This window comes from Pseudomonas sp. CFII64 (assembly GCF_000416235.1).
Lineage (GTDB): Bacteria > Pseudomonadota > Gammaproteobacteria > Pseudomonadales > Pseudomonadaceae > Aquipseudomonas.
Genome location: NZ_ATLO01000042.1, coordinates 285512 through 399369, shown reverse-complemented (window position 1 = coordinate 399369; position 113858 = coordinate 285512). Strand labels below are relative to the sequence as shown.

Sequence of the window (113858 nt, the reverse complement as noted above, 5' to 3'; positions counted from 1 at the left end):
TCTACGGCTTCGCCAGGCAATCCGGCGGGGATGTGCTGATTCGCAGCGTTGCCGGACATGGCACTGAAGTGACACTGATGATTCCTGCGGCCATCGACGTGCTGCCGGCACAGGCGGAACCCGGGATACCGGTCCAGCCGGGTGCCGGGGAGCATATTCTCATCGTCGAGGACACAGCATCGGTACGGATGTTCGTCAACGAGCTGCTGGTGGACAACGGTTACCGTTGCACCCAGGCCGCAGACGTTGCCACCGCTCTGAACATTCTGGAGAACGATCCGTCGGTGGACCTGCTGCTGTCCGATGTCGGCTTGCCGCACATGAACGGCAGGGAACTGGCCGAACGCGCGCGGGTATGGCGGGAAAACCTGCCTGTGCTGTTCATGACAGGTTACGCGGAAAACGCAATAAACCGGCAACGTTTCCTCGGCGAACGCATGGATATGGTCATCAAGCCGTTCAAGTTGAACGCGCTGCTGGAGAAAGTCCGCAAGATGCTCGAGGGCTCAACAACGGCTCTCTGACGGCACGACTGGCAGCGCAGCGCGGCGCGGCAGACGGGGAGAGCGGTGACCGGGCGGTCAGAATAAAAATATGTAGTGCTCTAAAAAAATCACTACATAAGTGTTGACGCTTCTCCCTTCGCCTTGCATTATGCAGCTGTCTCCCCGATCGGGAGAGCGGTAAAAGGGTGTTCTGACATGCACGACGAGCCGTCGTGGTGTTCCCGGATGTGTGCTGCCCACAAGGCAGATTGATGAAGCTGACCTGGCATGATCCCTGACCGGATTCGAGATGCTGGCGAAACGTCCTCATGAGGCTTGTGGTTGACAGTCAATTGTTAGTTGTCAGCGCTGTAATAGCCTTTTGAATCAGACTTTTCGCAACTTCTCCTCTCGTTGTGGTGCTCTTGCGCAGCAGTGTTTATCAAGGCTACACGCATCTATTCATGGGCCGGATCTGCAAGTTGTCTGACATTGAATGTCATGCAGGTGCAGCGACACAAATCCACTGGCCGATTGATCATGTGTATTAGCTAACTAATTAAACCCGGTTGACGAGCGGTCAAGGAGCATTCAAATGAATTTGAACAAACAACCTACTATCGATGAGCTGGCTCAATTGTTTGCCGCGCGCAAAGATACGCTGGACAGCCATGTATTGTGGATCAGCAACGAAGGCGATGTTCATGTCGATCCGCTGACTTGCCAGGAAAACGAATTTGGCCAGAGCCACCCGGAAATGCGGGCCCGCCTGCGCACCTACCGTCGCGGCCACGGCTACGTTGGCAAGAAAGCAGCCGCTGACAAAGTGTTCATGAACCGGGTTCTGCAAACCCTGAAGAATGAATGGATCGCCACACAACAGCAGTCCGATGTACGTGTTGTTGATCGTCTCTATTGATAACAAGTTATACCGATAACGATGAATAACGAGTTGCTTCGCTTCTTGCTCCCGGAGAATATCCGGGAGCTTTTTTTATGGGTGTCTGTTAAGTCATCGCGCGCTGTCGGTTACCTTTAGCACTCTTGGCGCCTCCCACGAATGGCCATGTACTAGAATCAATGTTTGCGTACCCCGTCAGCTGTTCTGTGGAGGACATGTGCCATGAATGATTCCGAGCCAAAAACTCCGACGCCTGAAGATGAGAAAAAACCGGCAACCGGTCCCGGTAATTGGCATCCGCTGGACCGCATCCGTCAGCAATTCGACCATCTGCTCAACGAATTCAACAGCCTGCCTGCAATCCTTTCCCGCAGCGGCCGGTTTGACGTGCAGCCGTTCTGGTCAGGTGAGTTTTCCGGCGTCCAGGCACCCGCCGTGGATATCCGGGAAACCGCAACCGCCTATGAAATCGCCGCTGAAGTGCCTGGGGCTGACGAGCAGAGCCTGACCGTCAAGGTCATCGACGGCAACCTGCGGATCAAAGGCGAAAAGCCCGAGGACAAGTCGGACCCATCCGCCAATTATCATTTGACGGAACGCCGTTATGGGCATTTCGAAAGAACCTTCAGCCTGCCCACAGGGGTGGATGCCGAGCATATTCAGGCGCATTTCAGCAGAGGCGTGCTGAATATCACACTGCCCAAGAAGCCTGCGGCAGCGAAGCCTGAAACCACGGTGAATATTTCCGTGGATTGAGCGTGTCGCGCGCCCTTGAGCCCTGGCGCAGGACGGCGGCTGTCAAACGGCATCGACGCTGATCGAAACTATGGTTAGGCTTTGCGGGCGTTTCTCGTTCCGTTCAGGTTGCCCGGAGGAGAGCGGACTCTTCATTTCGATCTTCAAGGCGTGTGTATGGATTTGCGGCAACTCGAAGCGTTTGCGGCCGTCATGTCGGCGGGCAGTGTGACTGCGGCAGGGAAGATGCTCGGTCGTTCCCAGCCATCGGTGACGCGAGTCATTCAGGAGCTTGAACAGGAGTTGGGTTTTGCCCTGTTCGAGCGCAGCGGCCCGAAGGTCACGCCGACCCAGAAGGCATTCATGATGTACGCCGATGTCGAGAGCGCCTTGCTGGGGATTCGCAATATCCGCCAGCGCGCGCAGCACATCGCCCTGGACGAAAACCGCCAGATCAAGCTGGTGGCAATTCCGGCGCTGGCAGCCGGGCTGTTGCCGCTGGCATTGTCACGCTTGCCGCAGGATTTACGCCCGCAACAGATTCAGTTGCACAGCATGTCCCCGGAAAACGTCGTGCAGGCGGTGCTTTCCAAGACCATGGACCTGGGCGCCGTGAGCCTGCCGCTGGAACATCGCGGCCTGGACATCCACTGGATTGGCGAGTCGCCCTGCGTTGCGGTGCTGGCGGCTGATTCGGAGTTGGCGAAGCTGGAAGTCTTGCCCATGGAAGTACTGGCCCGGCAACCACTGATCACCATGTCCAATCCTTATCGGTTCCGCCGACGCATCGACAAGGCGTTTCAGGATCACGGCGGAGGCGAGCCGCTGATGCTTGATACCAATACTTCATTGGTGGCCATGCAAATGGCGCGTGTCGGGCTGGGCGTCGCGCTGGTCGATCCCTTCACCGCCGTCGGCGTGCCGCTGGACGGGGTTGTAGTGCGGCCTATCGAGTGCAACATCCCCTTCTTCTTCGGTTTGATTTCCGCATTTGCCAGCCCGCTGTCGGATGTCGCACAAGCATTGGTAACCGAGTTGGCGGACTCGGCCAAGGCATTGTTGCCCGACTTGATCATGCATGATCCCGCGACCCACGATGCTTTATTGCAGAGCATTTACGCCGGTTAGGCGCGTTAGTGGATCGGCAGAGCCTGCATTTCCCTCTCGTTAATAATTTTTAAGAATATCAATATTCGTTTTTTAAAGTTGATGGAATAAGGTGTGGCTCTTAGTATTCGGAATCTGCATTCAATAGGCCTATGAATGCGTAAATCTATGACTGTGGAATGCTTTTTGTATAGAAATTGAGCAATTTCCTCAGCAAGCCACTCCGAGTATTAAGAATGTCCCACGTGAACGAACCCCTTGGTCTTGCCCTTCTGGAAGCCCGGTTGCGCCAGGATCTGCAATGGCTGGATCTGCCTGCTGCCGCCTGGGTCAAGCCGCGGTTCAACGCTGGGCAGGCTGTACTGGATATTGCCATTATCGGTGGCGGCATGGCGGGGCTGGCGTTGGCGGCGGAGCTGCGCAATCTGGGCGTTAGTGCCCGGGTGTTCGACCAGGCGCCAACGGGATTTGAAGGCCCCTGGGCCACGACTGCACGTATGCAAACCCTGCGCTCGCCCAAGCAATTGACCGGTCCGGCATTGGGCTTGCCCGCATTGACCTTCCGTGCCTGGTTCGAGGCGCAATTCGGCCTGTCGGCATGGAATGCGCTGGACAAAATCCCGCGTCTGCAATGGGCTGACTACCTGCGCTGGTATCGCAAGGTGCTGGACCTGGATGTGCGCAACGAACACCGTGTCGAACGGGTTCAGCCGCGTGCCGACAGCCTGGTGGAACTGGATATTGCCCATGCCGGCCAGGTGCAGCAGGTGGTGGCGCGGCATGTGGTGCTGGCCACCGGTCGTGACGGATTAGGTGGCCCTTGGGTGCCGGATCTGGTCAACGATTTGCCGCGCCATCTCTGGACTCACTCGGCGTCGGGTTTGCAGGACGACTGGTTTGTCGGCAAACGCGTGGCGGTCATCGGTGGCGGTGCTTCAGCCATGGACAGCGCAGCCACTGCGCTGGAAGCCGGCGCACAGCGCGTTGATCTGCTGGTGCGTCGCGCCGAACTGCCGCGCATCAACAAAGGCAAGGGCGCTGGCAGTCCGGGCATGACGCATGGCTACTGGCGTCTGCCGGATGTGTGGAAGTGGCGGATTCGCAAATACCTCAATGCCCAGCAAGTGCCGCCACCTCGGGGCAGCACCTTGCGAGTTTCCCGCTCGGCCAACGCGCGCTTTTTGTTGAACAGTCCGATTGTTGCCGTGCAGGTCAATCCGGCTGGCGGCGTGTGGCTGGATACGCCGAACGCCAGACTCGAATACGATTTTCTGGTGTTCGCCACCGGCTTTCGTACCAACTTTCAGTTGCGTCCCGAATTCGCAGCGTTCGCGCCGCACATCAAGGTCTGGAGCGACAGTTTCACGCCGCCGGACAACGCCGCGCCCGATGCAGAACTGGATGATTTGCCCGACCTTGGCCTGAGCTTTGAATTTCAGGAAAAGACCCCCGGCGCCTGCCCGGGAATCAGCCAGATTCATTGCTTCAACTACACCGCATCTTTGAGCTACGGGGCGGTTTCCGGTGATATCCCGGCCATCAGCGAAGGCGCCAAACGCCTGGCTCACGGTTTGGTCGGCCAGCTGTTCAATGAAGACATCGAACAGCATTTCGACGCGATGCAGAACTACGCCGAACCGGAATTGCTCGGCGATGAATGGGTTGCGGGCCAGCCCACGACCCGCGAGTTACGCGAATGATCGGCTGGCTTGTGCGGCGCTTGAGCCAATCGCTGTTGGTTGTGCTGCTCATGACGTTGGTGGTGTTCATCGGCCTGAACGCCATCGGCAACCCGATGGATATCCTGGTCGGGGAAGATCTGAACCAGAGCGAACGCCTGGCCGCCATCGCTCATCTGGGCCTGGACAAACCGCTGTGGCAGCAATACCTGCTGTTTCTCCAAGGCGCGGTGTACGGCAATCTCGGGCAGAGCTTTGTCTATCACGAAGATGCCATGCGCCTGATCGTGCAGCGTTTGCCGGCGACCTTCGAACTGGCCTTCAGCGCGATGTTGCTGGCCGTGGTGTTGGGCGTGCCATTGGGGATGTTCGCTGGCACCTATCCCGATCACCCGCTTTCCCGATTGTTGATGGCCACCAGTATCATCGGTTTTTCGCTGCCCGCATTCTGGGTGGCGTTGATGATGATCATGCTGTTTTCCATCAAGCTGGGCTGGCTGCCTGCCAGTGGACGCGGTGCAACCCGTGAGCTGTTCGGCGTGCAATGGTCGTTCCTGACGCTGGACGGGCTGCAACATCTGATCCTGCCGGCATTGAACCTGGCGCTGTTCAAGATATCCCTGGTGCTGCGTCTGACCCGCGCCGGTGTGCGTGAAGTGCTGCCGCAAGAGTACGTCAAATTCGCCCGCGCCAAAGGCCTCTCGCCGATCCGCGTGATGTGCATGCACGTGATGCGCAACACCATGATTCCTTTGGTCACGGTGCTGGCCATGGAACTGGGATCGACCATCGCCTACGCGGTGGTGACGGAAAGTATTTTCGCCTGGCCCGGTGCCGGCAAGCTGATTCTGGACAGCATCAACATGCTGGATAGACCCGTGGTGGTGGCTTATCTGATGGTGGTCGTGGTGATTTTCGTGGTAATCAACCTGATCGTGGATGGCTTGTATTACTTTCTCGATCCCCGGGTCCGCGTAGAGGTGAAACCATGAACCAGGTTTCTATTGCGACCACCAAACCGACCTTCAAGGCGCAGTCGCCATGGCAGCGCGGGGTTGCCGAATTCAAAGGTTCGACCACGGCAATCGTCGGTCTGGTGCTGTTGCTGGTCATCGTGCTGGTTGCCGCGTTGGCACCATGGATCGTGTTTCAGAACCCTTATGATCTGATGCAGCTCAACGTGCTCGACGCGCGCCTGCCGCCCGGCACGGCGAACATCGACGGTGGCTACACCTATTGGCTGGGCACCGATGGTCAGGGGCGCGATTTGCTGTCGGCGATCATTTACGGGTTGCGCATCAGCCTGTGGGTGGGGATTGGTTCGGCGCTGATCGCCGCCGTGATCGGCACCATGCTCGGCCTGTTGTCGGCCTACGCAGGCGGCTGGGTCGATGCGCTGCTGATGCGTCTGGTGGATTTGCTGTTGTCGTTCCCGGTCATTCTCATGGCGCTGATGATTCTCGCCTGGCTGGGCAAAGGCGTCGGCAATGTGATGCTGACGCTGGTGGTGCTGGAGTGGGCGTATTACGCGCGCACTGCCCGTGGTCAGGCCCTGACTGAAAGCCGTCGTGAGTATGTTGATGCCGCACGCGGGCAGGGCATCGGGCCGTGGCGCATTGTAGTCGGGCACATTCTGCCCAACTGCCTGCCGCCGCTGATCGTCATCGGTGCCTTGCAAATCGCCCGGGCCATCACCCTGGAAGCGACGCTGTCGTTCCTCGGCCTTGGCGTGCCAATCACCGAGCCGTCCCTGGGTTTGCTTATCGCCAACGGCTTTCAGTACATGCTCAGCGACGAATACTGGATCAGCTTCTTTCCGGGGCTGGCGCTGTTGATCACCATTGTCGCGATCAATCTGGTGGGCGACCGCCTGCGCGATGTTCTCAACCCGAGGTTGCAGCGATGAGCGCGCCGTTGAGCTCTTTCGAGCAGCCGTCTGCCGCGCAACCGACGCTGGATGTGCGCGGCCTGTGCACCTCGTTTTATACCCGCGCCGGCGTGTTGCCTGCGGTGCGCGATGTGTCCCTGAGCATTCAGCCTGGGCGTATTCTCGGCCTGGTGGGCGAATCGGGATCTGGCAAGTCGGTGACCGGTTTTTCCATCCTCGGCCTGGTCGACGAGCCAGGGCGGATCAGTGGCGGGCAGGTGCTGTTTCAAGGCCGCGACCTGACCCTGCTGTCGCCCCAGGAGCTGCGCAACCTGCAAGGCAATCGCATCGCGATGATCTTTCAGGACCCGATGATGACGCTCAATCCGGTGTTGCGCATCGACACGCAAATGATCGAAGCCGTCCGCGCCCATCAACCGCTCAGCCGCGCCGAAGCCCGCGCACATGCCAGCCGCACCCTGGCTTTGCTGGGGATCGCCAGCCCCGACGAACGTTTGCGCGCTTATCCGCATCAATTGTCCGGCGGCATGCGCCAGCGCGTGGCAATTGCCATTGCCTTGCTGCACTCGCCTGACCTGATCATTGCCGACGAACCCACCACCGCGCTGGACGTGACGATTCAGGCGCAGATTCTCAGTGAAGTGCAGAAGCTGGTGCGCCAGCAGGGCACGTCGCTGATTTGGATTACCCATGACCTGTCAGTGGTTGCCGGGCTGGCCGATGACATCGCGGTGATGTACGCCGGGCGCATCGTCGAGCAAGGCACCGTCGCGGCGGTGCTGGATACCCCGCAACATCCCTATACCCAAGGGCTGATCGACAGCTTGCCGAGCCGCAACAAGCGCGGCCAGCGGTTGCGGCAGATTCCGGGCATGGCCCCCGATCTGCTGTCGATGCCCGCCGGTTGCGCGTTTGCCGCGCGCTGCAGCAGAGCTTCGGAGGCCTGCGCGCAGGAACCGCCCAGTCAACAACTTGCACCGGGCCGCTGGGTCCGCTGTTTTCATCCGGGAGCCGCCGATGAACAGTGAATCGACGCCGATCATCGAGTTGCGCCAGGTCAGCAAGACGTTCGGCAAAGCCAGTCCCGATACGACGCTGGAGCACGTGCTGCAACGTCTGCAACTGAGCAGGCCCAAGTCAGTGACGCATGCGGTTGATCGGGTGGACCTGCGCATTGCCAAGGGCGAAGTGGTCGGGCTGGTGGGCGAGTCTGGCTGTGGCAAGTCAACCCTCGGGCGGATGGTCGCCGGTCTGTTGCCGGTGTCATCCGGCTCGGCTTGCATTGATGGCAAGTCGCTGCAGGCGCTGACCAGCGAGGAGCGGCATGCCGCGCGGCTGAAGATCCAGATGATTTTCCAGGACCCGTCCGCCAGCCTCAATCCGCGTCTGCGGGTCGACCGGATCGTCGGTGAGGGCGCGCTGTTGCATGGCTTGACCGATAAGGCCGGGTTCGACGATTACGTCAGCGCCCAGCTGCAACGTGCCGGGCTCAGCCCGCAGCTGCGCCAGCGTTATCCGCACCAGTTCAGCGGCGGCCAGCGCCAGCGTATCGGCATTGCCCGGGCGTTGGCGGTGCAGCCGAAACTACTCGTGTGTGACGAGTCGGTGGCCGCGCTGGATGTGTCGATTCAGGCGCAGATTCTCAATCTGTTCATGGACCTGCGCGATGAGTTGGGGCTGACCTATCTGTTCATCAGTCACGACCTGGGCGTGGTCGAGCATCTGTGCGACCGGGTCGTGGTGATGTACCTGGGCCGGGTCGTGGAAAGCGCCGATGTCGACGATCTGTTCGCCCGCGCCAACCATCCGTACACCCAGGCGTTGCTGGCGCAGATTCCGCGTTTCGATATTCGCAGTGCCCGTTATGACGCGATCAAAGGGGAAATCCCCAGCCCGCTGAACCCGCCCGCCGGGTGTCATTTTCATCCCCGTTGCCCGCACGCCATGGCGCGCTGCCGCGAGGAAGCTCCACCGCTCAGGGAGGTTGCGCCCAACCACCTGAGCGCTTGCCACCTCAACGAAACAGCCTGAACGGGCGCGCATCGTCGCCTGTCACGCTCATTGCCATTGCGTACAAGGAAATAACCCATGAAACCACTTGTTCGTTCACTGCTGGCCTCGGCGCTGATTCTGGCCGCTGGCAGTGTCTCGGCGCAGACCTTGCGCATCGGTTACGCCGACCCCGTGTCGTCCCTGGACCCTGAGTTGAACAACTATGCTGGCGACCGCTCGGTAGCGCTGCATGCCTTCGAATCTCTGGTCAATCGCCACGACGACAAAACCCTGCCGGGCCTGGCCAAGAGCTGGAAGGTGCTGGACGACAAGACCTGGGAGTTCGCCCTGCGCGATGACGTCAAATGGCAGGACGGTACGCCGCTGACCGCCGATGACTTCGTGTTCTCCTTCGAGCGCTCCCGTGCCGTACCGGGTTCCGTGGCTTCTTATGCGGGCGCCATGCGCACCGTGGAGTCGGTGCAGGCCAAGGACGATCACACGCTGATCATCAAGACCCGCTCGCCGAACGCCAACCTGCTGCCGGATGTCGACTCGATCTATGTCGTCAGCCGTCACGTGGGCGTAACGGCCGCCAGCGCCGATTACAACTCCGGCAAAGCCATGGTCGGCACCGGCCCGTATCGGTTTGTTTCCTACGTGCCGGGGGATCGGACGATCTTCGAGCGCAACAAGGACTACTGGGGCGAGAAGCCGCTGTGGGATTCGGTGGATTATCGCTTCATCGCCAACGCTGCCAGCCGCACCGCGGCCTTGCTGGCGGGCGACGTGGACGTGATCGACAAGGTTTCGCCAACCGACGTGGCGCGCCTGCGCCAGAGCGAGAACGTGAAGGTCTACGCCTACTCCGGTTTGCGCGCCTTGCTGATTCAGCCGAGCTTCCGCGCCGGGCTCAACGAATACATCCGTGACAACGCCGGCAAGACCCTTGAGCAAAACCCTTTGCTCGACGTGCGGGTGCGCAAGGCGTTGTCCCTGGCGATCAATCGTCCGGCCATCGTCGAACGCATTATGCAAGGCACCGTGACCGAGGCTAACCAGTGGATGCCGGCCAATACCTTCGGCTACAACCCGCAGCTGAAGAACATTGCCTATGACCCGGCGGCGGCCAAGGCGTTGCTCAAGGAAGCGGGCTTCCCCGAGGGTTTCCAGCTGACGGTGCATGTGCCGGGTGATCGCTACCCGCAGGCGCCGGAAGCCATGCAGGCCGTGGCGCAGTTCTGGTCGCGGATCGGCGTGAAGGTGCAACTGGAAGTGCTGCCTTGGGCGGTGTATGCCGGCAAGGCGAACAAGAACGAACTGGCAATCAGCGTGATTGCCTGGGGCAATGGCACGGGCGAGGCCGCCTACGCGCTGACCAACATTCTCACGACAGTGGACAGCGCCAAAGGGCAGGGCGCTTCGAACTGGGGCCATTACAGCAACCCGCTGGTGGATCAGGCGCTGGTCAAGGCCACCGCCGAATTCGACGAAACCAGGCGCCGGGCGATTCTTCAGGAATCCGCCAAGGTCGTGGCTGACGACGTAGGCATCATCCCGCTGTTTCACTACCAGAACATCTGGGCAGCCCGCAAAGGCCTGAAAGTCGAACCATTGGTCAGCGACCGTACCGCCGCGACCATGGTCACCGAGTTGCCTTGAAAACCAGAGGATTTGTCATGAATTCAATCGTTGAACAACCCGCCGACGCGGACGTTCTGGATAATCTGCTGGGCATTGCGCCCGGCAGTCATCTGCACCCGGTTCGCCATGCGCGGGACAAAGTCGTGTCGGCGACGCAAGGCAGCCATGCGCTGTTTTTCAACGCGCAGGTTCAGGACGGCCTGTCCCTCAGCGAGCGACTGCTGGTGGCGTATTACGCCAGCCGTTTGACCCCGAATGAACGGCTGGCCGGTTATTACCTTGAGCAGCTGAACGCGCTGAAGATTGATCAGGCTCTGCTGGCCAAGGTTGATGCGGATGCTGTGGAAAGCCTTGGCGATCCGCGTCTGCAAGCCATTCTCGACTTTACCCGAACCTTGATCCTGAGCCCGGTCGAAGGTGATCAGCAGGCGTTGCAGGTCTTGCAGCAGGCCGGATTGACCACGGCGGAAATCGTCGTGCTGGCGCAATTGATCGCTTTCTTGTCCTATCAGGTGCGCCTGGCCGCCGGGCTGAGTGCGTTGTCAGCCGCAGGAGTCGCATGATGAGTGAACCGATCCGCGTCAACGGCTTCACCAGCGAAGTGCTGGGCTGGAAAGCCTGGTTGCCCACCATCGATCTGGGCAGTGCAACCCCGGAACAAGTGGCGGTGCTGGAAGAAAGCCATCCTCAGGCCAAGGTTTCCGATTATTACCTGACACTGGCCCACGACCCGGAAATCCTCCGTCAGCGTTCCTTGGCCTTCAACGCCATCATGTACGCACCAGGCGGTTTGTCCCGTGCCGAGCGGGAATTGGCGAGCACCGTGGTGTCGCGCATTAACCGCTGCGTGTACTGCGCATCGGTCCACGCGCAACGCTTTGAACAGCTGGCCAAGCGCAACGATGTGATCGCGCAGATTTTTGCCGATCCGCAGACCGCGGGCACCACGGATCGGGAAAAAGCCATCGTCCAGTTCGCTATCGACCTGACCCTTGAGCCCGGCGCGCTGGGAGCGAGCAACGTCCAGCCATTGCGGGATCACGGCTTGAATGACGGCGAGGTACTGGACCTGATTCACGCCATTGCAATCTTCGCCTGGGCCAACCGTTTAATGCTCAATCTGGGCGAACCGGTCTTCCCGGGCTAATCGGGTGTTTGAATAATCTTGACTTAATATTGTACAAGCGGCTATTTGTCGTATAAGTTTTAATCTTTCAGGTCAGTAGCAGGGTGTTGTAGTGGTCTCTTGGCCTTGCACCCTGTTACTGACCTTTTTTATGCCTCTTTTATGTTGCAGCTTTGAGTGAGGCCTGCATGACGCGCCCATGGTTGTGGTTAGTCTGGTTGTTGAGCGGCACAAGTCTGGCGGCAGGCTGGCAGGACGCCTTGCCCAATGCGCAGCTCGTCGGTAGCGGTGAGTTTCGTATGTACGGTTTCAGAATTTACACCGCGCGGATGTGGAGCACCCACAAGCCGTTGCAAACCGAGAAGCCATTTGCCCTTGAACTGACGTATCACCGTTCCATTTCTCGCGAGGAGCTGGTGGACGCCAGCATCGATGAGATCAAGCGCACTTCAGGCTCGCAGGTGAGCGCTGCACAACTGGCAATTTGGCGCGAGCAGATGCACCTGGCATTTGTCGATGTGCAGGAAGGTACAAGGATCATCGGCGTGAACCTGCCGGGTCGGGAGGCACGCTTTTACGTGGGCGACACGTTGCATGAGGTTGTGCGGGATCCGGCGTTTGCCAAGGCTTTCTTCGATATCTGGCTGGCGGCTGACAGCCGCAACTCCAATCTGCGCGAACAGTTGTTGGGCACGGCAGCTCCGTGATCCGCACCCCCTGTAATTGAGGAACGCACCATGCTGAAAAGAATCGTTTTGTTGTTGTGTATCGGCCTGGCGGGTTGCGCTGGGGAACAGGTCAGTCAATACAGCCAGGAAACGCCGAAGCTCGACCTGCGCGACTATTTCACCGGACAGGTCTTGGCGTCAGGAATTTTCCAGAAGCGCTCGGGGGAGGTGACCAAGCGATTTCATGTGGTGATCAACGGTCGCAGCGAAGGCGACAAGCTGATCATGCACGAGGCCTTCAACTACAGCGACGGCACCAGGCAAACCCGGGTCTGGACCCTGGTCCCGACGGGGCAGGGCAAGTGGAAGGGCACGGCGAGCGATGTGGTGGGCGAAGCGTTTGGCGAGGTTTCCGGCAATACCTTCCACTGGAACTACGTGCTGAACCTGCCGGTGGACGGCAAGACCTACGAAGTACGTTTCGATGACTGGATGTATTTGCTGGACGACCAGACCCTGGCCAATCGTTCCTATATGAGCAAGCTGGGTGTGGAGCTGGGACAAGTGACGTTGTTTTTTCGCAAGCAGTAGGCAAAAAACCTCGTTGGAAATTCTATAGTCGGAATGCCTGACCGTATGGGACAGGGCGTTTGTGGGAGAGGACTTGTCCTCGAAAATCAGCCCGGACGACCAGATCTGCCTGACCTACAAGCAGTGCTGACATTACAGCCATCGAGGACATGGCCTCTCCCACAGGAAATGACGTAACCCTGGATTGTGCTGCGCATGGACCGTCGGGTGATTTTGAGGGCAAGCCTTGCTCCAACCGCTGACGTGCGGCGGCTTATGCCACCACAGGTATCAACGGATCAGCCGCCGCCAGCGCTTCTGCACGATTGGCCGCCGGTGGGTAGATCCACTGGGTGTTGATCTGCGTCTTGAGCTGTTTACCTTCTTCTTTCACGTACTTGACCTGGCGATCCCAGCCTTCGGTGAAGACCGCGCCCCAGGCGCCCAGATCCAGGCAGGTCACGTATTTCACCTGGCTGTAGGGGATCGGCGCGACGCCCAGCAGGTCGGCTGCGACGTTGTTGCCCGCCGAGCGGCCCAGGGCAATAGCGTGCTGACAGGTCATCATCGCGTAGTTACCCAGATCATCCGTTGCGGCATAGGCCACATCGCCGGTGGCATAGATTGCGTCCTGGCCGAGCACTTTCAGATTGCGATCCACATGCAGTCGGCCGAAGTTGTCGCGTTTGGCAGCAATTTGCTCGGTCAGGCTGCTGGCGCGAACGCCCGCCGTCCAGACCACGGTATTGGCTTCGATACGCTGCCCATCAGCGAGCGTGATGCCCTCTGCATCCACCGAAGCGACCGTGGAATTGACCCGCCATTGCACGCCCAGACTGGCGCTGGCTTCGGCGATCAAAGGTTGCAGCGATTCGCCCAATGCCGCGCCGATTTGCGCACCTCGGTCGACGACGATGACCTTGATATCAGCGTCGTAGCCCAGCGCAGCGCGCAGACGCTGTGGTAGTTCGGTCGCCGTCTCGATCCCGGTAAAACCACCGCCGGCCACGACCACGGTGTTACGTGCTGCGGATTCAGGAAGCTGACTCAGGGCGTTGATATGCGCTTCAAGTCGGCTGGCTTCTTCAATGCGATCCACATCGAATGCGTGCTCCAGCAACCCCGGAACGTTCGGTCGCACCACGCTGCTGCCGCTGGCGAGCACCAGACGGTCATAACTCAAGATGCCTTTGACGCCATTGGCATTGGTGTAGCCGACACGCTTGCCTGCGACATCGATCTGCTCCGCAGCACCCTGGACAAAGTTGACGCCGACGGCTTCGAACAAGTCGCCCAGTGGCGCCTGCATGCCGTGCACCTGGGCTTCGTAGAAACGCGGCCGGACGCGCAATTGTGCCTGTGGCGCCAGCACCGTGACTTCAATGTCCTGCTGACCTTGTTGATCAATCAGGCGCATTGCACTCAGCGCGCTCCACATGCCACCGAATCCTGCACCGACGATCAAAATCTGCTGCTTCATGGTTGTGCCCTTCAAAGATGAGTCGATTGAGTGAGTCGAGTTCGTAGCGCCCTGACTACGCAGAGAACGGACGCGCATCGTTACGTTGGCGCTGCGTCCCTGCTTACTCGATAACTACGACTCTATTGATCGTAGTTAAATCAGACAAGTTATTTTTCATCGGTAAGCCAATGCTGCTTGCTGGATTGGCCGGATGACCGCTCTATTGCGGATAGTCAGGCACCATCGATATTTTTGCTGGTTTGCCGACTGGCCGTTGCTGATTGTCAGGACCAAGGCTTTTTGCTACATTTGGCGACTAAATCAGTCGGAGATATTCATGGCGCTTTACAGTGCAGGGGTCGAGTACGGCATCCACTGCCTCTTGTTTTTGCTCGACGATCGTGGCGACAGTCGTGAAGCCAGCGTGCGTGACCTGGCCGAGTTGCAAGGTGTGCCCCACGAATACCTGGCGAAGGTGTTCACCAAGCTGGCGAGGGCGAAACTGGTGGTTGCCACCGAAGGTGTGCGCGGTGGTTTCAAGCTGGCGCGTCCGTCTGACGAAATCACCCTGCTGGATATCGTCACGGCCATCGACGGCAAGAAATCCATTTTTGAATGTCGCGACATTCGCGGCCGTTGCGCGGTGTTCGATGGACAGCCGCCAGCCTGGGCCACAGAAGGGACTTGCGGCATTCATGGCGCGATGCTGGTCGCGCAAAAACGCATGGAAGAGGCCCTCGCGCAACAGACCATTCTGGATCTGGGCCGGCGTTTCGGACGCAAGGCACCGCCGGTATTTTTCAGCCAGGTCGATGGCTGGATGAATGAGCGCCGGGAACACAAAGGTGCGAGTAGCGATGAGCCGCAATCCATTGCACTGGTCGACATCTCGCAGTAACCGCCGGAATTTATTTGCAACATTTCCCTGCTGCTGTATCCAAGCCCTCGTTACTATTGTCGGCCCCGGCCCATCCGCCGGGATCACCACACTGGATATTCAACCGGGGACGGAGCATGACCGAGTCTGATTCACCTTCGCGCCGAGGCTTCTTTCTGGTTGCCTGCGCTTTGCTGATCGCCATGATCGGCACCACGTTGCCCACGCCGCTTTACGTGTATTACCAGCAGCAAATGGGCTTTGGTGAAACCTGGGTCACCTTGATCTTTGCCATCTATGCATTGGGCGTTATTGCTGCGTTGCTGGCGGTTGGCAGTTGGTCGGATCAGATAGGCCGGCGACCGATGTTGTGCGCGGGCCTGCTGATGGGCGGGATCAGCGCGGTGATTTTCCTGTTCTGCGATTCCATTGGCGGCTTGCTGCTGGGGCGGCTGTTTTCCGGATTTTCTGCCGGGATCATGACCGGCACCGCTACCGTGGCGATTATCGAACTGGCGCCGAAAAGCTGGAGCGGGCGCGCGACGTTGATTGCCACTGCAGCCAATATGTTCGGCCTCGGTCTCGGCCCGTTGCTGGCCGGCCTGACGTCGCAATACCTGCCGCAGCCGTTGCATCTGGTGTTCTGGTTGCATCTGGGTTGTCTGGCGCTGGCGATGCTGGGGATCGCGTTGGCTCAGGAAACCGTCGAGCGTCCGCCCGTGCCGCGCTTGCGGGTCATGCGTCCGTCGATTCCGCCGGGAGTACGCGCGATGTTCATACCGGCGGCGATTGCCGGGATGGCCGGATTCAGCGTCGCCGGGTTGTTTACCAGCATGGTGCCGTCGATCATGCGTCAGGTAATGGGGCAGTCCGATGGCGTGGTGATCGGTGCGGTGGTCGGTTCGTTTTTCGCTGCCTCGGTAGTCGGCCAGGCCGCCTTGCAATGGATACCCGCGCGTTCGCACATGACCACCGGCTGCGCCGGGTTGATCCTGGGCATGGTGACCTTGGGCTTGAGCATTTCTACCGAGCAGCTGGGTTTACTGATGATCGCGGGTGCGTTGGCCGGGATAGGCCAAGGCATGGTGTTCCGCGCTGGCATGGGCGCAGTGACGGCGGCCAGCCCCGCGCACCACAAGGCAGCGGTCAGCTCGGCATTGTTCGTGGTGTTTTATTTCTCCATGTCGCTGCCGGTCATCGCGGTCGGCGTCAGTGTGCCGGTGTTCGGCCTGCGGCATGTGGGCGAGCTGTTCAGCGCCATCGTCGCGGTGGTTGCGGTGTTGGCAATGCTGAGTATGAAACGGGCCCAGGCGGTTTCGGCTGCCTGAGCCTGTTCCAGGTGTAAACCTATTCAGGACTGGACACTGAAAAATCAGCCACGTTGCCGGTAGCACAGCGGAAAGTTCCCCGCTGTGCGCTTATGTCGCAACGCGCGACGCAGCGCTTGTCCGCCGGGGCTTTGCGCGGCGCGGGGCGCATCGAAGTCGCGCAAAGCCTGTGCCGGGCGATGTCGAACCTGTACCGGCGGTGTTACATTTCCCGGCCATGAACGTCCCTGCACTCCATCGATTGCTCCATGCCAGACATCAGTCCTCGGCGACGGGCACGCGTGGCGTTGAAAGAATGCGCAAGGGATTGATCAGGGGCCGCGCAGGCCTGGGCAGTCGGCACGGTATCGGCGCCTGGCTGGGCATATTCGCCATGCTGATGGTGTTCGTCGGCCCGCTGATCTCTCAGGGCGCGAGCATGGCCCATGGCATGGGCGTGTCGATGGCCCACGATATGGCCTGCGACGACATGCCCGGCATGGCGCAGGTTTCCAGGCCTGCCGCGCCGGGCGGACATCATGATCTGGTCATCTGGGAAAAATGCGGCTATTGCACGCTGCTGTTCCAGCACCCACCGATCACCGAATCCAACCTGATTGTCGCGCCACTAGGCATCGTGCCAGCGGCGGTACCGGCAACCTCGTTTACCCCGCAGCAGGTCCTTGCGCCAGTATTTCCAGGTGCCCGGAGTCGAGCGCCGCCATTTTCCTCCCGCTGAACGTCACTGCCATCCGCTGCTGAACAATGCTCATCGACCCGTGCGCCGACGCAAGTCTGTGCGCGCGCCGTTTGCCGTTGTGCTGGCAGCCATCACCTGACTTTTCATCGGATGTCTTTATGTACTCGACTCAGAACGAGCCTGCCTTTCACCTGGATCTTTCACGTCTACGCGGGCGTCACGCCTTTGGCCTGTTTCTCGGCCTGGCCTTGCCTGGCATTGTCCTCGGGGCACCGATTGACAGCGAATCAGCGACGCTGCCGCTGGACTTGTCACCGGTGGTCATCACCGCCGTGCAGCAGAGCTCGCCGTTGACCATCGTCACCAACCCGAAAGAAGCGCGTCAGCCGGTGCCTGCCAGCGATGGCACTGACTATCTGAAGACCATTCCGGGTTTTTCCGCGATTCGCAGCGGCGGCTCCAATGGCGATCCGGTTCTGCGAGGCATGTTCGGCTCGCGCTTGAACCTGCGCACCAATGGCGGGCTGATGCTGGGTGCCTGTCCGGCGCGCATGGATGCGCCGAGCTCCTACATCGCTCCGGAAACCTTCGACAAACTTACCGTGATCAAAGGCCCACAAAGTGTGCAATGGGGGCCGGGAGCTTCGGCGGGTACGGTGCTGTTCGAGCGCGGCCCCGAGCATTTCGCTGAGCTGGGCAGTCGTCTTGATGGCAGTGTGCTGGTGGGCTCCAACGGCCGCTTCGACAAGGTCCTCGACGGCGCGGTGGGCGGACCCCAAGGTTATCTGCGCATGGTGGGCAATCAGTCCCGGGCTGATGACTACGAGGATGGCGGCGGCAACACGGTGCCGTCGCGCTGGGACAAATGGAATACCGACATCGCGCTGGGCTGGACGCCGGATGCCGATACGCTGCTGGAATTCACGGCAGGCAAGGGTAATGGCGAAGCGCGTCTGGGCGGGCGGGGCATGGACAGCTCGCAACTGGCCCGGGAAAGCCTCGGGCTGCGTTTCGAGAAGCGCAACCTCGGCGGCGTACTGGACAAGCTGGAAGCGCAGGTCTACTACAACTATGCCGACCACATCATGGACAACTTCCGGCTGCGCACCCCCGATCCCAGCAGCATGATGAGCATGCCCATGGCCTCGCAGGTCGATCGACGAACCCTTGGCACGCGTCTGGCCGCCACCTGGAAATGGGCCGATGTGGAACTGGTGACCGGTGTCGACGCCATGCGCAGCGAACATCGCACGCGCAACTCCACCTACAACATGATGACCGCGTTCTATACCGACGCCGACGCCGTGGCCTGGAATACCGATGCAGTGGAGCACGACTACGGCGGTTTCGCCGAAATGACCTGGTTCGCCGCCGAGGGTCGTCGGCTGGTCGGCGGCGCTCGCCTTGATCGGGCGTCAGCCAAGGATTACCGCGATACGCTGCGCGGCATGTCCAGCCAAGCGACCAACCCTACGGCCGACGATACCCGGTCCGACACCTTGCCCAGTGGTTTCGTCCGTTACGAATACGACCTTGCGGACTCGCCAACCACCCTGTATGCCGGCATCGGTCATGTGCAGCGTTTTCCTGATTACTGGGAGCTGTTTTCCCCCAATAACGGGCCAAGCGGTAGCCGTAACGCCTTCGACGGCATAAAGCCCGAGAAAACCACCCAGCTGGACTTCGGCGCACAGTACAACGGTGATGACTTGCAGGCCTGGGCGTCCGGCTATGTGGGGCAGGTGCGCGACTTCATTCTGTTCGACTACAGCACCAACATGATGGGCAGCACGACGTCCCAGGCGTCCAACGTGGACGCAAGGATCATGGGCGGCGAATTGGGCTTCGCCTATCGCCTGGCTACCCACTGGAAAACCGACGCGACCCTGGCTTATGCCTGGGGCAAGAACAGTTCGGATGGGCAGGCGCTGCCGCAAATGCCGCCACTGGAGGGCAAGCTTGGCCTGACGTATGAGCGGGAACTGTGGAGTGCCGGGGCGTTATGGCGGCTGGTGGCGGAGCAAAACCGGGTCGCCGAAGGGAAGGGCAACGTGGTCGGCCAGGACTTTGGCAAGAGCGCCGGTTTTGGGGTGTTCTCGTTCAATGGCAGCTACAAGCTGAGCAAGCAGCTGAAAGTCAGTGCCGGCGTGGACAATCTGTTCGACAAGAACTACACCGAACATCTGAATCTGGCGGGCGACGCTGGCTTCGGATTTGCTGGCGACCGGGCGCTCAATGAACCGGGGCGTACCTTGTGGACCAAGGTGGATTTCAGTTTCTAGACAGCAATCATTGATGTTTCGGCATCTTCAGTGACCGGCGACAAGCGGGAGGCGGGGCATCGGGTGTGTAATGCATCGTTTAGCGTTGATAATGCTCCGCTTGCCGCTCCTGCCCACCATCATGGAATCCACACGTGTGATGTTCGAGATCAAACCGCTGAACCCACAAACCTACCGCCGCCAGACCCGCCGCAGCACGCTGATCATCGCCGTGACCTTCGCGGTGCTGGCGGTGGTGCTTTCCAGCCTCGCGGTGTACCTGTTTGGTGTGCCGGGTGGCGATAATTTCAGCCTGAATCTGGGTGGCGTTCTCGTCGCGTTGCTGCTGATGATTGCCCTGGTGCGTTCCATCTTCTGGCCGCAGCCGTGGATGGCGGCGGCGGTTTATGGCTGGCAACTCAAACGCAACCTGATGCGCATCACCAATGTCATGCATCACCTAAAACCTGCCGTAGCGGCCAATGATCCGGTCGCGATGAAACTGCTGCGTTTTTACCATCTGGCGCTGGCGCAAATGCATGAGCTGGACGGCAATACCGGCGCTCACAGCGAACTGCTCAGGGACAGCGAGCAACACAAGGAACGCATGACAGCCTTGAGCATCAGCCCGGAGCAAACCCGGCTGGATCCGGCATGGATTGAGGCGGTCAAAGCTCAGCACTGAATGAAATACGCTCAACCCGGACTGCATCGGCGCAGGCTATCGGGTTGGGTCAGGTAGATTTGGGTTAGCCGAGCCTGCCTCTCGAGGACAAGTCCCCTCCTGCCGGTTTTGTAGCGGCCCAGTAGGACCGGACTTGTCCGGGAAGAACGATAACGCGGTGTATCTGCCCACTGCGGCGACTGCGTCGCGAGTCGGTTTTCTCGGCTATACCTAGTCGGTGACTTGCCAATTCCCCAAGCGCCTGACCCTTCACGGAGTGAAGCCATGCCCACATTTGCCGTTAAATTGAGTTCGTTATGGTTGGTGGCCATAACGGTTGCAGGATGTGCCAGTTCAGTGACCCAGCCGGATGAGTATTCCGGATTTCTCAAGGATTACAGCCAGCTCAAACAGGAGAAATCCCCCTCGGGAGCCGACGTGATGCGTTGGGTTGATCCGCAACTCAATCTCGCGAAATTCACCAATGTCTATGTCGAACCGAGCCAGTTTTATCCCAAGCCTCAAGCCACCGACAAAATTCCGCAAAGCACGCTGCAAGGCATCACTCGCTATTACGACCAGGCGTTGAAGCGGGAACTGGGCAAGTCGTTACCCATTGCAGCGTCGCCCGGCCCCGGCACGATTATCGTCAGGCCGGCAATTACCGCGGTCACCAGCAAGACTGAGGGCCTGAAACCCTACGAAGTGATCCCCATCGCGTTGGTGGCGGCAGCGGTCAGCACCGCATCGGGGATTCGTGACCAGGAAACCACCATCGCCACCGAAGCGGCGTTCCTCGATGCCGATACCAATAAGGTCATCGCCCAAGTGGTGCGCAAAGGCTCCGGTAGCCCACTGGAGAGTTCGGCACAGGTCATGAAGCCCGACGACGTGAAAGCGGTGCTCGACGGTTGGGCGTCGGATCTGCATCAGTCGTATTTGAAGTTGAAGGCGAAGTAGTATTTGGACCGTCAGGCCGTTGGAGCGAGCGGGCGGCGCTCCAACGGAGTCTGCGCTTAGATCATTTCCGGCAACGAACGCAACACTTTGTCCAGGGTGATGGGGTATTCACGCACTCTGGCGCCGGTAGCGTTGTAGATCGCGTTGGCAATCGCCGCGCTCACCCCGCACAGGCCCAGCTCGCCAACCCCTTTGGCTTTCATGGGCGAGGATATCGGGTCGGTCTCTTCGAGGAAAATCACCTCTTGATGAGGAATGTCGGCATGCACCGGCACTTCGTAACCCGCCAGGTCATGGTTGACGAAAAACCCCAGCCGCTTGTCCACGGCGAGTTCTTCCATCAGCGCGGCACCGACGCCCATGGTCATGGCGCCGATAACCTGGCTGCGTGCTGAAGTCGGGTTGAGAATCCGCCCGGCGGCGCAGACTGCGAGCATGCGTCGCACGCGGGTTTCCCCGGTAGCGGCATCGACAGCGACTTCAACGAAATGCGCTCCAAATGTCGCCTGCTGATATTTCTTGGCCAGTTCCGCAAACTCGATGGAGTCCTCGGCGACCAGTTCACCGGCCTGTGCCGCCTGCCGCAATGGCGCACTGCGTCCAGCTGATTGCACCTGACCGCCGACGAACACTGCATCTTCGGCGTTAAAACCCAAACGTTGGGTCACCGCCTCGCGCAATTTCACGCAGGCGGCATACACCCCCGCCGTGGAGCAGTTGGCGCCAAACTGGCCGCCGGAACCGGCCGAAACCGGATAGCTGGAATCCCCCAGGCGGACTACCACATCATCCAGCGTGACGCCCATCATTTCCGCTGCGGTCTGGGCGATGATCGTGTAGCTGCCGGTGCCGATATCGGTCATGTCGGTTTCAACGATGACCGTGCCATCGCGATCCAGTCGCACGCGTGCCCCGGATTTCATCAGGATGTTGTTGCGATAAGCCGCCGCTACGCCCATGCCGATCAGCCAGCGACCTTCGCGCTGCGTGCCTGGCTCGGAGTGGCGTTGGTTCCAGCCGAAACGCTCTGCGCCGGTGCGCAGGCACTGGATGAGATTGCGCTGGGAAAAGGCCCGTTCCGGGTGGTTTGGATCGACCTGGGTGTCGTTGATCACCCGGAATTCGATGGGGTCAATGCCGACCTTTTCCGCCATTTCATCCATGGCGATTTCCAGAGTCATCAAGCCGGGTGTTTCACCGGGCGCGCGCATGGCATTGCCCTCGGGCAAATCCAGAGTGGCCAGGCGCATGGCGGTCAGGCGGTTGTCCCCGGCGTACAGAAACTGCGTAGGCTGGGCGGCCTTTTCAACACCGCCGCCGGCCAGATCGCCCGACCAGCCTTCGTGGGCGATGGCACTGATCTTGCCGTCCTTGTCCGTGCCGATGCGGATGCGCTGAATGGTCGCTGGCCGATGCGTAGTGTTGTTCATCATCTGCGGACGGGCCAGGGCCACCTTCACCGGTCTGCCGGTGAGTTTCGCGCCAAGTGCCGCCAATATCGCATCGGACCGGACAAACAGTTTGCCGCCGAAGCCGCCGCCGATATATGGCGAGATCAGCCGCACGTTTTCCTTGGGCATTGCCAGGGTGGTCGCCACATCGCCGACGCTCCAGGCGATCATCTGGTTGGAGGTCCACAGCGTGAGTTTTTCGCCTTCCCAGGCCGCCAGCGTCGCATGGGGCTCCATCATGGCGTGGGATTGATCGGGCGTGGTGTAGGTCGCGTCGAGTTGGACTGCGGCGGCGCTGAACGCCGTTTCGAAATTGCCGCGACGGGTGTCCGGCATATCGTCCTTGGGCTCCACTGCCGAGCCGCTCGCGGCAGACAGATCGTATTGGCCATTGGCGCGGACGTATTCCACGCGCACGAGTTGCGCGGCGCAACGCGCCTGTTCGAAGGTTTCCGCCACCACCAGCGCGACGGCCTGATGGTAATGCTGGACATCCGGTCCGGCGAGCAGGTGGGCGGTGTTGTATTTGCCTTTGCCGAGCTTGCCCGAATTGCCCGCTGTGACAATTCCGAGCACGCCGGATGCAGCGTTCGCGTCCTCCAGATCGATGGAGGCAATGCGCCCCTTGGCGATGGCCGACGTCACCACGTAGCCATAAGCCTGATTGGGTACAGCGTCGTGTTGCTCATACGCATACGGCGCCCGACCGCAGGTCTTGAGCGGGCCGTCGATACGCGGCGTGGGTTTGCCGATGACCTTGAGTTGGTCGATGGGGTTGGTCGTCGCTGGGGTGTCGAACTTCATCAGACGGTCCTCCCTTCTGCCATACGCGAGTGTTCAATCACCGAGGCCAGCGTACGCTGCACCAGAATCAGCTTGAATTGGTTTTCGTGGGTGGGCGTTGCGCCAGCCAGGAGCTTGTCGCTGAACACCTTGGCACCATCGGGCAGTGCCGATTCGGCGGCTTCGACTCGCCACGGCTTGTGCGCTACGCCACCTACGGCGATACGCCCGGTACCATCTTTTTCCAGCACCGCCGCCACCGAGATCAGTGCGAACGCGTACGACGCACGATCCCGGACCTTTTGATAAACCTGCATGCCGCCAATCGGCGCTGGCAGGATCACCGAGGTGATCAGTTCGTTCGCGGCCAGGGCCGTTTCGACATTGGGCGTATTGCCCGGCAGGCGATGGAAGTCGGCGATGGGAATCATGCGCGTCGTGCCGTCGGCCTTGACCGTTTCGACCTGCGCATCAAGCAGGCGCATGGCCACGGCCATGTCGCTGGGATGCGTGGCAATGCAGGCACTGCTGACGCCAATGATGCCCATTTGCCGACTGACGCCGCCAAGCGCCGAACAGCCGCTGCCGGGATTGCGCTTGTTGCAGCCTTGATGGGTGTCGTAGAAATACGGGCAACGAGTGCGTTGCAGCAGATTGCCCGCCGTCGTCGCGACATTGCGCAGCTGACCCGATGCACCGGCGAGCAGGGCGCGTGACAGCACCGCATAGTCCTTGCGAACCCGTGGGTCGGCGGCGAGATCGGTATTGCGTACCAGGGCGCCGATCTTCAGGCCGCCTTCGGACGTGGCTTCAATACGATCCAGGGCGAGGTCGTTGACGTCGATCAGATGGGTCGGCGTTTCGATTTCGAGCTTCATCAGGTCCAGCAGGTTGGTGCCGCCAGCGATGAACTTTGCCCCTTCGACCTTGGCCGCCAAGGCAGCCGCGTCGGCGGGGGAGGTGGCGCGGGTGTATTCGAAGGGCCTCATGCTGTCACCTCTGCGACTTCGCTGATCGCTTCGATAATGTTGGAGTACGCACCGCAGCGACAAATGTTGCCGCTCATTCTTTCCTGAATCTCGCGGACGATGAGTTGCGGCTGCTCGGTCAGGTTGGCGCTGACGTGGCTGGGAACCCCGGCACGGATTTCGTCCAGCACCGCTACCGCCGAACAGATCTGCCCCGGCGTGCAGTACCCGCATTGGTAGCCATCGTGCTTGATGAACGCGGCCTGCATGGGATGCAGCTGGTCCGGGGTACCAAGGCCTTCGATAGTGGTGATTTTCGAGCCCTGATGCATGACGGCCAGGGTCAGGCACGAATTGATCCGCCTGCCATTGGCGATCACCGTGCAGGCGCCGCACTGGCCGTGGTCACAACCTTTCTTGGTGCCCGACAGGTGCAAATGCTCACGCAGCGCGTCGAGCAGGGTGGTGCGCGTGTCGAGGTTCAGGTCCCGCGCGGTGCCGTTGACGGTCATCGTTATGGTGTTGCTGACCGGGCGTGCCTGATTGGCCGCAGAGGCTTGGGCGGAAATAAATGGGGGAAGGGCGACCGCCGTTGCGGTCACGGCACCGACGATAAGGAATTTACGCCGGGTAATCGGCATCAGGTCACGGTTGTCCATAAGGTCAATTCCTGTGGAATGATTTAGCGGCGTCTGCGCGCCGTTGAACGGTCTCCGGCTTGGCAATGGAGTGCATCAGGCTATGACTTGAAGATTTTTCGATAAGTTTTAGAGGCGTGACGACATAGAGTCATGAGCCGAAGTCATGAATCCTTGAAAGTGCCGGTTTTAAGCGAAACGGGGGGCAAGCGCGGGGGGGACTGATACGGTGGTGCGTAACATTTCGATATACAAAGAAGGAGGGAGAAGGGCCTTTGTGGGAGAGGACTTGTCCTCGAAAAAATCAGTCCAGGCGACCCGTATCCGCTGAGCCGCATTCAATGAAGACATGACAGGCATCGAGGACAAGTCCTCTCCCACAAGTGCTGCTCCTCCGACGCGAGTTGGTTGCTGTCAACCGCTTTACTGACTCCCAAACATCGCCGTCCAGTAAATCCCGGCATCGCTTTTCGGGTCGGTTGCATAGGCAGCGCCCAGGTCGCGGTATTGTGGGTTCATCAGGTTGGCGCAATGACCAGGGCTTGCCAGCCAGCCATCCAGCACCTTGCGCACTGAATCCTGGCCGGCGGCGATATTCTCGCCGATCTGTTGCCCGACGTAGCCGGCCAGTTCGGCCCTGTCGCCCGGGGTACGACCATCACGGTCGATGTGATCGAAGAAGTTGTTATTGGCCATGATTCGGCTGTGGCTCTGGGCCGCGCTGCCCAGGGTTGCGTTCCAGCTCAGCGGGGAGGCTGCGGCGAACTCCTGGCCGCCACACTGACGCGGCTGGGAGCGCGCGCGGTTGATCATTTCCAGCAACTTCTGGCCCTCCGCCTGCCAGTCACCCAGGCGCGCCGCCAGCAGCGGCCGTGCCAGGACAATGCGCCAGTCGCGGCCCTCGCGGCTGACGCCGATATCGACAAACTGCGGGTCCAGCACCACCTGGCAGAAGCTTTCCAGCACCACACCCATGGCCGCCTTGGCATCGCGGGGGCCGGAAAGGCTGATCGCCTGCACATTGACCATCGGATACGTCGCCCGCGCCAGCGCCTTTTGCAGGTCACCCACACTGTTGCCGGACAGCACCAGACGCGGATCGCTGACCAGTGGCGGCAACTCCAGGGAAACCTGATCCGCGCAACGCTGCCCCTGGCTGCGGTAGGCATTGATCGAGTCGACCAATTGCGTTTCCTCGCTCGCCACGGCGGAGGTGGCGAGCAACAGCCCGAGCAACAACGCTGGCAGACGCAGCGCAGATGAAATGAATCCCATGAACCTCTCCCTTGAGCTGAGTGCGCCTATCATGCGCAATTTTCTCGCATCAGGCACAAAGGGATTTCACTGCAGGCAAATCGTTCCCCGCGAGGCGTCGGTTTCGTGTCATCAGAACAAATGCCTCGCGAATACGTTCGCTCCAACGCAGGCTTGCTCTAAGCCAGATACTTGTTGAACCAGGCCAGGGTTCTGTCCCATGCCAGGTTCGCGGCGGCATCATCGTAGCGAGGCGTGGAATCATTGTGGAATCCATGATTGGCGCCTGGGTAAATATGGGCTTCATAGGTTTTGCCAGCGGCCTTCAATGCCTTTTCGTAGGCTGGCCACCCTTCGTTGATGCGGGTATCCAGTTCACCGTAGTGCAGCAGCAACGGGGCTTTGATCCTGACCACGTCTTCGGCTTTGGCCTGACGTCCGTAGAAGGGCACTGCCGCCGCCAGTTCCGGGTAGGCCACCGCAGCGGCATTGGCGACACCGCCGCCATAACAGAAACCGGTGATGCCAACTTTCCCTGTGGTTGATTCGTTGGCCATCAGCCATTCGATGGCGGCGAAGAAATCATTCATGAGTTTTTCCGGGTCGACCTTTTCCTGCAGTTCGCGGCCCTTGTCGTCGTTGCCAGGATAACCGCCGACCGAGCTCAGGCCATCCGGCGCCAAAGCGATGAACCCGGCTTTCGCTACACGCCGTGCGACATCTTCGATGTAGGGGTTGAGCCCGCGATTCTCATGCACGACGACCACGCCCGGCACTTTGCCGCTGGCTTTGGCCGGGCGTACCAGGTAGGCGCGAACCTGGCCATGACCCTTGGGTGACGGATAGGAAATGTATTCGGCGACGATATCGGGATCGGTGAACTCAATCTGTTGCGCCAGCGCGTAGTTGGGGCTCAGCGCGCTGAGCATGGCGCCTGCGGTCAGTCCAGCCAGCGTGAACGCTGCGGCGCGGTCGAGAAATTCCCGGCGGTTGATCTTGCCATGAGCATAGAAATCGTAAAGCTCGAGCAGTTCGGGGGAAAAATCTTTCGCGGTGAGACGTTCCATCTGCTGCTCTCCTTGGGCGGGTGTTGCCTCATTAAAGCAATGTTTGCGGTAACGGCCAACAAAGTCAGACGGGTATGATGGCCGCATCCAGCCGTCCCTGAGCCCAAATCACGCATGTCCATCGTCACCCGCTATGAAACGCCGCCACCCGAAGCCATCAACAGTCAGATCATGAAAATGGTGGTCGACTACGTGACGGATATCAGCATGGTCGCCATCGCACCCAGCAATCCGCTGTACAACCTCTATCAATACGGCATTGGTTACGAAGTGCATCTGTACTTGCAGGCGATGGACGGTTCCCGGGGCATACCGGTTGAACTGATTGTCGCCACGGACGAACAGGATCCGCAAACCGTGATCGGGTTTTTGCTGTATTTGCCGGTGCAGGGCGATCCTCAAGCCTGTGCCGTGGCATACATGGCGGTGCAGGCCAGACACCGTCGCCAGGGCGTCGCGCGTGGGATGTTGCAGGCAGTGCTCAGCCGTTATCCCCATGCTGAACTGGCATGCTTCATTGCCAAAGTGCCGTATTTCGAGGCGCTGGGCTTTCAGGTAGTCGGCGCGCGCGGCCCGCAGGTGTTGATGAATACCCGCGACCATGGCACTGACGGCCTGCTGGCGGTGCTGGATGTCGCGCCGATCTACAACTCGGTGGAAGTGCGGCAGATTCACACCTACTTGCTGCAACAACATGGCAAGCGGGCCATGGTCGATGCCGAGAAGCAGCGCGACCGGCATCTGGACCAGATGACCCGACAGGCGCGGGCTTTCGTCCAGCAACGTCTCGGTGATGCGGCTGTGCAAAACCCGCAGCCTGGGCCGCGACTGGTCTAGACACCAGTGCGCAATGGCGTCTGGTCAGGCAAATTCTCGACGAAAATTGTCCACCTATACTCAAGGCTGCGTGGCTAAAACCCATCCGGGCGGGTAGGGCTCACACGCATTGAACCTTGCAGGAGATCGCAAATTTGAACCTGCGCTCCGTAAGCGCTGCCTTGATCATGGGCCTGGCTCTATCGCTGACGGGTTGCGCAACCGCGCCGCGTACCCCGCCAGCGCCGCCGATTGTGATTTCGCCGAATACCTGGCGGCAGGTCGACGTCGAGATCATTGCCGCATCGCAGGATGCGGCCGCACAGGCCGGTGTTTACGCCCGTGGCTCCATGGACCATTGGCGGTTGCGGGTCTACGAGCAGACCGAAGAGGCGTTCATCCCATGGTTCAGCAGTTACTGGACCCAGGAATGGCTGGCGATGAAAGTCGGTTGGTACAGCATGAGTGCGGGGGACGATCAGGACGCCTCGGCAAACCGATTGGCGGTCTATCTGCAGGAACAGTATCGCGGTCGTGTCCTGGCGCCGGTCGCGGTGGAGATTGATCCGGACGCGATCATGCAGCAATCGACCCAGTTCTATGTGCAACTGCTGAGCCAGCACTTGCAACGCATCGCCCAGCGCCATGGCGTACCCGCCGAGCAAATGAACCAGCATCTGAACGGCGTGCTGGCGATCACCCTCGGTCCGCCGCCGCCGCGCAACGCCTCGGTCTATCAGCTGGTTCGTTCCGAGCCACTGACCGTGCTTCCTGCCTGGATGGCACTGCAGGACAAGATTCACACGGCCAGAGTCCAGTCATCCCAGACGGCCATAGCCTCCGTCGCCAAACGCACCAGTGAAAAGCTCCAGGCGCAGTTTGCCAGCCGTGGCGTTGCGAGTGCCGCCGCTGCGGCCGCCGGACGGGTCGCCGGCTTGCTGATTTCCGTAGGCGTGGCGGGATTTCGCGCAATGGCGCACGAAAGCGACCGAGGGGAAATGGAAGCCCAACTGCGGCACAACCTGGGCACCGCTTTCGACGGTGCATGGCTGGGCATCATGAAAAACCGCGAGACCGGCGTCATGGCGGCGGTTTATTACGTGTCCGCGCAGATCGAAACAAATCTGGCGGCGCGGCCTGGGCTGTCAGCTACGGTTTATTCATCACCCAAACAGCACGAGCGCCAGCAGCCATTCAACCTGAGACCGTGACGATGCGAAAGTTCTGGAAACGTTATGTGCACCAGCTGGACCTGGATCTGAATACCAGGGTCTTTGATAACGTCAAGAATCTGTTGGTCTGCGCGTTGTTATTTGCGGCGGGGACCAATGTCCTGCGTTCACAGAAGGAAGTGTTCATGGGGCTGGCGGGGGCGACTATTTCCGGGTGGGTGTTGATCGGGATTTCCGCGCTGCTGATGCTGCTCAACATCAGTGACGGCCTGAATCGACTTGCGAGGCTTCCCCATCATCGAGCGGTACAAATTGTTTTTTGTGTGGTGTATCTGATCCTGGCATTTCGCATGGTGGAAATCGTCTGGAGTTTTCGGGCGGAGTGATGTTCTGGTCAGATCGGGTGGCACTCACAGTAATGGAGGCACCTACAAAGGACTGCCAGAACCGGCACCTTCCCGGATAAATCTGGTCCCGTAGTGTATTGCGAATCTGTTGGCGAGGCTTGCCCGCGAATCGATCGTAGGAGCGACCGTAGGAGCGACCGTAGGAGCGACCGTAGGAGCGACTTTAGTCGCGAGAGCGTCAATTCCCCTCCCGGCTAAAGCCGGTCCTACAGCAAGCCTCCTACGGGCGTGCGAGTTTCAGTATCAAAAGTCAGCCGCTCCACTGCAGGAGCCAGCTTGTTGGCGAGAACTCGCCGCCTTGACGAATGATCCCACACAGGATTCGCGCTACGCCTGCTTCTCGGCAGCCCCTAAAAATCCCACTTGGTGGTCAGCATCAGGTTACGCGGCTCGCCGTAGTAAGTGGTATCAAAGTTGCCAAGCCCGGTCAGGTACTTCTTGTCCAGGACGTTGTTGGCATTGACCGCGAAGCTCAAATGCTCGTTGTACTGATAGCGGCTCATGAGGTCCACCAGGCTGTAGCCACCTTGCTTGATCAGCGTGTAATCGCCGACGGTGGAGCTGTAGATCTGGCCGTAATAACCACTTTGCCAGCTGATGCCACCGCCGACCGTGACCTTGTCCAGCACGCCGGGCAAACGGTAGGTGCTGAAGACTCGCACCACATGTTCGGGTTTGGTGGTGCTCAGCGGGTAACCGAAGATGCGTTGCTGATCGGCGTCCCGAGTGCGGGCGTAAGTGTATCCGGCGGACAGGTTCCAGCCTTCCTGCAGTTCGCCGGACAGTTCCAGTTCCACGCCTTTGGTGGTCGCGCCGTCGATGGCTTGGTAGATGCCTTCGTTGGTGACCGGATTGGTGCCGATTGATTCAGCGACGTTGTCCTGTTCGATGCGAAACAAAGCCAGGCTGGCGTTCAATTTGCCGTCCAGGTACGCCGCTTTCAGACCGGTTTCGTAGCTGTTGCCCTCAGTCGGGGCAAGGGTCGAGCCGTTGGCGTCCTTGTACACCTGAGGTTGGTAGATCGCGGTGTAGCTGGCGTAGGCCGAGTACGTATCGTTGAGGTCATAGACCACTCCGGCGTAGGGCGTCACCACGCCGTGTTCCTTGTAGCTGGCGTGGGTATCGTCCAGGCCCGCGCCGGGGTAATAGCGGTAATCTTCGTTATATTTGAACGTGCTCAGGCGGCTGCCGAGGATGAACGAGAGGTCGTCGGTCGGACGCAGGCGTGTTGCCAGATAAATCCCGTTCTGACTCTGAGTACGCTCGTATTTGCCGTTCTTCGGGAAGTTCTGCTCGGGCAGGTCGCCGCTCCAGTCGTAGATGCTGCCCGGCACCAGGCTGAACGCGCTGGTGTCGTAGTTCGCGCCCGTCTGGCGGGAGTGGGAAGCCATCACACCGGCCACCAGTTCATGCTCGCGACCGCCGAGGGTGAACGGGCCGGTGATGTTCACGTCAGCCGTGTCCTGGACGCGATGGCCTTCCCAGCGCCCCCAATAGAGAAATATGCCTTCGCCCGTGGCGCGATCCGGGTTGCCGCCGCTGGCCGAGGCCAGTCGCGTGTCGTGATCGGTGATCTTTTCGTCAAGGCTGACCTTGAGTTTCCAGTCATTGGCCAGCGCCTGCTCCAGCGAGGTGAAATACGTCACTGAATCAAAGTCACGACGGCTCCAGTCGGCGCCGGGGTTGAAGCTGCGGCTGAAGTCGGTGCGGCCGCCGTCGGCGAAGTAGGTCGGGTTGCCGGTCCACGAGGTGCCGCGTGGCGTGACGCTTTGCTTGTCGATGCCAAACGTCAGCAAGGTGTCGGGGCTGAGATCGGCTTCCAGAATCCCGTAGAACAGATCCTTCTTCTGGCTGTAATGATCCAGGTAGGAATTGCGGTCCTGATAGGCGCCGACGAAACGGCCCCGCAGCGTGCCGGCATCGTTCAGCGAGCCGGAAATGTCGCCTTCAGTGCGATAGGCGTCCCAGGAACCCGCGCTGCCGGTGATCGACGCCTTGAATTCCCGGGTGGGCTTCTTGCGCACCAGATTGACGGTCGCCGAGGGATCGCCCGAGCCGGTCATCAGCCCGGTGGAGCCCTTGATGATTTCGATACGGTCGAAGCTGGCAGTGTCGACATGGGTCGCCGCTTCCCCGTAAACACCGTCGTAAATGCGGTTGACCCCATCGTATTGGTAGTTGGTGATGGCAAAACCCCGGGTGGAAAATTCCATGCGGTCGCTGTCGTACGCCTGCTGGCTGATCCCGGGGGTATTGCGCAACACATCGCCGACGTCCTGGGCACCCTGATCATCCATTTGCTGGCGAGTGATCACGGTGACCGATTGCGGCGTTTCGCGCAGGGTCAGCGGCAACTTGGTGGCGCTCCGGCTTGAGCCGGTGGTGTAGGAACCCGTCCCCTCGGTGGTTTCCCCGATCAACCGACTGTCGATATTGGTGGCACCCAACTCCAGCGCGTTATCGGCGGGGCCGGCGACAAAGTAGCTGCCATCGGCGCTTTTCTGCGCACGCAGTCCGGTATTGGCAACCAGGCGTTGCAGCGCCTGTTCCACGGTCATGTCAGCGTGCAGCGCAGCGGCCTGACGGTTTCGGGCGACATCGGTTGCGAACAGAATGCGACTGCCGGTCTGGCTGGCCAGTGCATTAAGGGACCGGTCCAGTGGTTGGGCCGGTATGTCCAGTGCCCAGGAAGCTTGTTGCGCGCTGACAGCACTGGCCATAAACAGGCCGCCGAGTAACAGGCTCGCGCGACGCGGTGACGTTAACTTCTCCATTGTTTCCCCATTTGAACAGTCGTTATTTATTGTCTTCATGGGATAGGCGTACAGCCGGTGGCGAATGTTGAGGTCGCCGGAGAAATATTTTTCATGCCTGCCTCAGCGCGTTCGGCTGAGGGTCACGGTGCCGTCCGGGGCGCGCTGGACAGCCACCGGCAGGATCGACGGCAGCAAGTTGAGCAGGCTCTCCACCGAGTCGGTGTCAAATTCGCCGGACAGCCGCAATTCACCGGTACTGGCGTCGGCGATACGCACTGGCGCCTGCCGATAGCGGCCGACATCGACGACGACGTCTTTGAGCGGTGTACCGTCCAAGCGCAACTTGCCGTGCTGCCAGGCGGTGAGTTGTGCCTGGTTGAAGCCCTGAACCCGGTCAATGCGCTCGGCGAACGCGCGCAATTGCTGCCCGGCTGCAAGGCGCAGCGCTGGAGACCGGACGTTGCTGACTTCGACAACGCCTTCCAGCACGGCCACATCAACCCCCCGTTGATCACTGCGCACGCTGAAAACAGTCCCGATGTCGCGGACCGAGACGCCCTGGCTGCGGACGATGAACGGCGTATCGGCATGTACCACGCTGAACAGCGCCTTACCTTCGACCAGTTCCAGCTGGCGGCTGCGCAGGCGCCGCTCAATACGCAGATGCGTTCCCGAATCCAGCGCGACCTGGCTGCCATCACGAAGCTGAAGCTGTTGCCGGGTGCCTTTGGCGACCCATACGTCTTCGGTCTGCCAGGCAGGATCGACTTTCCAGACCGCGCCCAGCAGCGCCAGGGTCAATAACCCCGTGCCCAGCGCAGTGCGGGTCTTGCGCCGACGCTGGGAAAACGCCTTGGCTTCGCTGAGCAGGGCTTCTCTGGAGGGCACCTGCTCGCGCAATGCGTCGGCGAAGGGCTGCAGGGCATCCTGCGCAGCCGGTTTTTTCCTTGAGTTGTCAGGGTTCACGGCGTTGCCAGCCCACAGGCCCGGCGCGCCGGCTGCCAGCGCTGGGCGATGGTGCCCAAGGCCCGGCGAAAGTGCTGCGTGACCATGTTGACGGAAATCTCCAGCTCGGCGGCGATGTCCTTTTGCGGCATGCCGTGAATGCGGTGCAGCAGGAAGATTTGTCGCTGCCGGGTCGGCAACGCCTCGATAACCGCCAGCAAGGCCTTGAGGTGTTGCTCGAATTCCAGCGCCCTGGCGCCGTCCCAGCTGTCGATACCCTGTTCGGCAGGCATTGGCAGGCTGGCGTGGGCCAGGCGGATGCGCTCGGCACGCACCCGGTCGATCGCGCGGTTGAATATCATCTTGCGCAAAAAAGCCAAGGGCTGGAGCACGGGTTCCTGTGGCGGTTTCTCCAGCACCTGGACGCAGACGTCGTGAACCAGATCCCGGGCGAAATGCCGACCCTTGAAGCGACGCCGGATGTGCTCGATCAAGTCATCGTAATGAAGGGCCAGCGCAGTCATCAGACAATCGTCGGGGGAGGGTTTGTGCATGAGAGACGGTAAAGGCTAGTTTGAGAATGAGTCGCATTATACACGCAGATCGCTTCATGCCCACGCGGCGCAGCAATTAGCCGTGGGGCAACGGCATGGCGCGATCATTCGTTCAATCGATAGTGATCATCAAATATTGCGAGTTCTGTCTGTTTCGGCAAAGGAGGAGGATAGCGTCATACCCAACCGAAGCTTTTGAAGGAATGCGTGCGATGAGAATTTCAACCTTGCTGGCTCTTGTCGCCGTGTTGACCAGTGGCGTTGCTGTCGCAGCACCTTCCTACGCTGCCGACGCCCAGTCCTGCCATTTGCTGCCGGTGGCCGACAGCCCGGCAAGCTTGCAGCGTTCCCAGTCGGTGGGCGTGCTTTACAGTGAAAATACCGTCAGCAATCTGGCATACCTTGAGCAATATCACGCAGTCGCCCTAAAGGGTCAGAAGAGCGGTGTGCTGGATCCGCGGATCAGCTCGGCGTTCATCGACAGTTCCGACCCGCAACTGGCAATCGGCTGGCTCAAAGAGTCGCTGGACACGCAATTTGCTACGGTCACCGTCTACAAGGATCTCGATACGCTGGTGCAGGCAAAGCCTGATGTGGTGGTGATGCTCGACACCTATAACCAATTGGTCACGCAGCGCAACACTCAGGTCGAAGCGCGCTACGTCGCCAAATTCTACGACGCGAATTTGCAATACATCGGCAAGGCTGAAGGTTATGGTGCCAGGCAGATGTCATCTGTATGGGTTCACGACAAAGCTGCTGCGGAGATTGCCGCGCAAGTGGACCAGCAACGAGAGCTGCAAGTGAACGCACTGAAACAGTTCGACGCATCATTGAAGGCGCTGGTGACTTCCGGCCAGGTGGCGAGCAATTGACAGGGCAGTGCATGAAGTTGATCGATGAGCAGCGGTTCACCCAGCGTTTGATGTTGCGGCCGCCCAGGGCTGAAGACCTGACCGCGCTGTTCGCCATTTATGGCGATCCCGCGACCAACCGGTTCAATCCTGCTGGCCCGTTACGCGAGAACAGCCAGGCGCAGGCATTGCTCGACAGCTGGCTCGCGCATTGGCAAGACAAGGGCTTCGGGCAGTGGGCCATCGCGACCCGCGAAGCGGCGGAGACCCTGATCGGATTTGGCGGAATAGACGCACGCATGTATCTGGATGTCGAGCGTTTGAACCTGGGTTATCGCTTTGCCGTGACGGCCTGGGGAAAAGGCTATGCCACGGAGCTTAGCCAGGCCGCGCTGGATTACGGGTTTAACGACTTGCAGGTGGCGGACATTTTTGCCGTGGTAAGGCCCAGCCATCTAGCCTCCATTCGCGTGCTGGAAAAGATGGGCATGCAGCACATTGACTCCCTCGACGACGTGCCAGGTCAGCCCGCCAGTCATGTGTACCGAATCAGTCGACCTTCCTGATCAACCTGCGAATCGCTTCGCCCCCGCCACGCAAAAGATCACCGCAATGCAAACCCCGAGCATGCCGATGCTGACCTGTTCGTGCAGCAGCGTGGCCGCCAACGTCAGGCCGAAGAATGGCTGGAGCAGCTGCAGCTGGCCGACAGCGGCGATCCCGCCCTGGGCCAGTCCGCGATACCAGAACACGAAACCGATCAGCATACTGAACACCGAAACGTAGCCCAGGCTGAGCCACGCCGGCAGACCGATACCCGCAAATGACGTCGGGCTCAACGTCCACGCCAGCGGCGCCATGACCGGCAAAGCCAGCACCAGCGCCCAGCTGATCACTTGCCAGCCGCCCAATGTCTTTGAAAGCCTGGCCCCTTCGGCATAGCCCAGACCGCAGGCGAGGATGGCCAGCAACATCAGGATGTCGCCTGCGGGCGCGACGCTGAGGCCTTGGGACACGGCAAATCCCACCACCAGCGCGCTGCCCAGCACTGAAAACAGCCAGAACACTGGCCTCGGCCGTTCGCCGCCGCGCAACACGCCGAATACCGCTGTGGCCAGCGGCAGCAGGCCGACGAACACAATCGAATGCGCTGACGTTACATATTGCAACGCCAGCGCCGTGAGCAATGGAAACCCGACCACCACGCCCATCGCCACAATTGCCAGCGGAAACAGTTGATGGGTAGCCGGTCGCCGCTGGCGTAACAACATCAACAGCCCAAGTGCCAATACTCCGGCAATGCTTGCCCGGGCCACGGTCAGGAACACCGGGTCGAATTGCATGACCGCCAGGCGTGTTGCGGGCAACGAGCCACTGAAAATGACCACGCCGATCAGGCCATTGAGCCAGCCGCTGGCAGGCTTGGTGTCGACATCAATTGCCGTTGAGGTCTGTTGCATAGCGCTTCACTCACTGTGGTCAAGGTAATGCCGGTTGCGTCTGGCTATCGTATGGCTGAAGATCATGACAATCAAAAAATCGTCATGGATACATGTTCATATGGCCCGTGCTCGCTACAAGACCCTGGTGGATGCATTCGCTGCCGACATTCGCTCAGGCGGGTTGCCGCCCGGTACTCGCTTGCCTACGCACCGGGAACTGGCCGCCCGCGAGGGTCTGGCGCTGGTGACGGCGTCCAGGGTTTACGCCGAGCTGGAGACCATGGGGCTGATCAGCGGCGAAACGGGGCGGGGTACTTTTGTCCGGGAAACGGCGTTGCCGCCGGGGCGTGGCATCGATCAACAGGAAGTGGCGGCAGGCATGCTGGACCTCAGTTTCAATTACCCGTCACTGCCCGGTCAGGTTGAACTGTTGCGCGGTGCACTGCGCCAGTTGGCGGTGGCGGGGGATCTTGAAGCACTGCTGCGCTATCAGCCCCACGCCGGCCGTCTGCACGAGCGCGCGTGTCTGGCGCGGCATCTGACCGGTCGTGGTTTGGCGGTCGCCGCTGAACAGCTGCTGATTGTCAGCGGCGCGCAACACGGTTTGGCAATTGCCGTCATGGCGCTGTTCAAGCCCGGTGATGTGATTGCCGTCGACGCGCTTACGTACCCAGGATTCAAGGTGATTGCCGACGCGCATCATCTGGAGCTGGTGTCGATCCCGATCACCGACCGGGAACCGGATCTGGACGCGCTTGAGACCTTGTGTGCCAGGCGCCGGGTCAAGGCGGTCTACGCCATGCCGACGCTGCATAACCCCATGGGCTGGGTGCTGGATCTGGCCTGGCGGGAGCGACTGGTGGCTATCGCCCGGCAGCACGGATTGTTGCTGATCGAGGATGCCGCCTACGCCTTTCTCGCCGAGAATCCGCCGCTGCCCTTGGCGACGCTGGCACCCGAATTGACGGTGTACGTCTCCGGTTTCTCGAAAAACATCGCCACGGGATTGCGCGTTGGTTTTGTCGTCACGCCCCTGGATTGGGTGCCGCTGTTCGAACGAGCGATAAGAGCGACCACCTGGAATACACCCGGCGTCATGACGGCAATGGTTTGCGGCTGGATCGAGGATGGCACCGTTGCCCGTCTCGAAACCGAGAAGCGCGAGGATGCCTCGACCCGGCAGGGGCTTGCTCGAAAGGTGCTGGCCGGTTTGCGTTGTATCGGCCACCCCAATTCTTATTTTCTCTGGCTGCCGCTGCCGGAGGAGGTCCGCGCCGATAAGGTCACCGTGGCCCTGTTGCGGGCAAATGTCGCGGTTTCCACCGCCGAGTCTTTTGTCGCCTGCGGCCCGGTGCCCCACGCGATTCGGCTGGCACTGGGTTCTGTCGACTTGCCGACGCTTGAGGTGGCACTCAAGGAAGTCCGGCGGGTGATTGATCAGTACGCGTATTGAGTGGCCCGTAGAGCCACTCGCAAAACGCCTGAAACGATCAGATGGCGCTGTTGTAGCGGCGACTGGTCACCCAGCAGATGGCCAGCGCAATGATCGCCACCAGGCCGCCGACAAACCCGACCCAGGCCGCGCCCAGATGATGGACCACAATGCTGCCCAACAACGCGCCGCCGCCGATGCCGATGTTGTAGATGGCTGAGTGCAGCGCGGTGGCGACGTCGGTGGCGTCCGGCGCCATGCGAATTACCTGGGACTGCATTTGCACGCCGAAGCACAACATCGCCAGGCCCCACACGGCAAACACGGCAACCAGCGCGTAGACGCTCAGCGACGCCCAGAACATCAGGCCCAGACACAGGCACAAACAGCCAATCGCGATGTGCGTCAGGGTCGCCGGGAAGCGCGTGTGCAGGACGCTGAAGAAAATCGAGCCAAGCAGCCCGGCCAGACCGAACAACAGCAGCAGCCAGGTGGTGGTCGACTGGCTGAAGCCGCCCACCGACTGCACGAACGACTCGATGTAGGTGTAGGCGGTGAAGTTGGCGGTCACCACCAGCGCGGTGATGACATACAGCGACACCAGGGCCGGGCGCTTGAAGAGGATCGGCAGGCTGGTCAGGCTGCCGCTGTTCTGGCTCGGCAACAGCGGTAACTTTTTGGCCAGCAAAAACCAGATCAGACACGCTACCAGGGCGATGGCGACGAAGGTTGCGCGCCAGCCCATGCCTTCGCCCAGCAGACGGCCAATCGGGATACCCAGCACCATCGCCAGCGACGAGCCCATGGCCAGGATGCTCAGCGCGCGGCCATGATTGGCCGCTGGCGCAAGACGCACAGCCAGCGATGCGGTAATCGACCAGAACACCGAGTGCGCCAGGGCAATACAGATACGGCTGATCACCACGATGGTGAAACTGGGGGCGAGACTCAGGATGATGTGGCTGGCGATCAGTGTGCCGATGGCCACTTTGAGCAATAGCCGCCGCTCGACGTTACGCGTCAACAGCATCATCGGCAGCGACATCAGGGACACGGTCCAGGCGTAAACCGTTAACATGGGTCCCACTTGCGCCGGGGTCATGTCGAAGCTGCTGGCGATGGCGCTCAACAAGCCCACCGGAGCGAACTCGGTGGTGATGAAGATGAACGCAGCAACGGCCAGCGTGCAGACACTGATCCAGCTGGTAGGTTGCGCGTCGGCAGTCGTAGTCATGAAACCTCGCAAAAATTGGGTACGGCGGGCGACATTAAACCAGCTCTTTCTTCATATGGCGTTCGATCTGTTCCAGCGACTTGCCTTTGGTTTCCGGCAAGCAGAAGAAAACGAACAACAAAGAGCCAACGTTAATCACCGCGAAGACAAAAAAGGTCGGATTACCCAACGCTGCCAGGGCCATGGGAAAGGTGAAGGCCACCGCCGCGTTGAACAGCCATTGCATCGATACGGCGGTGCCGGTCAGCAGGCCGCGAACCTGCATCGGGAACAATTCCGACATCAACAACCAGTAGACCGGCGCGATACACATCTGCATGAATAACAGAAACAGCAGAATGCAGGCGAGGGCGGCATAGCTCTGGGTCAGGTTCTGCGGCATGAACGTCAGCACGCAACCCAGCGCGACCTGGGCCGCCACGACCATCACCAAACCTGTCATCAGCAGATGACGGCGCCCGAAGCGGCCGATGGCCCAGATCCCCAGCAGGGTCGCGATCACCGAGACGATGCCGTTGCCGATGGTGGCGGTCAGCGCAGCATTGGTGCCCATCCCGGTGTTCTTGAGAATGATAGGCGTGTAGTACATGAATGCGTTGACCCCGGTGAACTGGGCGGTGAAACCCAGGCCGATACCAATCAGCAACAGCTTGATGACCCAGCTCTGACGCAGCAACTCTTTGATCGGCGGGCGTTTGCGCGCCTGTTGGTGCTGGACCTTCATGTCGTCGACTTCGCTTTGCGCATCCTCAGGGCTGTCGCGGAGTTTTCCCAGCACGTCCCTGGCTTCATCGAAACGACCCTTGGACGCCAGCCAGTGTGGCGAAGCCGGCACAAAAAAGGTCCCGACCAGCAGCAAAATGCCCGGCAGCATGGCGATGGCCAGCATGTAGCGCCAGATTCCCGGGACCTGGACCAGCGCGGCCAGCAGGGCGCTGAGCGCATAGGCCAGCAATTGGCCGCTGACGATCATCAGTTCGTTGCGGCTGACCAGACGTCCGCGTTTTTTAGGACCGGCAATCTCGGCGATAAATACCGGGACCGTTGCCGAACCGCCACCGACGGCAATGCCCAGCAGGAAGCGCGCGGCAACCATGAACGGAATCGACGGCGCAATGGCCGTGCACAAGGCGCCAGCGATGAACAGCAACGACAGTAACCGCAGCGTCAGGCGCCGCCCGAAACGGTCCGATACGTAACCGCTGCCCAGCGAACCGAAGGCGGCGCCGATGATCAGCGAGGACGTGACCAAACCCTCGGTGACGGCATTCAGGCCCAACCCGCCCTGTTCCACCGGCAGCGTCATGAAAGGCAAAGCGCCGGCGATGATGCCGGTGTCGTAGCCAAAGGCTAGCGCGCCCATGGTGGCCACGAGTACCGAAATGAAGATCAACCGTTTTGACGACGTGTTCTGCCCGGCCTGTTCATGGCGGGCTGAGGAAGTAGTGCTCGAAGACATGAACTGCAAAATCCTGTGGTCGATCTGAAGGGAAGCGAAGCAGGAACGTTGCTGCGCGACGACCTGAAAGACTGCGATGAGCGTTTTTTCACGCCGGTTCCAGGGGCCGACAGGTAAGTGCTGGTCTGCTGGCTTGGGATCTTAGGGGGCCGCCGCACGTGCGAGTTCCCTATTAAAAGCGAGGATTGGAGAAAAAGATGAAACGTTTCAGCTGGGTGCGGCAAAGCGGCCGGCTTTCGGCTGGGCCGCAACCTGTCTGACTGCTATCAGCTGCGCAAAAGATCAGACGCTTTCGCGCTGTGCATTCTTCGCTTGGGTCACGAGTCTTGCTCAAGGGCTGCGACCCGGTTTCTACCCAGGCGCTTGGCCTGATAAAGCTGCTGATCAGCGCGATTGATCAACGCTGCCGGAGTGGGGTCCGATACGTGCGCCAGAGCAACACCGACGCTGACGGTGACGTGCCCGACCACGGCAAACGTGGCTTGGGCAATGGCCGAGCAAATGTTCCGGGCAACGATCAGCGGGCTTTGTTCGTCTTCGATTTCCAGCAACAGCACGGCGAATTCCTCACCGCCATAACGGGCGACGAAGTCAGTGGCGCGGGTGCTGGATTGAATCAACTGCGCCAGTTGCACCAGCACTTCGTCGCCGGTGGCATGACCGAAGGTGTCGTTGATGCGTTTGAAATGGTCGGCGTCGATCAACAGTAACGCGAATGCCCGGCCCGTGCGTTTGAACAGCAGGCTGGACTCCTCAAGCTTTTCATCCAGCCGACGCCGGTTGTAAACCCCGGTGAGGGCATCGTGGCTCGCCAGTTTCAGCAGTTCGGCATTGGCCTCGGTCAGCGCTGCGGTGCGTTGCGCGACGGTGGTTTCCAGAGAGGCGTTCGCCGCCTGCAATTCACGCTCCTTGCCCAGCAGCGAATCAGTCATGCTTTGCAGGGATTGGCCCAGTTGTTCGATCTCCTGAACCGGATGCTGCAGGGGAAAGGACACGCCAGTGCGATGGGCCTGAACCAGCTTGGCGGATTTTGCCAGTTGCTCGATTGGCCGACTGAGGGTCAGTGCCAGATAGTAAGCCACCACCGCGAACAGCAGCGCGGCAAGCCCACCCAGTCCCAGCAGCTTGTAGAACAGGATGCGAGCGGGTTGCAGTGCGGTATTCAGTGGCTGGCGGACCGCGATCTTCCAGGCCAGCCCCGAGTTGGGCGGCGTCGGCACCGCGACGACGCTGCTGACATATTCGCTGTCCACCGACCAGCCCGAAGCGTTGGAAAGGGCAAGGGGCGATCCAGCGATGGTGTCTTGCTGCTGCCCGGCAAGTTGCTCCGGGTAGAGTATCCGGCCTTCCTGATTGACGATCAGCACCTGCGTGTCGGCGCTCATGTCGGTGTGCGAGACGGCGGATTGAACAATGGTCGTCACCCAGCTCCAATGGGCATGCGCGCCGAGGACGCCAACCACTTGACCCTCGACATTGATAATGGGTGCTGCAAAGTCAATGAAACGCAACGGCTCGCCGTTGGTATTGGAGGGCAGCATTTTTGCCAGCAACAGCGCCTCATGAGGGTCGCCGGTGTAGGGGCCGCGCAATCCGGCCTTGAACCAGGGGCGTTCTTTCACCGACTGGTTCAGCAACAGGCCTTTGACAGCCTGGCGAACACGGCCATCGGTGTCCGCCACGCCCATCCAGGCGTATTCGGACCGTGACTGACTGCGCAGCTCCATTGACGGCAATATATCCGCGTCATCGAGGTTGCCGCGCACCAGATGAGGTTCGCGGCTAAGCAGGTAAATGTCCAACTGCCTTTCGCGCAACTGGATGCCCAGCAACGCCGCCGTTGATCGGGCCGTGCTCGCCAAGGCGCTGCCGCTCGCCTGCTTCATTTGCTCGGTGGCGATATGACCCACGTACACGCCGACGATCAACAGCGTGAGCAGGGAAAGGCCGGCGAACCAGAGGGTCAGGTGGCTACGGAGACTGGCTTTGAGCATGGGCGCGACCTGACGACTGGACTGAGAACATGTTATGCGCAATGAATGGCTATCCGCCAGCCAGATTCACCCTTAAATGAGGCACATTGCTGGCCCCGCAATCTCAGATTGCCCGTCAAACTGTGTTTCTTTTCAGAAAGTTAGGTGCTGGCTTGATGCGGATCTTTGGATTGATTGCGGCGACGTTGGTCTTGGTCAATGTTTCGCTTACGGCTCAGGCGAAAGAGCCGAGCATGAACGGGCGCGCTATTTGCGCCTGGGGTTCGGGCATTGCAGCAGGCGCCCAGGAATCGAAGCTTGCGGGAGTCACCCTTTATGGCGCACGCAAGAAGCTGCAAGCCCGGAAATTTACCCAACCCTGGATGCGCATGACGGCCATGGGCATCACCGAGCAGACGTATAAAAGTGCTTCACGCCTGAAGCCGGCCGGCATCAAACAGACCTATTTCGAGCAGTGCGTCAATCATGAGTTGGCGCGTAAATAGCGGAAGTTTTCTGCGGACTCAAATTCCACGCGAGCCCCCAGACGACTTCACTGGGTCGGCAAGCCAACAGGATTCGTAGGACCGGCTTGAGCCGGGAGGGGAAAGGTCTGACGACGCAACTGCTGCGAATGTACCTGCCGCCTCCCGGCTGAAGCCGGTCCTACGGGATATGTTCAAATTCAAATGGTTAGACGGGTATCAACAATTCATTGCGTTAAACAGCCGCAATCACTTCCGATCAAGCCACACGGTCTGGGCATTACAGAACTCGCGTACGCCGAAATGCGACAGCTCGCGGCCGAATCCGCTTTTCTTCACGCCGCCAAAGGTGACGCGTGGGTCTGATGCGCAATAGCCGTTAATGAACACGCCACCGGTTTCCAGCTCGCCGGCCAGTTTTTCAGCCAGGGCAATGTCGCGGGTATAGATCGTCGAGGCGAGACCGAACTCGCTGTCGTTGGCCAGTTCCAGCGCATGCCGTGCGTCCCGCGCCGTGATAATCGACGCCACGGGGCCGAACAGTTCCTGTTTGAACGAGGTCATCTGATCGGTGACCTCAGCCAACACCGTGGGCTCATAGAAATTACCAGGCCCAGCGGCTTTTTTGCCGCCGAGAAGCAAGGTCGCGCCTTCTGCCAGAGTGTCCTGAACCTGTTGATCCAGTTCATCACGCAAATCGAAACGCGCCATGGGGCCAATGTAGGTGTCCGCTGCCAACGGATCGCCGGTCACCAGTTGGCGTGTGGCTTCGACGAATTTTTCGGTGAAGGCGTCAACCACGCCTTGCTCGACAATCAGGCGCTTGGCAGCGGCGCAGACTTGCCCGGTATTCTGATAGCGGCCAATCACTGCGGCGTTGACCGCTTCGTCCAGATCGGCATCGTTGAGCACAATGAACGGATCGGAGCCGCCTAACTCCAGGACGCACTTTTTCAGGGCTGCACCGGCCTGAGCGCCGATGGCCATGCCGGCGCGCACGCTGCCGGTCAAGGTTACCGCTGCGATGCGCGGGTCGGCGATGGCCGTGGAAACACCTTGGGCATCGACGTTGATGACCTCGAAGACGCCTTCAGGAAACCCTGCACGCTTGAAGGCATCGCGCAACAGATAGGCGCAACCCATGACATTCGGCGCGTGCTTGAGCACATAAGTGTTGCCGGCGATCAATGCCGGGACCGCGCCGCGAACCACCTGCCAGATCGGGAAATTCCACGGCATGACCGCCAGAATCGTACCCAGCGGCCGGTATTCGATGCGCGCCTTGCCGCCTTCGACCAGTGTCGGCTCAGCGCTCAACATCGCCGGGCCATGGGCGGCATACCATTCGCAAAGCTGCGCACATTTCTCGATCTCGCCTCGCGCCTGAGTGATGGGCTTGCCCATCTCCAGGGTGATTCTGGTCGCCAGTTGATCAACATCGTCACGCAACGCCCGGGCCAGCTCGATCAGCAATGCTGCGCGTTGTCCGACCGCAGTCCGCCGCCAGACCGAAGCGCCGACAGCTGCGCGGGACAGCGCGCCGTCCAGAGCCGATGCCGATTCGAAAGGGTAGTCGCCGATCTGCTCGCCGTTGACCGGATTGATGGATAGAGCATGGGTAAGGCTGGATATGGAAGTCATGTCACCGTCCTGCTTGTGGGGATGAACAAAGAGTACGGTGGCTTTAAGCTTCTAGAAACTGAATAATACTGAGCATATCGTTCACGTTTGGAGAATGAAGTGGATCTGGTCCAGCTGGAGATTTTCAAAGCCGTGGCTGAACACGGCAGCATCAGCGCCGCCGCGCAGCAGATTCACCGTGTGCCGTCGAACCTCACGACGCGGATCAAGCAGTTGGAGCAAGACCTCGGGGTGGATTTGTTCATCCGCGAAAAAAGCCGTCTGCGCCTGTCGCCCGCCGGCTGGAGTTTTCTCGACTACGCCCGGCGCATTCTCGCCCTGGTGGAGGAAGCCCGCGTGACCGTTGCCGGAGCAGAACCGCGCGGGCCGCTGCCCCTCGGATCGCTGGAAAGTACCGCAGCGGTGCGCATTCCTGGCCTGTTGGCGGCCTATAACCAGAAGTACGCCAAGGTCGAGCTGGATTTGTCCACGGGGCCGTCCGGGGCAATGATCGATGGCGTGTTGTCCGGACGGCTGGCGGCAGCGTTCGTCGATGGTCCGGTGCTGCATCCGGCCCTGGAGGGCGTGCCGACTTTCGAAGAAGAGATGGTGATCATCGCGCCGCTGGGCCACACGCCGATTCGCCGGGGACGGGATGTCAACGGCGCGAGTATTTATGCTTTTCGGGCCAACTGTTCCTATCGGCATCACCTGGAGAACTGGTTCGCCCAGGACGCTGCGGTGCCGGGAAAGATCTTCGAAATCGAGTCCTATCACGGCATGCTGGCGTGCGTCAGTGCCGGGGCCGGATTGGCCTTGATGCCGCGCAGCATGCTGGAAAGCATGCCGGGATGTGCAACGGTGAGCGTCTGGCCGTTATCCGAAGCATTTCGTTTTCTGCGCACCTGGCTGGTCTGGCGCCGGGGCACAATTTCACAAAGTTTGACCGTGTTTGTGCAAATGCTCGAGGAGCAGGGCGCGGCAACCCGCCACGCTGATGCGCATCGGCAGATCGAAACCTCGACGGTTTAAGCGTGCCTGCCGACTTCACTGCGTCGGCAGTATTGCCCGCGCCAGCGTGCCGCCCTGTGGCCGACGGAAAAGACGCAGTTCGCCGCCGTGCTCCAGCACAATCGCTCGCGCCGCCGAAAGCCCGAGGCCGACGCCTCCGGTGCTGCGGCTGCGTGACGTTTCCAGGCGAAAAAAAGGCTCGAAGACTTTTTCCAGCGACGCTTCGGGAATGCCCGGTCCGTTATCGGCCACTTCGATCACCACCGAGTTCGCGGACCAGGTCAGGTTGATGGACGGTGCTCCGGCGTATTTGATCGCATTGTCAGTGAGGTTGATCACCACGCGCTTGATGCCCAGCGGCCGCCCGAAATACACCTGCTTGCCAGGTCCGGAAAACTCCACCAGCACACCTTGATCCCGGTAGTCATCGATGATGGTCTGGATCAGTTCGGAAAGATCAAAAGCTGTGGCGGGTTCAAGCCGCGCGTCGTCGCGGAAAAAATCCAGTGCCGAGGTAATCATCGACTGCATTTCATCCACGTCACGAAACAGTTTGCGTTGCTGCTCTTCGTCTTCGATGAACTCACCGCGCAAGCGCATGCGCGTCAACGGCGCCCGTAAATCGTGGGAAATGGCCGCGAGCATCTGCGTGCGATCAGTGACAAAGTGCCGGATCTGCGCCTGCATGGCATTAAACGCGATGATCGCCTGGCGTATTTCATACGGGCCTTCAGGCGTGATGGCGGGGGAGTGAAAGTCACCGCCAAAACGCCGTGCGCCGTGAGCGAAGCGTTTCAAGGGGCTGGCCAGCCGACGCGTGGCGAACCAGGCGACGAGAACCACGGCAATCAGCCCGAGCAGCGCCAGCACGCTATTGCGAGCCAGTTGGGACATGCCCCAGGTACGGTCGGGCGCGACGAATGCCAGCCAGGTCGCGTCGCTCAACTGCACCGCCAGCATGTAGCGGGCCTGCGGATCGGCCTGCGGCCAATCGTCCGGTTCGTAGGCTTCTACATGACGCTCCAGGGAATGGGTGAGCTGCTGTATGACATACGCGTCGCTGAAGTCATCGCCTACCAACGGCGCGCCAATACTCTGGTGATCGGTGTACCAGTGCACGGTGAACAGTGAGTTACTGGCAGCGACGGCCAGTTTGGGGCGCAATTCAGGCGGCGCTACTTCGATCAGGCGGGTAATGGCCGAGGCTTCTTCGAGCAGGCCGATCTGCTCCAGTGACGGTCGTGACCAGACGCCCGCCGCCTGCACAAATAACGCGTATAGCGCCAGACAGGTCACCATCGCCGCGATGATCGTCAGCGCAATCCAGCGCACGATGGTGTCCCTGGATCCGTCCAGCGGGCTCATCGCCGGCTCACGTCGGCGGTGAATATGTAGCCGCCGTTGCGCACGGTGCGAATGATGTCGGGCCGCTTGCTGTCGGGTTCGATCTTGCGGCGCAACCGACTGACCTGTACATCGATGCTGCGATCAAACGCTTCGTGAGTATGCCCGCGGGCCAGATCAAGCAATTGCTCGCGGGTGAGGATGCGTTGCGGGTGCTCGACGAACACCCGTAACAGGTCAAATTCGCCGCCCGACAGCGGAACCATGACGCCTTGAGCCGAGCGCAGTTCCCGGCGGGTCAGGTCAAACTGCCAGGCACCGAACAGGATCAGCGGGTGACTTTTATCAGCTGCTCGCACGGGCTGATCCGAGGTGCGTCTTTGTACCGAGCGCAACCGCGCGAGCAATTCCCGCGGATCGAAAGGTTTGGTCAGGTAATCATCGGCGCCCAGTTCCAGGCCGATAATCCGGTCGCTGACTTCGCTCATCGCGGTGAGCATGACCACCGGCGTGTTCGACTCCGTACGAATCTTCTGGCAAAGACTCAAGCCACCTTCGCCTGGCAGCATCACGTCGAGAATGATGATGTCGGGACGCTGATTCTTTATCGCCGCCCACATGCTGACTCCGTCGCCCGCTACTTCAACTTCGTAGGCGTGGCGGACGAAAAATCTTTTCAGCAGGTCGAGGATTTCGACGTCATCGTCGACGATCAGAAGTTTGCTCACGAGGGTCCAGTCAGGGCGATTGATGAGCCCTAATCTAAGTGAAATAAATGGCCCGGTCATATATTTCAATCCGGTAACAATCATTCCACACAGGCATATTCGCGACACATTCGAGCAAGGTGAGTCGCCCATTCCTGGGCACTGTGATCAGCCGGTCCGATGTGGCTCGACCAACGCCGAGCCAATCGAAAGGGGCTAGGCGATTTTTACATTCATCGTGATTTTGGCGGTGAAAACTTTCACGCCAGCCTCGTCGAAAATATCAACCGGGACGAACTTGTCGCCACCGGTATCCCAGTCAATGCCAGTGCCATCGGCGACTGCGCGAATGCTCGATTTTGCTTTGGCGAGATATTCCACCGTCATGCCTTTCGGAATCCATTTGGCGCCTGAAGGAATCGAAGCATCAGTCATCATTCCGCCCGCCAGTTCGGCGGCGTTGCACAGGGCAATGGCGTGCACGGACGCCAGATGGTTGGTGATTTCCTTGCGAAACGGGACGTTGACCACGGCATGGCCGGGGCTCAGCTCAGAAATCTCGGGAGTGATCGTGCTGAAGTAAGGCGCCATCTGACACGCCATAGTGCTGAACGCGGCAGGGCCGACGCTATTGAACATGCTTAGAGCTTGGCTCATGAGATACCCTCTTGTTTGAGTTACAGAATAATATTCTGTAACGGAACACTATTCTGTATCTCCGGAAGCTGTCAAGCTGTGCTTTCTCTTCGGCTCGTGGCACCTATAAACTCTGCTTATTTGGCGTTTCCTTCATGCACCCACCTGATCTTATCGAGCGTATTTACCCCGGAAGGCGCAGCGAACTTAAGCGCAGCATCATGCGCCAGGCGCTTGTCTGCTTTAACGAGTCAGGCATCGAAGCCACCAACATCGAGACCATTCGCGCTCAGTGCGACACCAGCGTGGGCGCTATTTACCACCACTTCGGCAATAAAGAAGGGTTGGTGGCCGCGCTGTTTTTTGCTGCTCTGGAAGATCAGGCCGCGCTGCGGGATCGCTATCTGCAAGACGCGCAAACCGCTCAAGCTGGCGTTGCGGCACTGATTCACAGCTACGTTGCATGGGTGGATGAGCAACCGGACTGGGCCCGCTTCATGTTCCAGAGTCGCTACGCCGTTTCAAGCGGGCCCTTCAAGGATGAATTGCTGGGGCGCAATAAACAGCGCAACAGGCAATTGCTGGACTGGATGAGTGTCGAGGGCCGAAAGGAGCAGTTCAGTCACCTTCCCGCTGAACTCATACCCTCGCTCATCATCGGCGCGGCAGAAAGCTATTGCCGCGCCTGGCTTTCCGGACGGGTCAGAAAAAGTCCGATGGACTATCGGGATATGCTTGCGCAGGCCGCCTGGAGTTCGATCACGCAGCACTGACGGATTTCGTTCAAGACTTCAGCGAATGCCAGGCCTGGCATTCAGCCTTTGGTCCTGATGGAATACATGCCCCCGAGAATGACCAATACCGCGCCGACGACGGTCCAGGTATCAGGAATTTCGCCGAAAACGGCAAAACCTATCAGAGTCGCGAATACCAGCAGGGCGTAGTTGAAGGGTTGCAGGGTTCCGGCCGTTGCATACCGAAGGGACTGAATGAGGAGCAGTTGAGCGACCACACCCGTCAGCGAGACGATGCCCATCAAAACCCATTCGGAGGGGCTCGGAGCCACCCAGCTGGGGAGCCCGACAAAGGTGACCGCTACGGCGCCGACAACCGCCATATACAGCATGTTTGTCGCGAAGGAATCGTGCTGGCTGATGCGGCGTGTGAGCACGTTGAACAGGGCAAATCCCAGCGCCGACACCAGTGGGATCAATGCCACCAGTTCAAAAACGCCCGCACCGGGGCGAAGAATGACCAGGGTTCCCGAGAAACCGATGGCCGCCGCCACCCAGCGACGCACACCGATAAATTCACCCAGCATGAACCCGGCCAAAGCGAGCGTCATCAACGGAAATACCGCATACAGCGCATGCATTTCCGCCAGCCCCAGATAGCGCAGGCCAATGGCAAACAGTGCCACATCGGCCACGCCCACCAGCGCTCGAACCACCTGCTGCCAGGGATGCCTGCTTGCGATAGAAGCCCGGAGACTGCCTTGATAGGCGGCATAGCCAAGGGCAAATACGACAAACACCCAATAGCGCACCATCATCAGCTGTGCGACGGGAAAGTCTTTGACGAGGACTTTGGTGATGCCGTCCTGGCTGGCAAAGATCAGCATGGACAGCAGGCACAGGAAAATACCCAACTGCGGGCGCGGGACTTCAATGGCTCGCTCTACGTTTGCCAACTGTTCGCTCATGGTGCTCGTCACTTCAATGATTGAGGTACAGCTTCTTCAGGCTTGGCCGTGTTGTTCAACCTTCTCGTCCAGCCCTCAATGCCTGCCAGCTGATGACGGAATTGATACCCAGTCTGGTCAATATCCTGGGCGGCAGTTTGCTGGGCCCGGGTGACTGGCTGTAGCGCTCCAGGAAAATCGACTGGGTGCCGGTCGCCAACTCGGCGGCCATCACGCCAGCCAAGGTACTTTTTACAGTGCCCAGACCATTTTCGCAGCAGGCCGAGTACAGGTTTTCCTCGATTTCCCCAAATGCAGCAGCGCTGTTCCGGCTCAAGCACAGCCGGCCAGCCCAGCTGAACTCCAGCGGAGTGGCTTTGAGTTCGGGAAAACGTAGATCAAGGGAGTGGCGCTGCTCGCGCGCTACAGCCGCGACACGCTTGGGCGTCACCTGAATGGTCGGGTCGTAGGTGAACTTGGTGCGAATGACGATCCGCGAGAGGCCGTCCGACGTGATTTTCCGTACCGTAGCGCCCATCGGATCGGCAGGCAGTAACGCCCACCGAGGATGGCCGGGCGCCGCTTTCTCGAAGTCGTCATCGCGGTAAGCGGCGGTCATCGAAGCGTAGGTGAACACATGCAGCAAGCGACCCTGGAAATGCCCAAAGTCTTCGATGTGGCCGTTGACCGCCAATATCACTTTTGCTGCGCTGACCTGGCCACGGGGCGATTTAGCCAGCCACGTCCCGCTTTGGCGTGACAACTCGATCACGGGAGAACGCTCGTACAAACTGATTTTTTCGCCCAGGCCCTGGGCCAGATCCCGGATGTATTGCGCTGGCTGAATCATCACCGCGCCAGGTGTATAGAGCCCGCCCTGATAGTAGCTGGAACCGGTGATCGCGCGCATCTGCGCCGCATCGAACAGCTCGTAATGCTCGCTAATGCCTTTGAGCGACTTCGCGTAGTTGTGGTTTAGCTTCAGGCCGCGCTCGGTTGCTGCCGCGTTGATCTTCCCTGAAGGGTCGAACGTGTCTGCTGCCATGCCGTACTCGCGTGCGGCCTGGGCGGCAAAATCGATGGCAAAGCGGTTTTGCGCGATTTCCAGCGCTGTTGCGGACTCTCCGGCGACCGAATATTCCCCCGATGAAAGACTGTGGGGCACATCAATCATGAAACCGGAGTTTCTGCCCGCCGGCCCTTTGGCAATCTCGTGCGCATCCACTACGACAATGCGATCCCCGGGCCGCAGCTGAGCCAGCCTGCGGGCAGCGGAAAGGCCGGCGAAACCGGCACCGATAATCAGCCAGTCCGCCGTCACGCTCCCATCAAGCTCACGTACAGGAGCAGAACGGGTGGAAATCGCCTCCCAACCTGAAATACCGGTATCTACCGGCAGGCGCTTGATGGAATGAGTGCTCATTTTACGGTCTCATCCACCGACCGATCCGACACGTCGATCCAGATGGTTTTGATTTCCGTGTACTGATCGTGGGCAAACACTGATTTGTCCCGACCCCCGAAGCCTGACTCCTTGTAGCCGCCGAAAGGTGTCGACGCATCGCCCTCGCCAAAGCAGTTCACGGTGACGATCCCCGCGCGTATTTCCCGGGACAACTTGATCGCCTTGCGTAGGCTCCCGGTGTAAACCGAGGCCGCAAGGCCATAGACCGTGTCATTCGCCAGGGCAATGGCTTCGGAGATGGAGTTGAAGGTGGTCACGGAAAGCACCGGGCCAAAGATTTCTTCCTGGAACAGTCGACTGTCCCGGTCGACACCATCGACTACCGTCAGTTGTACGAACGCGCCATCTTGCGTATCACCGCCGTAAGCGATGTCCAGGTTTGCGGCGCTGGCGTAGTCCAGGTAAGACTTCACCTTGTCGAAGTGATCAGGGCTGACCAGTGCGCCGACGCGGTTCTGCGGATCAAGCGGATCGCCCATTTTCCATTCGCGGATATACGCGCCCATGCGTTCCAGCAGTTCATCTTTTACCGACGCGTGAACCAGCAGCCGAGAAGTCGCGGAGCAGTTTTCGCCCATGTTCCAGAACGCGCCGTTCACGACCTGTTCGGCTACCAGATCCAGATCTTCGGCATCTTCCATGACCACGGCCGGGTTCTTGCCGCCGCATTCCAGAACCACACGCTTGAGGTTCGAATCCGCCGAGTAGTGCAGGAAGCGCCGGCCCGTTGCGGTGGAGCCGGTGAAGCTCACCATGTCCACATCCGGGTGCAGGCCGATGGGCTCGCCGACGTCCTTGCCGGTGCCGGTCACGATGTTGAGCACGCCTGCGGGAACCCCGGCTTCAAACGCCAGTTCAGCGACGCGCAGCGTGGTCAGCGAAGTCTGCTCGGCGGGTTTGACGATGACCGAGCAACCTGCCGCCAGCGCCGGGCCGATTTTCCATGCCAGCATCAACAGCGGGAAGTTCCAGGGCAACACGCAGCCTACGACGCCGATCGGCTCGCGGACCACCATGGTCAGGGCATCATTGCCGACTGGCGCGGTGTGGTCGTACAGCTTGTCGATCAGTTCGGCATGCCAGCGCAGCGTGTGGATGGTGTCCGGCACATCGACCAGTTGGCATTCGCGCACGGGTTTGCCGCTGTCCAGACTTTCCAGTACGGCCAATTCGTGGCGATTGTTCTCAAGCAATTTCGCGAACTTCAGCAGCACGTCTTTGCGTTCGCCCGGGGACAGATGCCTCCAGCGCCCGTCTTCAAAGGCCTCTTTGGCTTTGCTGACCGCAACGTCCACGTCCTCGGACGCACAGGCCGCCAGATCGGTCAGGAACTCCCCGGTTGCGGGGTTATTGGTGGCCAGCGTGTTGCCGGACAACGCCGGTTTGAACGAACCATTGATGAACGCGTTGGATGGAAAAGATAGCGACTTGGCGATGGCGGCATATTCATCCGCAGTAAGAAGATCACGCATGGTTGGCTCCCGATGTAATGTGTGCGACGGTGCGTTTCACGTTGCTGATAATGGTCTGCAGGCTGCGCTTGTCTTTCGAATTGAGCGGGCGAAGCGGCGCTCGTACATCCCCGACCTTCAACCCGTTCAACTCGCAACCAAACTTGATCGACTGCACAAACTTTCCACCGTCCAGCGCATTCATCAGCGGCATCATCGCCGACATGATTTGCCGTCCTTTATCGAAGTTCTTCTCGACCACGCACGCCTCATAGAGCGCCACATGTTCCCGGGGCAGAAAGTTGGAACCGGCACAGACCCAGCTTCTGGCACCCCAGGCGAAAAACTCCAGCGCCTGATCGTCCCAGCCGCAGGAAAGGGCGATATGCGGAAACTCTCGGGCGAGTAAATGAACCCGGCCCATTTCCCCGGAGCTTTCCTTGATGGCAATAACGTTTTTGGACTTGCCGACCCGCGCCAGGTATTCCTCGTTCATCTGTACGCACATGCGGCCGGGATAGTTGTAAAGCATAATCGGCATGTTCGCGGCGCGATCAATGGTCAGTGCGTGGATAGCGTTTTCCTGATCCGTAGGCAACGCATAGGGCGGGGTGGTGACCAATATGGCATCGGCTTTGATGGCCTTGGCGTCCTGGGCAAACATCACGGCGTCTTCGGTGCGAATGGCCCCGGTGCCGATGATCAGCTGGACACGTGAGCCGATGACTTCCTTGGCGCGGGCGGCGAGCTTGATTCGCTCTTCGGCGGTCTGCGCGTAATATTCGCCGGTTGAACCGCCGATAATAATGCCGTGCACCTTGGCTTCAATCAGCGACTCCAGAACTTGCGGGAATACGTTCCAGTCAATTTCGCCGTCTGGCGTGTGCGGCGTTACCGCAGGTGTATAGATGCCTTCGAATCTCAAGGGACTTTCTCCGAATAGTAATGACCGCAAGACCAATAAGCGCTTTAAACCTTGCGGTTTCGTGGCGCGATAAAGTGTTCGGTGTTTGCAGGAGTGCAGCTAACCAAAATGTATATTGGGGATGGCCTCGCAATGGAGGCAGTTGTTCTATGTATTATTATTTTTCGGCTCAACATGTGAGCCTTGGCGGCAAGTCATTCACTTGCCGCTGACCGTTAACTAGCCGACTGATTTTAGTTTTAAGTTATCACTGTCACTCTCATCGCTAAGTCGGTCGAGCATGATCTGGCAATACCAGTCATCGAACTGGCACACGCCATTTTCCGCCTTGGAAGAGAAGGGGCCCGGTTCATAGGCCGGGGAGTTGACACCCACTTGCGCGCCTTCAACCAGGGTACGGTCCTGATCGTTGGTGGCCAGCCAGACTTTGGTCAAACGTTCGAGGTCATAGTCAACGCCTTCCTGGGCGGTCTTCTTGACGATCCATTTGGTAGTGACCAGCGTCTCGTTCGGACCAATCGGCAGGACGCGAAAACTCAAGGCATGGTCGCCCAGAAAATGGTTCCAGGTAGACGGGTAGTTGAAATACAACAACGCGCCGATGTCCGCCTCGCCACTGGCGTCCAGCCTGCCGGCAACCGCCGGTTTGCCATCCATCGTGTAGCTGACCGCGCCCGATGACAGTGGAATTCGGGTGATGCGGAATCGACCCTCTTGATCCATCACCAGCTGGCTGGGCAGGCCAGCCGCTTCGCAGCGATCCCAATGGGCGTTGAGCTCTGGGTCATCGCCGCCACCGACGCCGGCAACCGACAGGTTTTCGACAAACGAATTCATCAGTTCAGGATGGGTTCCGTCGCAGTGATAGCATTCGCGGTTGTTTTCAAAGACCAGCTTCCAGTTGCCTTTTTCGATCAGGTTCGACTCGAAGGCGACCTTGCAGTCATCCAGCATGTGCGGCGCCAGAAACGGTGACACGGCTTGCCTGAAGGACGAAAAGTCCGGCGCGGCATCCGCTACGCACACATAAATATAGGTATTGACCACTTCACAATGCACCGGCTTGAGCCCGTACTGGGATTTGTCGAAGTCATCGCCCATGTTGCCGGCAAACAGCAGCCTGCCATCCAGTTCGAAAGTCCATTTGTGGTAAGGGCATACCAGCTTGGCGACTTTGCCCTTGGCGTCCGGGCACACCTTGGATCCCCGGTGCCGACAGGAGTTGTGGAACGCGCGAATCTGGCCATCTGCACCACGGACTACAGCAACCGGGTACTCGCCGATCTGCAGGGACAAGTACTGCCCGGATTTCTCCAGTTCAAAAGTGTGCCCGGCGAAAATCCAGTCCTTGTGCCACAGCTGATTCAGATCTTGTTGATAAACATCTGGATCGCTATACAACGCTCGCGGCAGGGCGTGGCGGGGTTTGCGCTGCGCAATCAGCTTTGCAACTGCAGATTTGGTGTTCACGTTCCACACACTCCACGAAGCGTCAGATTTTCTGAAGGCCTATGTGAAGGTTACGTGTAGAAATCGAGTACCAACAAGAAACATTTCCGTGCGGCAATGCATAAACAAAAGTTATCAATCGCCGGTTGGAGGCGGTTCGTCGCGGACGGCCTGGCGTGCTTTTCAAGCGAATTGAGAAAGCAGCCAGTCGCGCAGTTTGCAGCAGGCCTGGTCAGTTTCGCGGTCTTCTTTAAAGGCCAGATAGTGCTGCGAATCCTTGTGCACGACCTCATGAGGCAGCGGCCGCACCAATGCGCCGCTTTCAATCAGTTGGGCCACCAGTTGGCTCCAGCCCAACGCCACACCCTGGTGCGCCAGCGTCATATTAATGACCACGTTGTAGTCATTGGCGCTGAACACATGGGGTCGGTCGTGGGGGCGTTTCTCGATGTCGGTGTCATGGAAGGCGAGCCACACGCCCCAGTCGATGTGCTCCGCGACTTGAGATCTGCCGTAGGGATTCAAATTCAATAGCGCGCCGTCACGTAAGCCTTCAAGTGTCGCGAGTTCCGGATGATCGTCTCTATATTGCGGCGTGCAGACCGGGTAGATGACGTCATGAAAGAGTGGATAGCTGCGGTACCCGCTCTTGAAACTGGCGAACTTGGTAATGAAGATATCCGGGGTCACCCCGGGCTCCATGGACAGGAAGTTCTGCGTGCTGATCAGGTTCAGATCAATGTCCTGGTTTTCGCTGAAAAAACCGGGAAGCTTGGGTGAAAGCCACAGCGCGGAAAAGGCCGGGGAGCAGCACAGCGTCAGCTCTGACTTGCCTGCCTTATGCAGCCGAACCCGGCGCGCAGCCTGGGATATGTTGACGAACGACAACTGCGCTGCATCGAAAAATGCAGAGCCCGCTTCGGTGAGTTCAACCGCACGGCCGACCCGTCGAAACAGATCGACGCCCAGATACGCTTCCAGCTCTCGAATCTGGCGACTGATAGCCGCCTGAGTCACGCACAGCGCTTCGGCGGCGCGGGTGAAGCTTTGATATTTCGCAGCAGCCACGAAGGATTTCACCGCTTTGAGCGACGGCATCTGCAGCAATATGTTGTCCGGATCTATGTGCTTAACCATAACGTTAGGTATTGATCTCTTCGAATAGGGAGGAAGCGTCAACAGCCAGTGGACGCCGCTCGCTGCTGCCGTCAGCGCGCGCATCGACCTGAGAATAGCCGATGGCACAGGCCGAAGACAGGGCTAACGACTGGGGGCGAACGTGCTGCCCGCTGATGACGGCCGGACGCCGTCAGCTGCGCATCAATAACGCAGCGTTATTGATTGGCTGGAGGAAATGTTGTTAGACGTTGCAGGGCTAAGGTAATAACTTTGTCATCACGGCCCTGGTCCATAAAGAGGCCAATTAGTAATAAATAATAATAAGAGGGTGCACCCATGTCTCATTTTGTTCCCTTCGTTATGCTCGTCTGCCCTCATACATTTTTTATTGTGACTGGATAAGGCAATGCCAACTATCCAGATCTTCCATAGCCATTGCAGAGGGAAGGGAATATGAGTCTTGGTGACGAAATACTCTCGGTCAAAAATATCTATAAAGTCTTCGGCTCACAGCCGAAACTGGCGATGGATATGCTTCGCGGCGGCGCTGACAAAAACGAGATTTTTACCAAAACCGGCCAGGTGGTGGGCGTTTTTGACGCGAGTTTCTCGGTCAAGCGCGGAGAAATCTTCGTCATCATGGGGCTGTCCGGCTCCGGCAAGTCGACGATGGTTCGGCTGTTCAATCGGCTCATCGAGCCCACTTCCGGAACCATTCACCTGAACGGCAAAGAGATTACCGGCCTGTCAGATGACGCACTGCTCGACGTTCGGCGCAAAGAAATGAGCATGGTCTTTCAGTCATTTGCGCTGATGCCGCATATGAGTGTCATCGACAACGCTGCGTTTGGCCTGGAAGTGTCGGGTGTCGATGAAAAAGAGCGCCATGAGCGAGCCCGAGAGGCCCTCAAACAAGTAGGCCTGATGGGGCACGAATACAGTTATCCGCATCAACTTTCCGGCGGCATGCAGCAACGGGTCGGCCTGGCGCGTGCCCTGGCCAACGATCCTTCCATCCTGCTCATGGATGAAGCGTTCTCGGCGCTCGACCCGCTTATTCGCCATGAAATGCAGGGCGAACTTATCCGCCTTCAAGCCGAACAACACCGCACCATCATCTTCATTTCCCATGACATCGAGGAGGCGATCCGCATTGGTCATCGCATCGCGATCATGGAGGGTGGGCGCATTGTGCAGATCGGATCGCCGCAGGAACTGCTCTGCAACCCGGTGAATGATTACGTCAGGGCGTTCTTCAAAGGTTTCGATGCTTCGAAAATCCTCCGGGCGGGCGACGTAGCAACGATCAGCCCTGAGCATCCGTTCGACAGCGACGCCTCCCGGCCAACGTTGCAAGCCGATGTTCCCCTGCAAGACATCTTGCATATCGTCGCCAATGCTGTGCATCCGGTTGCCGTTCTGGATGGGCAGGGAGTGTTCAAAGGCACGATCTCCAAGAGTCTATTGCTGCAGACAATGAGCCGTCATTGATAGCGTCAGCTGAGCGATTCACCCGGCTCGGCAACACAGGTATCCAGCATGTCCGATTTCAGCGTTCTAGATCCGTTTCAAACAATCACTATTCCCTTGGGCCAGTGGGTTGAGGTTGTACTCAACTATATGGTTCACAACTTTCGAGAGGTTTTTCGTTCCATACGATGGCCGGTAGATCAGATTCTCAACGGTATCCAAAGTGGCCTGTTATCCATTCCGCCCACCGTATTCATCATTGTGGCGACCCTGCTTGGATGGCAAGTAGGCGGCCGGAAAGTTGGCGCGCTGTGCTTCATTACGCTCACGCTACTTGGCTTGATCGGCGTGTGGAGCGATGCCATGACCACCCTGGCGCTGGTGCTGACTTCCCTGGTGTTCTGCGTGGTGATTGGTGTGCCATTAGGCGTGCTCTGCGCCCGCAGCGATCGACTGGAAAGGCTGCTGCGGCCCGCGCTTGATGCGATGCAGACACTGCCGGCTTTTGTTTATCTGGTCCCGGTCGTCATGTTGTTCGGCATTGGCAACGTTCCCGGCGTACTGGTCACCATTATCTTTTCGGTCGCGCCTCTGGTGAGGCTGACCAACCTCGGTATCAGGCAAGTGCCGGAAGACAAAGTCGAAGCCGCACGGGCGTTTGGATGCACGCGCCGGCAGATGCTGATGAAGGTGCAACTGCCTTTGGCAGCGCCGACGATCATGGCGGGCTTGAACCAGGCATTGATGCTGTCGCTGTCCATGGTCGTGATTGCATCGATGATCTCGGTGGGTGGGCTCGGGCTCATGGTACTTCGCGGCATCGGCCGTTTGGATATGGGACTTGCAACAGTGGGTGGCGTCGGCCTGGTGCTGCTGGCGATCTTCCTTGACCGGTTAACCCAGGCAATGGGCGAGCGCAGCAACAATGCTGTGAAAGGCGAGCATTGGTATCAAACAGGACCTGTTGGAATAGTGTTCAGACTAAAAAAGAAAAGTAGCGCCAAGGAAGCCACCGCGCGCTTAAAAGAAAATTGACCGTTCGCACGCTGCATTTTATTCGCTGTACACCTGCCACCCCTATATCCCATGCAAGGTAGATGACGATGAATTCTGTTAAACCCGGTATGAAAACAAAGATTGCTCGTTGCATGGCCGTTCTGGCGATGGCGATAGCGCCGACTTTTGCATCCGCTGCTCAGGAGCCAGGCAAAGGGGTGTCCGTGACGCCGATTTTTCCGACCATTGCTGAAGAGCGGTTTCGTGGCGAAATCGCCATGGCCGGCCTGAAAGATCTGGGCTACAGCGTGCAACAGCCCAAGGAAACCGACTATCCGGCAATGATGCTTGCGCTGTCTTACGGGGATGCCGACTTCACCGTGCATGCGTGGGAACAGCTACATGCCTCGTTTTATGCCAAGGCAGGCGGGGATGAGACGATGGTCAAGGTCGGGAGCATCATGCCGGGTGTTCTGCAGGGCTACATGATTGACAAGAAAACTGCTGACCAGTACCACATCACTTCCATTGAAGATCTAAAGAAACCTGAAATCGCCAAGTTGTTTGACAGCAATGGCGATGGCAAGGCCGACATGACCGGCTGTAACCCGGGGTGGGGCTGCGAAGTCATCGTCGAACATCACATGAAAGCCTATGACCTGGAAAAAACCGTGACAGATAACCGCGGTTCTTACTTCGCGCTGATGGCCGATACCATCGCCCGTTTCCAGCAGGGTAAGCCGATCCTCTACTTCACTTGGGTTCCACAATGGATTTCCAGCGTGTTGGTGGAAGGTAAGGACGTGGTGTGGTTGACCGTTCCAAGGACTGATCTGCCAGGCGGAAAGAATGATGTTGAAACCGACTACAAAGGCAAGAATCTGGGTTTTGCGGTTGATACCGTCCGCGCCGTACTGAACAAGGAATTTGCCGACAAAAATCCGGTGGCCGTGAAGTTTCTCTCCGAGATGCAAATCAGCACCGATGATGAAAGTGCACAGAATCTGAAAATGCACAACGGCGAAAACTCGGCCGCAGATATCAAGCGTCACGCCGCCGAATGGATCGCCGCACACCGGGCGGCCTACGATGGCTGGCTTGCTGACGCACGAGCCGCCGCCAAGAAATAGGTTTTCCAGATATAGCTGAGAGGCTGCCCGATTCGGGTGGCCTTTTTTATACCTTCGCAGATCGCGGGAGGCGTACATGTCCCTTTATTCGTTCGTTCAGCAGTTTGAGTGGCGCGATGCGCCCATTGGCACTCGGCAACTATTGCAAACCTGCTTGCTGGACATCATTGGCGTCGCAGCCGGCGCCCGTGACAACGCCACCAGCACTATTCTCAAAGGCTTCGCCATCGCCCATTACCCGGCGACCACGCTTGCGAGTCGCTTATGGTTCGATGGCCGCTCGGTACATCCGTTTGGCGCTGGATACGCTGGTGGCTTCAGTGTCGACAGTCTGGACGCACATGAAGGGCACTTCACTTCCAAGGGCCACGCAGGTGCGACGGTAGTCCCGGCCATCATTGCCCTGGCTGATGCTTTTCGTTCTGGCGGCAAAGACATCAGCGGCGAGGAGCTGTTATGCGCGCTGACCATTGGCTACGAAACGGCGTTGCGGGCCGGTCGAGCCTTGATGGCCACGGCCCCGGAATATCATGCGTCGGGTGCTTTTTCCGGTATCGGCGTGGTCTGTGCCGGGGCCCGTTTGCTGCGCCTCGACGAAGCGACCTTCAACCATGCGCTTGGCATCGCGGAGTATTTCGGGCCTCGGTGCCCGATGATGCGCGTGGTGGATTTTCCGTCAATGCTCAGAGACGCGCATGGGGCAGGGGCTTATTCAGGCATCAATGCGCTGCTCATGGCGCAGGCTGGCGTGACCGGTGCGCCGGCCGCCACTGTTGAGTCCAGTGCCGTGGCCCGCTATTGGCAGGGCATCGGCACAAGCTGGGAAATTGATGAGCAATATTTCAAGCCGTGGCCTGTGTGTCGCTGGGCGCAACCGGCATTGACGGCCATGACCCAATTGATGAGCTTCCATCCGCAGATTTCCCCGGAAAATGTCGAGTCCATCGAGATTCACACCTTTCATGAGTCTGTGCGCTTGCAGGGGCACGCTCCGAAAAACGCTGATGAAGCCCAATACGCATTGGCGTTTCCGGTGGCCGCGCTGGTCGCCCGTGGACGACTCGGCGCAGAGGAGGTGACAGGTGCGGCGATTCACGCCGCAGATATTCTGGATATCAGTCAAAGGATAACCATCCGCGAGGCGGCGGATCTCTCTGCGCGCTTCCCTGAAGAGATCCTGTCGCGCGTCACTGTTCAGCTTAAGGACGGCACAGCATTGTCCAGCCCGACCACAGCGGCCAAGGGCGATCCCGCCAACCCGTTGTCGGCGGCTGAGTTCATCGACAAGTATCGGCGGTTTTCCGAAGGCAGCCTGGGCGTACCCTTGAGTCGTGCACTGGAGCAGGGCGTCGCGGGCCTGGCAGAGCAGCCGGACTGCGAGGGGTTTCTCAAGCTGCTTTTGGGTCCGGTCTGATCAGAACACAAACCCGTGGCCCAGCTCGCTTTCCATCCACTCCAGAAAACGCCTGACCCGGGGGAAACCCGAGTGGGCCTTGGGGAATACCAGATGGTGGGCGGCCACCGGCGCGCTCAATGCCTCCGGGGCGACTTCAACCAAAGCCCCGGACGCCAGATACTTCTGCGCGAGCAGTGAGCTTTCCAGGGCAAAACCCAATCCATGGCTGGCGGCTTCAAGGGTCATGTAGGAACGATCAAAGCTCAAGGCATAAGGCTTTTCAGGGCGCGCCAGACCATGCTGGGCAAACCATTCCGGCCATTTGAGCAGCGTCGCTTCCGAGAGAATCAGGTCCCTTTCCAACAGATCCGCTGCGCCATTGACCCCATGGCGCTCCAACAGCTTGGGCGACGCCAGCACGGCGAAGGTTTCGTTGCGTACGGTACGAACTTCGTAGCTCGGCCAGTTGGGCTGGCCGTGGCGGATATCGACGTCAATCTTGTCGCGGCTGAAATGCAGCGATTCATAAGAACATGACAGGTTGATCTGGATGTCCGGGTGACTCATCCGGAACGCTTCCAGTCGCGGCATCAACCAGAGCAAGCCAAAACTGGGTGCCGAATGCAGGCGCAGGCAGTCGAGGCTGACGTCGCTGGCCGCGCGCTCCGTCGCTACGGCCAGGCTGTGCAGAAGCCCGGACACATCCTTCAGATACTGCTCACCCACTGGCGTCAACGACACTCCCCGAGCCGCGCGCACGAATAATTGCCGGCCGATCAGCGCCTCCAGTTTGGCCAGTTGATGGCTGACCGCCGAAGGCGTGAGGTCCAGCACTTCAGCGGCCCTGGCCACGTTGCCGAAGCGAGCTGTCTGCTCGAAGCACTGAATTGCTCTCAGCGGTGGCAAGGCGCCAGGCGCATCGGCTGTAGGACGCATATCAGTTAACTCCACTGTAGTTCTTATGATTGGGGCGTTTGCATTCAAGCACCTCGTTCTGGCCTTGACGAGAGCTGAATTTATTTCAGTATCGAGTGACTTTTGCGTTATTGCTCAGGTTCTGACCGGGGAACAAGCTGAGGCATCGATTCGTTGCGGATCGAACCCATAAACAACATCCCAATAAAAATAATACCGAGGTATTCCCCATGCTTCTCAAAGGCAAAGTCGCAATCATCACCGGCGCGGCATCGGAACGTGGTATCGGCCGGGCAACCGCAGTGACCTTCGCTCAACAAGGCGCGCGCGTGGTGATCCTGGACCTGGATGAATCCGCCGCACGTGACGCCGCTGCGTCACTGGGTGAAGGTCATCTGGGCCTGGCGGCAAACGTTGCGGATGAATCCCAGGTTCAGGCTGCCGTCGCCAAAGTCATTGAGCACTTCGGCCGCATCGACGTTCTGGTCAACAATGCCGGCATCACCCAACCGATCAAGACCCTCGACATTCGCCCGTCGGATTACGACAAGGTGCTGGATGTCAGCCTGCGCGGCACCTTGCTGATGTCCCAGGCGGTGATTCCGACGATGCGCGCTCAGTCCTCGGGCAGCATCGTGTGCATGTCCTCGGTTTCTGCGCAACGTGGCGGCGGAATTTTCGGCGGGCCACACTACAGCGCGGCAAAGGCGGGCGTACTGGGCCTGGGTAAGGCGATGGCCCGGGAATTCGGGCCGGACAATATTCGGGTCAACTCCATTGCCCCGGGTTTGATTCACACCGACATCACGGGCGGCCTGATGCAGGATGACCGACGTCACGCCATCATCGACGGCATTCCGCTGGGCCGCCTGGGTGCCGCGCAGGATGTGGCCAACGCCGCGCTGTTTCTTGCCAGCGATCTGTCCTCGTATCTCACGGGCATCACGCTGGATGTCAACGGAGGCATGCTGATCCACTGATTGTCACGTGGGCGGGCTGCACGCAGCCCTGCTGTTCTGGATCGACGATACGTCCGGCTCATTGCCCGGCGGTCTATAAAAACAAGAGATCAGATCATCATGATATCCACCACTTTTTCGCTGGAAGCGGCCTCGGCCGCGCGCTCCAACGCTTATCGAAAAACGGCCTGGCGCCTCATGCCATTCCTGATGCTGTGTTATCTGTGCGCCTATCTCGATCGGGTCAATGTCGGCTTTGCCAAGCTGCAAATGATGAACGATCTGGCGCTTAGCGAGACCGTTTACGGACTCGGCGCCGGCATGTTCTTCATCGGTTACTTTCTTTGCGAAGTGCCCAGCAACCTGATCCTCCATCGGGTCGGCGCGCGGCGCTGGATCGCGCGCATCATGATCTCCTGGGGCATCATTTCCGCGATGTTCGCTTTCGTCGAGACGGCCTGGCAATTTTATGGCTTGCGCTTCCTGCTGGGCATCGCCGAAGCAGGCCTCGCGCCGGGTTTGCTGCTCTATCTCACTTACTTGTTCCCGTCCTATCGCCGGGCAAAAATGACCGTGCTGTGGTTCGTGGCGATTCCGCTGTCGGGAATGATCGGCGGCCCGCTTTCCGGCTGGATCATGAACTCGTTCGATGGTTTCCACGGCTGGGCTGGCTGGCAGTGGATGTTCGTGATCGAAGCGATCCCAACCGTGCTCGTCGGTTTCATGGTGCTGTTCTATCTGAAGGACGGCGTCGATCAGGCCACATGGCTCAGTGCCGACGAAAAGGAATTGGTCAAGAAAGAGCTGGCCGAAGATGAAAGTCGCAAAGTCACTCACGCGTCCCCCGCAGCGTTCATTCGTGATCGGCGTCTGTGGCTGCTGGCGTGCATTTACTTCTGCGTGGTCATGGGCCAGTACGCCATCACCTTCTGGCTGCCGACCCTGATTCGCAACGCCGGGGTTTCCGATGCGCTGCATATCGGCTTGATAACCAGCCTGCCGTACCTATGCGCAATCGTCGTGATGTTGCTGATGGGTCGCAGCGGTGACAAGCATCAGGAGCGCCGTTGGCACTTGATCATCCCCATGATTGCTGGCGCCCTCGGCCTGACACTGGCGGCGTTGATGGGCGGCAATCTGATCCTGTCAGTTCTCAGCCTGTGCCTGGCGGCGGCGGGTGTGCTGTCCGCTTCGTCGCTGTTCTGGATGTTACCCACCACTTTGCTTGGCGGGGTATCTGCCGCAGCGGGGATCGCCGGAATCAACAGTTTCGCGAACCTCGCGGGTTTCTGCTCGCCGTACCTGATCGGCTGGATTACCACCAGCACCGGTTCCAGCGCCATTGGCATGTACCTGATTACCGGCGTGCTGTGCCTGGGTGCGCTGTTGGTCCTGCGCATTCCTGCCGCTTCGGTCAATCGTTGAATCAAAGGAGTATTCACCATGACAGCCATTTCTTCACAGATGACTTCCACGACCCTGGCGCAGCGCGCCCACAACATTCGCCGCCATGCGCTGAGAATGGGCCAGGTCCAGGGCCAGGGTTATGTCGGCCAGGCACTCGGTGCCGCTGACCTGCTGGCCGTGTCTTACTTTCATGCCTTGAACTACCGGCCCGAAGATCCGGAATGGGAGCAGCGGGATCGCTTCTATCTGTCTATTGGGCATTACGCGATCGCTCTGTACGCGGCATTGATTGAAGCTGAAATCATCCCGCTGGACGAGCTGGAAACCTACGGATCGGATGACAGCCGCCTGCCGATGTCGGGTATGGCGGCGTACACCCCCGGCATGGAAATCACCGGTGGTTCGCTCGGCCACGGCCTGGGGATCGCAGTGGGCGCCTGTCTGGGCCTGAAGCGCAAGCAATCGGCGTCTTTCGTCTACAACCTGTTGTCCGACGGCGAGCTCAATGAAGGTTCGACCTGGGAAGCGGTGATGTCGGCGTCCCATTGGAAACTCGACAACCTGATTGCGATTGTCGACGTCAACAACCAACAGGCTGACGGCCATTCCAGCGAGATACTGGCGTTCGAGCCCATCGTTGATCGCTGGCAGGCCTTTGGCTGGTTCACCCAGCGCGTCGACGGCAACGATCTGCCAGCGCTGGTCGCCGCCTTCGATGCCGCGCGCAATCATCCTGGCACCCAGCCCAGAGTGATCATCTGCGACACCAAAATGGGCAAGGGCGTGCCGTTTCTGGAAACGCGGGAAAAGACCCACTTCATCCGCGTGGACGAGCATGAATGGGATGTGGCGCTGAGCAACCTCGACGAAGGGAAAACCCTATGAGCACCTTGAATAACCAGAGTACGCCTGCCGCTGGCGCAGTGAAGAAGAAACTCACCACTTCCGCAATGATTGCTTCCATTGCCTCGGAAGGGCAGGCCACCCGGTCGGCACCTTTCGGCCATGCGTTGGCCGCCCTGGCGGAGCAGCGTGCGGACGTCGTCGGGTTGTCGGCGGATTTGTCGAAATACACCGACCTGCACATCTTCGCCAAGGCCCATCCGGACCGTTTTTATCAGATGGGCATGGCGGAACAGCTGTTGATGAGTGCGGCGGCGGGCATGGCTCGCGAAGGTTTCGTGCCTTTTGCAACGACGTACGCTGTGTTCGCCTCACGGCGCGCCTACGATTTCATCTGCATGGCGATTGCCGAGGAAAACCTCAACGTCAAAATTGTCTGCGGTTTGCCAGGCTTGACCACCGGTTACGGTCCAAGTCACCAGGCCACGGACGATCTGGCGATCTTTCGTGCCATGCCAAACCTGATGATCGTCGATCCATGCGATGCCCTGGAAATCGAACAGGCCGTTCCGGCCATCGCCGCCCACCAAGGGCCGGTGTACATGCGTTTGTTGCGCGGCAATGTTCCGTTGGTGCTCGACGAATACGGCTACACGTTCGAGATCGGCAAGGCGAAAACCCTGCGTACCGGCAACGACGTGTTGATCATCTCCACCGGGTTGATGACCATGCGCGCCCTGGAAGCGGCGAAGGCGTTGCAGGCCGATGGCGTGGATGTCGCGGTGCTGCACGTGCCGACCATCAAGCCGCTGGATGAACAGACCATTCTCGCCGAGGCCAGGAAGCCCGGACGACTTGTGGTCACTGCCGAAAACCATTCCATCATTGGCGGGCTGGGCGAAGCGGTCGCCACGGTTCTGCTGCGTAACGGCGTCACGCCGACTTTCAGGCAGATTGCCTTGCCGGACGCCTTCCTTGACGCGGGCGCGCTGCCCACCTTGCATGATCGTTACGGAATCTCGACCCCGGCGGTGTGTACGCAAATCAAAGGCTGGCTTTAAAACCGGAGGCGCCCGCAAGGGCGCTTTTTGCTTTGTCTGTCTACGCTGGCAGCAAGCCCGCCACACGATAACTTTCGATCAGTGTGTCGTAGAGCGCGATATCGGCGCGGCTTCTTGCCATAAGCTGAGCGCCGGCGACCGCGGCGAAGATCGCGCGGGCCTGGGCTTCGTTGTCCTCGGGGCTGGAACCGTTCGCAGCGCACAGGACTTTACCGAGCCAGGCCACGCTGATGTCGGCGAAAGTCTGGATCTCAGTCTTGACCGGCTCCGGCAGATCGTCGAATTCGGCAGACATGAAGCTGCACAGGCACAACCGGTTGTCGTTCGCCAGCGAGCGGCGAAACAGCTCGGGGTAGCGACGCAGGCAGCTGGCCGGGTCCGGCGTATCGATCAGTATGGTTTCCAGCTCGGCCGCCGTGTCTTGCCAATAGCGCCGGGCCACGGCTGCACCAAGCTCGGCCTTGCTGGGAAAGTGGTAGTAGACGCTCGCGCTTTTGATGCCCACGACTTCGCCCAGATCACGAAAATTCAAACCGCTGTAGCCATGGGCCTGCGCGGCGTCCTTGGCGGCCGCCAGTATGGCTTCTCGATGGTTTGAGCTCACTTCAATGCCTCCTCGGTTCAATGGCTGCGCATCTTAAGCGAAATAAAGCCCTTGACCGTTATATTTTCAATCGTTACCGTCTGCCTATCAACTGGCAGACAGGTAGATTTTCATGATCAATTCCAACACCCACTCAGGCACCGCTGCGCTGACCATTTACGACTGGCACACAGGCCCGTATCCAGCGCGCGTACGCATCGCTCTGGCGGAAAAAAACCTGCAATCGCGCACCCGTTTCGTTTCGATCGATCTCTGGAAAGGCGAGCACAAGACTCCGGAATTCCTGGCAAAGAATTACTCCGGCACGCTTCCGGTGCTGGAGCTGGACGACGGGACTCTCATCGCGGAATGCACCGCAATTACCGAATACCTCGACACGCTTGATGGCGCGCCCACGCTCACCGGCCGCACGCCGTTGGAGAAGGGCCTGATCCACATGATGAGCAAGCGTGCCGAGCTGGAACTGCTGGACGCCGTCAGTGTGTATTTTCATCACGCCACGCCCGGCCTGGGCCCTGACGTCGAGCTTTATCAGAATGCCGAGTGGGGTTTTCGCCAGCGCGACAAGGCCTTGCGCGGCATGCATTACTTCGATGCTGTTCTGCAAAACCAGCCGTTTGTGGCGGGCGAAAGCTTTTCAATGGCAGATATCACCGTGATCGGCGGCTTGATCTTCGCGGGCCTTGTCGAGCTGGCGATCCCTGAGGAGTGCCAGGCCTTGCAGGCCTGGTACGCGAGGATGCAGGAGCGTGCGAGTGTGAAGAACCGGGTGGCCATGTCAGAACCCGTCTGACCTTCGACCCTTGCATCACGCTTGCGCGATGCGGGTCAAGACGGTCTCTCCAACAGCGCCAGCCTCGCGAACCAAGACAGCACAGTTTATTTTTTCAATGCGTCATGCGCCTCCAGCGCCCGCAGCGAATAGATATAGGCGGCACCGGCGTTCAGCGAAATGGCGGTCGCCAGCGTGGCGGCGATCTCCTCGCGAGTAGCGCCGGCCTTGATTGCCGCGTCGGTATGTACGCCGATGCAACCATCGCAGCGCGTCGTGATGGCGACGGCGATGGAGATCAGCTCACGGGTCTTGGCATCCAGCACATTGTTCTCGGCTGAGGCTTCATCGAGGGCCATATAAGCCTTGACCATTTTCGGGTTGCTTTTGCCCAAAGCGGCGAAAGACTTCTGGATGGTGGGCAGCAGTTCGGACCAATTATTGAACATTGCGTCAATTCCTTCAGGGGAGGGGCCTGCCATTCGGCAGGCCTGTTTTTTTAAGCGTCACCGACAGCAATTCTAAGGTTTAGCAGACATTTCGCCGGGTTCCGCACAATCCATCGGCGCCGCCGCAAAACTGGCCGGGCCGGGACGCCAGTCGCGCCATTTTCGATTCGCCGCATCGCAACGGGAGGTCTGGGCGATCCGGTTGTCTACACAGCACACAATCAATCGTTGCCAGGACACCCCATGACCCATCCTCGAATCGGTTTCGCCTGCCAATTCAGGCATCCAGTACGCGACCTTTCATTGAGTGAACTGAAGGCGATCGAGAGTCCGTACAACCCTCGAACCACGACATTGCGCTGGATGGACGGGGTCGCGCCGCAGCTGGCCCGTGACAAGTTGATCGAAGTCGTCACCCACAATCTCGCCGCTCAACTGCGCTTGCTGGCCTACGTTGCCGAGTTGCCGCCGACGTTGCGTATGCTGCGGCTGAGCAGTGATCTGTTGCCGTTTTACAGTCATCCCAAGGTGCACGGGTTCTATCAGCAACCCGGCGTCCAGAGTCAACTGGGTGAAGGCTTCGCAGCAATCGGCACTCTGGCGCGGAGTGCGGATATCCGGCTGTCATTCCATCCCGGGCAGTACTGCGTACTGGGTTCGGACAAGCCGGCCGTGGTGGAAAACAGTATTGCCGAGTTCGAGTACCACGCCGACATGATCCGGATGATGGGCTACGGCATCCGTTTTCAGGATTTCAAATGTAATGTGCATATCGCCGGCCGCCTGGGCAGCGAGGGCATCCGCGTCATCTGGCCAAGGTTGTCGACGGTTGCGCGCAACTGCGTCACCTTTGAAAACGAAGAGAAAACCTACGGCGTCGACGACTGCCTGCAGCTGGCTGATCTCGCCCCTGTGGTGCTGGACATCCATCATTGCTGGATCAATGAGAACGACTACATTGAGCCGGATTCGCCCCGGGTCGAACGCATCATCGACAGTTGGCGCGGAGTACGGCCTGCCATGCATTACTCGCAGCCGCCGGAGCGTCTGCAGGAATTGGGCTTTGCCGCCGACCACAAGCTGGAAATGGAGGCATTGCTCCAAGTCGTGTCAAAGCGCGACCTTTACGGCCACAGCCTGCAAATGTGGAATCGCTGGACGAATGAGTACGCGCTGAAGTTCCTGGATCGTTTCGACATCATGCTGGAGGCCAAGGACAAGAACCTCGCGGCGCAGGCGTTCTATGAGCAGTTTGTCGCGGGCACAGAGCGTTAACGTGGCGGTGATTTGAGAGACGCTTGTTCCGGGTCATATAGTATGTCCGAAAACGTCCCTCGCTGGTCCTGCTGAGGTCTTTTTAGATGCTTGTGCACGCCTTACCATGCAGTCATTATCCTCAGCATGGCAAACGCCTCGGAGCTAAAAAATGACCCTCAGTGCCCTTATTGTTATCGACGTGCAAGAGTCCTTTCGTCACGCGCCTTACTGGTCCGAAACTGACCTGTCGGACTTCCTGAAAAAGCAGCAGGCGTTGATTGACGGTTGCGTAGAGCAGGGCATTCCGGTGGTTCAGATATTCCACGTCGACGGGCAGGGGCCGTTTTCTCTGGCGTCGGGGCACGTCCGGACGTTGAAAGAGCTTTCGATCAACCCGAATGTGACGTTTCACAAGCATTATCACAGCGCACTCGCCGGCACCGGATTGGCTGCCTGGCTGACGCAGCGGGGTATCGGCAAGCTGATCATCAGCGGTATCCGCACCGAACAATGTTGTGAAACGACCACGCGTCACGCCTCGGACAGCGGTTTTGCCGTGGATTATGTGAGTGAGGCCACCTTGACCTTCGCCATGACTCACGCGCGCAGTGATCGCACTTACAGCCCCGCCGAGATTCGCGAGCGTACCGAGCTGGTGCTGGAAGGGCGTTTCGCTCGTATCGCGACAGTCGCCCAGGCACTGGAGGGCTGAAACCATGGCGATTGCGGTGCTGTTCGTGCTGTTGCCCAATGTGCTGATGCTGGATCTGGCGGGCCCGGCCGAAGTGCTGCGTCTCGCCTCCCTGATCGAGTTCGGCGAACACGAGGCAAAAGACGAGCCGCGCGTGTCGTTTGAGCTGCAGTACGTCAGCCCGCTGGCCGACCTGCAAACTTCAATTGGCCTACCTCTGGCGGGGCTGGCGCCGCTGCCGGAAACCCTGCTGCCGGGCACGCTTGTGGTGTTGGTCGGTTCAATCTCGGCGCAATCCTCGGCTCAGCAGCGGGAGTTCGAAGCAAGCAGCGCGGTACTGACCCAATGGCTTCGACAAGTTCTGGCACCCAGCGGCGAGCGGTTGCTGTGCGTGTGCGCCGGGGCGTTGAGCGCGGCTCGAGCCGGTTTGCTTGATGGCCGCCAATGCACCACGCATCACTCCCTGTGCGCGAAGTTGCAGGAACTCGCTCCCAAGGCCCGGGTGTTGGAAAACCGACTGTATGTCACCGACGGCCGAATCAGCACCAGCGCCGGCATCACAGCCGGTATCGACCTGATGCTGCAGGTGCTGGCAGAAGTAAGCGGGCCACGGCTGGCGTGTGCCGTCGCGCGGGAAATGGTGGTGTACATGCGTCGTGGCGGTGCCGATCCGCAATTGTCGCCATGGATTGCCGGGCGCAATCACCTGCACCCCGCGCTCCATCGAGTGCAGGATGCAGTGGCTGCCGACCCCGGCGGCGACTGGACGGTAGAGCAGATGGCAAGCATTGCCTGCACCAGCGGCCGTCATCTGGGGCGGCTGTTCCATGAATATGCGGGAGTCGGTCCGCTGGATTACCTGCATCGATTGCGCGTCGCGGTGGCGCGGGAATTTCTGCTCCACTCGGACCTGGATATGGAAACGGTGGCGCAACGCGCGGGATTCGGGTCGGCGCGTCATTTGCGGCGCATCTGGGCAAAATACGAATCCGCGCCACCGTCACAGAGCCGCGCGCGCTCGTCGACAGCGTGATCTTAAGCGGATGCCAAACCCCGCCAATGACCTTGCAGTCACCTTCGATTTTGAAGGGCGTCATGGAGTTACGCGGAACACCTCAGGGATGACATTGAAGGCCCGGTGCCTGGCATGCATGGCAATGCGAAAGGCACGTGTGAAACGGACAAGCGGTCACCACCTGACGGCTATCTTTACAATATATTGTCAGCCTGTATCGCTGGTTTTATGGGCTGATTAGCTAACAATCTCCTCATCGGGCTCTACGCAGAGACGGCGTTTCCCATTCTCTGGATTCAGTTTCAATTGTCGTAACAGGCAGTCAGGGTCGCTCGGTAACCTTCATGACAGGCAGTCGGTGTGGGCGTTTTCTGCGTTGAGTTACGAGCGGCTTACACTCATTGCCATACTCAGGGAATGGCCGCCGGCGCAGGGGCTCAGTGTCCCGCCCAGTGCTGATCGAGTCCTTTACAGGAGGCCAAGGGCTATTGTGTCAAGCGGAAGATACGAAAGTGGGTTTACGGAATGCGTATCGTTCTACTAAGCTGACGACGGCGCCTTGTGCTGTCTCCACGGACGGCGGCAGGCGTCGCATATTTCAGTGCCAGACAACATCCGGTTAGTGAGACGGTGTGTGCTTTCGGTTTAAGTCAGCCTGAACTTCACCTGATCGCTCACTTGGCGTCAGGGTTGGCTCGGGCGGACATGCTCACTCCACCGCCGCGAGTACGCACCGATGCAATATCAAAAATTCTCTGAAGCCCAGATCGAGACGCTGGTCGACGCGATCAACACCGATGGCTTCGCCGTTCTACGTGGTTGGGCGAGCGAAGTTGAGCTGGCTGAATTACAAACGATGGTCAGCCAGGCTGTCAGTGCCGCAGGTAATCAATATGTTGCTCTGGCTGGCAGCCAGGCCGTCGCTGGTTCGCTGTTGCACGAGTGGGGCAGCTCGCCTGACTTCCTCGATTTATGCCAGCGTGTGGTAGCAAAAGAAACCGGGCAGCGTTCCAGCGAGCCAGATTTGCACCAGGTATTGCGCTGCCTGATTGGCGAGCGTGGCCAGCGTGAGTCGTTGATCTTCCATTACGATTCATTCGTGCTGACGGCGATCATGCCCGTTTGTATGCCAGAGAACAGTGATCCCGGTGATCTGATCATGCTCCCCAATCACCGGCCGATTCGGAAAAACTATGCCCTGAATCTGCTGGACAAGCTGCTGATCGACAATCGTTGGTCGCAGCGACGCCTGGCCCGGCGTCACGCCAGGCATGCCGAGCAGTTCGTGCGGATCCGGATGCGGCCGGGCGACATGTATCTGTTCTGGGGTTATCGCTCGCTGCACACTAATCTTCCGGCTGACCCCACTGTAATTCGCTCAACCGCTGTTTTTCACTACCAGAATGTGCATGGCCGTAGCTCGCTGGCAAGCCGCATCCGTCGGTCGCTGGCAGAGTTGAAGCCCAAGCAGGCCAGCCAGCTGGAAGAACCACACGCTCAGCGGGAACCCTTTGCTAAAAGACCCTGATGTCATGACGCCGCCGCCTCCTCGGATACCTGGTATCAGGACGCCGAGGATCGGGGTGTGTTGAATGATCGACTCACGCGAGCTCGAGCATCCTTTCCATGATGATCGTGCGCTCGGCGCCATGAAATTCATCTCGCACTTTGTTGAAGCCAAGCGAAGCGTAAAAACCTTCTGCGGTGATGGAAGAGGGGACCCGCAATCGTGCGATCCCGTTGCTGACGGCCAATGCCAGCAACATCGTCATCAGCTGTCGTCCAATTCCCGTCCCCTGATGGGGCGGATCGACGAACACACTTCGAACCACGTCCCGATCCAGGCTGGCGGTTGCAACAACCTGATCGTGGACAGTCGCTACAAATACCTGACGCAGCATCAATAACTCGAGGATCGCCTGCGGGGCAAAGCTGTGCTCAACCTGGGCGATGATCTGCGGTGAGTAATCACGGGCATTGGACTGGCGCAAGGCGCTGACGATGACCTCGCTGATGGCCTTGGCGTCCTCCCGGGTTGCGGTCCGAATCAGGCAATCCATTTGCATGTGCTCCTTGCATGTGGTCCTTCGATCTTAAAGAAATTCGGGGAGACAATACCACCCCTTATATTCTCATCCGCTTATTAGACATACCTTTACTGTCCATAGCGAACAGGTTCGTTGCGGCACAGGTGATGGTGGCAGGCGCGCTGACTGCGCAATCGGCAAGGCAAGGCTGTGGTTATTCACGAACCTGGGGCGGGGTTGTAGACTGGCGGCCTGCAAAATTCCCGCTAGCCCTCAAGCACGAGATTCCTATGGCACACGACGACCTGACTTTTATTGCAGATCCCGATCCGAACTCCATTTCCTCAGACGTGGCGGGTGTCGGCGGCCTGTTGGTCTCCACGCAAATCCCAACCCGCGCCGACGGCAGTCTGGAACTGGGCGGCATCGTCGAGCAGAGCGAGTGCACGCTGCAAGCGTTGAAGGTTGCACTGGAAGGCGCCGGCAGCTCCATGGACCGGGTCCTGCATTTGACGATCTACCTGACCGACATGGCCGACCGTCCTGCCTTCAATGAGGTTTATCAGCGCTTCTTCAGCAAACCCTGGCCGGTCCGCGCCGCTGTTGGCGTAGCCGCATTGGCGGTTGAAGGCATGCGTGTGGAAGTGACGGCAATGGCCGCCAAAGCCTGAGTCGGCAATCAAGTGGCTGCGACCCAGACGCGAAGGGCGCAGCCTAGCCGATCAATACGAAACGGCTGTCGAAGGCAATGTCGCGTCCTTCAATGAGTGCCTGATATTCAGGGCTGTTGTACCAGGTCAGAGCAGCCTCGCGATCAGCAAACTCGATGACCAGGCCACGCTCGAACGTGCCCGCGCCGTGCAGGACGCTCACCGGTCCCCGGGCGACAAATATACCGCCGAAGCTTTCCACGACCGACATTGCCGCCTTGGCGTAGGTGGCTTTTGCAGCCTCATCTTTATCGGTGATTTCAACGATTACATAGGCGCTCATGGTGACTCCGATGTGATTGACGGGATTGCGCCGATTCTACGCACCTATGGTCAGCCGCGGCCAACCCCGAAGAATCAACCCCGGTCAGATCCGCGCCAGCGCCTGAGCCAGATCCGCACGGAGGTCTTCGACAGCTTCAACCCCCACCGACAACCGCACCAGCCCATCGCCGATGCCGAGTTGCGTGCGTGTTTCTGCCGGAATGCTCGCGTGGGTCATGATTGCCGGATGCTCGATCAGACTCTCCACGCCACCGAGACTTTCTGCCAGGGCGAAGATGCGGACGTTTTCCAGAAAACGCCTGGCGCCGGCCAGATCGGTGTTCAGGTCGACGGAGATCATGCCGCCGAATCCGCGCATCTGCTGCCGCGCCAGTTCGTGCTGAGGGTGCGACGCCAGGCCCGGGTAATAAACATGTGCCACCTGCGGCTGTTGCTCCAGCCACTGGGCCAGCGTCAGTGCGTTGCTGCAATGGCGTTCCATGCGCAGGGCCAGGGTCTTCACGCCGCGCAGGGTCAGAAAGGCGTCGAACGGTCCGGCTATTGCACCCACCGAGTTCTGTAAAAAGCCCAGGCGCTCGGCCAGGTCCGGGTTCTGGCCCACCACCGCGATGCCACCGATGACGTCGGAATGGCCGTTGAGGTATTTGGTGGTCGAATGCACCACGATATCGAAACCCAGTTCCAGCGGGCGCTGAATCCACGGGCTGGCAAACGTGTTGTCGGCGACGCAGATAATGCCGCGTCCGTGACAGATGCGCGCCACGGCAGCGAGGTCGGTAAGACTCAGCAGCGGGTTGCTCGGCGTCTCGACCCAGACCATCCGCGTGTCGTCCTGCAACGCTGCCTCGAATGCCGTCAGATCAGTCAGATCGACGTAGCTGAAACGATGCCCGGCGCTGCGCTGGCGCACTTTGTCGAACAGTCGGAACGTGCCGCCGTACAGGTCATTGCCGGACACGATGTGCGCGCCGGAGTCGAGCAATTCGAGCACCGTGGAAATCGCCGCCAGCCCGGAGGCGAAGGCGAAAGCCTGGGTTCCGCTTTCCAGGTCCGCGACGCAGCGCTCCAGTGCCCAGCGCGTCGGGTTGTGCGAGCGTCCGTAATCAAGCCCCTTATGCACGCCGGGACTTTGTTGCAGATAAGTGGAATTGGCATAAATCGGTGGCATCAAGGCCCCGGTGGAAGGGTCCGGCGCCTGGCCTGCGTGGATGACCCTGGTGGCAAAGGCCTGTGGCGCAGGGGTTTCATCGTGTTGACTCATAGTGACCTCCGTAAATGATTGAGCAGGTCGACGCGGGTAATCAGGCCGTGAAAGCCTGCGGCGTCAGCAATGATTGCAACCAGTCCGCGGTCGAGTTTGCCTTGCAGTTCAACCAGACTGGCGCCCGGAGGCAGGACTTCCAGCGTGACAGTCATCGCGCTGGCTACGGTCAGGCGCAGATGTGCAGGGTCTTCATGGACACCCAGCAAGATATCGGACTCGTCGATGACGCCCACCAGCCGCTGGCCATCCACCAGCACCGGAAGCTGCGACACATCGGCCAGCCGCATGCGCTGGAAAGCGGTCAGCAGGGTGTCGTCCGGCCCCACGCTGATTACCCGACCATCCTCGAAACGCCGAGCGATCAGGTCGCGCAGGTCGCCATAACGCGTGCGCTGTAACAAGCCCTGATCGGTCATCCATTGATCGTTGTATACCTTGGACAGGTAGCGTGTGCCGGTGTCGCAGACGAAACTGACCACGCGCTTGGGCACGGTTTGCTCGCGGCAGTAACGCAGCGCCGCCGCCAGCAACGTGCCGGTTGAAGAACCGCCAAGAATGCCTTCGGCGCGCAACAGTTGCCGGGCATGATCGAAGCTTTCCTCGTCGCTGATTGAATAGGCCTGGCGCACGCTGGAAAGATCGGCGATCGACGGGATGAAATCTTCGCCAATGCCTTCTACTGCCCAGGAACCAGGCGTGGGCAGCGGCTGCCCGCGACTGTAATCGGCCATGACGGAGCCAACCGGATCAGCCAGCACCATCGCCAGATCAGGTTGCACCCGGCGGAAGAAGCGCGTCAGCCCGGTGAGCGTGCCGGCTGAACCGACACCGACGACGATTGCATCCAGATCATGCTCAGTCTGCGCCCAGATTTCGGGGGCAGTGCTGCATTCGTGGGCCAGCGGGTTAGCGGGGTTGTTGAATTGATCGGCGAAGAACGCATCGGGAATCTCCTGCGCGAGCCGCGCGGCGACGTCCTGATAGTATTCGTGATGGCCTTTGCCAACGTCGGAACGAGTGATGTGCACCTCGGCGCCCATCGCCTTGAGGTGCAGGACTTTCTCGGTGGACATTTTGTCCGGCACCACCAGCACCACGCGGTAGCCTTTGGCGCGACCGACCAGAGCCAGTCCCAGACCGGTATTGCCAGCCGTCGCCTCGACAATGGTGCCGCCGGGTCGCAGGCGGCCATCGCGCTCGGCGGCATCGATCATCGCCAGGCCGATGCGATCTTTGATCGAGCCACCGGGATTCTGCGATTCGAGTTTGAGGAACAGCGTACACAGGCCGGTATCGAAGCGGGTGACGCGCACCAGCGGGGTATTACCGATCAGTCCGAGCACGGCAGGGCGGGAGTCATCAGGCATGTCTTCATCTCGCTGCACAATCTGCAATGAGATCAGGGTAGCTTGCCGTCCGCACACCTGCCGTGCAAATCGCCAGTCAGGTTATGTCGCAGCAGTTTCCGGCAATTTGGCGATGACTTTGATTTCAAACTGGAAGCCATACAGCCAGGTCACGCCTACCGCCGTCAACGTCGGGTGCGGCGCGTTGCCCCAGAACTCCGGAATCACTTTCCAGATGGTTTCAAACTTCGACTCCGGATCGACAATGAACACTGTCACGTCAATGACATCATCAAACGTGCAACCGGCCGCGCCGAGAATGGCGTTGAGATTGTTCAAGGCGCGTCGCACCTGACTTTCCAGATCCGCCTCGGGTGAGCCGTCCTCGTTGCTGCCGACTTGCCCCGATACGAATAAAAAACCGTTGGACTTGATGGCCGGCGAGTAACGATTGCGCTCATAAAGCGCCTGGCGGCCGGGTGGGAAAACCACGTCACGGATTGTCATGTCTAGCTCCTTCATGGGATTGAGGAACGAGTCAGAGGCAACCCGTTCAGCGATAACGGGACTTTAGGGGCTTGTTGCGGCCCGATAAACAGGCAACTCTAGCCAGCACTGTTTGCATATTCCAAACAATCCAGCGCGCAGAGGATAAGAATGGATCGGTTCGACGCGATGCAGGCGTTCGTCAGAGTGGTGGAGGCGGGCAGCTTCACCAAAGCGGCCGAGACCCTGCACATGAGCAAAACCAGTGTGACGCAACTGGTCCAGCAGTTGGAGGCGCGCCTGCGGGTCAAATTGCTCAATCGCACCACACGAAAAGTCAACGTAACGGCTGATGGCGCTGTCTTTTACGAGCGAGCGGTCCGCCTTCTCGCCGATCTGGACGACGCCGAAACCAGCCTGTCCGCAGCTTCGGCGTCGCCGCGTGGTCGGTTGCGTGTTGACGTCCCCAGCCCGCTGGCGAGCATGATTCTGGTGCCGGCATTGCCCGCCTTCCATGCGCGCTATCCGGATATCCAGATCGACATGGGCGTGAGCGACCGAATCGTTGATATGGTCGGGGAAAACGTCGATTGCGTGGTGCGTGGCGGCGAGTTGACCGACCAGTCTTTGATGGCCCGCCGGGTGGGCACTCTCCAACTGGGCGTTTATGCGGCACCGAGTTATCTGGCGCGTGTCGGTACGCCCATGCATCCGCGAGAGCTGGAAGATTCGCAGCATCGCATCGTCGGTTTTCTGTGGGCGCGTACCGGAAAGGCACTGCCCTATGCCATGCGCTTGAACGATGAAAGCGTGCATATCCACGGACGCTACGTTCTGGCCGTCGACGATGGCAACGCCTATCTCGCCGCAGGTCTGGCGGGCCTGGGGGTGCTTTGGTTGCCGGACTACATGGCCCAGGCCAGCATCGCGCGCGGCGAACTGGTTCCGCTGTTTACCGACTGGCTTCTGGACCCGATGCCGATGTACGTGGCATTTCCCCCGAACCGGCATATCAGCGTGAAGCTGCGGGTGTTCATCGATTGGGTTGTCGAGTTGATGGAACTGCATGCGCCTGTTGGCGTGCCACCGACTTCATGACGCCGTTTAGCGTACTCAATCCATTTCGGTGCTCCGCGCCAGCGCTTCCTGCTGCGTGAGCTGATTCAAGCGCTCGGTCAACGTCGCGTGTACCCGATCATAGGCATCACTGCCAAGCAACAACCGTTTGGGAGCAGGCTGGACGGCAGCAGCCTCGATCATGGCCTTGGCCATTTTCAGCGGGTCGCCGTTGAGCGCAAATGCACCGCTGGTGACCGCGCGGCGTACTTCGCCTGCCGGGGTGTGCTCGTAAGCGTCCATTGGTGGCGGGCTAACCAGCGCTGCGCCGAAGTTGGTGCGGGTCGGGCCCGGCTCCACCAGGGTGAATTCGATACCGAACGGCGCCACCTCTTGAGCCACGGATTCAACGAAGCCTTCGATGGCCCACTTGCTCGCGTGATAAATACTGAAGTTGGGGTAGGCGAGTTGGCCGCCCTCGGACGACACTTGTAAAATCCGGCCGCCTCCTTGTTCTCGCAAATAAGGCAGGCAAGCTCGTATGACCTGCAGTGAACCGATCAGATTGGTTTGCAATTGCTGGTTGATTTGCTCATCGCTGACTTCTTCGGCGGCACCAAACAGCGCGTAACCCGCGTTGCTGACCACCACGTCGATGCGCCCCAATGTGTTGAACGCTTGTTGCGTCACTTCGCGAATGGCGACGGGATCGTTTACGTCCAGCACCGCCAGCCACAACTGCTCGCCATAACGCGCTTTAAGGTCACTCAACGCCTCTGTTTTACGCAGGGTGGCCGCCACTCGTTCGCCGCGCTCCAGCAACTGCTCAACCAGCGCCCGGCCTATTCCTGAAGAACTTCCAGTCACTAACCATGTTTTGCTCATCGCTGAAAATCTCCTCGTGATTGGTCATGGTGCCCATTGGCAAGACCACACTAGTGTGCGAAGACTGCTGTTACTATCCGGTTAATCCTGCATAAACTGGTGAAATATCCCCATGAATCAGTTGCCTCTGTCCCTTGCCGAGCTGCGCGCATTGACGCTGATCGTTGGCCATCGCAGCTTTCGCAAGGCCGCCGATGAGCTTGGCCTATCGGCTTCGACCCTGAGTCATATGATGCGCACGCTGGAAGCCAATCTCGGCGTGCGTTTGCTCAACCGCACCACGCGCAGCGTCGCCCCCACTGCTGCGGGTGAACGCCTGGTCACAAGGCTTGCCCCAATGCTCCGCGAGTTCGAGCTGGCGGTGGAAGAGGTCAATCAGTTCCGCGATCTTCCCAGTGGCACGTTGCGGATCAGTGCCAGCGAGCCCGCGGCGCGCTTGCTGATGGACGCCATATTGCCGGCGTTCCTGACCCGCTTTGCGCAAATGTCGGTCGATCTGGTCACTGATGGCAGACTGGTCGATATCGTGGCTGACGGTTTTGACGCCGGCATTCGCCTGGGGGAATCGGTGCCGCAAGACATGATCGCCGTGCGCCTGGGGGCGGACACGCGCTTTCTCGCCGTGGCCTCGCCAACCTACCTTCAGGAGCATCCCGCGCCGCTCACCCCTGACGATCTGCGTCATCACCAATGTATTGGTATTCGACTGCCGAGCGGCAAACCCTACCGCTGGGAATTTGAAAAGCACGGCCAATCAGCGACGCTGGATGTCTCTGGAAATCTGACCCTCGACAATGCCGAAATAATGGCCGATGCGGCAGCTCGCGGGCTGGGCATTGCGTATGTGCCGGAACAGACCGCCTTGCGGTATCTGTCGAGTCGCCAGCTTGTGGCCGTGCTGGAGGATTGGTGTCCAGCTATCCCCGGATTGTTTTTGTACTATCCGGGTCATCGCCATGTACCTTGGGGGCTAAGGGCGTTGATTGAGGTTATTCGGGATACTGGCGCATTGTCGGCGGCAGGCGCTTGGGCATCAGAAGCGGAAACTGCGGGTCAGGGCGATTGATTGAATGATAGAGTTTGCCCGCTGACGCTCAACGAGCTGATCTAAATATCGTGACCCGCGCTATCGTTCATGATGCCGGAAACCATTTAGCCATAGGAAGGCCATGAGTCGCATCTACACCCATCCCCTTCAAGCCGAAAACGAACGGTTGAAAACCGAACTGTCCGCAGCGCGCAGGCAATACCGACAGTTGCTGGATTCCATCGAAACCGGGTTTTGCATCATCGAAATGAAATTCGATGAGGATGGGCGTCCGTGTGATTACCGGTTCATCGAAACCAATCGCGTTTTTGAGCAGCATACCGGTCTGGTGGATGCCAAAGGCAAATGGATTCGGGACATGGTTCCCGATCAGGATCAGCACTGGTACGACGTCTACGGGAAAGTGGCTGACACGGGTGAGGCGATACGCTTCGAGCATTACGGAGTGGCGTTGCGTCGCTGGTTCGAGGTTCATGCCACGGCGATAAGCACGGAGCAGAAAATCGTCGCCGTGCTGTTCACGGATATCACCGCGCGCCGCAATGCGGAACTCGCGCTGCGCCAGAGTGAAGAGTACTGGCGCGGCATTTTTGAACGGCTTGAAGATGGGTTCATCCTCGGTGAGCTCATCCGCGAGGCAGACGGGACGGTCAGCGACTGGCGGTACCTGGACGTCAATCCTGCCTGGGCCGAGCTGGTCGGCGTGACCAACGCAGAAGTGAAGGGTCGGACAGTCCGGGAGTTGTTTCCAGACGTTGAAAACTTCTGGATCGATGAGGTTGCAGCGGCGGTCAACCAGCAAAAAACCTTAGCTTTCAATCATCAGGTTGCGGGCATAAAGCGCTGGTTCGAAGGCCGCGTGCATCCGTTGGAAGATGACAGGTTCACAATCATTTTTCAGGAAGTGACCGAGGCCCATCGTGCGCTTACCCGGCGCCAGGCACTGCTGGAACTGAGTGACGTATTGCGTGACATGCAAGAACCCGAACAGATGGCGTACAGCGTCTCTGCAACCTTGGGAAGTGTCCTGGAATGCGACGGCGCCTGTTACTTGTCGGTGAGTCCTGACGGGTTGCCGGTGCTGAGCGGTCGGGTCTGGCCAGACGCTGCAGAAACTACGTTGGAGGAACTCTGGCACGGCAATGAATCGCACTGGTTTTCCAGGCAATTGACCCTGGGCCAGCCACTGTTGATAGCTGATATCGCGAACGATCCACTTTCTCGCGATACGCCAGGCCTGTTGCAGGCCGGTATCGGCTCGCTGCTCAGCGTCCCATTGGTGGAAAACGGCAAAACGGTGGCCGCTCTGTGTGCCTTGCGCAGTGAACCGTATGCCTGGACGGCAGCAGAGATGCGCTTTACCGCAGATGCTGCGGGGCGCACGCGCAGCGCCATCGCCCGGCGCAGGGCTGAAAATGATCTGCGGCAGATCAATGCCTCCCTGGAGCAGCTGGTCCAGGACCGAACCCAGGAACTGATGCGATCTGAAGAGCAGCTGCGGCAATCACAGAAAATGGAGGCGGTCGGGCAGTTGACCGGTGGCATCGCCCACGATTTCAACAACCTGCTGACCGGGATTTCCGGCAGCCTGGAGATGATGCAGACCCGGATAGGGCAAGGGCGCATCAATGAACTCGAAAAATATGTGAACTCGGCGCGCGGATCGTCCCAGCGGGCGGCGGCCTTGACTCACAGGCTGCTGGCGTTTTCGCGGCGCCAGACACTTGATCCCAAGCCGACCGATATCAATCGTCTGGTGGCCGGCATGCAGGATCTGATCGTTCGCACCATGGGCCCGGCGGTTGAAACCCGCATGCTGCTCGACGAGGCATTGTGGACCAGCAACGTCGACGGCAATCAGCTGGAAAACGCCTTGCTGAATCTCTGCATCAATGCCCGTGATGCAATGCCCGCCGGCGGCAAGCTGGTGGTTGAAACCGCCAATTGCGCCCTGGACGTCCGCGCCGCCGATGCCTTTGATCTTTCCCCGGGAAACTACGTGTCATTGAGCGTTATCGACACAGGCGTCGGCATGAGTGCGGCCGTGGTGGCCAAGGCATTTGAGCCGTTCTTCACCACCAAGCCGCTGGGTATGGGGACCGGCCTGGGCCTGTCGATGATTTACGGCTTTATCAGGCAGTCCGGCGGCCAGGCGAAAATCTATTCGGAAGTCGGCAAAGGCTCTACGGTGCGCCTGTACCTGCCGCAGGAAACGACTCGACATGTCGAGCAGGCCCCCTTGCAACTCCAGGAAATGCCCAGGGCGTCAGAGGGGCAAACGGTGTTGGTGGTCGATGACGAACCTACAGTGCGTCATCTGGTGGCAGAAATTCTGCAAGAGTTGGGCTACACCGCTTTGGAGGCCGCAGATGGCGCGTCCGGGCTCCGGATTCTCGAGTCCAGTGCCCGGATCGATCTGCTGGTCACTGACGTTGGATTGCCAGGCGGCATGAACGGTCGCCAGATGGCTGATTATTCCCGCTCCAGTCGTCCGGAACTGAAGATTCTGTTCATCACTGGCTATGCAGAAAACGCCGTTATCGGCAGCGGAGACCTCGACGCCAACATGCATGTCATGACCAAGCCGTTCTCGGTCGAAGGCCTGGCCGTGCGTATCAAGAGTCTGATCGAGAGCTGAAAATCCCCTTGGTCTCTCCCAGAATTCTCGCCGCATCCCGGGCGGGGGGAAGGCCAAATATCCGCGCATAATCACGACCGAACTGGGTGGCGCTTTCGTAGCCGACCTCCAGAGCTGCGTTGGTGACACTTCTGGCGCTGGCGACCATGAGCATCCGGGCCTGGAGCAGCCGAACCCGTTTCTGATACTGCAAAGGACTCAACGTCGTGACCGCCTTGAAGTGCCGGTGAAAAGCCGACACGCTCATCGCCGCGCGCTGGGCCAGGGTTTCCACTCGTATCGTCTCGGCGAAATTGCGCCGTATCCATTGAATTGCCAGGCTGACGCGCGCCATCGCCGTGTCGGGCGCGGCGATCTCCCGAAGCATCCAGCCATGGGGCCCCTGCAGTACCCGGTAGAGAATTTCGCGCTCGTAAACCGGGGCCAGGGCGGCGATATCCTCGGGCCGGTCCATTAACCGCAACATGCGCAGCCAGGCGTCCATCAACTCCGGTGTGACGGCCGCGACGGAAAATCCGGCTTCGTTTTCGTAACGGCCGGTGGGCTTTGGCAAGTCGGCCAACAGCGTCGAAAGCACCGTCGGGTCAAGGGTCAGGCTGACCGCAAGGTAAGGTTCACCTGAAGCTGCCGGATGCACCGAGCCGACTGCGGGCAACTCGATGGACATGACGAAATACGTCGCCGGGTCATAGCGCAGCGTGCGATCGCCAACCGTCATGGCTTTGCTGCCTTGCAGGATCAGGTTGATCATCGGGTCGTAGACCGCAGCCAGCATGTGTTCAGGAATCTTGCCTTGAACCATGGCCACGCGTGGGATGCCCGTTTCGGTACGGCGGTTTTCGGCCCGGCAAGCCAGGGCGCGAAGCTCAATGAGTTGATTATTCATAAGCGCCATGCTGATCGCAGGACCATGGCCCACGCAAGCGAAAAGCAGAAACAGGCAGGATTCGGGCAGGAACGGCTGCGCTGGCTTCGAAGGTCATCGGTAATGTGGTGACTCATTTCATCGACAGCGGAGCAGCACATGGGCGTTATCGTCATCACCGGCGGCAGCCGTGGCATCGGGGCCAGCACTGCCGAACTCTGCGCTCAGCGTGGCATGGGCGTCATCCTGACTTACAACAGCAATCCTGAGGCTGCGCAAACCGTCGTGCGCCGAATTGAATCGGCGGGTGGCAAGGCCGTTGCGCTCAAGCTCGACGTCGCCGATGTCAGCGGCTTCGAAGTTTTTCGCCAGGCCGTGCTGCACGTGTTGCAGACAAACTGGGGCGTGGACAGGCTCGATGGCCTGGTCAATAACGCGGGCTACGGGCTGTTCAATCCTCTGCAATCGGTCACTGAGGCGCAGTTCGACGGCCTGTTCAATGTGCACCTCAAAGGCCCGTTTTTCCTGACTCAAGCCTTGCTGCCATTGATGGAAGAGGGCGCGAGCATCGTCAATCTGACCAGCGCCACGACACGCGTGGCAACCGCCGGCGTCGCGCCCTATGCCGCTTTCAAAGGCGGGTTGGACGTACTCACGCGGTACATGGCGAAGGAATTCGGTGATCGGCGCATCCGCGCCAATGCAGTCTCGCCAGGAGCAATTCGCACCGAATTGGGCGGCGGTCTGAATGACGAGTTCGAGGCTCTGCTGGCATCGCAAACCGCGCTTGGCCGAGTCGGCGAGCCGCAAGACGTAGCGCGGGTTATCGCCATGCTGCTTTCCGAGGAAGGCAGCTGGATCAACGCTCAGACTATTGAAGTCGCGGGCGGCTATATCATCTGAATGGCGAGGCGATGACATGCTTGATCACATCTTCATTTCTGTAAGCGACATCGAGCGCTCGGTACGTTTCTACGAGGCGTCGCTGACGCCCCTCGGGATTACGGCTCGGCATGATTTCGACGGCAAGGACGGCCCGGCCGGCCACCCCGACCTCAAGGGCTTCGGCGCTCATGGACGGATGTTCTTCTGGTTGCGCGAAGGCATCGTGGAAGGGAGAGCGGCTCATGTGGGATTCGTAGCGGGCAGCCAGGCAGAGGTTGACGCGGCCTATGCCGCGGCGATTAGCAATGGCGCAGTCGACAACGGCGCTCCGGGTGCACGCCTGCACTACGATCCGAACTATTACGCGGCAAACGTGCTGGATCCTGATGGCTACAGCCTTGAGTTCGTCTACAAAAACTGGCAGCACGCGCAATGAGCACATTACTGATCTACGGCGCGACAGGTTATACCGGGCGCATGGCAGCACAGCGGGCGAAAGCCTTGGGGCTGGATTTCGTGATTGCCGGACGCAATCGACCCCAACTGGCAACTCTCGCCGAACAACTGAGCGTGCCGATGCGCGTGTTTGCTGCCGACGCCGAGGCGGACCAGTCGCTGTTCGGCATCGATGTCTTGTTGAATTTCGCCGGACCCTTCGCGCGCACCGCAGAGCCGCTGATGCGCGCATGCCTGAAGGCGGGCGTCGATTATCTGGACATTACCGCCGAGATCAATGTCTACCGGCTGGCGGAGCAATTGGGCGCCGCCGCGACTGAGTCGGGCGTGATGCTGCTGCCCGGCGTCGGCTGGGACGTGGTGCCGACTGACTGTCTGGCGTTGCATATCGCGCAGCGGGTACAGGAGCCGCAAGCGCTGAACATTGCGCTGCAGGTTCCCGGCTCCATGTCGCGAGGTTCGGCAATGAGCGTCAGCGAAATCATCGGTGCCGGCCTGTTGGCACGGGTCGACGGCCAGCTCGTCGCAACGCCGGATGCACAGCCGCGCCACTTCGATTTTGGCGCAGGGCCGGTGCTGTGTTTGCCACTGTCGTTTGGTGATTTGATTACCGGCTGGCATTCGACGGGCATTCCCAACATTGCCATGTTCGTGCACATCGCGGATGACGCTTTTCCTGACGGGGATCTGTCGCAGCTACCTGATGGGCCGACTGCCCAGGAGCGTGATGCTCATCGGGCCCGGGCCGTGGTTGAGGTCACCGGCGCAGACGGTTCGATCGCGCGATCAGTGATCGAAACCGTCAACGGCTATTCCTATACGCCACTGGCTGCCGTCGAGGCCGCACGACGGGTTCTGGCGGGCGAACGCCGCGCTGGCTTCGAAACCCCAGCCCGACTGTTCGGCGGCGGATTTGCCGAGACCATCGGGGGGACGACGATCAGCGATTTTTAGGAGATTGCGCGATCCTGCGAACGGATTACTGTAGCGAACTTGTTCGCGAGGGGCCGATACATCTGGCAGAGATTCAGTGCCTGAAATACTGCCTCGCGAATAAATTCGCTCCTACAGATCGTTCGCGGGGAAGTCGGTAGGGCGCTCGCGCGCTCCAGCGAACGCAACCGCCGGGGATTTGAACCTCGCGGCATCGCGAGCTGGCGGCAGACCAAACAGGCGGGCGTATTCACGGCTGAATTGCGAGGCGCTTTCATAGCCGACGGCAAACGCGATGGACGCTGCATCGCGAGGATCGAACAACAGCAACCAGCGCGCTCGCAGCAGGCGCAGGCGTTTTTGATACTGAATGGGGGTCATGGCGGTGATGGCCTTGAAATGCCGATAGAACGCCGCAACGCTCATATCGGCCATTGCTGCCAGCGGCTCCACACGGAAGGGTTCGGTGTAGTGCTCGCGAATCCATTCAGTGGCGCGACGGATCTGCGCCAAGCGACCATCTGGCCGCGCGATGTCGCGCAGCATGCCGCCCAACGGGCCTTGCAGTACGCGAAACAAAATCTCCCGCTCGATCATCGGTGCCAATACCGCCGCTTCGTTCGGGCGGTCCATGAGCCGCATCATGCGCAACCACGCATCAATCATCTCGGCGGGCGCTGGCACCGCAGCGAAGCAACTCGGGACTGGCTGCGCGCCGGCTTTCACCTCGTCATCCAGCAACGTGGCGATGACGCAGGGGTTCAGAGTCAGGCTGATCGCAAGATAGGGCAGGTCCGCCGCGCACGGGTGAATCTGACCTGTGGCGGGAACATCCACGGGCACCACGAAATAACTGTTCGCCGGGTAATTCGAAAGCTGATCGCCAATCGACAGCGTCTTGGTGCCCTGCAGCACCAAGTGCAGCATCGGCTGATAAACCTGATCCGCGCAGGCTTCGGCACACACCATCGCCACGCGTGGCAGGCCGGTATCGGTCCACTTGTTTTGCGCGCGCATCACGATGCTGCGCAGTTCATCCATCGCATTTTTCATGGGTTGGAACATGCGGCAGTGCGCCGGACAAAGCAAGCCAGGCGAGAAGAATAGGCAAGCATGGGAGAAGAACCGGCAACCGCTCGACAGGTCGTTGCCCGAATACTGCCACCCAACGCAAACATCACTCATTTTGAAAAGGTAATTCCCATGAAGCTCGAAGGAAAAATTGCTGTAGTCACTGGCGCATCAAAAGGTATCGGTGCCGGAATCGCCAAAGCGCTGGGTGCTGCTGGCGCCACCGTCGTGGTCAACTATTCGTCGAGCAAAAGCGACGCCGACGCCGTTGTTGCACAGATTCAGGCGCAGGGCGGCTCAGCCATCAGCATCCAGGCGGACATGAGCAAGTCCGCAGACGTAACCCGTTTGTTTGCCGAGGTCGGCAGCAACTACGGGACGCTGGATATTTTGGTCAATAACGCCGGAGTCGCGGTGTTTCAGATGATCGAAGACCTCACCGAGGAAGCCTTCCACCAGCAATTCAATCTCAATGTATTGGGTTATCTGCTGGCGGTGCGCGAGGCGGTGAAACTGTTCGGTGAGTCGGGCAGTATCATCAATATCAGCTCCATCCTCAGTACCGATCCGTATCTGGCTTCCAGCGTTTATTCGGCCACCAAGGGCGCGGTCGATACCTTGACCTTTGCCTTGGCCAGAGAGCTGGGCGCGCGCGGTATCCGGGTCAATTCCATCTTGCCCGGCCACACCAATACGCCTGCGACTGACGGCAACTTTGCCGGTGAGTTCGGAGAAAAACTGATCGCAGGTACGCCATTGGGGCGTTTCGGCGAGCCGGAAGACATCGCACCGCTGGCGGTTTTTCTCGCATCCGGGGACTCGCATTGGGTCACGGGCGAATCAATCCGGGCGTCAGGTGGCGTGCGCGGCGTGGGTTACTGAAGGACGCCAAATGCCGAGCGGGAACCTTTCTCGAGGGCTGAGTCAGATACTGGGTAACCGCAGACACGCAGCACAATCGCACCGAGGAAAAATCTTATGGCTTCTGACACCGGTAGAGTTGACTGGTACGGCACCCCGAAAGGGGACGACATTGACGACTTCTACGGTCTCCACGACGTGATTTATGGCGGCGAAGGCAACGATACGCTGGCTGGCGGATTCAAGAGCGGCAGCACCAGCATTTTGATCGGCGGCGCAGGCCGTGACGTGCTTAATGCCGTCAGCGAACACAATACGCTGCGTTTCAGCAGCATCACCGACAGCTACCGCGACACAACGACCTCGCACTCAGACACGATCAAAAGCTTTGATGCCGCGCAGGACAAGCTCGACCTGACGGCGTTGGGCTACACAAAGCTTGGCGACGGCCACGGCAGCAGCCTGAAGCTTTCGTATAACGCGGCCCAGGACGCGACGTATCTCAAGAGTTTCGATGAGAACGCCGGCGGACAGCGATTTGAACTGGTGTTCAAAGGTGACTACAGCGACACGTTGACCAACGCCAACTTCCTGCAATTGGTTTCCGGCACTGGTTACAACGATTCGCTCCAGGGCAGTGATGTCGCTTCAGTCACGCTGGCGGGGCATGAGGGCCGGGATTTGCTGACGGGGGGCGCCACGGACGAGCGTCTGGACGGCGGCGCCGGTGGCGATACGCTCAAGGGCGGTGCCGGAGCGGATGCATTCGTCTACAGCAATGTGCTCGACAGCGTTAAATCAAACAGCGGCAGCACCCAGGGTCGAGATCTGATCTCCGACTTTTCGGCCGCTGAAGGCGACACGATTGATCTGTCCGCGCTGGGTTTTTCCGGCTTCGGCGACGGCCATGACGGTACGCTAAAAGTGTCGGTAAACGCCGCTGGAGACAAGACCTCGCTGAAATCCCTGGATACCGACAGCGCCGGTAATCACTTTGAAATCATGTTCAGCGGCAACCTTACAGATGACCTGAATCGGGACACCGTGATCTTCGCCAATACCGGTGGCGACAAGGTGATAAACAGTCTGACTCGGGATGACCAGGAAATCGTCGGCACCGCCAAGGCTGATGTACTGGTGGGTAATTACGCGCGCGACGAGATATTGGGTTTTGAGGGCAATGACAGCATAAACGGCGGCGCTGGCAATGATTCCATGGCAGGCGGCAAGGGCATTGATACGCTTACCGGCGGGGCGGGCCGAGATGATTTCGTGTTCTATAACATCGGTGAAAGTTATCGCACCGCTACCGAAGATCATTCCGACGTCATCACCGATTATGAGTCTGGCGACATTCTTTATGCGCTGGATTTAGGCTTCACCGACTTGGGTGATGGCACCAACGGTACGCTCAAGCTTGACTATGACTCAGGCAAAAATCAGACCTACCTCCACTCATTGGAAGCCAACAAGCAGGGACAATTCTTCCAGGTGACCCTGGCGGGTGAGCACACGACTGTGTCGATTGCCCTGGATGGCTTGTATGTGGATGAGCAACCGATCCAGATTGTCGGGGTGAACCCGACTGATCCTGCACCCGTGTAACAGCAACGGGTGAGCCATTCATTGCAGCACGTGTGGATGCGCTGCGAAATGCTCAACCAGCCAGTCGACGAAGGCGCGCACGCGCACGCTGAGGTGGCGGTTGGGCATGTACACCACGGACAGCGGATTGGCCGGCACCGACCAATCCTCCAGCACCGGGACGAGAGTGCCTGCGTCAATATGCGGCTGCACCATGAAGCGCAACGTATGGATCACGCCTAGCCCGGCGAGTCCGGCTGCGAGGTAGCCATTACTGTCGTTGACGGCGACGACGTAGTTGCCCTCAACGACCACCTGCTCGTCGCCCCTGAAGAATTCAAGTTTGTTTTGCCGCCCGGAACTGGGGAAGAAGTAGCGAACCAGGGTGTGCCCCTGCTCCAGCTGTGCCGGGTGGGTTAGCTGCTGATGGGCTGCCACGTACGCCGGTGTCGCGCAGGTCACAAAATCCACACTGCCCAGACGCCGGGCGATCAGCGCAGAGTCCTGGAGAATGCCGCCGCGTATTACGCAATCAATGCTTTCGCTGGCCAGATCCGCAGTGCGGTCGCTGGCGCCGATGTCGATCTGCAGATGCGGGTAGCGAGCATGGAAGGTGGGCAGCGCCGGGATCACCAACAGCGTGGCCACCGTCGTGCCCATATCGACCCGAATCCTGCCCCGTGGGCTGGATTGCGCAACCGCCATTTCCGATTCGACCTCCAGCCACTGATCAAGCACCCGACTCATCCGCGCATGGTAGACGCTGCCTTCGGTGGTGAGCGTGACCCGCCGCGTGGTGCGGTTGAGCAGCTTCACGCGCAGATGAGCTTCCAGCGCCTGCACGAGCTTGGTAATCGCATTCGGGTGCAGATCCAGTTGCGCCGCAGCCTTGACGAAGCTGCCGGTTTTGACAATGCGGTTGAACGCCTGCACTGCGAGGAAATAATCCATGGTGCGCCTCGGACTGTGGTGAAAACGGCTATTATCACTGTTTTGGTGATACGGTATACTGTTTTGCAGAGTTTATCCCGGATAAGAAGGGCTATATCGTGGTTTCTCGGTTCGCAGTCTGTGAACGGAACCACCTCCCAACCTATCAAGGAAATCTCATGACCCACGTTCTCAAAGGCAAAATTGCATTGGTCACTGGTGCCTCTCGTGGTATTGGCGCTGCCATCGCCCGGCGTCTGGCTGCCGAGGGCGTCGATGTTGCGTTCAGCTATTCGCAATCGCCTGAGCGGGCTCAAGCCGTGTTGCTTGATATTCAGGCACATGGCGTGAAGGGATTGGCAATTGCTGCTGACCAGAGCAATAGCGCTGCGGTGACCGCATTGGTTGAAAAGGTCCACGCACACTTCGGGCGTCTCGACATCCTGGTCAACAGTGCCGGCGTGTTTGTTACCGGTGTTGTTGGTGATCCCTTGGCCGACATTGCTGAACTGGACCGCCAGCACGCGATCAACGTCGGCGGGGTCGTTGCGGCGGTGCGCGCAGCAGTGCCGTTGCTTTCGGAGGGCGGTCGCATTATTTCGATAGGCACCATGTTCGCCAGCCGCGCACCGTTTCCTGGCATTGGCGACTATGCCGCTACCAAAGCTGCTGTCGCCGCGTACAGCCGAGCCTGGGCACGTGATCTGGGCTCGCGGAATATCACCGTCAATACCGTCCAGCCTGGGCCGATCAATACCGAAATGAACCCCGAAACCAGCGACGTAGCACCAATGGTCAAGCAGATGACGGCACTGGGCCGCTACGGTCAGCCTGAAGAAATTGCCGGAGTGGTGGCGTTTCTCGCCGGACCCGATGCGGCGTATATCACTGGCGCCACCTTGAATGTGGATGGCGGCCAGAACAGCTGAATATTGACAGCCGCCAACACCTGAGTCCGTTTCGGGTGCGCGGCCTGATCGTGCCTACCGAATCACTGATGCGAATACAGTTTCAACGCCTTGGCAAACCCCTGCGCCCGGAATATGGCACTGCCTTCGCCCAGATCACCGTCACTGGCGACGAGGTAGACCTCGTTGGTTTCAGGCTTGATGGCCAGACTGGTTGAGCGCAGGTAGTGACCGGTTTCGCGGCCGGGGATCAGGATCTGGCCGATAGGCAGGCCGTTGGGATTCAGCACCAGTACCCGGCCTTGGCTGTACATCGCCACGTACAGATTGCCATCCTGATCCACGCGCATCGAGTCCGGGGAAGGGCCGTTGAAGCGATAAACCACCGCCTCGCCGAACGGGGCGATGGTTGTCGCGTCCTTCAGTTCGATGCGGTGCAGCAAACCTGTGGCGAACTCGGTGACCCACAGGGTTTTGCCGTCGGGCGACAAGGCGATGCCGTTGGCAATCGCCAGCTTGGGCAGGATCGGCACGATGCTTTTGCCGTCTGCGGGTACGTAATAAACCCCGCCGGTGGGTTCGGTGGAAGTGCCTTTGAAGTCGGTGAAGTAAAAACCGCCGGTGCTGTCGAACACCAGATCATCCACCAGATAGTTTTTATTGCCGGCAATGATCACTTGCGGCGCCGAGCCATCGGCCTTGTAGGTGGTCAAGTTGCCGGTATCCTTGAAGTTGCCGAGCCCGGCGACATACAGACGACCGTCCTTATGGATCGCCAGCCCCGCTGAACCCAAGGCATTTTTCGGCACCACGACACTGAGCTTGCCCTGAGTGTCGACCTTGAGCACCTGGCCGCCGAAGACTTCCACGAAAAGCAAATTGCCTTCCCGGTCGAATGACGGTCCTTCCAGCTGCAGGCCTTTGTCCGACACCTTCAGCCATTGCTGGGCGGTGACGGTCGGCAGGTCTTTTTCCGCCGCCGCAATTGCCTGCAATTGCTGGCCCTCGGCGGGGTAGCTGAGCGTCGGGATCGATTCCGCGGCCTGCGCGTGGATCGCGCCGGTACTTAACAGGAAAAACATCGAAGCCAGGATGTGCTTATGCATTGAGGATCACCTGATTATTGTTGTTCTGTTGGTTGTGCGTCATGCACCCAGCATGGCGACGATGGCAGGCACGGTCAGCACGGCTGTGTAGTAGCCCATGAACTGCACGCCGATGTTGAAGCCCAGAAAGCGTGATAAAAATCCGCCCAACAGCCCGACAGTGATGATCACCAGTAGCCCGAGCAGACCACCTTCCCAGATGCCGATCACCAGAATCAGGCCGACAAAGGTTGCGATGACGGCTTCGTGGCTGATCTTGCGCGACACATAAGAAGCGGCCCGATGCGCGTAATTCATGGTGAACGGGTAGGCGATCAGAATGGCGATGACTACAGCCAGCATGCCGTAGCCGAGAAACTCCCAGGTACTGAGCAGTGAGTGCAGGTTGTTTACCTGACCGGTCGCGGCATCCACGCTGAAACGTGGCGGGGCATTGAACAGCGGTGCGGCCGGGCCGGCGGCGACCGGACTGAGTGGCAGGCCGAAAGCGATCAGCGGGATCAATGCTTCGGCAATGTAGGTCGATTCGGTAACCCCGTTTCGGGCGGTAATCACCGTAGTAAGCCGATGATAGACATGCTTGACCCGCGACCCGACCATTTCGCCCATGATCACCGTCATCGCCACCGGACTGAAGACGAAGGTAGCGCTGGAAATGACAGCAGTGACGGCCGTCCACATGCTTTGCTTGCGGTCCAGGACCTTGAGCGGGTTCGGGAAAAAGCCGCCCCAGCTTTTGACGTCTGGCGACAGGGAGAACGTGCGAACCTCCTGGCGACGCATTTTGTCTCGCTCGGCGGGTGCGAGCAGGGAGAACAGTGCGGCAATCAATGGCCCGATGGCGATGCCGAGGAAGTAACTGACGCTGAGTTTGACGCCGTATTGTCCGGTCATGGTTTGCAAACCGATGATCACCATGACAAACGGAATCAGGGTCAACACCGCTGCCAGACGCCCCTTGGAGAACCAGGCGATGGCAATGGCGGCGGCGAGGAAAACCCAGGGTGCCGCGCGCTTGATCATGTCACCGAACGGCGAGAGCATCACCGCGAACAGCACGGCCATGGGCACGGCGATCAACGCGGCAATCACCGCGCCGGAAATCATCTTGCGCAGGGCAATGTGCGGAACACCGAGGTTGCGCAGGAAGTTGGCCTCGCGCATGAGCGGCGTGGCCATGGTGTCGCCCGGAATCCCCAGCAACGCGGTCGGCACGGCGTGGGTCATGTGCTTGGCGACGGCGCCGGCAAGAAAGAACGTCAGGATGCCAGGTGCAGGCACGCCGAGCAGCACGACCAGCAAGGTCAATGGCGCGAGGGTCGTGGTCTCGTCGCTGCCGGAGATCAGGCCGATCCCGGCAAAGATCACTGCCCCCAGAATACCCATGCCCAACGCGATGAGGAGCTGATCCAGCAGAGGCGCCATCATGACCGGCCACCTTTGATGCTCACAGCGCTTTCGACATTCAGCGCGGGCGGTTCTGGGCTGTCGACCTTGGCCAGTTGTGCGCGCTCATAGTCTGCGAACAGCTCATACAGGTCCATCTCGCGAAGCTCGGCAATGGTCGCCGGTGGCAAATCGGAGAGCTTGCCCAGATCGCCGAACTCGTTCTGCAGTTCGAGCAAGACCTGCGCGCGCCAGGCGGGATCGGCCTGGTGTTCCATGACATGGCGCTTGGGTTTGAACAGCGCGGCACTGATCGCGCCGCCTGCCAGACAACCGACGATGCCGATCAACATGGCATAGGCCCGGGCCATTTGCGCAGAAGCAACCCAGCCGACCAACAGGTGCTTGGCGATGAAAAACGCCCCCAGGCTGACGACTGCACCGATGGCGATGGCGTAAATCAGATGACGACCGTCTACCGTGTCGCCCCAAACTTCATACAGTTCGGATTTCAAAGGATTCTCCCACTGCCCTTGCGGGCTTTTATTGTTATGAAGGTGAAGAGATGCAGCTTAAGCCAGTGCTGATGCTCGACGTTTCGCGAGCAACGCGCGCGATACCCGGGACGCCGTTTCGCGGCCCAGTTCGGCGTTGATGAATTCACCCGTCTCGATCAATGCCTCAAGGTCGACCCCGTGGCTCAGCCCCAGGCCGTCCAGCAGGTAGATCACGTCTTCAGTGGCAACATTGCCCGTCGCGCCGGGCGAATAAGGGCAGCCACCCAGACCCGCGACCGAACTGTCGAAAACCCGCACGCCGGCCTCCAGTGCTGCGTAAATATTGGCGATGGCCATCCCGTAGGTGTCATGAAAGTGCCCGGCCAGCGCAGTTACCGGAACGACCTCACTGCAGGCTTGCAGCAGCGCTTTGGTTGCCGCTGGTGTGCCGGCGCCAATGGTGTCGCCCAGACTGATTTCATAACAACCCATTTCGTAAAGCGAAGCGCTCACAGCGGCGACGGCCCCGGGTTGGACCGCACCGGTGAACGGACAACCCATGACGCAGGAAACATAGCCACGCACCCGCACGCCGGCTTCCCGCGCGCGCGCCATGACCGGCTGAAAACGCGCGAGGCTTTCGGCAATCGAACAGTTGATATTTCTTTGCGAGAACGCCTCCGAAGCGGCGGCGAATACTGCCACTTCACGACAACCTGCGGCCAGCGCGGCTTCGAGTCCCTGCACATTGGGCACCAGCGCTGTCCAGGTCACGTCGGAACGCATCGGCAAGGCCTGGAACACCTCATCGGAGCCGGCCATTTGCGGCACCCAGCGCGGCGAAACAAAAGCACCTGCCTCAATGGTGCGCAGTCCAGCATTGGCCAGGCGTTCGAGCAATTGCACGCGCAGCGGCGGCGCAAGTATCCGCTGCTCGTTCTGCAAGCCATCCCGGGCGCCGACTTCAACCAGCCGGACAGCCTGTTCGCCAGCGCGGCTCATCACTGCGCCCGCTTTTGCTTGAGCAGTTCAGCGGCATGGTCGGAGCGCACATCACCCGCGTCGACCATCTGCTTGACCAGCCAGCTGACTTCATCGCCTTTGGCGCCGGCTGAAAGCGCGATGTTGCGAGCATGCAGCGCCATGTGCCCGCGTTGAATGCCTTCAGTGGAAAGCGCCCGCAGTGCGCCCAGATTCTGCGCCAGGCCGACCGCGACGGCGATTTCCGCCAATTCCTGAGCAGTCTTCACCCCCAGGATGCGCAAGGACAACTGCGCCAGCGGATGAGTCTTGGTGGCGCCGCCGACCAGTCCAACCGGCATGGGCATTTCCAGGGTTCCCACCAGATTGCCCTGGCCATCCTTTTCCCAGGTGGTCAGCGAGCCGTAGTGCCCGTTGCGGCAGGCATACGCATGGGCCCCGGCTTCAACCGCGCGCCAGTCATTGCCCGTGGCAACGATCAGCGGGTCGATGCCGTTCATGATGCCCTTGTTGTGGGTGGCCGCCCTGTAGGGATCAATCACCGCGAAGTTGTACGCATCAAGAATGCCTTCGATGACATCCTCGCCCTTGAACGCCGCCGTGGTCAGCAGCTGCGGGGCGATACGAATCTGCGCGCGGGCCAGGCGCAGGTCAGCGAGGTTGGACAGAATCCGCAGCCTGACTTTGCCGCCAGTGATTTCCTCCATCAGCGGCGCAACCGCTTCAGCCATGGTGTTCACGGTGTTGGCGCCCATGGCATCGCGCACGTCGACGATCAGGTGCGCCACCAGCATCGGCCCGCGTGGGCTTTGCGCGAAGGTGTGGACTTCGATATCACGGCAGCCGCCGCCCAGCTTATTAAGGAGTTGATCCTTGCGGTTGGCCAGCTCGATGATTTCATCCTTGCGCCGCATCAGGCTGAGGCGGGCGTTGTACGGGTCGGAAACTTCGACAATCTGTACCTGGGCACGCATCAACGGCAGCGAGCTTGAGGTCTGGAAACCACCGGCTTCCCGGGCCAGCTTGGCCATGAACGAAGCCGCCGCAACCACTGAGGGTTCTTCGACTACCAAGGGCACGATGACGTCGCGGCCATTGATCTGGAAGTTGCTCGCCACTGCATACGGCAGCTCGAACTTGCCGATGACGTTTTCGATCATGCCGTCGGCAATTTCCAGCGGCAGTGCGCCAGGATCACGGAGGAGGGCAGCGTCGTCGGCGGGCAGATCAAGAAGTTCGCGCAGGTGGTCAAGGCGTTCGGCGGGAGTCATGCCCCGGAACATGGGAAGGCGTGAATCGATACTCATGGGAAGCAGTCCTGTACAGATTTTTTATTGTTGAGTGGCTGTCACCCTAGACTGGTCTGTACTGGCAAAGAAGGTACAGTTTGGACAGACAGTACCTAAGCTGTACCCTCAATGAATATTTTTTCAGGACGTGGACGTGGACATGGCGCGGCTGACGCTGGCTCAACAGTTGACGGCATCCCTGGCGGGGCAGATCGCCAACGGCACCTATCGCGTCGGCGACCGATTGCCGTCGCTGCGCGAATGCATGCGGCTGCTGGGGCATTCGAAAAACACTGTGATCAATGCTTACGAATCCCTGGCGTCCCAAGGGTTGATCGAAGCGCGTCACGGGCAGGGGTTTTTCGTCAAACAAGGCGCACCCAGCAGCGCTGAGCCGGAAGAGCCGTTGCCCTATGCGCGTGCCATGGACACGATCTGGCTGATGCGCCAGCAGTTTGTTCGCGAACCGGGCCATTCGCCGCTGGGCGAGGGGTTTCCGCCGGTTGAGTGGCTGATGGACCTGCGCCTGGACAAATTTACCCGACAGATCATGCGCACTGGCGTGACGACGCTGTTTCGCTATGGCAATCGCTTGGGCAATGCCGCCCTGCGGCAACATCTGGTGCAAAAACTGGCGACCTATTCGATAGCTGCCAGCCCCCGACAAATCGTCACCACCCACGGCGCCAATCACGCCCTGGACCTGATCATCCGCCGTTTCGTGACGGCCGGGGATTCGGTGCTCGTGGAAGATCCCGGCTATTACCCACTGTTTGGCAAGCTGCAATTGCAGGGCGCGCGAATGCTTGCGGTGCCGCGCTTGCCCGATGGGCCGGACATGGCCGTGCTGGAGCAGTATTTGCGTGCGCACAAGCCCAAGCTGTTTTTTATCCAGTCGGTGGGCCACAACCCGACGGGTTCCGACCTGTCACCGAGTAAAGCCCATCGGCTGGTGCAGCTGGCTGAGGAACATCATTTCATTCTGGTGGATGACGACGCGCTGGCAGATTTCAAACCGACCTCGGCGATCAAGGTCTCGGCGCTCGACCAGCTGAAACATTCGCTGTATGTCGGCAGCTTCTCCAAATCAGTGTCGGCGGCGCTGCGGGTTGGCTTTATTGCCGGCAGCAAGGAAGTCATCGATGAACTGGGCGATCTGAAGATGTTGCTGCACACCAGTTCTTCGGAGTACTGCGAGCGTACGGTCGATGTGATTCTCACCGAGGGGCATTTCCTGCGGCATTTGATCCGCCTCCAGGAACGCTTGAAAACGGCAACGGCAGAAGGCTTGCAGATGTTGGACGAGATCGGCGCCGAGGTGTTCTATCGCCCGGAACAGAGTCTTTATCTGTGGGCCAGATTTGCCCACATCGACGATGCCCGGGAGTTGACGCGAAAACTGCTGCCCAAGGGATTCATGATCGCGCCCGGTCATATTTTTTCGCCGGAGCAATCCAGGATCAATCCCTGGACCAGGCTCAATGTCGCGTACCTGAATGATCCACTGCTTAAAATTGTATTGGCACCTTGAATGACAGCTCTATTGTTAAAGGCTAGCCCGCGCCTGGTCATGGACAACGTCGGGCCCCTGTGCGGTTGGCGTCGCTGACAATGATCGCCAGCTTGCGCAGGTTGGCTTGCTGCGCCATGACCAGATCCTGAACCGTGGCGCCGGAAGGTTGCTGCAAAACGCTCTGGCAGATCAATTCGTTGCTGTTCGGGTCGGCGGATTGCCCTGCGCGCAGCCGCCATCGGGCGTCGAGCAATGCGTATTGGCCAGGGACCAGATCGAAGCGTTGCACCTCGATGCGCAAGGTCATTTTTCCCCTGCCTCCCGGCCGGTTGTTCAGCTCATTGATCAGCGCGCTTTGCACTTCATCGGCGAGGCTCGCACCCCACCATTCGGTTTCCAGAAGGATCAGTTCATTGCTGCCCTGGCGGATGACGATCTGTGAGCGATCAACTTGTGGCGGGACCATGACCCGTTCGATCCGCACGCTTTCGCCGACCTGCGTTGAGCGCGGTGTGCCGGAGTGCAGCGGCGTCAGCGTGTGGTAATGCACCGGATCGCTGCGGCAGGCGGCCAGCAACAGAATAATCATGAACAAAGGTGCGTTGAAAGTCGCCCGCATGGGGGATTCACTCCTTTGAGTGGTCAATTCATGGACTCCGCTGTTCAGGCCTGGAGTCGAATTGAGAGTCTTTGGGTCGGCCGCGAATCAGCGACTCGGGATGGCGACCCAGATAGTCGGAAAGATCGCGCAACGAGCGCGACATGCGCCCCAGTTCGTCTATGGCGTCACTCAGCTGTTCACGTTGCGGTGAGTCGTCGGCCAGCGTAGCACTGGCCGATTTCAAGGTTTTTCGTACATCATCCAGCGTGCTGCGAACGCCCGGCAGCGTCTGGCTGTTGAATTGTTTGAGGCCGTTACGCAGCTCGTTCAGGCTGCCATCCAGATTGGTGGCGATACGATCCAGCGGCAGATTGGCGATTTTTTCGATGACGGCCTGCAGCTGCTCCTGCAAAAGCTCAAGGCTGCTGGGCACCGTTGGCAGCATGACCGGGCGAGCATTGGGGTCAAACGTGACGGTTGGCGCCTTCGGATAGAAATCCAGGGAAATGTACAGTTGCCCGGTCAACAGGTTTCCCGAACGGGCCTGAGCGCGCAGCCCGTGTTCAACGAAACTGCCGATAATTCGAATGCCGCCCTCCAGATCCCTGGGATCATGCTTGAGCAAAGCAAGCATCTTGATGTGCGCCTGCCCCATGCTTTCCGGGTAAATGACGATGCCGACAATGATCGGAAAGCTGCGGGTCTTGAGGTCGAAATCCAGGTTGATCGACACCACTCTGCCGATTTCCAGGCCTTGAAACTCCACCGGCGCACCGACTTTCAAGCCCCTGAGCGCCTGGTCAAAGCGCAATGCCAGATATTGTGCTCTGCCTGGCGGCGGCGCGAGGGCGGCCTGTGCGTCGGTAAACAAATCAAAACGGGTTCCCTCCGAGGCAGCGGCGCTGGTCAGGCCGTATTCCGGTGCGCCAAACGCGATACCACCAATAAGTACCGCTGACAGCGATTCGGTCTTCACCGAAAACCCGTTGGCGCTCACGCCGATATCGATGCCGCTGGTATTCCAGAACCGTGTATCACTGGTGACGTAGGCGTCGTTCGGTGCATTGATGAAGACCTCAACGTCGACACCCTTGCCCTCTTTATCCAGCGCATAGCCAACCACCTGACCCACCGGGATTTTGCGGTAGTAGAGGGGCGAACCGATGTCCAGGGAAGCCAGATCCTTGGTCACCAGCGTGAAGCGTTTTCCCGGTTCGCCGTAGGTGATCGGTGGTGGTGCTTCGAGCCCGATGAAGTGCTTCACGGTGCGTTGCGATTCACCGGAGTCTGCGCCAATGAAAGCGCCCGACAGCAGCGTGTCGATCCCGGACACGCCTCCAGCCCCGATGCGTGGGCGCACCACCCAGTATTTCGCGTCTTCCCTGGTAAAGGACGCAGCCTGTTTGGCGAGCTTGACGGTCGCGGTGACGCTCTTCTGGTCTTCGCTCAGCTCGACTTCAGACACATGGCCGATCACCACATTGCGGTATTTGACCTGGGTCTTTTCGGCGGTGAGGCCTTCACCGGTTTTGAAGGTGATAGTGATTTCGGGGCCGGCCTGCATGCGGTTATGGACCACCAGGGAAATGCCGACCAGCAAGGCAATGATCGGCACGATCCACACCAGCGAGACGCTCCAGCGGCTGGAGGTCTTGATAGCGCCTGGAGCGGGCGGGCCCTGCGAGGTTTCAAGGGCCATGGTGGGCTGGCCTGTCTGGTGCAGTAGCCGGTGCGGTCCGCCAGATCAGGCGCGGGTCGAAGCTCATGGCCGAGAGCATGGTGAAGACCACGACCATGCCGAAAAACAGGATCCCCACCCGAGGTTCGATATCGCCCAACGCATCGAATTTGACCAACGCTGCCACGAGCGCGACCACCAGCACATCCAGCATGGACCAATAGCCCACCAGTTCGACAAAGCGAAATAACTTCGAACGTTGTCGGCAAGCCCAACTGCTGCCCCGTTGCGAGGTGATCAGCAGCAGCGTCAATGCGCCAAACTTGATCGCAGGCACGCCAATGCTGGCAATAAAGATAATCGCGGCGATGTCCCAGGCGCCGGCCTCCCAGAATTCCAGTACGCCCGAGATGATCGTGCTGTCAGCGCCGCTGCCGAGCATGCTGGTGTTCATCACCGGCAGCAGATTGGCGGGCACATAGAGAATCAATGCGGCCAGCAAATAGGCCCAGGTGCGCGTCAATGAATCGGGTTTGATCGCGTGCAAGGGCGCCCCGCAGCGGTCGCACTGTTGCGGATGGCTGGTAGCGTCGCAAGCCCGGCCGCAGCTGTGGCACAGACACAGGTTCAGATCCGCTGCTCGCGGCGGCGTGTTCACGGTTGATTCCATAATGCCCGGATGTCACGTCCGGCGATCTTGATCATGAGGATGCTCAGTGCGGCCAGCGCGGCCAACCCGATACCCGGCACGACGTCAAGCAGTCCGGCCAGCTTGAATACCGCGACCATGGCACCCAACAGGCAGACTTCGAGCATGCTCCAGGGGCGCAACGATTCCAGCCAGCGCATGCAAAAGCTGAAAGCAGGGGCGCGCCGCCTGGCCATGGCAAACGCTAACACCCAAATCAATAGAATGACCTGCAACACAGGCGCGACGATAATCGAAATGCCCGCCACCAGCGCAATGAACAGAATAGGGCCGTTACTCAGGGCAGCGACGGAATCCCATAACGTCGCCGAGTTTTTCAACCCTTGCAAACTGATACTCATCACCGGATAGAAGTTGGCGAAAACCAATAAGACAGCGGCAGTTACACATAAGGCCATTCGCTGTTGCAGCGTAACGGCGGAGTAACGCTGGATGACGGCACCGCAGCAGACACAGTAGGCTTTTTGCTGTTTGAGCAGCGGGGCGGTGTCGTAGACCGCGTCGCAATATTCGCAAATGATCAGTGAGTGAAGTGGTGTCATGGACGCTTCTTCAATGAGTGAGAAGTATCAAACTCAGTTGAATATAGAAGCGCCGTTGTAATAGGCAAGGACTGATCCACAAATGGTTTAATGCCAAACCAAGTAACGGATTCGGTTTTTACTTCGAAAAACTCTATGTAAAAGTTGCGCAGGCTCAATCCCTGCCTTGATAAGCCAAGGTAGGGATTGATAGCAACTCCTGAATTTAGAGTGCAGCCTCCAACTTTCTACCCAATACCCGGTGGTACTCGGCTTTGGCGGTCTGCTCGGTGAACTCCCCCGACCATTTGGAAACCACCACGGTTGCAACGCTGTTGCCGATGGTGTTGCAGGTAGCGATCGCCATCGACATGAAACGGTAGACGCCGAACAGTAGCGCCAGGCCTTCTACGGGCAGTATGCCGATAGCGGTCACCGTCGCCGCAAAGACCACGAAGCTGCCGCCTGAAACGGCCGCCGCACCTTTGGACGTCACCAGCATGATGGCCACCGTGCCCAATTGCTGCTCCCAGGTCATCGGCACGCCGTAGGCATTGGCAATGAACAGCACGCCCAGCGACATGTAGATCGAGGTGCCATCGAGGTTGAATGCATAGCCGGTGGGCAGTACCAGACCGACGCTCTGCTTGGAGCAACCAAACTTCTCCAGTTTCTGAAGCAGTCTGGGCAGAGCGCTTTCAGATGAAGCAGTGCCCAACACAATGAAAATTTCATCCTTGATGTACTTCAGGAAGCGCCACAGGCTGAACCCGGACAAGCGGCAGACGATGCCGAGTACCACGAAAATGAAGAAGGCAATCGCCACGTAGAACATCAGCACCAGATTGGCCAGCGACATCAGCACCGCTGTGCCGTTGCTGCCGACGGCGTAAGCCACCGAACCGAACGCGCCAAGCGGGGCGATCTTCATGATCAGGTTGATGAACTCGAAGAAGCACTCCGAGATACGACTCAACCCCTCTTCGATAACCGCGCGACGCTCAGGCTTGAGGGCCAGCAGGGCGAAGCCGAACAGCACAGAAATCACCAGTACTTGCAGGAGTTGGCCCCCGGAGAAAGCGCCAACGAAGTTGTCCGGGAAGATGCCGTAGATGAAATCCATGGTCGACGCCGGGGCGTGCCCTTTGGCGACCGCCGCGCTGGCCGCCGCTGCAGTAGCGCTGCTCGGATGCGCGTCATGCATGCCCGAACCGATGCTCAACAGGTTGCCCCACAGCAGACCAAGGGCCAGAGCGATGGTCGAGACCACTTCAAAGTAAATCAGCGCGCGTAAACCGACCTTGCCGACGCGCTTGATATCACCGGCCGAGGCAATGCCATGCACCACGGTAAAAAATACCAGCGGTGCGACCGCCGTCTTGATCAGCTTGAGGAAGATATCGCCAAGGATTTTGAACTTGGCAGCCAGCTCCGGGGCCAGGAAGCCAAAGGCGATACCCAGCAGCATGGCGGCGATGACCTGGAAGGTCAGATCCCGGTAAAACGGTTTTTTTGCAGTCGTGGACATGTCTTCGATCTCGTTGTTCTTATTGGCAGAGAAAAGCGGGCCCGGTCATGCCGAACCCGGTGAAGATCAGCGTTTGACGGAGCCTTCTCGCGCCAGGGCGATATCGACCATCTGCGGTGCGAGGCCCAGATAATTGGCTGGATCGGTGAGGCGCTTGAGTTCCTCGATATCCAGTTGCGCGGTGGCTTCACCTTGAGCCAGCAACGCATCCAGCAGGCTGGTGCCCTGATCGTTGGCCATGCGGCACGCGGCATACACCACGTCATGCGCCACCTGACGGCCGAGCGCCGGGGCGAGGCCCATCATTACGGCTTCGGCGACGATCAGGCCTTGGGTCATGTCCAGGTTCTGGCGCATGCGCTCGGTGCGCACTTCCAGTCCAGCGAGCATGAATTTGGCCTGGCCCAGGGACGCAGCGCTCAGGGCGAAGGCTTCGGGAATGGCGATCCACTCGGCCTGCCACGGGCCGGTCGAACGCTCAAAGTCCTGAATCATGGCGTCGAGCATCAGCCCGGCGTGTTGCCGAACACCCTTGGCGGCGGCGTACATCAATTCGCAGGAGATCGGATTTCGCTTCTGCGGCATGGTGCTGCTCGCGCCACGACCTTTGACGAAAGGTTCGTACACCTCACCCAGCTCGCTGGTCATCATCATCATCACGTCCAGCGCGACCTTACCCAGCGAACCGGTGACCAGGCCGAGGAAGTTAAGGGTTTCAGCGAGGCCGTCGCGGGCAACGTGCCAGGTGGCTTGCGGCACGCCCAGCCCCAGCTCGGCCATCAAGGCTTCCTGAACTTCCAGACCTTTGTCGCCCAGTGATGCCAGCGTGCCAGCGGCGCCGGCGAATTGCCCGATCTCCACCCGAGGACGCAGCTCGACCAGGCGTTCGGCATGGCGGTCGAACATGCTCAGCCAGACCGCGCATTTGTAGCCAAAGGTGATTGGCAGTGCATGTTGCAGATGGGTGCGGCCGGCCATTGGCGTATCGCGATAGCGTTTGGCAAGGTCGGCCAGCAAACCGCGTACGGCCTGGATATCGCGTTCGACAATGGCCAACGCGGCACGCACTTGCAGCACGACAGCGGTGTCCATGATGTCCTGAGTCGTAGCCCCCCAGTGCACGTAACGCCCGGCTTCACCGCAGGTTTTCGACAGTTGCTCAACCAGCGGCAGAATCGGGTAGCCGACGATTTCGGTCTCGTGCTGCATCAGCGCCATGTCGAGGGACGCGTAGGTCGCCAGTTGCGCAATCTGCTCGGCAGCTTCGGCGGGGATCACGCCGCAGCGTGCTTCGGCGCGGGCCAGCGCCACTTCCACTTCGATGTAGCGTTCGATCAGGGCTTGGTCGGAAAACACGCCGCGCATTTCGGCAGTACCGAACATGTCGCGGAACAGGGCGGAGTCAAAGACAGTGCTGGACATGAGGACATCCTGAATATGTTGTTATTGATCGGACATATTAAATATGTCCGTACATAATTCTTACGTGCTCGCTGATACACTGTCAACTCGGTGATCGCTCGGGACTGATGAAAGGTATGAACCAGACGCGCTATGCAGTCGTTGCAAAGGACTTGATTGAGAAGATCGCCAGCGGTGGTTACCCGGTGGGCACGCTGCTGCCCACCGAGTTCGAGCTGTGCGAACTCTACGAAGTGAGCCGACACACGGTGCGCGCGGCCATCACCCAGTTACAGAACCAAGGGCTGGTTTCGCGGCGCAAACGGGTGGGTACGCGAGTCGAAGCCGCATCGCCCAAGGGCGGTTATTCGCAGTCGCTGGCATCGGTGTCTGATCTGGTACACCTGGCGGAAACCCAGGTTCGCAGCATTCAAAAGGTCCACCATTTTGTCGCGGACATCGCCTTGGCGCGCCGCTTGGGACTGATTCCAGGCGAGCACTACTTTTGCGTTTCGAGTATTCGGGTCGACGAACAAAACCTGCGCGCGCCGCTGTGCTGGACTGACGTCTACGCCCAGGACACTTACTCAGCAGTCATCGAATTGGCCGAGCAGCATCCGGATGAGTTGATCGCAGCGTTGATCGAGCAACATTTCGGTCGGCATATCGACGTGGTGGACCAACAAGTGCGTGCCGTGCTGCTGACGGCCGATATTGCCAAAAGCCTCAACGCCGAAGCGGGCTCGCCAGGTTTGAACATCATTCGACAATATCGGGACGAGGAGGGCGCCGTGATGGTTGTGTCGGAAACCACCCACCCTGAAGATCGGTTTACCTTGGTGACGCAAATGAGAAGGGAACGAAGTCCTGCGGTCTGAAGCGCAGATTTCGACCCTCCCGTTCATCCGTGTGCCCGCTTCACGTCGACTGCTGCGCGCTACTCGTCGTTTCAGCGTGTTTGGCTTTGCCCAACACGTAGCACGGATGCAGTTCGCCGTTCGGGTGGGAAGTGGTCACCACCGCAAGCAGCGTCCAGCCACTCTGGATTTTATGATTGGCATCGTTTGCGGAGAGCGATTCCACCACTTGAAATGCGTCAGACAGGTTCATCGTTGTTCCTTGGTTTGTAGGGTTTAGCTATAGGCATTCCGTTGCTGGACGGGTTCACTGAATATTGCGCGAGACGTGGTTTTTCAGTGCAACGATAACGGCGGCCAGCTCCACGGGTTTTTCCTGTGGGACGTTGTGCCCGGCGCCGGCGATCATGCGGTGCTGATAGTGCCCGGTGAACCGTTCGGCGTGCGCGCCAGTGCCGTCTGGTGAGAAACCGCTGTCGGCGCCATCGAGGGCAAAGGTCGGTGTCTGGATGGGTGGCAAGCTGGCCAGTTCGGCTTCGGTTTGTGCATAGGCGGGATCCCCCTGCACAAGCCCGAATCGATGCCGGTAGGAGTGAATGACCACGTCGACGAAATCCGGATTATCGAAAGACCGCGCCGATCGCTCGAAGCTGCTCTCCGAGAATTTCCAGGTGGGCGACCATTGCTGCCAGAGCAAATGACACAGCGCCCGGCGATTCTCGGTCAGTGCGTTACGGCCTCTTTCACTGTGGAAGTAGTACTGATACCAGTACGGAAATTCGGCCTCTGGTTTCTGCGGCTTCATTGCCGATGCGATGTCCTGAATCGCGTACGCGCCAATGCTGACGAGGCCGAGCACTCGCTCTGGCCACAACGCCGCGACGATACACGCCGCTCGGCCGCCCCAGTCGTATCCGACCAGATAAGCCGCGTCCAACTGGAGCGCGTTGATCAGTTTGAGAAGGTCATGGCCGATGGCTGCTTGCTGGCCTGAACGTGGCGTGGTCTCGTCCAGAAAACGAGTCGGGCCGAACCCTCTGAGGTACGGGGTAATGACTCTTGCACCATGCCCCACCAGGATCGGGATGACTGGGTCATAGGCGTGGATGTCGTAGGGAAAGCCGTGGAGCAATATCACCGGCCAGCCATCGCTTGGCCCGGCTTCATCAAAGGTAATGTTGAGCACACCTGCGTCGATATTCTTGAGCATTGCGACCTCCGTGCGCGATGAGTCAATTGAAATAAAGAGCGCATTTCATACCCGTCGGTTCCGTTGGAATGCTCAGGCTGATGTCCCGCTGCCCAATGATTTATAGCTTCCGTCCATGGCCGTCTGCTGCTGCTTTTGTTGTAACCGCACGATTCATGATGTTAAATGGCCAGCAACTAAATATTGGCGCCAAAATTCCAGCTATTTTTTCAAGATAGGTCTTACAGCGCCGATACGCTCAAAAACCACACTCACCAGGAGGGCATCTCGTTCATGAAACTTACCGTCAAACACAAGTTGCTGTGCTTAGCCATCATCCCCGCTTTGTTGTTCGCATTGATCATCAGCGGCCTTGCGTCGTGGATGTTACAGAGCAGCGCTGATCAGGAAATGCGTGAAACCCGCGACAGTCTGGTCCAGCGCAACCGCGAAATCCTGAAGAACTACGTGGACATCGCGCTGACCACCATCAAGCCCCTGCATGACGCTTCGGCCAATGGCGATATGGCCGCTCGCGACAAAGCGCTGGAGGTCCTGAAGCCGGTCAAGTTCGGGGAAGAGGGCTACTTCTTCGGCTACGACGGCAAAGGCGTGCGTATCTTCCGTGGCGACAGTACAGCAGGTGTAGGCAAGAGTTTCTGGGACACCAAGGATCCCGACGGTTCATACCACTACCAGACGTTTGTGGAAGTGGCTAAAAACGGCAAGCACTATGTCGATTACGCTGCGCCCAAGCCTGGCCAGGAGACCGTTCAGGTTCCCAAGCTTGGCTACACGGTTTACCTGGAAAAATGGGACATGGTGCTCGGCAGTGCCATCAATATGGATGACATCGACGCCGCCATGCTCGTGGAGCAGGCTGCGGTGACTGAGCGCACCCGTGATTTGCTGGGTAGCATCTTTCTCGTGACCCTGGTGTTGTTGCTGGTGACCGCCGCTGCGGGTATCTGGACCGCCAACGGTGTCGTTCGTCCGCTGCGCATGCTCAAGACCAATCTGGATGACATCGCCGCCGGTGACGGGGATCTCACTCATCGTCTGGCGATCACCAGCAGCGATGAACTGGGCGATCTGGCAATGTCGTTCAACCGGTTCGTCGACAAGATCCACGCCATGGTCCGGCAGGTGGCGCAGATGACCACCGAACTGGACGGCCTCGTGGTTCAAGCGACTCAACAGACCTTGCGCTCCGAGCAAGCGATGCAGCGCCAGCGCAACGAGACTGATCAGGTCGCAACCGCCATCAACGAAATGTCGTCTGCCGCCCAGGAAGTCGCAATGAGTGCCCAACGTGCCGCCGAAGCGGCCGCTGAGACCGATCAGCAAGGGCATGCGGCGCGCAAAGTGGTGGGCAACAACATTCTCGGCATGAGCGCGTTGGTCTCTGATATCCGTTTGAGCGGGACCAGCCTCGACAGCCTGCAGCAAGACGTGCGTTCCATTGTTTCGGTGCTCGACGTGATTCGCTCCATCGCGGACCAGACCAACCTGTTGGCGCTCAACGCCGCAATCGAAGCGGCGCGTGCCGGTGAAGCCGGTCGCGGCTTTGCGGTAGTTGCCGATGAAGTGCGCGCGCTGGCCAGTCGTACCCAGCAGAGCACCCAGGAAATCCAGGGCATGATCACCCGGCTTGAGGCGGGCACCACGGCTTCAGTGGCCGCCATGCAGCGTTCAACCGAAGCAGGCGAGGGCGCCAATCAGCAGACCAATGCGGTCGGCGCGTCACTGGATTCGATCTCGGGTTTGATCGGCACGATCAACGCGATGAACGCGCAGATTGCCAGCGCAGCGGAAGAGCAGACCTCGGTCGCCGAAGAGATCAACCGCAGCGTGCATCAAATCGCCGGCGCGGTGGAAAGCCTTGCCGACGAAACCGAGCAGAGCGCACGCACTATGCGCGAGGTGTCATCGCTGGGCGCTAACCTCAACAGCCTGGTTCGCCAGTTCAAGATCTGATGAAACGTTTAAGTCCGTCGTTTGCCTGGCAACAGACGGCAATAGCTGTTTTAGTCATGACTGATTAGTTAGCTTGATCATAATTAGGCAGCAATCCAGTTGCCGCGCATGCGGCAACTTATAAGAAAAATCAGAAACACCAGGCACACCCGTGTTTAGACCCAGGAGTGAATAACTGATGTCCGATAACGATACCTCCCCCGGCCGTCGCGATTTCTTGCGTAAGTCGTTGACGCTAATCCCCGTTGTAACCCTGGCCAGTGCTGGTCTTCCCGCTTCCGCCTTCGCCCAGACTCCGGCAAGTGACGCCCAGTCAGGTGCGTCGCCGGCAGTCAAAGCCAGTGATTACAAACCAACGTTTTTCACCCCGCAAGAATGGGCGTTCCTGATCGCCGCCTGCGACCGTTTGATCCCGTCCGATCAGGTCGGACCCGGCGCCGTCGAACTGGGCGTGCCGGAGTTTCTCGACCGCCATATGCAGACGCCGTACGCCAATGGTGGCATCTGGTACATGCAGGGCCCGTTTATCCAGGCCGCACCGGATTCGGTTACCAGGGCCGCCTGACGCTGCGCGAAACCTTGCGCGTCGGCATCAAGGCCGTCGACGCCAGCTGCAAGACAGCTTTTTCCGGCAAGACCTTCGCCCAGCTGACAACAGGCCAACAGGAAGAGCTGCTCAAGAATGCCGAGAGCGGCAAGCTGGTGCTGGAGGACATTTCGTCGAAGTTGTTCTTCACCAACTTGCTCAACGAAGTGCGTAACGGCTACTTCGCCGACCCTTCCCACGGCGGCAACAAGAACATGGGCGCATGGAAGATGATCGGTTATCCGGGCATGCGCGCCGATTACATGGATTGGGTGACGGTGCGTGACAAGCCGTACCCGCCGCCCCCGGTCGATCTGGCCGGACGGAGGGGTTGAGCATGGCGAACGTTAAACCAAAAGTAGACGCAGTGATTGTCGGCATGGGCTGGACCGGGGCGATCATGGCCAAGGAGCTCACCGATGCGGGGCTGACGGTCGTGGTGCTGGAGCGCGGCGCTGATCGTGACACGCAACCGGATTTCGCCTACCCGAAAGTCGTCGATGAACTCGAAGGTTCGGTGCATCGCCGCTACCTGCAAAGCCTGTCCCAGGAAACCGTCACCGCGCGGCATAACCTGACGTCTACCGCCGTGCCGTATCGGCAGATGGGTTCGTTCAAGCCCGGCACCGGTGTGGGCGGCGCGGGCAGTCACTGGTCTGGCTGTCACTTCCGCGCGTTGCCGGAAGACTTCAAGCTGCGCAGCAATGTCGAGCAGCGCTATGGCGCGAAATTCATTCCCAGCGACATGACCATCCAGGATTTCCCGGTCACCTACGAAGACCTTGAACCGCACTTCGATCACTTCGAATACGTGTGCGGCACTTCCGGCAAGGCCGGGGTGATTCAGGGCGCAAAACAGCTGGGCGGCAACCCGTTTGAAGGCTCGCGCTCGCGTGAATTCCCGCTGGGCCCGAATCCTAATTATCTCGGCGCGGAAATGTTTTACGGCGCGGCCCGGGAGATGGGCTGGGACCCGTATCCGATCCCGGCATCCAACGCCTCGGCGCCTTACGTCAATCCGTATGGCTGCCAGATGGGCCCGTGCAACGCCTGCGGGTTCTGCAGCGATTACGGTTGCCTGAACTACTCCAAGGCCAGCCCGAACATCAGCATTCTGCCCGTGCTGCGCCAGCGCAAGAACTTCGACTTGCGCACCAATGCGCAGGTCCTGAAAGTCAATCTCGACAGCGATGGCAAGAAGGCGACCGGCGTTACTTACCTGGATGCCCAAGGCTCCGAAGTCGAGCAGCAGGCCGACCTGGTCCTGCTCTGCGCATTTTCCCTGTTCAACGTGCATTTGATGCTGCTCTCGGGTATCGGCAAACCTTACGATCCGCAGACGGGCGAAGGCACCATCGGCCGCAACTACTCGTACCAGAACCTCAATCGCGTGGTGCTGTTTTTCGGCAAGGAAGTGCAAGCCAACCAGTTCATCGGTATCGGTGGCGCGGGCACGACCATGGACAATCTCAACGGCAACCAGCTCGACAATGCCAAGGCCGGTTTTGTCGGTGGCGGCATCATCTGGGCCCGTCAGCCGGGCGCCGGTCCGGTGCGCGGGATCAACGTGCCGCCGGGCACCCCAGCCTGGGGCACGCAGTGGAAACAGGCGGCCAGCGATGCGTTCCGGCATTCGTTCTACTTCGAAGTGCAGGGCGCGTGCATGTCGTACCGCCAGCATTACTTGAGCCTTGATCCCACCTACAAGGACGGCTTCGGGCGACCGCTGCTGCGGATGAACTTCGACTGGCACGACAACGAGATCAAGGCTTCGCAATTCCTGGTCGGCAAGGCGCTGGAAATGTCGAAAATCCTCAACCCGACAGCCGTTGCCGGCGATGCGAAGAAACCGGGCGAGCATTACAACATCACCAAGTACCAGAGCACCCACACATGTGGCGGCGCGATCATGGGCAGCGACCCGAAGACCTCGGCGTTGAACCGGTATCTGCAATCCTGGGACGTGCATAACGTGTTCGCCATCGGCGCCAACGCGTTTCCGCAAAACAACGGCTATAACCCGACCGGAATGGTGGGTGCGCTGGCGTACTGGTCTGCCAAGGCCATTCGCGAGCAGTACCTGAAAAACCCCGGCCCGCTGGTTCAGGCATAAGGAGCAAACCCATGAAAAAGTTTCTCCTGAGCCTGGTTGGACTGGGCGTCGTGGTGCTGGTCGTGTTGTTGGCGTTCGCTTTCTGGCCGACGCACACCCGTGCGCTGCAGGCCGCACCTGAAGCGCAGCAGGCGGCGCTGATCGAGAAAGGCCGTTACCTGGCTGATGCGGGCGATTGCACGGCGTGTCACACGGCCAAAGGCGGCCAGCCGTTCGCCGGTGGCCTGCCGATTGCTTCGCCGATTGGCACGCTGTACAGCAGCAACATCACGCCCGACAAGGTCTCCGGCATTGGCGCTTACTCGCTGGATGATTTTGACCGCGCCATCCGTCACGGCATTGCAGCCAACGGCAGTAGCTTGTATCCAGCGATGCCGTATCCGGCCTACGCGAAGATCAGCGATGACGATTTGCGAGTGCTCTACGCGTACTTCATGCATGGCGTCGCGCCGGTCAACGCCGAAAACCGTGGCAACGATGTGTCGTGGCCGTTGTCGATGCGCTGGCCGTTGGCGATCTGGCGCAAGGTGTTTGCGCCGCAGCCCGATGCAGTGGCATTCAAGGCCGACGGTTACAAGGACGCCCAGGTGGCACGCGGCGCCTATCTGGTTCAAGGCCTTGGGCATTGCGGCAGTTGCCACACGCCGCGTGCCGTGACCTTGCAGGAAAAGGCGCTGGATGAGTCAAGCCCGGTTTACCTGTCAGGCGGGCCGGTGATTGATGGCTGGCTGGCGGTCAACCTGCGCGGCAATCCGGCCGACGGCCTGGGTAACTGGAGCGCCGAGGACATCGTCGCAACACTGCGCAGCGCACGCAGCGCGACCCATGCGGTATTGGGTGGCGCGATGGGTGATGTAGTGGTTCACAGCACGCAGCACCTCAACGATGGCGATCTGCAAGCGGTGGCTGCTTACCTGAAAACACTGCCCGCCAGCGAGCGTCAGGTATCGAGCTTCAAGGCCGATCCCGCCACTGCCAAAGCATTGGCTGCCGGGGAAGAGGGCAGTCGTGGCGCCGAGTTGTACGTCGACAACTGCTCCGCCTGCCACCGCACCAACGGTCAGGGTTACGAACGGGTTTTCCCGAAAATCGCCGGCAACTCTTCGGTGCTGTCGGAAGATCCGGTGTCGATGATTCGTCTGGTGCTGGCCGGCAGCAAGTTGCCCGCGACCGCGACTGCACCGTCGGAACTGGGCATGCCCGCCTGGCGGATGTCGGACGAAGAGGTGGCGCAACTGCTGACCTTCATTCGCAGCAGTTGGGGTAATCAGGCCCCGGCGGTAAATGCGGCGCAGGTCAAGCAACTGCGGGACACGCTGCCGAAGGAATCGCCAGCGGTGTCGCGCACCGACATCGCCAAGCCGTAAGGTTGTAGCGGTAACCCGAAAGGCTGGGCTGACGTGCAATGCGTTGGTCCGGTCTTTGCCGGGTTTTGCCTCGACCTGTAGGAGCGAGGCTTGCCCGCGAATCGGTAGGTACATCCGCCCATTATTGAGAAACCTGACTATCTTCTGTGCTGCACGTCATCTTTCAATCCGAATTCATCGGTGTATATTGAATTCAAAATACAAAAACGACGCAGGAGATTGAAATGAGTGATTCTACCGATCAAGCCCTATTAGTCCCTTTTGTTGGTCCGACGTTGCTCGGTACGCCCTTGCTGAACAAGGGCACGGCCTTTACTCAGCACGAGCGCGACACGTTGCATTTGCAGGGTCTGCTGCCGCAGCAGATTGAAACCATCGAACAACAAGTCCAGCGCGCTTATCACCAGTTTCAGGGCTGTCCGTCCGATCTGGATAAGCATGTCTTGCTGCGCTCGATCCAGGATTTCAATGAAACCCTGTTCTTCCGCCTGGTGGACGAGCATCTCGATGAGATGCTGCCGATTATCTACACGCCGACTGTCGGCAAGGCCTGCCAGGAATTCTCGCGGATCTATCGCAGTCATCGCGGGTTATTCATCAGTATTGCCGACGGCGACCGCATCGACGAGATCCTCAACAATGTCACCAAGGACCACGTAAAAGTCATCGTTGTCAGTGACTGCGAGCGCATTCTGGGGCTGGGCGATCAGGGTGTTGGCGGCATGGGTATTCCTATCGGCAAGCTGTCGTTGTATACCGCTTGCGGCGGGATCAGCCCGGCCTACACCTTGCCGGTGGTGCTGGATGTGGGCACCAATAATCCGGGTTTACTGGCTGACCCGTTGTATTTCGGGCGCCGGGAACAGCGCATTCGCGGCGCTGAATATGATGCTTTCCTGCAAGCGTTTGTCGAGGGCGTCCAGCGTCGCTGGCCTGAGGCGATTCTGCAATTCGAAGACTTTGCCCTGACCAATGCCATGCCGCTGCTGGCGCGTTATCGCGACCAATTGTGCTGCTTCAACGACGATATTCAGGGCACCGCCGCTGTCACTGTAGGCACCTTGCTTGCGGCCTGTAAGGTCAAGGGTCAGCGTCTGTCAGACCAGACCGTTGCATTTGTCGGCGCCGGTTCCGCTGGATGCGGGATTGCCGAGCAGATCATTGCCGCGATGCAACTGGAAGGCGTGAGCGAAGCCCAGGCGCGCAGCCAGGTATTCCTGCTTAACAGCAAA

The 113858-nt window shown here is 59.5% G+C and carries 105 protein-coding genes and 3 pseudogenes (2 of these 108 running past the window's edge); 60 read left to right on the top strand and 48 right to left on the bottom strand.

The window, feature by feature from the left end; translation table 11 throughout:
* The 14 genes from CFII64_RS19750 to CFII64_RS19685 form a co-directional block, all read left to right on the top strand.
* Positions 1-524, top strand: the end of a protein-coding gene (locus CFII64_RS19750; protein WP_020292601.1) for a response regulator. 1432 nt of this gene lie to the left of the window's left edge; the window shows 524 of its 1956 coding nt (coding positions 1433-1956); the start codon falls outside the window, past its left edge; it ends in the stop codon at positions 522-524.
* Between the two features lie 556 nt (positions 525-1080).
* Positions 1081-1404 (top strand): hypothetical protein, encoded by a 324-nt coding sequence (locus tag CFII64_RS19745; protein ID WP_020292600.1) that lies wholly within the window; start codon positions 1081-1083, stop codon positions 1402-1404.
* A gap of 204 nt (positions 1405-1608) precedes the next feature.
* A complete protein-coding gene (locus CFII64_RS19740) occupies positions 1609-2142 on the top strand; it encodes an Hsp20/alpha crystallin family protein (protein WP_020292599.1) in 534 nt (177 codons plus the stop codon).
* Positions 2143-2298: 156 nt separating this feature from the next.
* The gene (locus CFII64_RS19735) at positions 2299-3249 is read left to right on the top strand and encodes a LysR family transcriptional regulator (RefSeq protein WP_020292598.1); all 951 of its coding nucleotides are present in this window, start codon (positions 2299-2301) and stop codon (positions 3247-3249) included.
* A gap of 215 nt (positions 3250-3464) precedes the next feature.
* Positions 3465-4928 (top strand): SidA/IucD/PvdA family monooxygenase, encoded by a 1464-nt coding sequence (locus tag CFII64_RS19730; RefSeq protein WP_044901514.1) that lies wholly within the window; start codon positions 3465-3467, stop codon positions 4926-4928.
* On the top strand, positions 4925-5899 hold the full coding sequence (locus tag CFII64_RS19725; protein ID WP_020292596.1) for an ABC transporter permease: 975 nt from the start codon (positions 4925-4927) through the stop codon (positions 5897-5899). The genes CFII64_RS19730 and CFII64_RS19725 overlap by 4 nt, the downstream gene beginning before the upstream one ends.
* Positions 5896-6813 carry an ABC transporter permease gene (locus tag CFII64_RS19720; protein ID WP_020292595.1) on the top strand — a complete coding sequence of 306 codons (918 nt, stop codon included), beginning with the start codon at positions 5896-5898 and terminating at the stop codon, positions 6811-6813. The genes CFII64_RS19725 and CFII64_RS19720 overlap by 4 nt, the downstream gene beginning before the upstream one ends.
* Complete coding sequence (locus CFII64_RS19715; RefSeq protein ID WP_020292594.1) at positions 6810-7823, top strand: ABC transporter ATP-binding protein; 1014 nt, start codon at positions 6810-6812, stop codon at positions 7821-7823. The genes CFII64_RS19720 and CFII64_RS19715 overlap by 4 nt, the downstream gene beginning before the upstream one ends.
* A complete protein-coding gene (locus CFII64_RS19710) occupies positions 7813-8826 on the top strand; it encodes an ABC transporter ATP-binding protein (RefSeq protein WP_020292593.1) in 1014 nt (337 codons plus the stop codon). The genes CFII64_RS19715 and CFII64_RS19710 overlap by 11 nt, the downstream gene beginning before the upstream one ends.
* Before the next feature lie 57 nt (positions 8827-8883).
* Positions 8884-10449 (top strand): ABC transporter substrate-binding protein, encoded by a 1566-nt coding sequence (locus CFII64_RS19705; RefSeq protein WP_020292592.1) that lies wholly within the window; start codon positions 8884-8886, stop codon positions 10447-10449.
* Positions 10450-10466: 17 nt separating this feature from the next.
* A complete protein-coding gene (locus CFII64_RS19700) occupies positions 10467-10994 on the top strand; it encodes a CMD domain-containing protein (RefSeq protein WP_020292591.1) in 528 nt (175 codons plus the stop codon).
* Entirely contained in the window at positions 10994-11578 is a 585-nt protein-coding gene (locus tag CFII64_RS19695; protein WP_020292590.1) for a peroxidase-related enzyme, read from the top strand. Before CFII64_RS19700 ends, CFII64_RS19695 begins: the two co-directional genes overlap by 1 nt.
* A gap of 167 nt (positions 11579-11745) precedes the next feature.
* Positions 11746-12264: a chalcone isomerase family protein gene (locus tag CFII64_RS19690; protein ID WP_020292589.1), complete on the top strand. Its 519-nt coding sequence runs from the start codon at positions 11746-11748 to the stop codon at positions 12262-12264.
* Between the two features lie 30 nt (positions 12265-12294).
* Entirely contained in the window at positions 12295-12816 is a 522-nt protein-coding gene (locus tag CFII64_RS19685) for a DUF3833 domain-containing protein (protein WP_020292588.1), read from the top strand.
* A gap of 253 nt (positions 12817-13069) precedes the next feature.
* On the opposite strand, the gene CFII64_RS19680 is transcribed toward CFII64_RS19685, so the two are convergent.
* Positions 13070-14275, bottom strand: coding sequence for an NAD(P)/FAD-dependent oxidoreductase (locus CFII64_RS19680; protein ID WP_020292587.1), 1206 nt, complete (start codon positions 14273-14275; stop codon positions 13070-13072).
* A gap of 319 nt (positions 14276-14594) precedes the next feature.
* On the opposite strand from CFII64_RS19680, the gene CFII64_RS19675 reads away from it, so the two are divergent.
* From CFII64_RS19675 to CFII64_RS19650, 6 genes are all read left to right on the top strand, one after another.
* Positions 14595-15155: an Rrf2 family transcriptional regulator gene (locus tag CFII64_RS19675; RefSeq protein ID WP_020292586.1), complete on the top strand. Its 561-nt coding sequence runs from the start codon at positions 14595-14597 to the stop codon at positions 15153-15155.
* Positions 15156-15271: 116 nt separating this feature from the next.
* Positions 15272-16462, top strand: coding sequence for an MFS transporter (locus tag CFII64_RS19670; RefSeq protein WP_020292585.1), 1191 nt, complete (start codon positions 15272-15274; stop codon positions 16460-16462).
* A 295-nt stretch (positions 16463-16757) separates the two neighbouring features.
* Positions 16758-17180, top strand: coding sequence for a DUF2946 domain-containing protein (locus CFII64_RS19665; RefSeq protein ID WP_020292584.1), 423 nt, complete (start codon positions 16758-16760; stop codon positions 17178-17180).
* A gap of 119 nt (positions 17181-17299) precedes the next feature.
* Positions 17300-19423, top strand: a complete 2124-nt coding sequence (locus CFII64_RS19660; RefSeq protein ID WP_020292583.1) for a TonB-dependent copper receptor — start codon at positions 17300-17302, stop codon at positions 19421-19423.
* Positions 19424-19562: 139 nt separating this feature from the next.
* Entirely contained in the window at positions 19563-20087 is a 525-nt protein-coding gene (locus CFII64_RS19655) for a DUF3087 family protein (protein ID WP_044901571.1), read from the top strand.
* A 264-nt stretch (positions 20088-20351) separates the two neighbouring features.
* A complete protein-coding gene (locus CFII64_RS19650) occupies positions 20352-21026 on the top strand; it encodes a DUF3313 domain-containing protein (RefSeq protein WP_044901513.1) in 675 nt (224 codons plus the stop codon).
* Positions 21027-21082: 56 nt separating this feature from the next.
* On the opposite strand, the gene paoC is transcribed toward CFII64_RS19650, so the two are convergent.
* The 5 genes from paoC to yghX form a co-directional block, all read right to left on the bottom strand.
* Positions 21083-23281 carry an aldehyde oxidoreductase molybdenum-binding subunit PaoC gene (paoC, locus tag CFII64_RS19645; protein ID WP_020292580.1) on the bottom strand — a complete coding sequence of 733 codons (2199 nt, stop codon included), beginning with the start codon at positions 23279-23281 and terminating at the stop codon, positions 21083-21085.
* On the bottom strand, positions 23281-24249 hold the full coding sequence (locus CFII64_RS19640) for a xanthine dehydrogenase family protein subunit M (RefSeq protein WP_020292579.1): 969 nt from the start codon (positions 24247-24249) through the stop codon (positions 23281-23283). Before CFII64_RS19640 ends, paoC begins: the two co-directional genes overlap by 1 nt.
* Positions 24246-24869: an aldehyde dehydrogenase iron-sulfur subunit PaoA gene (gene paoA / locus CFII64_RS19635; protein ID WP_044901570.1), complete on the bottom strand. Its 624-nt coding sequence runs from the start codon at positions 24867-24869 to the stop codon at positions 24246-24248. Before paoA ends, CFII64_RS19640 begins: the two co-directional genes overlap by 4 nt.
* Positions 24870-25289: 420 nt before the next feature.
* Positions 25290-26141 (bottom strand): CAP domain-containing protein, encoded by an 852-nt coding sequence (locus CFII64_RS19630; RefSeq protein WP_020292577.1) that lies wholly within the window; start codon positions 26139-26141, stop codon positions 25290-25292.
* Between the two features lie 158 nt (positions 26142-26299).
* Positions 26300-27187 (bottom strand): YghX family hydrolase, encoded by an 888-nt coding sequence (yghX, locus tag CFII64_RS19625; RefSeq protein WP_020292576.1) that lies wholly within the window; start codon positions 27185-27187, stop codon positions 26300-26302.
* 114 nt (positions 27188-27301) lie between these two features.
* On the opposite strand from yghX, the gene CFII64_RS19620 reads away from it, so the two are divergent.
* From CFII64_RS19620 to CFII64_RS19610, 3 genes are all read left to right on the top strand, one after another.
* Complete coding sequence (locus tag CFII64_RS19620) at positions 27302-28024, top strand: GNAT family N-acetyltransferase (RefSeq protein WP_020292575.1); 723 nt, start codon at positions 27302-27304, stop codon at positions 28022-28024.
* Between the two features lie 134 nt (positions 28025-28158).
* The gene (locus CFII64_RS19615; protein WP_020292574.1) at positions 28159-29214 is read left to right on the top strand and encodes a hypothetical protein; all 1056 of its coding nucleotides are present in this window, start codon (positions 28159-28161) and stop codon (positions 29212-29214) included.
* Positions 29215-29216: 2 nt separating this feature from the next.
* Positions 29217-29561: a hypothetical protein gene (locus CFII64_RS19610; RefSeq protein WP_020292573.1), complete on the top strand. Its 345-nt coding sequence runs from the start codon at positions 29217-29219 to the stop codon at positions 29559-29561.
* 371 nt (positions 29562-29932) lie between these two features.
* Here CFII64_RS19610 and CFII64_RS19605 read toward each other — a convergent pair whose 3' ends face one another.
* The 3 genes from CFII64_RS19605 to CFII64_RS19595 all read right to left on the bottom strand — a co-directional run bounded on the left by CFII64_RS19605 (position 29933) and on the right by CFII64_RS19595 (position 33807).
* Positions 29933-32356 carry a TonB-dependent siderophore receptor gene (locus tag CFII64_RS19605; protein WP_020292572.1) on the bottom strand — a complete coding sequence of 808 codons (2424 nt, stop codon included), beginning with the start codon at positions 32354-32356 and terminating at the stop codon, positions 29933-29935.
* Between the two features lie 102 nt (positions 32357-32458).
* Positions 32459-33304 carry a FecR family protein gene (locus CFII64_RS19600; RefSeq protein ID WP_020292571.1) on the bottom strand — a complete coding sequence of 282 codons (846 nt, stop codon included), beginning with the start codon at positions 33302-33304 and terminating at the stop codon, positions 32459-32461.
* Positions 33301-33807 (bottom strand): RNA polymerase sigma factor, encoded by a 507-nt coding sequence (locus tag CFII64_RS19595; protein WP_020292570.1) that lies wholly within the window; start codon positions 33805-33807, stop codon positions 33301-33303. The genes CFII64_RS19600 and CFII64_RS19595 overlap by 4 nt, the downstream gene beginning before the upstream one ends.
* Before the next feature lie 242 nt (positions 33808-34049).
* Here CFII64_RS19595 and CFII64_RS19590 point away from each other — a divergent pair, with 242 nt between their 5' ends.
* Both CFII64_RS19590 and CFII64_RS19585 read left to right on the top strand, forming a co-directional pair.
* Entirely contained in the window at positions 34050-34712 is a 663-nt protein-coding gene (locus CFII64_RS19590; protein ID WP_020292569.1) for a hypothetical protein, read from the top strand.
* An 11-nt stretch (positions 34713-34723) separates the two neighbouring features.
* On the top strand, positions 34724-35257 hold the full coding sequence (locus CFII64_RS19585; RefSeq protein ID WP_020292568.1) for a GNAT family N-acetyltransferase: 534 nt from the start codon (positions 34724-34726) through the stop codon (positions 35255-35257).
* Here the strand turns inward: CFII64_RS19585 and CFII64_RS19580 are convergent, their stop codons facing one another.
* Positions 35258-36151, bottom strand: a complete 894-nt coding sequence (locus CFII64_RS19580) for a DMT family transporter (RefSeq protein WP_020292567.1) — start codon at positions 36149-36151, stop codon at positions 35258-35260.
* Positions 36152-36251: 100 nt separating this feature from the next.
* On the opposite strand from CFII64_RS19580, the gene CFII64_RS19575 reads away from it, so the two are divergent.
* Positions 36252-37586, top strand: coding sequence for a PLP-dependent aminotransferase family protein (locus tag CFII64_RS19575; RefSeq protein WP_020292566.1), 1335 nt, complete (start codon positions 36252-36254; stop codon positions 37584-37586).
* Between the two features lie 37 nt (positions 37587-37623).
* Here the strand turns inward: CFII64_RS19575 and CFII64_RS19570 are convergent, their stop codons facing one another.
* The 3 genes from CFII64_RS19570 to CFII64_RS19560 form a co-directional block, all read right to left on the bottom strand.
* Positions 37624-38799 (bottom strand): sugar transporter, encoded by a 1176-nt coding sequence (locus CFII64_RS19570; protein WP_020292565.1) that lies wholly within the window; start codon positions 38797-38799, stop codon positions 37624-37626.
* Between the two features lie 34 nt (positions 38800-38833).
* A complete protein-coding gene (locus CFII64_RS19565) occupies positions 38834-40258 on the bottom strand; it encodes a sugar porter family MFS transporter (protein WP_044901511.1) in 1425 nt (474 codons plus the stop codon).
* A 317-nt stretch (positions 40259-40575) separates the two neighbouring features.
* Positions 40576-42252 (bottom strand): sensor domain-containing diguanylate cyclase, encoded by a 1677-nt coding sequence (locus CFII64_RS19560; protein ID WP_020292562.1) that lies wholly within the window; start codon positions 42250-42252, stop codon positions 40576-40578.
* A 155-nt stretch (positions 42253-42407) separates the two neighbouring features.
* Here CFII64_RS19560 and CFII64_RS19555 point away from each other — a divergent pair, with 155 nt between their 5' ends.
* The gene (locus CFII64_RS19555; protein WP_020292561.1) at positions 42408-42737 is read left to right on the top strand and encodes a hypothetical protein; all 330 of its coding nucleotides are present in this window, start codon (positions 42408-42410) and stop codon (positions 42735-42737) included.
* Positions 42738-42965: 228 nt separating this feature from the next.
* On the opposite strand, the gene CFII64_RS19550 is transcribed toward CFII64_RS19555, so the two are convergent.
* Positions 42966-44357 carry an aldehyde dehydrogenase family protein gene (locus CFII64_RS19550; protein ID WP_020292560.1) on the bottom strand — a complete coding sequence of 464 codons (1392 nt, stop codon included), beginning with the start codon at positions 44355-44357 and terminating at the stop codon, positions 42966-42968.
* Between the two features lie 99 nt (positions 44358-44456).
* Between CFII64_RS19550 and CFII64_RS19545 the strand changes: the two genes are divergently transcribed.
* Positions 44457-45368, top strand: coding sequence for a LysR family transcriptional regulator (locus tag CFII64_RS19545; RefSeq protein ID WP_020292559.1), 912 nt, complete (start codon positions 44457-44459; stop codon positions 45366-45368).
* A gap of 15 nt (positions 45369-45383) precedes the next feature.
* Here the strand turns inward: CFII64_RS19545 and CFII64_RS19540 are convergent, their stop codons facing one another.
* The 3 genes from CFII64_RS19540 to CFII64_RS19530 form a co-directional block, all read right to left on the bottom strand.
* Positions 45384-46712: an ATP-binding protein gene (locus CFII64_RS19540; RefSeq protein ID WP_020292558.1), complete on the bottom strand. Its 1329-nt coding sequence runs from the start codon at positions 46710-46712 to the stop codon at positions 45384-45386.
* A complete protein-coding gene (locus CFII64_RS19535) occupies positions 46709-47419 on the bottom strand; it encodes a response regulator (protein ID WP_020292557.1) in 711 nt (236 codons plus the stop codon). Before CFII64_RS19535 ends, CFII64_RS19540 begins: the two co-directional genes overlap by 4 nt.
* A gap of 195 nt (positions 47420-47614) precedes the next feature.
* On the bottom strand, positions 47615-48055 hold the full coding sequence (locus CFII64_RS19530; RefSeq protein ID WP_020292556.1) for a hotdog fold domain-containing protein: 441 nt from the start codon (positions 48053-48055) through the stop codon (positions 47615-47617).
* 134 nt (positions 48056-48189) lie between these two features.
* Here CFII64_RS19530 and CFII64_RS19525 point away from each other — a divergent pair, with 134 nt between their 5' ends.
* Positions 48190-48807, top strand: coding sequence for a TetR/AcrR family transcriptional regulator (locus CFII64_RS19525; RefSeq protein ID WP_044901510.1), 618 nt, complete (start codon positions 48190-48192; stop codon positions 48805-48807).
* A 41-nt stretch (positions 48808-48848) separates the two neighbouring features.
* Here CFII64_RS19525 and CFII64_RS19520 read toward each other — a convergent pair whose 3' ends face one another.
* The 6 genes from CFII64_RS19520 to CFII64_RS19495 form a co-directional block, all read right to left on the bottom strand.
* A complete protein-coding gene (locus CFII64_RS19520; RefSeq protein WP_020292554.1) occupies positions 48849-49736 on the bottom strand; it encodes a DMT family transporter in 888 nt (295 codons plus the stop codon).
* A gap of 55 nt (positions 49737-49791) precedes the next feature.
* Positions 49792-51138, bottom strand: coding sequence for an FAD-binding oxidoreductase (locus CFII64_RS19515; protein WP_020292553.1), 1347 nt, complete (start codon positions 51136-51138; stop codon positions 49792-49794).
* Positions 51135-52652, bottom strand: coding sequence for an aldehyde dehydrogenase (locus CFII64_RS19510; protein ID WP_020292552.1), 1518 nt, complete (start codon positions 52650-52652; stop codon positions 51135-51137). The genes CFII64_RS19515 and CFII64_RS19510 overlap by 4 nt, the downstream gene beginning before the upstream one ends.
* Positions 52645-53556: a dihydrodipicolinate synthase family protein gene (locus CFII64_RS19505; protein WP_020292551.1), complete on the bottom strand. Its 912-nt coding sequence runs from the start codon at positions 53554-53556 to the stop codon at positions 52645-52647. The genes CFII64_RS19510 and CFII64_RS19505 overlap by 8 nt, the downstream gene beginning before the upstream one ends.
* 219 nt (positions 53557-53775) lie before the next feature.
* On the bottom strand, positions 53776-55026 hold the full coding sequence (locus tag CFII64_RS19500; protein WP_020292550.1) for an SRPBCC family protein: 1251 nt from the start codon (positions 55024-55026) through the stop codon (positions 53776-53778).
* Positions 55027-55188: 162 nt separating this feature from the next.
* A complete protein-coding gene (locus tag CFII64_RS19495; protein ID WP_020292549.1) occupies positions 55189-56142 on the bottom strand; it encodes a LysR family transcriptional regulator in 954 nt (317 codons plus the stop codon).
* Positions 56143-56577: 435 nt separating this feature from the next.
* Between CFII64_RS19495 and CFII64_RS19490 the strand changes: the two genes are divergently transcribed.
* From CFII64_RS19490 to CFII64_RS19475, 4 genes are all read left to right on the top strand, one after another.
* Positions 56578-57615 carry a glycine betaine/L-proline ABC transporter ATP-binding protein gene (locus CFII64_RS19490; protein WP_020292548.1) on the top strand — a complete coding sequence of 346 codons (1038 nt, stop codon included), beginning with the start codon at positions 56578-56580 and terminating at the stop codon, positions 57613-57615.
* 9 nt (positions 57616-57624) lie between these two features.
* Positions 57625-58629 (top strand): glycine betaine/L-proline ABC transporter permease ProW, encoded by a 1005-nt coding sequence (proW, locus tag CFII64_RS19485; protein ID WP_256208133.1) that lies wholly within the window; start codon positions 57625-57627, stop codon positions 58627-58629.
* Between the two features lie 113 nt (positions 58630-58742).
* The gene (gene proX, locus CFII64_RS19480; protein ID WP_020292546.1) at positions 58743-59720 is read left to right on the top strand and encodes a glycine betaine/L-proline ABC transporter substrate-binding protein ProX; all 978 of its coding nucleotides are present in this window, start codon (positions 58743-58745) and stop codon (positions 59718-59720) included.
* Positions 59721-59796: 76 nt separating this feature from the next.
* The gene (locus tag CFII64_RS19475) at positions 59797-61134 is read left to right on the top strand and encodes an MmgE/PrpD family protein (RefSeq protein ID WP_020292545.1); all 1338 of its coding nucleotides are present in this window, start codon (positions 59797-59799) and stop codon (positions 61132-61134) included.
* On the opposite strand, the gene CFII64_RS19470 is transcribed toward CFII64_RS19475, so the two are convergent.
* The gene (locus tag CFII64_RS19470; RefSeq protein WP_020292544.1) at positions 61135-62052 is read right to left on the bottom strand and encodes a LysR substrate-binding domain-containing protein; all 918 of its coding nucleotides are present in this window, start codon (positions 62050-62052) and stop codon (positions 61135-61137) included. It abuts the gene before it with no gap.
* A 209-nt stretch (positions 62053-62261) separates the two neighbouring features.
* On the opposite strand from CFII64_RS19470, the gene CFII64_RS19465 reads away from it, so the two are divergent.
* The 4 genes from CFII64_RS19465 (at position 62262) to CFII64_RS19450 (ending at position 66301) form a co-directional block, all read left to right on the top strand.
* The gene (locus CFII64_RS19465; RefSeq protein ID WP_020292543.1) at positions 62262-63011 is read left to right on the top strand and encodes an SDR family NAD(P)-dependent oxidoreductase; all 750 of its coding nucleotides are present in this window, start codon (positions 62262-62264) and stop codon (positions 63009-63011) included.
* Positions 63012-63110: 99 nt separating this feature from the next.
* On the top strand, positions 63111-64415 hold the full coding sequence (locus CFII64_RS19460; protein WP_020292542.1) for an MFS transporter: 1305 nt from the start codon (positions 63111-63113) through the stop codon (positions 64413-64415).
* A gap of 18 nt (positions 64416-64433) precedes the next feature.
* Positions 64434-65282 carry a transketolase gene (locus tag CFII64_RS19455; protein ID WP_020292541.1) on the top strand — a complete coding sequence of 283 codons (849 nt, stop codon included), beginning with the start codon at positions 64434-64436 and terminating at the stop codon, positions 65280-65282.
* On the top strand, positions 65279-66301 hold the full coding sequence (locus CFII64_RS19450; RefSeq protein ID WP_020292540.1) for a transketolase family protein: 1023 nt from the start codon (positions 65279-65281) through the stop codon (positions 66299-66301). The genes CFII64_RS19455 and CFII64_RS19450 overlap by 4 nt, the downstream gene beginning before the upstream one ends.
* 40 nt (positions 66302-66341) lie before the next feature.
* On the opposite strand, the gene CFII64_RS19445 is transcribed toward CFII64_RS19450, so the two are convergent.
* The gene (locus CFII64_RS19445) at positions 66342-66905 is read right to left on the bottom strand and encodes a TetR/AcrR family transcriptional regulator (protein ID WP_020292539.1); all 564 of its coding nucleotides are present in this window, start codon (positions 66903-66905) and stop codon (positions 66342-66344) included.
* A 112-nt stretch (positions 66906-67017) separates the two neighbouring features.
* On the opposite strand from CFII64_RS19445, the gene CFII64_RS19440 reads away from it, so the two are divergent.
* The gene (locus tag CFII64_RS19440; RefSeq protein ID WP_020292538.1) at positions 67018-67698 is read left to right on the top strand and encodes a glutathione S-transferase; all 681 of its coding nucleotides are present in this window, start codon (positions 67018-67020) and stop codon (positions 67696-67698) included.
* Between the two features lie 86 nt (positions 67699-67784).
* Here CFII64_RS19440 and CFII64_RS19435 read toward each other — a convergent pair whose 3' ends face one another.
* Positions 67785-68126, bottom strand: a complete 342-nt coding sequence (locus CFII64_RS19435) for a carboxymuconolactone decarboxylase family protein (protein ID WP_020292537.1) — start codon at positions 68124-68126, stop codon at positions 67785-67787.
* Between the two features lie 243 nt (positions 68127-68369).
* Here CFII64_RS19435 and CFII64_RS19430 point away from each other — a divergent pair, with 243 nt between their 5' ends.
* From CFII64_RS19430 to CFII64_RS19415, 4 genes are all read left to right on the top strand, one after another.
* Positions 68370-69401: a hypothetical protein gene (locus CFII64_RS19430; protein ID WP_020292536.1), complete on the top strand. Its 1032-nt coding sequence runs from the start codon at positions 68370-68372 to the stop codon at positions 69399-69401.
* Between the two features lie 151 nt (positions 69402-69552).
* A complete protein-coding gene (locus CFII64_RS19425; RefSeq protein ID WP_020292535.1) occupies positions 69553-70095 on the top strand; it encodes a cysteine hydrolase family protein in 543 nt (180 codons plus the stop codon).
* Between the two features lie 4 nt (positions 70096-70099).
* Positions 70100-71107, top strand: coding sequence for a GlxA family transcriptional regulator (locus tag CFII64_RS19420; protein WP_020292534.1), 1008 nt, complete (start codon positions 70100-70102; stop codon positions 71105-71107).
* Positions 71108-71825: 718 nt separating this feature from the next.
* On the top strand, positions 71826-72617 hold the full coding sequence (locus CFII64_RS19415) for a hypothetical protein (RefSeq protein WP_020292533.1): 792 nt from the start codon (positions 71826-71828) through the stop codon (positions 72615-72617).
* Between the two features lie 73 nt (positions 72618-72690).
* Here CFII64_RS19415 and CFII64_RS19410 read toward each other — a convergent pair whose 3' ends face one another.
* On the bottom strand, positions 72691-73149 hold the full coding sequence (locus tag CFII64_RS19410) for a GNAT family N-acetyltransferase (RefSeq protein ID WP_020292532.1): 459 nt from the start codon (positions 73147-73149) through the stop codon (positions 72691-72693).
* A 257-nt stretch (positions 73150-73406) separates the two neighbouring features.
* Here CFII64_RS19410 and CFII64_RS19405 point away from each other — a divergent pair, with 257 nt between their 5' ends.
* Positions 73407-73787, top strand: a complete 381-nt coding sequence (locus CFII64_RS19405) for a RidA family protein (protein ID WP_020292531.1) — start codon at positions 73407-73409, stop codon at positions 73785-73787.
* Between the two features lie 43 nt (positions 73788-73830).
* Here CFII64_RS19405 and CFII64_RS19400 read toward each other — a convergent pair whose 3' ends face one another.
* The 4 genes from CFII64_RS19400 to CFII64_RS19385 all read right to left on the bottom strand — a co-directional run bounded on the left by CFII64_RS19400 (position 73831) and on the right by CFII64_RS19385 (position 77228).
* Positions 73831-74109, bottom strand: coding sequence for a DUF1330 domain-containing protein (locus CFII64_RS19400; protein WP_020292530.1), 279 nt, complete (start codon positions 74107-74109; stop codon positions 73831-73833).
* An 84-nt stretch (positions 74110-74193) separates the two neighbouring features.
* Positions 74194-75372 (bottom strand): cystathionine gamma-synthase, encoded by a 1179-nt coding sequence (locus CFII64_RS19395; protein ID WP_020292529.1) that lies wholly within the window; start codon positions 75370-75372, stop codon positions 74194-74196.
* Positions 75369-76742: a pyridoxal-phosphate dependent enzyme gene (locus tag CFII64_RS19390; RefSeq protein WP_020292528.1), complete on the bottom strand. Its 1374-nt coding sequence runs from the start codon at positions 76740-76742 to the stop codon at positions 75369-75371. Before CFII64_RS19390 ends, CFII64_RS19395 begins: the two co-directional genes overlap by 4 nt.
* A gap of 81 nt (positions 76743-76823) precedes the next feature.
* Positions 76824-77228: a RidA family protein gene (locus CFII64_RS19385; protein WP_020292527.1), complete on the bottom strand. Its 405-nt coding sequence runs from the start codon at positions 77226-77228 to the stop codon at positions 76824-76826.
* A 150-nt stretch (positions 77229-77378) separates the two neighbouring features.
* On the opposite strand from CFII64_RS19385, the gene CFII64_RS19380 reads away from it, so the two are divergent.
* Positions 77379-78305, top strand: a complete 927-nt coding sequence (locus CFII64_RS19380; protein ID WP_020292526.1) for a LysR family transcriptional regulator — start codon at positions 77379-77381, stop codon at positions 78303-78305.
* A gap of 15 nt (positions 78306-78320) precedes the next feature.
* Here CFII64_RS19380 and CFII64_RS19375 read toward each other — a convergent pair whose 3' ends face one another.
* Positions 78321-79148 carry an SDR family oxidoreductase gene (locus tag CFII64_RS19375; protein WP_020292525.1) on the bottom strand — a complete coding sequence of 276 codons (828 nt, stop codon included), beginning with the start codon at positions 79146-79148 and terminating at the stop codon, positions 78321-78323.
* A 112-nt stretch (positions 79149-79260) separates the two neighbouring features.
* Here CFII64_RS19375 and CFII64_RS19370 point away from each other — a divergent pair, with 112 nt between their 5' ends.
* On the top strand, positions 79261-80214 hold the full coding sequence (locus CFII64_RS19370) for a LysR family transcriptional regulator (protein ID WP_020292524.1): 954 nt from the start codon (positions 79261-79263) through the stop codon (positions 80212-80214).
* Positions 80215-80317: 103 nt separating this feature from the next.
* Entirely contained in the window at positions 80318-82834 is a 2517-nt protein-coding gene (locus CFII64_RS29060; protein WP_020292523.1) for an ATP-binding protein, read from the top strand.
* Here the strand turns inward: CFII64_RS29060 and CFII64_RS19360 are convergent.
* Complete coding sequence (locus CFII64_RS19360) at positions 82812-83720, bottom strand: AraC family transcriptional regulator (RefSeq protein WP_020292522.1); 909 nt, start codon at positions 83718-83720, stop codon at positions 82812-82814. The two genes, CFII64_RS29060 and CFII64_RS19360, sit on opposite strands and share 23 nt — an antisense overlap.
* Positions 83721-83858: 138 nt before the next feature.
* Here CFII64_RS19360 and CFII64_RS19355 point away from each other — a divergent pair, with 138 nt between their 5' ends.
* The 3 genes from CFII64_RS19355 to CFII64_RS19345 are packed head-to-tail and all read left to right on the top strand — an operon-like array spanning position 83859 to position 85994.
* Positions 83859-84602 carry an SDR family NAD(P)-dependent oxidoreductase gene (locus tag CFII64_RS19355; RefSeq protein ID WP_020292521.1) on the top strand — a complete coding sequence of 248 codons (744 nt, stop codon included), beginning with the start codon at positions 83859-83861 and terminating at the stop codon, positions 84600-84602.
* Positions 84603-84618: 16 nt separating this feature from the next.
* On the top strand, positions 84619-85020 hold the full coding sequence (locus CFII64_RS19350; protein ID WP_020292520.1) for a VOC family protein: 402 nt from the start codon (positions 84619-84621) through the stop codon (positions 85018-85020).
* Positions 85017-85994, top strand: a complete 978-nt coding sequence (locus CFII64_RS19345) for a trans-acting enoyl reductase family protein (protein ID WP_020292519.1) — start codon at positions 85017-85019, stop codon at positions 85992-85994. The genes CFII64_RS19350 and CFII64_RS19345 overlap by 4 nt, the downstream gene beginning before the upstream one ends.
* Positions 85995-86105: 111 nt before the next feature.
* On the opposite strand, the gene CFII64_RS19340 is transcribed toward CFII64_RS19345, so the two are convergent.
* The gene (locus CFII64_RS19340) at positions 86106-87026 is read right to left on the bottom strand and encodes an AraC family transcriptional regulator (RefSeq protein ID WP_052026647.1); all 921 of its coding nucleotides are present in this window, start codon (positions 87024-87026) and stop codon (positions 86106-86108) included.
* Positions 87027-87176: 150 nt separating this feature from the next.
* Between CFII64_RS19340 and CFII64_RS19335 the strand changes: the two genes are divergently transcribed.
* Both CFII64_RS19335 and CFII64_RS29055 read left to right on the top strand, forming a co-directional pair.
* Complete coding sequence (locus CFII64_RS19335) at positions 87177-87926, top strand: glucose 1-dehydrogenase (RefSeq protein WP_020292517.1); 750 nt, start codon at positions 87177-87179, stop codon at positions 87924-87926.
* Positions 87927-88022: 96 nt separating this feature from the next.
* On the top strand, positions 88023-89510 hold the full coding sequence (locus CFII64_RS29055) for a M10 family metallopeptidase C-terminal domain-containing protein (protein WP_020292516.1): 1488 nt from the start codon (positions 88023-88025) through the stop codon (positions 89508-89510).
* A gap of 18 nt (positions 89511-89528) precedes the next feature.
* On the opposite strand, the gene CFII64_RS19325 is transcribed toward CFII64_RS29055, so the two are convergent.
* On the bottom strand, positions 89529-90440 hold the full coding sequence (locus CFII64_RS19325; protein ID WP_020292515.1) for a LysR family transcriptional regulator: 912 nt from the start codon (positions 90438-90440) through the stop codon (positions 89529-89531).
* A 158-nt stretch (positions 90441-90598) separates the two neighbouring features.
* Between CFII64_RS19325 and CFII64_RS19320 the strand changes: the two genes are divergently transcribed.
* Positions 90599-91348 carry an SDR family NAD(P)-dependent oxidoreductase gene (locus CFII64_RS19320; RefSeq protein ID WP_020292514.1) on the top strand — a complete coding sequence of 250 codons (750 nt, stop codon included), beginning with the start codon at positions 90599-90601 and terminating at the stop codon, positions 91346-91348.
* A gap of 62 nt (positions 91349-91410) precedes the next feature.
* Here CFII64_RS19320 and CFII64_RS19315 read toward each other — a convergent pair whose 3' ends face one another.
* Genes CFII64_RS19315 through CFII64_RS19295 form a run of 5 tightly spaced genes read right to left on the bottom strand, consistent with a single transcriptional unit; the run spans position 91411 to position 96604 of the window.
* Positions 91411-92433, bottom strand: coding sequence for an SMP-30/gluconolactonase/LRE family protein (locus tag CFII64_RS19315; protein WP_020292513.1), 1023 nt, complete (start codon positions 92431-92433; stop codon positions 91411-91413).
* A 39-nt stretch (positions 92434-92472) separates the two neighbouring features.
* Positions 92473-93861 carry a tripartite tricarboxylate transporter permease gene (locus CFII64_RS19310; RefSeq protein WP_020292512.1) on the bottom strand — a complete coding sequence of 463 codons (1389 nt, stop codon included), beginning with the start codon at positions 93859-93861 and terminating at the stop codon, positions 92473-92475.
* The gene (locus CFII64_RS19305) at positions 93858-94334 is read right to left on the bottom strand and encodes a hypothetical protein (protein WP_020292511.1); all 477 of its coding nucleotides are present in this window, start codon (positions 94332-94334) and stop codon (positions 93858-93860) included. The genes CFII64_RS19310 and CFII64_RS19305 overlap by 4 nt, the downstream gene beginning before the upstream one ends.
* Before the next feature lie 57 nt (positions 94335-94391).
* Positions 94392-95318, bottom strand: a complete 927-nt coding sequence (locus CFII64_RS19300) for a hydroxymethylglutaryl-CoA lyase (protein ID WP_020292510.1) — start codon at positions 95316-95318, stop codon at positions 94392-94394.
* Entirely contained in the window at positions 95318-96604 is a 1287-nt protein-coding gene (locus CFII64_RS19295; RefSeq protein WP_020292509.1) for a hydroxymethylglutaryl-CoA reductase, degradative, read from the bottom strand. The genes CFII64_RS19300 and CFII64_RS19295 overlap by 1 nt, the downstream gene beginning before the upstream one ends.
* 142 nt (positions 96605-96746) lie before the next feature.
* Here CFII64_RS19295 and CFII64_RS19290 point away from each other — a divergent pair, with 142 nt between their 5' ends.
* On the top strand, positions 96747-98117 hold the full coding sequence (locus tag CFII64_RS19290) for a PLP-dependent aminotransferase family protein (RefSeq protein ID WP_020292508.1): 1371 nt from the start codon (positions 96747-96749) through the stop codon (positions 98115-98117).
* A 37-nt stretch (positions 98118-98154) separates the two neighbouring features.
* Here the strand turns inward: CFII64_RS19290 and CFII64_RS19285 are convergent, their stop codons facing one another.
* The 6 genes from CFII64_RS19285 to CFII64_RS19260 form a co-directional block, all read right to left on the bottom strand.
* A complete protein-coding gene (locus CFII64_RS19285) occupies positions 98155-98718 on the bottom strand; it encodes a membrane integrity-associated transporter subunit PqiC (RefSeq protein WP_020292507.1) in 564 nt (187 codons plus the stop codon).
* Between the two features lie 28 nt (positions 98719-98746).
* A complete protein-coding gene (locus CFII64_RS19280) occupies positions 98747-100399 on the bottom strand; it encodes an intermembrane transport protein PqiB (RefSeq protein WP_020292506.1) in 1653 nt (550 codons plus the stop codon).
* On the bottom strand, positions 100389-101036 hold the full coding sequence (locus CFII64_RS19275) for a paraquat-inducible protein A (protein WP_020292505.1): 648 nt from the start codon (positions 101034-101036) through the stop codon (positions 100389-100391). Before CFII64_RS19275 ends, CFII64_RS19280 begins: the two co-directional genes overlap by 11 nt.
* The gene (locus CFII64_RS19270) at positions 101033-101629 is read right to left on the bottom strand and encodes a paraquat-inducible protein A (protein ID WP_020292504.1); all 597 of its coding nucleotides are present in this window, start codon (positions 101627-101629) and stop codon (positions 101033-101035) included. The genes CFII64_RS19275 and CFII64_RS19270 overlap by 4 nt, the downstream gene beginning before the upstream one ends.
* A gap of 205 nt (positions 101630-101834) precedes the next feature.
* The gene (locus CFII64_RS19265) at positions 101835-103136 is read right to left on the bottom strand and encodes a cation:dicarboxylate symporter family transporter (protein ID WP_020292503.1); all 1302 of its coding nucleotides are present in this window, start codon (positions 103134-103136) and stop codon (positions 101835-101837) included.
* 66 nt (positions 103137-103202) lie between these two features.
* On the bottom strand, positions 103203-104558 hold the full coding sequence (locus tag CFII64_RS19260; protein WP_020292502.1) for an adenylosuccinate lyase family protein: 1356 nt from the start codon (positions 104556-104558) through the stop codon (positions 103203-103205).
* Positions 104559-104674: 116 nt separating this feature from the next.
* Here CFII64_RS19260 and CFII64_RS19255 point away from each other — a divergent pair, with 116 nt between their 5' ends.
* Positions 104675-105415: a GntR family transcriptional regulator gene (locus tag CFII64_RS19255; RefSeq protein ID WP_020292501.1), complete on the top strand. Its 741-nt coding sequence runs from the start codon at positions 104675-104677 to the stop codon at positions 105413-105415.
* A gap of 40 nt (positions 105416-105455) precedes the next feature.
* Here the strand turns inward: CFII64_RS19255 and CFII64_RS19250 are convergent, their stop codons facing one another.
* Positions 105456-105647: a hypothetical protein gene (locus CFII64_RS19250; RefSeq protein WP_020292500.1), complete on the bottom strand. Its 192-nt coding sequence runs from the start codon at positions 105645-105647 to the stop codon at positions 105456-105458.
* 54 nt (positions 105648-105701) lie between these two features.
* On the bottom strand, positions 105702-106604 hold the full coding sequence (locus tag CFII64_RS19245) for an alpha/beta fold hydrolase (protein ID WP_020292499.1): 903 nt from the start codon (positions 106602-106604) through the stop codon (positions 105702-105704).
* Positions 106605-106877: 273 nt separating this feature from the next.
* On the opposite strand from CFII64_RS19245, the pseudogene CFII64_RS30585 reads away from it, so the two are divergent.
* The 6 genes and pseudogenes from CFII64_RS30585 to CFII64_RS19220 all read left to right on the top strand — a co-directional run.
* Positions 106878-107702, top strand: a pseudogene (locus CFII64_RS30585) (cache domain-containing protein); the annotation flags it as partial.
* Positions 107703-108071: 369 nt separating this feature from the next.
* Positions 108072-108560, top strand: a pseudogene (locus tag CFII64_RS30580) (methyl-accepting chemotaxis protein); the annotation flags it as partial.
* 178 nt (positions 108561-108738) lie between these two features.
* A pseudogene (locus tag CFII64_RS19235) lies at positions 108739-109481 on the top strand (gluconate 2-dehydrogenase subunit 3 family protein).
* Between the two features lie 2 nt (positions 109482-109483).
* Entirely contained in the window at positions 109484-111259 is a 1776-nt protein-coding gene (locus CFII64_RS19230) for a GMC family oxidoreductase (protein WP_020292495.1), read from the top strand.
* Between the two features lie 11 nt (positions 111260-111270).
* Positions 111271-112626 (top strand): cytochrome c, encoded by a 1356-nt coding sequence (locus tag CFII64_RS19225; protein ID WP_020292494.1) that lies wholly within the window; start codon positions 111271-111273, stop codon positions 112624-112626.
* Positions 112627-112850: 224 nt separating this feature from the next.
* On the top strand, positions 112851-113858 hold the 5' portion of the coding sequence (locus tag CFII64_RS19220; RefSeq protein WP_020292493.1) for an NAD-dependent malic enzyme. 669 nt of this gene lie beyond the right edge of the window; only the first 1008 of its 1677 coding nucleotides appear in the window; the start codon lies at positions 112851-112853; its stop codon lies off the right edge, out of view.

Excerpts from the sequence above, each read along its gene's own strand:
- CFII64_RS19555 (WP_020292561.1), top strand. The coding sequence starts at position 42,408 with ATGCGGATCTTTGGATTGATTGCGGCGACGTTGGTCTTGGTCAATGTT.
- CFII64_RS19715 (WP_020292594.1), top strand. The coding sequence starts at position 6,810 with ATGAGCGCGCCGTTGAGCTCTTTCGAGCAGCCGTCTGCCGCGCAACCG.
- CFII64_RS19230 (WP_020292495.1), top strand. The coding sequence starts at position 109,484 with ATGGCGAACGTTAAACCAAAAGTAGACGCAGTGATTGTCGGCATGGGC.
- CFII64_RS19370 (WP_020292524.1), top strand. The coding sequence starts at position 79,261 with ATGAATCAGTTGCCTCTGTCCCTTGCCGAGCTGCGCGCATTGACGCTG.
- CFII64_RS19420 (WP_020292534.1), top strand. The coding sequence starts at position 70,100 with ATGGCGATTGCGGTGCTGTTCGTGCTGTTGCCCAATGTGCTGATGCTG.
- CFII64_RS19605 (WP_020292572.1), bottom strand. The coding sequence starts at position 32,356 with ATGGAGAAGTTAACGTCACCGCGTCGCGCGAGCCTGTTACTCGGCGGC.
- CFII64_RS19285 (WP_020292507.1), bottom strand. The coding sequence starts at position 98,718 with ATGCGGGCGACTTTCAACGCACCTTTGTTCATGATTATTCTGTTGCTG.
- CFII64_RS19655 (WP_044901571.1), top strand. The coding sequence starts at position 19,563 with ATGTTCGAGATCAAACCGCTGAACCCACAAACCTACCGCCGCCAGACC.
- CFII64_RS19405 (WP_020292531.1), top strand. The coding sequence starts at position 73,407 with ATGGCACACGACGACCTGACTTTTATTGCAGATCCCGATCCGAACTCC.
- CFII64_RS19550 (WP_020292560.1), bottom strand. The coding sequence starts at position 44,357 with ATGACTTCCATATCCAGCCTTACCCATGCTCTATCCATCAATCCGGTC.
- CFII64_RS19340 (WP_052026647.1), bottom strand. The coding sequence starts at position 87,026 with ATGAAAAATGCGATGGATGAACTGCGCAGCATCGTGATGCGCGCGCAA.
- proX (WP_020292546.1), top strand. The coding sequence starts at position 58,743 with ATGGCCGTTCTGGCGATGGCGATAGCGCCGACTTTTGCATCCGCTGCT.
- CFII64_RS19225 (WP_020292494.1), top strand. The coding sequence starts at position 111,271 with ATGAAAAAGTTTCTCCTGAGCCTGGTTGGACTGGGCGTCGTGGTGCTG.
- CFII64_RS19700 (WP_020292591.1), top strand. The coding sequence starts at position 10,467 with ATGAATTCAATCGTTGAACAACCCGCCGACGCGGACGTTCTGGATAAT.
- CFII64_RS19345 (WP_020292519.1), top strand. The coding sequence starts at position 85,017 with ATGAGCACATTACTGATCTACGGCGCGACAGGTTATACCGGGCGCATG.
- CFII64_RS19690 (WP_020292589.1), top strand. The coding sequence starts at position 11,746 with ATGACGCGCCCATGGTTGTGGTTAGTCTGGTTGTTGAGCGGCACAAGT.
- CFII64_RS19670 (WP_020292585.1), top strand. The coding sequence starts at position 15,272 with ATGACCGAGTCTGATTCACCTTCGCGCCGAGGCTTCTTTCTGGTTGCC.
- CFII64_RS19260 (WP_020292502.1), bottom strand. The coding sequence starts at position 104,558 with ATGTCCAGCACTGTCTTTGACTCCGCCCTGTTCCGCGACATGTTCGGT.
- CFII64_RS29055 (WP_020292516.1), top strand. The coding sequence starts at position 88,023 with ATGGCTTCTGACACCGGTAGAGTTGACTGGTACGGCACCCCGAAAGGG.
- CFII64_RS19465 (WP_020292543.1), top strand. The coding sequence starts at position 62,262 with ATGCTTCTCAAAGGCAAAGTCGCAATCATCACCGGCGCGGCATCGGAA.
- CFII64_RS19470 (WP_020292544.1), bottom strand. The coding sequence starts at position 62,052 with ATGCGTCCTACAGCCGATGCGCCTGGCGCCTTGCCACCGCTGAGAGCA.
- CFII64_RS19610 (WP_020292573.1), top strand. The coding sequence starts at position 29,217 with ATGCGAAAGTTCTGGAAACGTTATGTGCACCAGCTGGACCTGGATCTG.
- CFII64_RS19425 (WP_020292535.1), top strand. The coding sequence starts at position 69,553 with ATGACCCTCAGTGCCCTTATTGTTATCGACGTGCAAGAGTCCTTTCGT.
- CFII64_RS19320 (WP_020292514.1), top strand. The coding sequence starts at position 90,599 with ATGACCCACGTTCTCAAAGGCAAAATTGCATTGGTCACTGGTGCCTCT.
- CFII64_RS19395 (WP_020292529.1), bottom strand. The coding sequence starts at position 75,372 with ATGAGTCAACACGATGAAACCCCTGCGCCACAGGCCTTTGCCACCAGG.
- CFII64_RS19510 (WP_020292552.1), bottom strand. The coding sequence starts at position 52,652 with ATGCGTGATCTTCTTACTGCGGATGAATATGCCGCCATCGCCAAGTCG.
- CFII64_RS19270 (WP_020292504.1), bottom strand. The coding sequence starts at position 101,629 with ATGACACCACTTCACTCACTGATCATTTGCGAATATTGCGACGCGGTC.
- CFII64_RS19640 (WP_020292579.1), bottom strand. The coding sequence starts at position 24,249 with ATGAGGCCCTTCGAATACACCCGCGCCACCTCCCCCGCCGACGCGGCT.
- CFII64_RS19490 (WP_020292548.1), top strand. The coding sequence starts at position 56,578 with ATGAGTCTTGGTGACGAAATACTCTCGGTCAAAAATATCTATAAAGTC.
- CFII64_RS19410 (WP_020292532.1), bottom strand. The coding sequence starts at position 73,149 with ATGGATTGCCTGATTCGGACCGCAACCCGGGAGGACGCCAAGGCCATC.
- CFII64_RS19520 (WP_020292554.1), bottom strand. The coding sequence starts at position 49,736 with ATGAGCGAACAGTTGGCAAACGTAGAGCGAGCCATTGAAGTCCCGCGC.
- CFII64_RS19430 (WP_020292536.1), top strand. The coding sequence starts at position 68,370 with ATGACCCATCCTCGAATCGGTTTCGCCTGCCAATTCAGGCATCCAGTA.
- CFII64_RS19350 (WP_020292520.1), top strand. The coding sequence starts at position 84,619 with ATGCTTGATCACATCTTCATTTCTGTAAGCGACATCGAGCGCTCGGTA.
- CFII64_RS19730 (WP_044901514.1), top strand. The coding sequence starts at position 3,465 with ATGTCCCACGTGAACGAACCCCTTGGTCTTGCCCTTCTGGAAGCCCGG.
- CFII64_RS19290 (WP_020292508.1), top strand. The coding sequence starts at position 96,747 with ATGGCGCGGCTGACGCTGGCTCAACAGTTGACGGCATCCCTGGCGGGG.
- CFII64_RS19355 (WP_020292521.1), top strand. The coding sequence starts at position 83,859 with ATGGGCGTTATCGTCATCACCGGCGGCAGCCGTGGCATCGGGGCCAGC.
- CFII64_RS19280 (WP_020292506.1), bottom strand. The coding sequence starts at position 100,399 with ATGGCCCTTGAAACCTCGCAGGGCCCGCCCGCTCCAGGCGCTATCAAG.
- CFII64_RS19530 (WP_020292556.1), bottom strand. The coding sequence starts at position 48,055 with ATGAGCCAAGCTCTAAGCATGTTCAATAGCGTCGGCCCTGCCGCGTTC.
- CFII64_RS19295 (WP_020292509.1), bottom strand. The coding sequence starts at position 96,604 with ATGAGTATCGATTCACGCCTTCCCATGTTCCGGGGCATGACTCCCGCC.
- CFII64_RS19735 (WP_020292598.1), top strand. The coding sequence starts at position 2,299 with ATGGATTTGCGGCAACTCGAAGCGTTTGCGGCCGTCATGTCGGCGGGC.
- CFII64_RS19475 (WP_020292545.1), top strand. The coding sequence starts at position 59,797 with ATGTCCCTTTATTCGTTCGTTCAGCAGTTTGAGTGGCGCGATGCGCCC.
- CFII64_RS19710 (WP_020292593.1), top strand. The coding sequence starts at position 7,813 with ATGAACAGTGAATCGACGCCGATCATCGAGTTGCGCCAGGTCAGCAAG.
- CFII64_RS19580 (WP_020292567.1), bottom strand. The coding sequence starts at position 36,151 with ATGCAACAGACCTCAACGGCAATTGATGTCGACACCAAGCCTGCCAGC.
- CFII64_RS19300 (WP_020292510.1), bottom strand. The coding sequence starts at position 95,318 with ATGAGCCGCGCTGGCGAACAGGCTGTCCGGCTGGTTGAAGTCGGCGCC.
- CFII64_RS19695 (WP_020292590.1), top strand. The coding sequence starts at position 10,994 with ATGAGTGAACCGATCCGCGTCAACGGCTTCACCAGCGAAGTGCTGGGC.
- CFII64_RS19450 (WP_020292540.1), top strand. The coding sequence starts at position 65,279 with ATGAGCACCTTGAATAACCAGAGTACGCCTGCCGCTGGCGCAGTGAAG.
- CFII64_RS19380 (WP_020292526.1), top strand. The coding sequence starts at position 77,379 with ATGGATCGGTTCGACGCGATGCAGGCGTTCGTCAGAGTGGTGGAGGCG.
- CFII64_RS19590 (WP_020292569.1), top strand. The coding sequence starts at position 34,050 with ATGAGAATTTCAACCTTGCTGGCTCTTGTCGCCGTGTTGACCAGTGGC.
- CFII64_RS19540 (WP_020292558.1), bottom strand. The coding sequence starts at position 46,712 with ATGAGCCCGCTGGACGGATCCAGGGACACCATCGTGCGCTGGATTGCG.
- CFII64_RS19250 (WP_020292500.1), bottom strand. The coding sequence starts at position 105,647 with ATGAACCTGTCTGACGCATTTCAAGTGGTGGAATCGCTCTCCGCAAAC.
- CFII64_RS19650 (WP_044901513.1), top strand. The coding sequence starts at position 20,352 with ATGCCCACATTTGCCGTTAAATTGAGTTCGTTATGGTTGGTGGCCATA.
- CFII64_RS19675 (WP_020292586.1), top strand. The coding sequence starts at position 14,595 with ATGGCGCTTTACAGTGCAGGGGTCGAGTACGGCATCCACTGCCTCTTG.
- CFII64_RS19660 (WP_020292583.1), top strand. The coding sequence starts at position 17,300 with ATGTACTCGACTCAGAACGAGCCTGCCTTTCACCTGGATCTTTCACGT.
- CFII64_RS19460 (WP_020292542.1), top strand. The coding sequence starts at position 63,111 with ATGATATCCACCACTTTTTCGCTGGAAGCGGCCTCGGCCGCGCGCTCC.
- CFII64_RS19630 (WP_020292577.1), bottom strand. The coding sequence starts at position 26,141 with ATGGGATTCATTTCATCTGCGCTGCGTCTGCCAGCGTTGTTGCTCGGG.
- CFII64_RS19495 (WP_020292549.1), bottom strand. The coding sequence starts at position 56,142 with ATGGTTAAGCACATAGATCCGGACAACATATTGCTGCAGATGCCGTCG.
- CFII64_RS19390 (WP_020292528.1), bottom strand. The coding sequence starts at position 76,742 with ATGCCTGATGACTCCCGCCCTGCCGTGCTCGGACTGATCGGTAATACC.
- CFII64_RS19720 (WP_020292595.1), top strand. The coding sequence starts at position 5,896 with ATGAACCAGGTTTCTATTGCGACCACCAAACCGACCTTCAAGGCGCAG.
- CFII64_RS19315 (WP_020292513.1), bottom strand. The coding sequence starts at position 92,433 with ATGCATAAGCACATCCTGGCTTCGATGTTTTTCCTGTTAAGTACCGGC.
- CFII64_RS19385 (WP_020292527.1), bottom strand. The coding sequence starts at position 77,228 with ATGACAATCCGTGACGTGGTTTTCCCACCCGGCCGCCAGGCGCTTTAT.
- CFII64_RS19525 (WP_044901510.1), top strand. The coding sequence starts at position 48,190 with ATGCACCCACCTGATCTTATCGAGCGTATTTACCCCGGAAGGCGCAGC.
- CFII64_RS19415 (WP_020292533.1), top strand. The coding sequence starts at position 71,826 with ATGCAATATCAAAAATTCTCTGAAGCCCAGATCGAGACGCTGGTCGAC.
- CFII64_RS19575 (WP_020292566.1), top strand. The coding sequence starts at position 36,252 with ATGGCCCGTGCTCGCTACAAGACCCTGGTGGATGCATTCGCTGCCGAC.
- CFII64_RS19585 (WP_020292568.1), top strand. The coding sequence starts at position 34,724 with ATGAAGTTGATCGATGAGCAGCGGTTCACCCAGCGTTTGATGTTGCGG.
- yghX (WP_020292576.1), bottom strand. The coding sequence starts at position 27,187 with ATGGAACGTCTCACCGCGAAAGATTTTTCCCCCGAACTGCTCGAGCTT.
- CFII64_RS19570 (WP_020292565.1), bottom strand. The coding sequence starts at position 38,799 with ATGACTACGACTGCCGACGCGCAACCTACCAGCTGGATCAGTGTCTGC.
- CFII64_RS19745 (WP_020292600.1), top strand. The coding sequence starts at position 1,081 with ATGAATTTGAACAAACAACCTACTATCGATGAGCTGGCTCAATTGTTT.
- paoA (WP_044901570.1), bottom strand. The coding sequence starts at position 24,869 with ATGCCGATTACCCGGCGTAAATTCCTTATCGTCGGTGCCGTGACCGCA.
- CFII64_RS19515 (WP_020292553.1), bottom strand. The coding sequence starts at position 51,138 with ATGAGCACTCATTCCATCAAGCGCCTGCCGGTAGATACCGGTATTTCA.
- CFII64_RS19595 (WP_020292570.1), bottom strand. The coding sequence starts at position 33,807 with ATGACTGCGCTGGCCCTTCATTACGATGACTTGATCGAGCACATCCGG.
- CFII64_RS19680 (WP_020292587.1), bottom strand. The coding sequence starts at position 14,275 with ATGAAGCAGCAGATTTTGATCGTCGGTGCAGGATTCGGTGGCATGTGG.
- CFII64_RS19435 (WP_020292537.1), bottom strand. The coding sequence starts at position 68,126 with ATGTTCAATAATTGGTCCGAACTGCTGCCCACCATCCAGAAGTCTTTC.
- CFII64_RS19375 (WP_020292525.1), bottom strand. The coding sequence starts at position 79,148 with ATGAGCAAAACATGGTTAGTGACTGGAAGTTCTTCAGGAATAGGCCGG.
- CFII64_RS19665 (WP_020292584.1), top strand. The coding sequence starts at position 16,758 with ATGCGCAAGGGATTGATCAGGGGCCGCGCAGGCCTGGGCAGTCGGCAC.
- CFII64_RS19685 (WP_020292588.1), top strand. The coding sequence starts at position 12,295 with ATGCTGAAAAGAATCGTTTTGTTGTTGTGTATCGGCCTGGCGGGTTGC.
- CFII64_RS19310 (WP_020292512.1), bottom strand. The coding sequence starts at position 93,861 with ATGATGGCGCCTCTGCTGGATCAGCTCCTCATCGCGTTGGGCATGGGT.
- CFII64_RS19440 (WP_020292538.1), top strand. The coding sequence starts at position 67,018 with ATGATCAATTCCAACACCCACTCAGGCACCGCTGCGCTGACCATTTAC.
- CFII64_RS19265 (WP_020292503.1), bottom strand. The coding sequence starts at position 103,136 with ATGTCCACGACTGCAAAAAAACCGTTTTACCGGGATCTGACCTTCCAG.
- CFII64_RS19565 (WP_044901511.1), bottom strand. The coding sequence starts at position 40,258 with ATGTCTTCGAGCACTACTTCCTCAGCCCGCCATGAACAGGCCGGGCAG.
- CFII64_RS19245 (WP_020292499.1), bottom strand. The coding sequence starts at position 106,604 with ATGCTCAAGAATATCGACGCAGGTGTGCTCAACATTACCTTTGATGAA.
- CFII64_RS19725 (WP_020292596.1), top strand. The coding sequence starts at position 4,925 with ATGATCGGCTGGCTTGTGCGGCGCTTGAGCCAATCGCTGTTGGTTGTG.
- CFII64_RS19325 (WP_020292515.1), bottom strand. The coding sequence starts at position 90,440 with ATGGATTATTTCCTCGCAGTGCAGGCGTTCAACCGCATTGTCAAAACC.
- CFII64_RS19705 (WP_020292592.1), top strand. The coding sequence starts at position 8,884 with ATGAAACCACTTGTTCGTTCACTGCTGGCCTCGGCGCTGATTCTGGCC.
- CFII64_RS19360 (WP_020292522.1), bottom strand. The coding sequence starts at position 83,720 with ATGAATAATCAACTCATTGAGCTTCGCGCCCTGGCTTGCCGGGCCGAA.
- CFII64_RS19255 (WP_020292501.1), top strand. The coding sequence starts at position 104,675 with ATGAACCAGACGCGCTATGCAGTCGTTGCAAAGGACTTGATTGAGAAG.
- CFII64_RS19740 (WP_020292599.1), top strand. The coding sequence starts at position 1,609 with ATGAATGATTCCGAGCCAAAAACTCCGACGCCTGAAGATGAGAAAAAA.
- paoC (WP_020292580.1), bottom strand. The coding sequence starts at position 23,281 with ATGAAGTTCGACACCCCAGCGACGACCAACCCCATCGACCAACTCAAG.
- CFII64_RS19455 (WP_020292541.1), top strand. The coding sequence starts at position 64,434 with ATGACAGCCATTTCTTCACAGATGACTTCCACGACCCTGGCGCAGCGC.
- CFII64_RS19335 (WP_020292517.1), top strand. The coding sequence starts at position 87,177 with ATGAAGCTCGAAGGAAAAATTGCTGTAGTCACTGGCGCATCAAAAGGT.
- CFII64_RS29060 (WP_020292523.1), top strand. The coding sequence starts at position 80,318 with ATGAGTCGCATCTACACCCATCCCCTTCAAGCCGAAAACGAACGGTTG.
- CFII64_RS19400 (WP_020292530.1), bottom strand. The coding sequence starts at position 74,109 with ATGAGCGCCTATGTAATCGTTGAAATCACCGATAAAGATGAGGCTGCA.
- CFII64_RS19560 (WP_020292562.1), bottom strand. The coding sequence starts at position 42,252 with ATGCTCAAAGCCAGTCTCCGTAGCCACCTGACCCTCTGGTTCGCCGGC.
- CFII64_RS19620 (WP_020292575.1), top strand. The coding sequence starts at position 27,302 with ATGTCCATCGTCACCCGCTATGAAACGCCGCCACCCGAAGCCATCAAC.